This window comes from Halocatena marina (assembly GCF_023276375.1).
In the GTDB taxonomy this organism is placed as follows: domain Archaea; phylum Halobacteriota; class Halobacteria; order Halobacteriales; family Haloarculaceae; genus Halocatena; species Halocatena marina.
Window position 1 is genome coordinate 115,343 of sequence record NZ_JALLPK010000004.1, and the last position, 111,688, is coordinate 227,030.

Genomic DNA, 111,688 nt, shown 5'->3' on the forward strand with positions numbered 1-111,688 from the left:
TACAGCAGACAACAACAACGTAATTGGCGAAGATACGAGCCTATAACTACAAGATTCAAAAATATACAAATAGATTTCACTCAAGCGATGAGGAAATGTGGATAGCTGTCCCTAACCAATTAGGGCCTTTTCTTTTATTTCTAAATATAGATTATGTTTGTGTAATGGACGGATCAAAAGCAACGGAGAACCACCGCCACGAAGTTGATGAACAGCCCGAGGCGATCGACGACCGGTCGGATCGAGTGTCGTATCGATCACAGAACACCGAAGAGGAGACCGGAAACGAAGCGTTACGGCTCTCGCGGCGTACGATGTTACAGCTAACTGGTGCAGTGGCCAGCACTTCTGTACTCGGTATTGGTTCGACTCCCAGCGTTGCCGCCCGGACCGGCATCAACGAGGACTTTCTCAATTGGCGGGTTCGCGAGGCCAGCAAGGTTTGGGATCGGGGGTACAGGGGTCGCCCCGACCGATCCATCGCGTTGACTGATTCCGGTCTCGAATCCCGCCACCCCGATGAAGGACCATGGAACGGTATTACGGCACTCATCAGGGACGGGGCGGTGAAACTCACTCGTCCGGCAAACAATGACACTGAACGCGTGAAAACAGACGAGACCGAGTCCATTACGGGAACAGCAGAGCCGGGCTCGTTTGCCACCGGGGATGAGATTTATCATCCGTTCGTGACTCCCGCAGACGTAGAACAACTCGACACGACTCTGACGTGGAATCCACCAGAGCCCGCAAACGACCTCGAATTAGGGATCGATAAGCTCATTGATGGTGAATACAAGCGAGTAGCGACAGCAGCGACGGGGAACACCCCCGAGACGGTCTCGATCGATGTCGAACCCGAGCACGAATACCGCTTTGTGGTTGAGCTCTACTTGAATGTCGCCTGTACGTACGAGATTTCCGGGACGTATTACAATATTTTGGGTGACATCTCGTTCGTAAACGAAAACGAAGTGTTTGATTTTTCTGGATCGAGCGGCGACATTGCTTTGAATACTCCAAAGACGGTGGGCTGGTACGACGCCGGCTCACGATACGGCTCTCATCGGGTTCCGCGCGATGGTGATGGGCACGGTTCACACGTTGCTGGAATCATGGGCGGAAGCGGCCGGGCGAGCACGCTCGACCCTGATGCGTTTCAGGAACACGAACCCCACGCGATTCTCGCAGCAGGCGATTTCCTCGAGTACGACGTCGAAGCATCGGCCAACACTGGCGTGTTCGGGAGCGCCTATGGGACGCTTATCGAACTCGTCGTTGAGGGCCCGAACGGGAACGTGCTCGATTCGACCGCTACCAGTTCTGATGGATCCCGAATCGACAATGCAATTGTCGAAGCACCCACGATTCATGATTCGGGAATGGCGACGTATACGGTCTCTGTTCGCCCTGCGGGCGGTCAGGCCGCATCGTCCGCCCAAGTAGAGCGTGTTGGCCTTGGCCCGTTTCTCGATCCCGAAGCGACAACCGGCGACAGGACCGAAAACGGCCCTCGTTCGCTCCACGGCGGAATCGCCCCGAATCAGAGCCTCGTTGGCTTTCAGGGACTCTCTGATCCAACAACAGATCTCGGAGCCCATGCCGACGAATTTGCGCGTATTTTCAACATACGCGCGGTCAATATGTCGTGGGGATACACTGGCGGACTCCCAATTGGAGCAGCTGGTGGAGCGCTGGGAACGATTCCCGCCACCGTACGAGACATCGCTGAGGGTGGCATACTCACTTGTGCGGCAGCGGGAAACTCCGCAACGCCGCTGAACGGCAACGGCGCGCCCGCAGTCGCTGACGAAGCTATCAGCGTGGCTGCCACCGGAAATCTCGATGGCATCGCTGGTTATTCGAGTGGTGGTGTTGGGGCGATTGATGAGGACAAAGGCGGCGAGTATATGAAACCCGACGTAACCGCACCGGGCGGCACACTGACTGACCTAATTGACGCCGTCCTCCGAGGAGATCCGAACACATCTGAGAGTGAACAGAAACCAATCCGGGAGTACACGCTCAAAGCTGGCACGTCGATGGCTGCTCCGTTCGCTACTGGAACTGCTGGATTGATCGCGGAGGCAATGGAGTTTGACGCGCCAGTGGGTATCGCGCTGCCCGAGCCTGCCGCTGCCGATATTGATGCTGTTCTCCGGCTGAAGCAGGTGCTTCTAGCAACCGCGAGCGAGACCGTATTCACTGCTGCACCCTATCACCGCGCGCACGTACCGAGCTACGAGTTTGGCGGTCGAGATCCATATGAGGGCTTCGGTCGTCTCAATCCAGACGCGGCCGCCGATGCTGTCACTCGCGAACTTTCGGGAACGACTGCTGAGACCGTTGGGTTGAACCTCCCTGAGGATTCACGGGCCGTTGCAGGGTACGTCACCGCTAGTTCGGGAACGTTCACGGCGACGATCGACTTTGATCACTACTCTGGTGGCAACAAGGGGCAGACGAACGGTCAACCGCCACAGATCGATCTATTCATCTACGATGCTGAGACGCCTGCCCCACACGGTGATCCCAATGTGGTCGCACGCTCGACCACACTCAACAGTGGTACCACCACCGCTAGCGCTTCGTTTGGCCGGAATGCGGAAGATTCGGTCTACTATGTCGTGGCGAAGCTCACGAACGTACCGGGTGCTGTCAACGGTGACGATGTACAAGCCCACTTCGACCTCTCAGTCAGCTTCGACTCTGGCGTTTTTGTTTCGGGAACTCGTAGCGATGATGGGTCGGTGTTCACTGCTGGCCAGACCGACGAAATGAGCCTCACAGTGAATCCATCCGAATCAGGTTTAGTCCGGGACGCCGTTCCCACCGAGTGGGATGTTCTCACAGACGCTTCAGACGATATCGATCGCATCGAGCAGACCAATGGCGTCAAGTACGTTTACTTCACCAAGACAGCAGCAGCGGACATGAAAAACGAGTACACCTATCTCGTCGAAGCACCCGAGAAAGGTTCAGCAGTGAGCGACACCGGACAGTACACGTTCGGTCCCGTTGAACTTCAAATAAATGACGAGTGGATTGCTGTGAATGGAACCAGTGAAAACAATACCGTCGTCGGCCTCAGCACTGATCTCTGAATCTTTAACGGCGACGACTTCGTGTCGTATTTGTCTCTTCGTGGACCGGTCAAAACGGTTTTCGGTAGCGATAATAGCGACTCTCCTCAAACTCTTCAACAACGGTATCGCAGACATCGTTAGGTCATTGGGCCTGCGGCTGGTCATCTATCTTTGGTCGATACCTTCCTTGGTGCCTCTCGGAGGAACATTCAATGTGCGTATTAGTGAGTGCAGTGATCATTGTGTACGCCTCGTTGCAGATACATAATCTAATTCCAATCAAGATGGAGCCTGCTCGTACAACGGAAGATCACCACTCATGCACGGTGAATTCTCTTCGCGAGAACGAAACAGTAGCCGTTGCCCCCCGCATCGCTTCTCCCGTAGGATTGGCCTGACCTCAGACCGGGCCATAGAACGTCGAAGAACTCAAGAGCACTCACGCGACTATGAGGGAGGTGTAGCGTTGGCACCTAATTCACCTGTGAGCGACGCCTGTGTCTCAGGACCATCCCTTTTCAGACGCTTGTAGTCTGTTCGCGTGGAAACATTTTCACAGATAGATCAATCGTTCTTTTCTTCAAGAAACATATATGACACTTATACGAATAACACTGCGACCAATCATACTACAATCTGATATAATATTTTATATAACATATTTACTTATTTGTTATGGATTCGTCCCTATGTGCGGTTTGTATCAACTTTTCAAAGCAACAACGGCCTTTCTTGTAATTATATTATTCTATCATATATTGACTAATGTCATAAATTCATGAATAAGGTTAATGTCATGGGGGGCTATATACCCACCCGAAGGAAATCACAGACTCATGAGTTATCTTAACAGACGTTCATTTCTTAAGACGGCAGCTGTATCGAGTCTTGCATCAACATACATAGCATCTGCTACAACAGACACAGCTGTAGCGGACACGACTTCTGACTACGGAATTGACTTAATTGTCAATACAAATGCTACAGTCAAGAGTAAAACAAATGTTGACATCGATACTGAGATGGCTATCGTCGTCGACGCAAATGGGGACGTTGTCGTCCAGTTCAAGGACGATACAGAGCAAAATATAGATATCGAAAAAAGCAGCAAGCTTGAGAGTGATGCTGAGATTGATATTAATACAGATTCTGATATTTCTGTTGAGGTTGATGTCGAAGCTGAGGTCGATATCACTATCGAGGCAGAGACGAGTCTCAATATCGACATCAAAACAGACGCGACAGTTAACGCTGAAACGACGGCGGACGCCGATATCGATATTGCGATCGAGACCGGTGCCACTCTCAATCTCAAAGTCGACACAGACGCAGCCCCTGCCGTCGATATCAAGGCGGATAACGGTGCTGCGGTCAACATCAATGCAGACTCAACCACCGACGTTGACGTAATCCGTGGAGACAATATTACCGTAGACGGTCCCGGTGAACTGCTATAGGGCAGCGGACGTCATAATCGATTCATGCTTATTTGCTGTCGAGCTCAGTCTCGCTTAGCTGAACTCACTTTCAGGGTGTCATAGACCTCTTCGCACACTTTGTCGACGTCTGGTATCTTGTCCCGAACCAATATATCGAACAGATATCCTATCGAGTGGCGTTACTCGCGGAGGCGATAGCGCCACATCCCGACACCGACGGCTGCAAGGGCAGATAGCACACCAAAGCCGGGGCCATTAGTTTCAGTCGAGTCCGCTGATGGTGATGTGCGCTCTGCGGACGCGGTTGTGGCCGCTGCTTCGGTTGAGCTCGACTGGGTCAAAGGAGGAGTCGCCTGGGGGGACGTGTCCGTCGCGGTGTCATCCGATGTATCGTCCTCGGTTCCGTCAGTCTGATTTGATTCATCCGACGACTCGTTCGATCTCGTCTTGGTTTCCTCGGACTCGTCATCGGGAAGCTCGTCCGATCCCGGGGGATAGAGAACGAGCGAGAGAGACGCATCTTCTCCATCAATCGTGACCTCCTTTTCCTTAGTACGCCAGGTTTCGTCGTTAATCTCGCTCGTTCCCGAGGCAGAGTACGTCCCGTTCTCAAGTTCGAATTCCGCTTGGATACGAGCAGGATCGCCGTTGAGAGGTGTTGTGGTCTTCGTTTGGTCGCCGACAGTCACCTCTCCACTGACGATCCCAGCATCCCCCGACTCAGTCAAAGCAATTGTCAATGTGTGAGTCTCGGAACCGTCTTCAGTAGCTTCGGTCCTGTTCGCATTGTCGCCTTGAACGATACCCGTTGCTGCGCCGCTTGCTCCGATAGCTGAGATAGCAATACCCGTTTTGAGAATACTTCGCCGCGTGACGCTCGCTTCTGCGTCGTCAGTACGGTTCAAAACCATATATAACACACATGGCTACCGGCAACTTCGATATAAGCTTCGTGGCCGCAGACATGTATATCAGATGACTTGTAGTGTTTTTCTGACTCAGACCACCGTTCGCCTGCCTCGTATGCTGAGTGAAGAGCTACTCCTCGTGGCGTGCGAGTAATCGGTATATATTACTAATATGATATAAACAGGTAATTAAAAGCCACGACAAGAGATGGCCTGACTCAGATAGTTTGAGAGGATCTGACTCACTTTTCCTCAATATGAATGTGTCTCAACAAGACGGAAGTGAGGAGAATGTAGATGGCTGAGAGAGACTGTCCGTGTCCGTACGTGTACAAGAGAGTATGATTGGGGCTTTATGATGGTCTTTTATTTTGACGATTCGTCATTGGGGAAACCCTCATTGTTTGGAATGACAGATCAGATAGATGAAATTACTCACAATCACATCCGCCACGTCGTCGTCTGATCGGTCACGGTCAAGACGAGCGACGTCACGCTGTCCCCGAAATCGAGCGGTGAGCGACGCCTCCCCAGCGACGATCCGCTGCGTTCACGGAGATAGTGACGACGGTGGGGACAGCGCATCATCGCGGTGTGTCCGCCCGGTAATCAATGTACGATCAGTGGCCTGTGCCATACCAGCTATTAGACTGATATGAGTATCTGACTTGTGAAAAGACGATTGGTATTAAAGCTACTACTCACAATAATTGTGAAGCAAGGATCGATATTTAAACGATGAAATACACAGACTGTCGAGGGAGAGCGAACGCCGGGGGGTGTTCGCCTGTCTTGCCAAGGCAATCGTCTTCTGTAGAAGACCAATAATCCTTGGTAAGATCCGTCTCTCAATCTCGTTTTGAGTCGCTCTGAGCCCGTTTTTACCACCCATCTTCTGAAAATCCGGGATGTACCGCACAATCGATTATTTTGCTCCGAGACCCGTGGATCAAGATGGAAATCGAATAGAATCTATAATGCCGGTTTCTGGATATATTCACCATTCGTGCCGATTTGGTCGGCTCGATCGCGTTGATTCGTCGAGAACCATCAACGTATCACGATAATAGGGGGAAGATGACTCCTCACTGTTCAGTAAGCTGATTGGACCTTAGGTAACAATTGAGTCCTGTGTGAAGATCTTCTGTTACATAAGGCACCCATCAGAATATCCGAGACTCCTGTCAAGTCGGACACTGACCACCACTTCGATCCCATCCAATCTCTCAGAACGGTCGTTTTCGGTGCCACCACCCGCCAATTGCCATCAGAATGTCGGCTGTATCAGAATATACGACAGCCTCCGTGGATAGACGTCTGCCACGGATAGCCGCGCGTCTCACGCATACAGACTATCGTTCCGAACTCCTGACTACGTGATTGCTCACTCCCGAATCCCTACGGTGAGAGCAACGGTCGCGACGTGAACTAGCAGGGATCAATCGGTCTGAGTCTGCTAGTAGTGATAGATACGTCTTTAGAAGTCATCCACAATATACGAGATACCGGTCGTGTCAGGCACCGCTACGTAGCCGTTGAAGTAGAACTCGTCAACATTTTCTGCATATATAGTCCCGTCCATTCCATAGTCATACCACGTTCCCTCATAATTGATGGCCTGAGGATATTCAAAGGGAGAATCCGTTCCTGGTGAACTGTGTTCCCCTCCCCAGATAGGTGTGGTCGAATAGATTATATAGTTGGTGAAGTCAGCTAGTCCCCATACGGTTATCCTGTTTGGGGCCTGCGTTTCAACATTGTCGGCCGGCTCGGTGGCACTGGCTATCTCAGTAGTAGCAGTGAGTCCGGTCAATCCAACAAGACTGGTCGCAGCTGCTTGCTTCAAGAACCCGCGCCGACTCCGGGACGGAACTGATTTGTCGCCGGGGGCTCTGTTTGATTCGATCGATCTATCATCGTCTTTGTCAACCATCTATTTTACCTCAAATAAAAATTTATTGGAGAAGTAATAATACCTCTGATGTAAGAAAAATACATGACTGAATCCCTCTATATACACGTTGTGGCTATGTAAATACCGTCGACGTCGGTCGGTAAGTGAGCCACCCTATCTGGCAACCTTCCGCACTGTCGAGGAGAGTGATTCGTATCGATGCAATCGGCTTCGTCCTTAATACCGCGAGCAGCTACAGCAGTCGATCAGCACCGACGATCCCTTGACGTCCGTATCAACGATCGCCTACGGGAAAGCGGAGCAGGAAGAGAGAAAGCAGGAGCGAGAGCGATGAATCAATCGCAAGAGAATCCACGTGGGGACTTCAGGGATGGGACACCTGATTCCAGCATGTGAAACAACTCCGAGAATCGTGGTGATGGATGTCGGTCAATTGTGACTCGTTCTTATGGTGTAAAACTATCGTTTATCACCAAACTGGCGAGAAATGAGGCGGTTTTACGTCGATGGCTGGGTGGTACAAAGAACGATACACGAGGGGAGTGATCACTCTCGTATTATCTCAAGAAACGAACTTTTTATCCGGTTTTCGGGGACTAAAACCATGCAACGGACAACGCTATGCCACATCTTCCTCGTTCTGGTCGTGGGAATGGCTGGTTGTAATTCGGTTGACACGCTTGACGATCCATTTTAGGCCGACAACTCATCTACTGCAACACTCACCCCTGCCCCCGTTCCGACAGATGGATCGACTGATATAGCAACTTCCCACCTTGCACCGGGCCTAACCCGGTACAGCATGGATTCGCAGGTGCTTGCCCACGCCCACAACACAACGCTGCAAAACACCTCATTCACTATGTAAGAGACACGGACAGCCACATACCCCAACGGAACAGTGTTCTCAGAGCAGATTACAACAGTACGGGTGGGGAGTGAAGGAAATTTCTCCAATGTTATCAACCGAACAGTGCTTCCTCGGTCCGGGCCATTGCAAGCGAGCACCACGGTGCGGTATTACGAGATATGGAGTGGAGACACTCCAGGGTCGATCACGACCATCTACGCGAACAATACAACGACGTATTCCAATCTCACGTCGCGACCGGAGGGAGCACTATTCCCGATTTCTGGGACAAACTCCATTACCCGTGCAGACACCATTCGACGGTTATTCGAGTGGACAGACATGAAAGCAGTGAACACAACAGCTCGTAACGGAACAACTCGACATCATGTTACGACATCAGTAGTACGAATGCCCCGAGGACCACCAGGTGTTAATCTTCAAGGAGATGAATGGCAGCGTACGCGTAGTAATCAAGCGACCCAGCACGCCCTCATTAGTGCAAGGGGGATCGTTCGTGACCATCACCTGAACGTCACAACAACCAATGGGAACACAACACTCACCGTCACCGTTGAGAGGCAATTTTCACAGATTGGGACTACGTCACCCAACCAGCCGTCGTGGGTCCAGAAAGCGATCAACGAATCGGCCACCCAGACAGCAGTCCGGTCGCCAGACCCGACTGACCAGCCATAGTGTGAGAGCAGATAACATCCGATGCTCACAGCGCGGCGGTACTCATCGAACTGATAATATTCTCTTCGGTCAAAGCAGCGCGGGACAACTCAGTCTCAGAGCACTCGTAGTGACACTCGTCCTCAAGAGCTCCCTCAATCGCCCGACAAGCATCCGTGCGCGGTTTCTGGTCGGCGTCGGTGTCTTCCTGAATGTCCTCCCTAAACGCTTGAGATACCGGTCTTGGATAGTCTTTAAAATGGTATGCTAATTACTCCATTCATGTGATTTGTACTCGGACAATCGTTGTTGCTCCACTACACAACTTATTTTCCTTATAGAAATAAAACAAACCTATATGAACCTAGGTTAGATTTATTTTGCAAGTTGTGGAATTATGGCCAAGCAGGCACCAATGAGTCTCAATACACCCAAGACGTCACTGCAGGAGCAAGCATCACACGCCGACCAGCAGACACGGCTCGGCCGGCGATCATTCATGGCTGGTCTCACGGGGGTCGCGGCGCTCGGCCTCGGTAGCATCGCCACCGGACGAGGCGCAGCCACGGGCGTCGCGCAACACCAGCAACTCCTCGCCGATGATGGGGCTGCAAATGATGAATTTGGCACGTCCGTGGCGATTGATAGAGCCACGGAAACGATCGTTGTTGGTGCGTCGAATGATGATAACGCGAATGGGACGGATGCGGGCGCGGTGTACGTCTTCACCTGTCAGAAGAACCAGTTTGTCCAGATCCAGAAGCTCCTCGCCAGTGATGGCCAAGCGCAAGATTTCTTCGGCACATCGGTGGCGATCGATGGCGATACCATCGTCGTCGGGGCAATAGGCGATGATGAAAATGGGGATTTTGCTGGCGCGGCATGCGTGTTTGAGCGCCAGGGCGACGCATTCACCGAGACCCAAAAACTCCTCGCCAGTGATGGCCAAGCGCAAGATTTCTTCGGCGACTCTGTGGCAATCGCTGGGGACACCATCGTCGGTGGGGCGCCATTGGAGAACGAGAATGGGATGGAGGCGGGTGCAGCGTACGTGTTCGAGCGTCAAGACGGCTCATTCGCCGAGACCCAAAAACTCCTCGCTAGTGATGGCCAAGCAGGCGATGAATTCGGCACATCCGTGGCGATCGTTGAGGATCTCATCATCGTCGGGGCACTGTTCGCTGACAACGAGAATGGGGTGGATACGGGCGTGACGTACGTGTTCGAGCGTCAGGGCGACGCATTCACCGAGACGCAAACACTCCTCGCCGATGATGGCCAAGCGGGCGATCGCTTCGGCGGTTCTGTGGCGATCGCCGGGGACACCATCGTGATTGGGGCACTGTCCGAGAACACGAATGGGGAGGAGGCAGGCGCGGCATACGTATTCGCCTGTCGGAAGATCCAGTTTGTTCAAACTCAAAAGCTCCTCGCCAGTGATGGCCAAGCAGGCGATGAATTCGGCTTCTCAGTGGGAATCGAGGGGGATACCATCGTTGTCGGGGCGCCGTTCAATGATACCGAGAATGGTATGGATGCGGGCGCGGTGTACGTGTTCACCTGTCAGAAGAACAAGTTCGTCGAGACCGAGAAGCTTCTCGCCAGTGACGGTCAAGCAGGCGATGAATTCGGCTTCTCAGTGGCGACCGATGGCTGGATCATCGGCGGGGCGCCGTTCAATGATACCGAGAATGGAACGGAAACGGGCGCGGCATACGTCTTCGATTGAGCCGACAGTCTGTGTCACGTCACAGGCCTTCGAACGACTCCAACGACTCAGAGGATGGCTTTGCTCATCGAGTCGATGCTATTCACCTCGGTCGGGGATGATCGACACTACAAAACAACCGTTCTGTTGGATTTTGAGGGCTTCGAGACGAATCGTTCGGAGTAGCCCGCACTCCTCGCTCACATCGAAAACGTGGACCGACGACACGATCATCGTCCCGGTGTCACGACGTGTCGGCTTCTATCATTCTCGTGCTGTAATGCGATCTTCTGCGTCTTCAAGGGTTTCCGTGTCGAGTAACCGTTCGAGTTTCCGTTCGAACTGCTCGTCGGTGAGGTCGCCCGCTGCGTAGCGCCCACGCAGTCTCTCGAGGGGCGGTTCGTCCGCAGTACCCGTAAGGGATCCTGATACATTCTTCCTAGTTAATCCCTTGTCTCCCCACACCGTATGGTCGTCGCGTCTACGCCGGTTCCGTTGCTGCTTCCATCGACCCTGAGCTGTCTGGCCCATCTTTCGGAATTGGCTCGCCAGTGTCTGGAGTGCTGGCGCGAGATCATATCGCAGAGCGTGGGCGGCAATGATGACGGCGCTCACGATGCCAAGCACGAGTGTCACAACGAGGAGCGTTCCCAGTACAACACCGATATTCCCTACATTCACGGGACGAAATGCAAACGAATAGATGGATAGGAATAGTGCGCTGAGGAGTCCTGCTCCCGCGAGTTTCACCAACCCTATCATCCGTTTCTCCCAGCGACTCACCCTGAATCGGTCTTCGGCCTGCTGGCGGATCTCTGCCGTCGTACGCAGATCAAGCCGACTGAGACTGTCGACGTCGGCTGTATCCGCGGCGACATCCTCGGCGCGCCCTCGTGCCTCCTGAAGTACCTGATCACGATCGTAGCGATGCAGATCGCAAATCCGCTCTACGATCAGATAGGTGTCTGCCAGTGCCGCCCGCAACTCCTCGTCGGCGTCATCCTCAAAGGCCAGCTTGAGCTGACGATCTGGGTAATCAGTCAGCAATCGAAAATCATGCATGCCCGTCTGCACTCGCTCTCGGATCAGCTGTTGGTCGCGGCGTTTTGCGTCCTCATCAAGCTCCTCGAAATCAGATCGAAGCCGGCGACGTTGCGTTTTCGTAAGCAGCGAAGCGGATTTGCCTGACATATATCGTGCATCGTCGGTACAGACCTTATACTCCGCGACTGTTGCAGATGCGAGTGAGGGGTGTATCGTGATATACCGCGTTGGTCGACGTCTATCGCCCAGATATAATACCAGAGGGAAACGAACGAAACTCCGGGAATCAGTGGTATACAGCCATATACTGACGATATTCGATACAAACAATCCTACTCTTTTAATATAGTAATGTGAAGAGAAACAAATAGATGCCAGCAATCGAAACGACTGGATTGACGAAACAGTACGACGACGTAACCGCCGTCGCTGATCTCGACCTCACAGTCGAGGAGGGAACGGTGTTCGGCTTTCTCGGCCCAAACGGTGCGGGTAAGTCAACCATCATTAATTGTTTACTGGATTATATCCGACCAACTCGCGGGAAGATCGCTGTTCTCGGCCACGACGCCCACGCCGAGTCGCTGGCTGTTCGCCGGCGTACAGGCGTGCTGCCCGAAGGGTGCGATGTCTACGACCGGCTAACTGCACGCCAACACTTGCAGTTCGTCATTGACTCGAATGATGCGAGCGACGATCCGGATGCGATCGCCGAACGCGTCGGCCTTGGCGACGTGATCGACCGTCGGGCGGGCGGGTACTCGAAAGGCATGCAGCAACGGCTTATGTTGGGTACCGCCCTCGTCGGCCAGCCCGACCTGTTGATCCTTGATGAGCCATCGACGGGACTCGATCCAAAGGGAGTCAACACGATGCGTACGATTATTCGTGAAGAGACCGACCGGGGGACAACCGTATTCTTTTCGAGTCACATCCTCGGGCAGGTTGAGGCCGTCTGCGACCGGGTTGGCATCCTTCAGAACGGAGTGCTCGTCGCCGAGGACACCGTGGCAGGGTTACGCGAGGCCGTTGAGACCGAGACAACTCTCACCATTGAGGTCGACTACGTACCCGAGTCAGCGCTCGCGGTTCTCCGCTCACTGCCCGATGTCTCGGCGGCGAATGCGGCTGACACGACGATAACACTCCAGTGTGCGGATGGAGCGAAAGCAACTGTCTTGACCGAACTTGAGGCGTCGGGCGCGACGGTCGAGGATTTCGATCTGACGAAGGCCTCACTCGAAGACCTGTTCATGGCCTACACGGAGGACAGGACACTATCGGACGACAGTGCTGACGAGCTGTCGACGACCAACCGCGCGAGCGAGGGGGCCAACCAATGAGTGCGCTGCTGGTAGCAAGAAAAGATATTCAGGACGCCATCCGCTCGCGTACCCTGTTGATCGTAACGTGTCTGTTTACGACGTTTCTGTCCATCTATACGTACGTCACAGTTGCAATGATAACCCCAAGCCAGCCCGTCGGAGCCACTGACCTGTACCTGCCCGTGGCCAGTGTCGTTGCGGTTGTTGGAACGCTATTGGGCTACAATTCGATCGTGGGCGAGCGCGCGTCGGGCAGTGTGAAATTTCTGCTCGGGCAGCCCCACACACGCCGCGACGTCGTGGTTGGGAAATTCCTTGGGCGGGCAGCCGTCGTCATGGTGACGGTGCTCGTCGCGTTCGCCGTCGTCGGTCCCCACTATGCCGTGCTGGCCGCATCGCCGTCGGTCACGGCCTACGCGGTCCTCGTAGGCAAAATGCTGGTGCTTGGTGTAGTCTTCGTCGCAGTTTCGGTTGCGTTTTCGGCAGCGCTGCGTTCGACGACCGTAGCGACGTGGGGTGCGGTCGGGATTGCGGTCCTGTTCGCGTTCGTGTGGGATTCGGTCATCCTTATTATCGAGACCTCTGTGTTCCCACCTCAGAGTACGCCTCCCAATTGGTTCTATCTCTTCAGGCGGCTCAACCCGAAATACGCATTCATGGATGTGGGTGCAGCGGATATTGGTGAAACGGTCCCGTTCTATCTCGATTCATGGTTCGGGGGCGTGATTTTGGTTGGCTGGCTCCTCGTATCACTCGGGATAGCCTCTCTGCGGTTTGAGCGAGGTGATATTGCATGAATCGTCGCCACCTCGCCGTTATTGCACTGGGCATCGCTGTGCTGTTGTTCGGGGCCCCGCTCGTCTCTCCAGTGCCGGACTACGGCTCTCACCTCCGGGTAATTGTAAATGATGATCCTACGACGTTTCCGACAGAACAGGCGAAAGAAAATCAACTGAGGAATACGACGACGATGGACTACCAGAATCTCTCGGCCCACGCCCAGCGCTTATTTGAGCGGGGATACACGACCGAGCAGTTTGCCGACGAACCGGCCGTCCGATTAGACGAGGTTCCCGAGTCTTGGACCACGCTCGTTCCGAATGAGAGCGATACTGGTAGGTTCATTTATATCTACAAAGATGGTGATTACTATTACACAGGATTCCAGCAATTCACACCAGGGCCATCACCCCAGGCATTCATGCTGCGGTTGGGACCGCTCATTGGCGCTATTGGCTTTGGGACACTAGCTGGGCACTTCGTCCTTACCACCGAGGACTGACGACGGTCAGCCTCGACAGCTCAACTGCCGACGTCTCGGGTGGTGGCAGTCGGCTTGCTCGTGAGAGGGTTAGGCACTCGTCGTGTACTGACATGCATCCATCACTCGCTTAGTCAGGCGGAGGATCAGGCACGTGGTCTGCCTGCTGATGCCACTTCGCTGTCCGGTTCGGCCCTCCTGACCTCACACCCGTTTGCTATCGTTTTTCTCCGCGTAGAACGCCCACTCCTCAAACCCATCACTCAGCTCGATCCGGTTCCTTCAATGGCGTGGTGCCGTTGAAATGTGAAGTGGTGGCTGGGATATCAGAGACTCCAAGAATCTCCGACACGGGAATGCGTACGAGCAGCTGAAAGCAGGGGTTCAGAGCGCGATGGTACTCATCGTGCGTGCCGCGCTCGCCATGGTATCGAACGCGGCGCAACCGTGTTCTCTTCGAGTCACATCCTCGGACAGGTCGACGCGTAGATGAGTTCGTCAGGAGCGACAGCACTCTTTTTCGATACAGGTGCGTTTTTTGCTCGTTTCGTCGAGAATGCTCCCTATCACGATCGCGCACGGGCGGTATTCGACAGCATTCAGACGAGAGGGCTAGCCTATCATCCGCTGTATACCTCGACGTATGTGCTTGATGAGCTCGCAACACTGATCCGACGCAAGCACATCCATGAGCGAGCAACGGATACTCTCACTCGGATTCAGCACTCAGAACCGATGACGCTCATCCACCCAAGTGAAGTGGATTTTGAGGCTGCCTGTGACCCTGAGCAGAAGGGCAATTGAACGGATAGTGGCGAGCGCAGTGTCAAAGCCCTTCGAGAGCAAGTATAGGTCGGAGACGATTCGGTCATTTCGTGACAGTCGTGGGGAGGGTGGGAGCCACTCGGACTGTTCGAGAAATTTGAAGGAAAGATGCTCGAACAATGCTAAGACCCTCGAGACATTGAAGAACAATTCTACCGAAAAGTCTTCTTGCAGAGTCGCTGAGCACGTACCATCTCAGCGTTCACCCTGCTTTTGATGTAGTGACTGTTCTATGATACTCTCTTGTCGAAATGATGATCGATGGAAGATATGTGAGTAGCTACCGAACGTGGGTTGTATCGGCCGCCCAATCTGGACACGCCCGGCGCTACGTACGGAAAAAGTATTTCCTTACTCCAGCGTCGTTTCGACGTCACAAATCGGTCAGTGCATTGCATCGCCGCCGTCAGGGCTGAGCGTCTGACCCGTATAGTAGTCACCACCATCTCCAGCGAGCAACACGGCTGTGGGAACGACTTCGTCAACGGTTCCAATACGGCCGAGCGGGACCTCCGATTGTTTGTTTTCACGCCACTCGTCGGTCGTATCGTCAAGGAGATCTGTTTCGATGGGTCCCGGTGCAATAGCGTTGACCTGAACGTCGGGTGCGACTTCTCGAGCAAGTGCCCGTGTAAAGGCGATAACACCGCCTTTCGCGGCTGAATAATGTGTAAGTTCCGTACCACCCTTGATTCCTAACTGCGACGCGACGTTGATGATTCGGCCGCTGTTCTGGTCAAGCATCTCTTCAATGACGAAACGTGTGACCAAAAATGTCCCACGGAGGTCGACCGATATTGTCTGGTCCCACGTCTTGACGTCCATCTCGTTGAGTGGCGACGGTTCAAGAACACCTGCGTTGTTCACAAGAACGTCAATACTTCCAAATTTTTCTGTCACTGTCTCAGCGAGTTGCTGAGCTTCGTCTTCGTCACTCACATCAGCCTGTACAGCAACAGCAGTTCCACCATCGTTCTCGATAGTTTCGACTGTCTCTTCGGCAGCCTCCTTGTCCGAATGATAGTTCACTGCGACCGTGGCCCCTTCACGACCGAATCCTTCCGCAATCCCACGCCCAATCCCTTTCGACCCGCCGGTAACCAGAGTGGATTTCCCGTCGAGTTCTCCCATAACTACCGTTCAGCAGGAATGCTGTTAAGCCTCCCGGTGGCGACGATTCCCTACCGGAGCAGGTGACTGGTCCTGGATGTCAGGCAGTCGGGTCCAATGTGACTTTGGGCAAAATATACTGTCTCGGTTATCACTTGGATGATCACTTCTGCGTTCGATGATAAGCTGTAGAATGGGGTGTCACAGAGCGGCTGGCATGGTCTTGGGCTCTCGGTTGAGAGATCTGTTATCGCCGCTTCTGAATGATGGGGATACTGGCTGCCTTTTAGACAGATCTTGGAACGGGAATGCCGGCATCTAGCCCAACGAAACTAACCTAATGCAGTTGAGATATCTCGGGCACAATCTATACATCCATGGGCATGGTAACAACTATCATGAATGCGATGGTCATAGATGACTTTGGTGATACAGACGTATTCCAACACCGCGAGATTGAGAAACCATCGCCGGGACCAGCCGAAGTTCTCGTCCGAGTCCGTGCTTCGTCAGTCAACCCCGTCGATTGCAAGATTCGGCAGGCTGGGTCGTGGGCCGGCATTTCTCCGCCAGCAGTCATTGGATACGATATCTCGGGCGTCGTCGAAGCAGTTGGCGAGACAGTGACGGACTTTGACGTCGGTGATGAGGTGTTCTACACACCAGAGATATTTGGGGAACAAGGGAGTTATACCGAATATCACGCCGCCGATGAGTCAATTGTTGCTCGAAAGCCCGAAAGTCTGTCGCATGCCGAGGCGGCAGCACTACCTCTTGCAGGGGCAACCGCCTGGGAGGCAGTAGTCACTCGCGGTGATGTCACTGCCGGCAAGACAGTGTTGATCCACGGGGCTGGCGGTGTAGGTTCGCACGCAGTTCAAATCGCCGCTACTGCTGGAGCACAAGTCATTGCAACGGCCAGTCCTAAAACCGTTGAGCAGACTGAGAACCTAGGTGCGACTCGCGCTATTGACTACGAGGCAGAAAATTTCATCAACGTAATTGAATCAGAGTTCGACGGATCAGTTGACCTTGTTTTCGACACAGTTGGCGGCGAGACGTTAGTTGAGAGTACTGAGATCACGAAACCGCATGGCCAGATGGTCACTATCCTTGAACCAGAAGGAGCATGGGGGACTGCATACCAGAAGAATCTCGGAGTTCAAATGTTGTTTCTTGAGCGTGCCCGGCGCCCGCTCGACGCGCTCCGCCGTCTCGTCGATCGAGGGCAACTTGATCCCGTAATCGACTCTGTCCTGTCACTTGAAGAAGTGGCCGAAGCGCATGATATGGTCGAAGGAGGCGGCCTCACTGGTAAGGTAGTGCTGGACGTTGTAGGAAGCTGATGTATATATCACGGTAAAGAATAATGCCCCTACTAAATCGGGAGCACTACTAACCAGTGCCACAACGCTGAATACTGATTTCCCCCCCTCTGTAACGGACTACTGTGAATTAGAACATGCCATCCGAAGCTCAATACACGATTACCGATGACTGGAACGCGTTGTACCTTGACGGTGAGTGGGTTAAGACCGAGGATTCAATATCAGTCGAAGATCCATCAACTCGTGAAACGGTCACAGAAGTTCCGGCAGCAACCGAGACCGATGTCAATGCAGCCTACGAAGCAGCTGCAAGGGCACACCCTGTATGGGCCGAAACGCAGCCAGTGATGCGGGAAGAGCTGATTCTAGAGTTTGCCCAAGCGCTTGAGAAGCACCGCGATGAGATCATCGAGCTGCTCAAAGTCGAAGTTGGGGGTGGGCAGATCATGGGTGAGACGTCCATGCAGATCGCGTTAGACCATGCTGGAGAAGCGGCGACGTATCCACGTCGGCTACAGGGTCAACACAAAGACTCGAATATTCCTGGGAAGGAGAACATCATTGAGCAAAGACCAGCCGGTGTTGTCACTGCGATCTCGCCGTGGAATTTTCCGTTGAACCTTTCGTTGCGGGCAGTCGCCCCAGCCATCGCGACCGGGAATTCAGTCGTTTTGAAGCCGGCGACGAACTCTCCAATTACTGGTGGTCTACTATTCGCAAAACTGTTCGAGGAGGTCGGCCTTCCGGATGGCGTCCTGAATGTTGTCACTGGTCATGGATCAGAGATCGGAAATCGTGTCGCAGGCCACCCTGAAAGTGCCGTTGTTGCATTCACTGGCTCAACACCAGTCGGACGTGGTGTGGCTGCGACGGCAGCTGAAAATCTCGCCACGCCTGTGATGGAACTCGGTGGGAATAACGCGCACATCGTTACAGCGGGCGCCGATCTCGATGGAGCGATTGACGCTGCGGTCTTCGGATCGTTTGTCCATCAAGGCCAAGTCTGCATCTCGATCAACCGCCACATCGTCTATGACGACATCTACGACGAATACGTCGATCGCCTCGTCAAACGTGCAGAGTCACTCCCTGTTGGGAGTGCACACGATCCCGACACCGTAGTCGGGCCGATCATCGACGAATCACAGCGCGACGAGATGCTTGAATACATCGCGGAGTCGGTCGAAGCAGGTGCGACGCTGGAAACAGGCGGGAAAACGGCCCCTCTCGACGGCATCGACGACTCGCTGATCGTGGAGCCGACTGTTCTTTCTGGCGTGACCAACGACATGTCTGTCGCCTGCTTCGAACACTTTGGGCCGATTGCGCCGGTCATTTCGGCCGCTGACATCGATCAGGCTGTTGAGATCGCCAATGATACACAGTACGGTCTCTCTGGTTCTGTCCACGCCGGCGATGAGGGTACAGGCAAAGAAATTGCTGATCGCATGGATACAGGCCACGTTCACGTCAACGATCAACCGATCAACGACGAGGCACACGTGCCCTTCAGTGGTATCAATGCCTCCGGCATGGGTGGCTTCAACAGCAACCAGATTCTCCGGGAAATAACTGAGACAAAGTGGATCTCAGTCCAACACGATGAACGCGACTACCCATTCTAATCGGCACCAAGGCTCCTATTTCGGCAATCAAATTCGCCGTCGCGTAAATGCTTCCAAAGCAGATGTTCTTGAGGATCAGTTCGGATAGACGGTTCAATTTTCGATTGTGTCGATCTCTTCCGCGGTAAGGTCAATTTGAGAGGCGGCGATATTCTCTTCAAGATGATCGACGCTGCTGGTACCTGGAATCGGCACCATGACTGGCGAGTGTTGGAGCAACCAAGCAAGACCGACCTGATACTTGGTTGCGTCTCGGTTATTCGCAACGTCACCGAGCCCGTCAAGTTCGCCCGAACCGAGTGGTGCCCATGGAATAAAGCCAATATCATGCTTCTCGCAGTACTCCAAAACCTCTTCTGACCCGCGGTCACCGACATTGTACTGGTTCTGGACGGTTGCAATATCAACGATATCGCGAGCCTCTTCGAGTTGATCGATAGAGACGTTCGAAACACCGACGTGCTTGACCTTACCCTCGTCCTTGAACTCTGCAAACGCGGAGATGGAGTCTTTGTATTCGACATCGGGATCAGGACGATGGAACTGATAGAGATCGATTGTCTCCGTCTGAAGCCGATCGAGACTCCCGAGGATTGCATTCCGAAGGTACTCCGGCTCGCCACATTTCGGCCATGCGCCGTCACGGTCATCACGCCAGAGGCCGCCTTTCGTGGCGATTACAACGTCATCATCGTAGGGCGCAAGCGCTTCACCGATGAGACGTTCAGAGACCGCTGGCCCATACGAGTCAGCAGTATCAATGAAATTCACACCCAGCTCGGTTGCACGCTTGAGAACATCTTTTGCTTCTTGTTCATCTGCTGGTGGCCCAATGATATTCTCACCGGTGAGTCGCATTGCGCCAAAGCCAAGACGGTTGATGGGCAGATCCCCGCCGATATCAAATGTCTCGCTCTGGTTGTGAGTTCCCATAGCCCAATTTAATTGGATTGGAGATAAGACTCTTCTGGCGTTGATCCCCGCTGCTAATTTCATTAGCGGGGTGAATCACCATAGGTCGGTCGATTTTATTGATTCATTCCTCCCCGACGTTGCAAGCCACATGCAGCAACATGAGCCCACAAATTTTGACGACATCAGGCGTGTGGACGCCGATCAGAACCCCCGTATCGATTGCTCAGATTAGCGCTCCGTACAGTATCGAGCCACTACGAGTAGCTACGAATCCTGACAGAACGGCGAGCATCACACCAGTCTCAAAGCTGGTAATCGCTGTGGTGAGCATCCTTTCGGCAAACACCATGCCTCGAAGCCACTGGACCCCATCTTGGAAGTTAGATGGATGATCAATTTAGCAACTAATTCCACTCGCTCACACTCATGCATCGAGCGTGTCGGCCATAACCTCTTCAGATAAACTAGATGATATAAATGTCACCCACCAATCCATAACTAATTGCTGGCTCTAAACCCATTTCTGAGGGAGACGAGTCGTCAGTCAGCATATTTGAGGCTGATATATCTGTCAGATAGGCTTTAGGAGGTATCACCGTCATGTCCGTCTTTGTCAGTAAATGTTCGGTCGTGTCAGACGGTGCTTGTCTCTTTTCATCATTCATCGCTGGTGTGTCGTCCTCTGTGGGCTAATCTTCCGTTGGTCCAGCACAGTCCGTCTCACTCGTGGCTGCTGCCGCCTCGGACGGGGAGTCGTCTGCGTTAGCTTCCGATTTAAAGGACGACTCATCATTCCCGCCCGTCGACTTCTGTGTGTTCAAGAGAAGGTAGACGACAAACATCACACCCTCTTTCGTGTTCAACACCCGGACAGATACGTCCCAACAGCCACCGCCCCGTGATTTCGGCCGTCAGGCTGCTAATAATCCAGTTTCCGTTTGAGAAGTACGATCTCCAGTCATCGCACTGCTTGCACCGACAATCTTTGCGGAACACGATCACACCCCCGCCGTCTTTTTATTTTATAATTCTGATAGTCTCGAGATCGTGACTCTCACACTTGCAGATGATCGTCGCTGTGCCTCTGGGGATAACGTACGCAAAGCACGTTTTCAACAGCTGACTTGACGTGTCGAAGAGAGACCAAATTGAGTACAAATCTAATCCAGCGAGCGCGAGCGACCGGCACCCGAAGAAATTAATTTCACCGAAGTTGAGATTTTGTGCTCAATGCATGAGTGTGCATCATCGGCCGTTCTTAGTGTCCCCTATTGAATATTTCTCAGTACCTCGTTCTAGAAAGCGCTAACCAAATAACATCGATGGTGGGCTGAAATGGCTGGAAAGGGTATTGAGAGCCATTTCCTTGCTTAGTGAGAGGTGCAATATCTCTTGCTTGGTAGCATCTCTATTGTTGACATGGTTAGAAACCTATGATTACTCCCACCTGCTCCACCGGTGGTCGTATCCGTCTGTATCATTCAGGGTAGATCACCTACTGACGAGGGTTAATACTCAGAAATGACAGCGTGACTTTCTTCTGAGGTTCTTATGTAGCCGCACGCTCTACAGATCAGTAAGAGACTCTGTTTGTCGTACTTTGAACGAATATCAAACAACTATACGGAAAAGTTGAATATCGGCGGTATGGCTGAACAGATCTCGCTGGATAGACGAACACTTGTTGGTGTTGCTAACGATGAGGATGGTGAAGTTAGTGGAGATACAGAGTCCCGATTCGAACAGGCCGGCAATCGGCTCTCTGCTCGATATTCTGGTGGGCCGATCGTTGAGGGGCACTTGGTCGGAACTATCGACGGAGCCCAGTGGGACATTCGCTATGTCCAAATTAATGAGATCGGAGAGAGTGCAGGTGGCCATTCCGTTGGAGAGGCCTCCTTTCTCGAAGATGGACGAATAAGGGTCGAAGACACATGAGAATGGGAATCAAAGCCCGTGCGGGTGAATGCGTCCTTGAAGAAACCACGTCCTGAGCTACCGTCAGAATGTACTGACCCGACACTCGAGATGAAGTACATGTTACGCGGATAAGCGGCTTATTCACGCCCTTCTTTGAACCTCGTGTATGGAGATTCACGAGCTAACCAGCGAGGACGAACGCCGGCAAGCAGTCCCACTTATCCGTCAGCTCTTCACTGATGCTGACCCTGAAAAGGTGCTTGAATGGACCGGAGAGGATGATTACCACCTTCTCGGAGGGTTTGTTGAAGATGAGCTAGTTGGCGTGGCTGGCGTTCTTCTCAGACATGTCCTTCATCACGCACGCCACGCTTGGCTCTACGACCTAGTCATCGATGAACCGCAGAGAGGACGGGGATATGGGAGTGCTCTTGTGAACCATGTGGAAAGGTGGGCTACCGAGAGAAACTGTGATTATGTGGCGCTCGCATCGCCGATAGCAAAAGAGGGCGTTCATGAGTATTACGAGGGCTTGGATTACGAGAAGTGGGGCTACGTAATTGAAAAAGAGCTTGAGTAGCAACCATTGAGTGCAGACCGTGGTAATTCACAGCTGCTGAGATGTATTGTGTGCCCGCTCAAGAACTGCAGGTGCTCAAGGACGATCTAGTCCACTTTACCGAGTTTTGATGGCTCCATCCAAATGAGTGCTCGTGAAGCGAAACAGCTATTCAAAATGCCATGTATGGTACAAAAAATGTTGGGCACGGACCCACTATCTGGACTGCTTAATCGTCTCTTCGTCTCTCCCCTCAGTCAGGGTACCTCAATCGGGGTGAAATTTCTCTCATCCCTCGTTGGACTTTGTGCGGGGGTACTCGTGGTGATTGGTGGACTAATCGCGACTGATCAGGCATTTACCGGAATTTCACTCGGAACTCTGCTGCCCGTTGTATTTCTCATTGGGTTCGGTCTCATTATGTTCATCCTCGCTGGTGGTCTCTGGATTGGGATGGAATGGGCCTGGAGTTGGGCGCTTATTCTCTATGCTGGGAGTGCAATCGGTGGCTTTGTGGCTGGTATTCAGACTGTTGATTACGTACCACTGCTCAGTGCTGGAACTTCTGGGATCATTGCCGTATATCTGTACACCCAGCAGGATCAGTTCAAAGATGCACGACAGCAAATTAGTTAAAGAGCATCTGTACCTCCATACACTCAAGACCTGAGAGTGTGAATCCTGGCTACGATGTGCCCATCGCTGTTTCATCTCCATTTCAACACGCCGAACGTCAGTGAGGCAGCTACTCGTCTCTGTGAAGCGCGCCTCACCCTGCAACGGCGCTTTGGAAGCGTCCGAGGTGAGGGGACTCCCCTCACTCCTGAAGAAGACACTCCTGATGATTTTCGACTAAAACTGCAGGTCCACCAACATGGAGCGGTGAACATCACCCTTGCACCCGGACAGCGCCCCCACTTCGATCATCTCGGTCTTGCCGTGAGCAATCTCGAAGATACGATCGATCGCGTGAAGGATCATGGGTGGTCTGTCCGCCCGAACGACGCACATTCGTGATGACACCGTGGCAATTCCGTGTCGAACTCCACTCAGAAACAGGTGACGTCGTTAGAGAGCTGGGTGATTCTGGTGAAGCACATCTTGAAGACGTTTCTCTCCAAGTCTCGGATGCTAACGCAGCGAGAGAGGCTTTCAACGAGATATTTCACCCTCTTTCCGAGCTCAATATCGATGACGGTGAAAATCCATGGGTAGAATCGTTCAGCGTCGCCGCTCAACAAGGGAGTGAGCAAATGAACGTCGGCGCTTTGTTAGGAAATTAACCGTCTTCAGTGTATGGTGAGGTTGGTTCCTGCTATTTGCGTAGGCCCTGCGGCAGTAGATGGCAACACCCGAGATTGGATGACGAGATAATTGCAAACGGAGGGAAAACAGCAACACAAATACTCTCTCAACAACATAGAACGTTCCTTTTGAAGTCCTTAACTAGCAATACATTCTATGAGTCTTTCCAAATACACAGTTGACTCTAACATCCTATGCCGACCGATATCACCTTACTAATCGTACTCGGATCGCTAGTCTCGTGACCATTATTACACTGGAAGGACCCAGCAGTGTTGGAAAGACGACTGCGATGGCAATCTGTGAAGGGAGCTCGGCTGTGAGAGTTCCCGAAGTTAACGAACTCTTCGACGCTACCCAAAACGATTCGACAAAATGGTACCACGAGCGACAGTGCGACCGCTGGAATCGCGCAGTCGAGCTTGAAAAAGAGTACGACACGGTGATTTTGGATGGAGATGTGTTCCAACCACTCTGGTACAGCTGGTCCATCCACGAGAACGCCTTCTGGGAACTTCAGACGTGTATTGGCCTCCGAGATGGGATGGCCGTGGGTGAGGGCGCACGGAGTTTCCTCGCTGATTCAACCCGAGAGAAGACTCCACTCGGACACACCCAGCGTCACTTCCTGGGACAGCTACCAATATCAGATACTCGCACGATGTACCGACAGGCTATTGGGAGAATAATCGATGAGGCCCAGCGGAGGGCTGAACTCACTCGGCCAGTGACAGTCGCGATCGATACGACCGAAGACAGACCGTTCACTGGAGACCGAACGGGCCACGAAGACGAGATTATCGGAACGAAACAACCCGGCGAAGACTATGCCTACCAGTGGGCTACGATACAAGTCGCCGACTCCGAAGTACCGTTGATACTCGACGCCTTACCGATCGTTCGCGGGAATAGTCGAGCAGAGATTGTTGCCGACCTCCTCGACTCTGCTCGAGAATTCGTTTCTGTTGAACTGGTCCTGATGGATCGTGAGTTCGATGGCAGCGAGGTCAAAGCAGTCTGCGAAGAACGCGAAGTTCACTACCTGACGCCAAAACGGAAGTACCGCACCGAAAGGGAGACGATCGAGCAGATGAAGCGTGACGGTGAGACCGTCCGTATTGTACCGGAATCTACTCAAGCCGGTTCGAACCGATTGAAGCTGTTTCTCCCTTCGTCTGCCGAGAGCAAGGTGGCCGATGATATAGATGTAGAGAAGCCTGCCCACCCAAACCATCGCCAGGAGATGGCGAACGAGCTCGGGATCGACACAGCTGATTTAGACGGGAAAGCCTCTCCACTCGGACAATTTCTCAGCGAGATACGAGATGAAGAAGAGATCGACTCAAAGGATGAAATCGGTGATGGAGCGGGATTTACCGTCTTTCAAACCAACCACCCCGACCTCGCGGATCTGACTACTGACGATGACCCAACCCGTGAGATAGAGCGAATACACATGATCACGCGGTTTGTTCGATGGTACCGACGCCGACAAGAGATTGAGGTTGGGTATAAGAAAGTCAAGCAGTTCATGGCCAAGACCACCTCAAAGCAGTTCGGTCTGCGATTTTTCTATTTCGCGTTCGCGTGCTTACTGTACTCGATCTGGCGATTGGTCGATTTGCTTGTTCGAATATCGCTGTTTGATGATGGCTCATCCTTCCCACGCGTGACCACAAATGACGTCCTGACGATAGCGAAGAAGACCGGAATTGGATAGCTGAGAACTCCCGCAGTGCGAGCAATCTGGTGAGCGGTCGCGCTGTCCCCACCTCGTGATTGCGTAACCTATATAGAGAATTTTCACTGCGAAGGTCGACTACGACCCTTAGGAGCCCGAATTTCAGAGAGAATACGAATGAAAAACCGGTCACAGTGCTGCTACAGTAATCAAATTCTCAACTTCCGTAATTTCACATATCAATTCAGTAGGACGACAATTACACGGATCAGAGAAGGCGTTTTCGTGACCTCAGGCCATCGGGACTTCGGTCGAAATCACCAGCGTGGTGATGAGGCCCATGATCGCGATGATGGTCGTGAGCGCGGTCCACGTCTGGAATGTCTCGCCGATCGTGAGACCACCGATTTCTTTGACCAGCCAGAACCCGCTATCGTTGTACCATGAAAAGATGATAGAATGAGTACAACGACACAGATCACGTTAACAGAGACACCTGATGGTCGGTGGACAGCGTACAACACCACTACTGATGCGGTCACGGGTCGGAGTTCGTCATCAAATAGATTCTATGAGGCAAATTTCTGGATATTATCGATGTTCAGCCCGATCGAGTACTGTGATCGCAGTCACTATTTGGTCATCGACGGTTCATTCTGAAGATATGGGATTTTGAGATGCTGAGGCACCGTCTGGTCAAAGAGTGATCAAGTCTTGGGTTTAGTGTCTGTGCAACGCCAAGAGTGAGCCATTCCAGAGAACACACGGACGCGATGGTTCGGCTGAGGATAGGAGACGTTTGACCGTCCTGTAAGACAGCCAAGTCGATACTGATGCCCAGCAGACGACATTTGGAACGGATGCGTTTCGAAGCCGGAGGGCCGGGTCGATCGGCCCAGAATCTCATGATGAAATTCCCGCGTCGACGAGAGCTTCGCTCTCGCTCTGGTGACGTCTTTAGACGCGAGAAGAAGTCAATACACCACAGTTGAACAGAGAGAACGTCGATGAGGAAATTCAATCAGAGAAGTCATGACTCAGCGATCCGAAGGGTTCCCATGCCCGAGTCTAACGTAGTCGTTCTCGATGCACCTTCTAATCTTGGATTACGTCCACCGGAAGAAGGGGCCGTACCTGGTTGCTATAAGCTTCCTTGGGCTCTTCGTGACCGTAATCTCCTTGAGTTAATCGATGCAGCTGACGCTGGCAGTCTAGTCCCGCCGCGATATCGTGCAAACTGGGAACCCGGCGACGGTGATCGTAATGCAGAGTCGATAGCGAAATATTCTACTGCGCTGTCAGATAGGTTCGATGAAGCTATTCAAAGTGAACGACAAATAGTGGTACTCGGTGGCGATTGCAGTATCTTGATCGGCAATATGCTAGCTCTCAAACGACGTGGTCGCCACGGACTCGTCTATCTCGATGCACACAGCGATTACCGGCATCCTGAAAATGCGGAAGCCATCGGGACTGCGGGAGGTGAGAGCCTTGCGATTGTTACTGGGCGTGGTGATGCACGACTCGTCGACCTTGAAAATCGCGGACCCTACGTACGTGATGAGGATGTGTCTGTCGTCGGTGTACGTGAGAATGACGAATATATTGATGAACTAGCAGAAATAGGTATCGACACGACTACGAGCCAACAGATGAATGCACTCAGTAGCTCACAACTTACAGATCGGATCCTGCGAACCGTAGCACGGAATACTACCGGATTTTGGATTCACTTCGACGTTGATGTCATTGATGCGAGTGAGATGTCCGCTGTGGATTGTCCGGAGGAGGACGGCCCATCTTTTAGTGACATTGCTGAACTACTCACGAGATTGCTGTCGTCTCCAGCATGCGTTGGGCTTGAGGTCACGATTTACGACCCGGACCTCGACCCGAAGGGTGAATATGCAGATCGTATCGTTGAATGTCTACGGGGAGCGCTTAGAAATAACACCGACAACTGACGCTCGTTCTGAATATATTTGTCTGTGCGATCGAATACATTGGCACAAGCACATTATCTTTCGCGGTAGTGTCTAGTCAAAGTATGAGCAGCTCTTGAAACCAGGTGGTATGCAAGTCCAACCGCTCACAATTTGCTTAGAATCAGATCCGCTACTGGGATGATGAGAACACCGCGAGCGCCCTGAGAGTGATAGTAACCGACGTCAGTATCCATCACGAGATGAATAAATACTCGCTGGATAGAACAAATACTCGTATGATAGACAGCGGGTATTAAGATTGATACTGTCATCATCAAATAGTATGTCGGTAACACTGCCCAACAGCAGCGACGTCGGTATAGCCTCCGAATTGTCCGCCTTCCAACAGCGAATTCTCGCGATTCTTGCAGAAGATGCCCGGTACGGGCTGGCGATCAAGCGCGAACTTGAGGCATACTCCGGTTCAGAGGTCAATCACGGACAGCTCTACCCAAACCTTGATGAGCTTGTTGAGATGGGCCTCGTCGAGAAAAGCGAGCTCGACAAGCGGACGAATGAGTACGCGCTTACCGAGGCGGGCCACGACGCCATCACGACACAACTCTCGTGGGTCTTCTCCCGGTTCATCACGTCAGACAACCGCGCCGAGGAGATCACAGCCCTCGTCGACGACATCCGGTAATCGAGCGCCGCGATCCCTCGTCTCTCGCAGGTCCATAGTATGGCCGGTCGTGTTGTCTTTGGTGCATCCGAGTCGTCGAGAGAGTTGCTCGACAGTTCGGATGAAGAAATCAATTGTAAGATTGCTCTAAATAGATGAACTTTGTGGCGAGTGCTTTTGTATAAAAACAGATACTAGAAATAACTGCGATGGAAATCGAACTCTCTCGTAGGATTCGCGAGGCAGTCGTTGGACATGCTACCACAAACGGCCTTGCGCTCGATGTCGCGTAACCCTCCGCGGAAACGAGTCTGTGGAGCCAGTGAAACTTCTGATGGAGGTGGACGACATATCAGATCAGGGGCCATTCATGCGAGGGACTATTATTCATAATCCACTTCATGCGCCTTCAGAGGGAGATTCTGGGTTTGAATCCTTACCATAGGACCAGAAACTGATGATCTTCTGTACCTTCGAGAGACAGCAGCATCGTTGAAATACGTTCCATTCCGGTTCCATAGCCCGGATCTAACGGAGGAGATGCTGTCCGGGATACGACTCACCTCGATAACGATGACAGGAGGTATGGTGTCTTCTGGCTTCGGTCATACGAATCTCGAAGTTGTTGGAACGGATGTTGACTAATCTTATTTGCAGTGACACTCACGTTGGTTGCCTCCCCATCGTGCTTCTGTTTTGCAGGACCCTCTGAATGATGGCTCAATCTAACCAACTTCAGATCAGGTCCCGGAATGGCTCTCTAACGAATTGACGAACTCCTTGATTATTCGTCCTTCTGCCCGGTGCAACACTCCGCTTGCAGCCGAGGAGTTGACCGCAAACGAGTTTGCCAATTCCGTTAGCGTACAACGGCGAGGACTGTCATAGTAGCCACGCTCGACTGCTTCAGTGATGAACTCCCATTGGCGGTCGGTGAGTAACTCTTCCGGTAAATGTGATTGCGATAACGATTGGATCGTGAATGGAATATTAGCAGCCGCTAATTTGTCTGTATATTCTGCCAATCGTTCGTGTGATGCCGTCATCTCTGTGGATAACCATCCATCTTGCATTTGGGCAGGAAATTGTGGTATATTTCCCGTCGCTCGAAGTGCACGGTATGGTTCCGCTTCCGGAAACTGATACTGAATCACAACCGTTTGCTCGTCAGTGTAGACCACCTCATGCGAATCCATCTTCGGTACGTCGTCAAACTGTCGTGCGATCTCTGTCGGATTTTTTGTTGATATTTCTACGAGTCCCAATAAGCCATCGTCCGTGAGATGACTTGCCAACACTGTAAGTGGAGTCTCCGGAAACTCAGTGGATACACGCGCCAATGGGTCCTTGGACGCTGCTGCATTGAATCGCAACTGAATGGTTGGCATTGTATCTGGGAATTGCCGATGCCATATAAATGGATGAATATACTCACGACAGAGCTCACCGATATGTCTCCATCAGTATGCACCACGATGGTCCAAACATCACATGGTGGTTTTGCAGAGCAAAATGCAGTATACTACTTCATTCGGAGAGGGCTATGAGAAAAAAGGTTCATTTAGACGTTGACACAGGCAATGATGACGCAATATTGCTAGCAATGATGCTTGCGGCAGAAGACGTTGATGTTGTCGGTGTTAGTACTGTTTGTGGAAACTCAACGCTCACCAATACAACTCAGAATACGCTCTCAATTCTGGAATTGTTCGATAGAACAGATGTTCCAGTTGCAAAGGGAGCTGAAAGACCATTCGTTCGAGAGCACCATGATGCAGAATGGGTACATGGTGAGAATGGAATTCGAGGTGATCTACCGGATCCCTCAACTAGCCCGGTCGATCAGACTGCGATGGAGTTCATCTGTAAGCAGGTGGAGACTTATGGTCATCGCCTCACAATCGCAGCTGTCGGCCCACTCACAAATATCGCACTAGCCATCGCCAATAGACCGACTCTCCCTGATGACATTGATGAGTTGTATCTAATGGGCGGTGCGGCGCATACACACGGAAATATAACACCAGTAGCTGAATTCAATTTCTGGGGGGATCCAGAGGCTGCCAGTCGGGTAATGCAAGATGGCTTCCCACGGATGGTAGGTTTAGATGTAACGAATCAAGCAACTGTTCTTCCTGAATTCATCGACAAACTAGAGGATGCCTCGCCACCTCTCGATACTGTCGCTGATTGGTTTGATTATCCAGATGAGCTTATGAATACGGAATATGGGACGAATGTTCCGGCCATCCATGATGGGGTAGTCGGTGCAGATATTATCGGAAATATATTGGACTATGAATCGTACTACATGGAGGTCGACACTACAGAGGGACCGTCACGTGGTGCCGTTATTTGCGATGTCTTAGAAACGATGGACACAGAGGTGAACGTCGTCTCTGAAGATCGAAACCGTTTCTCACCTACTGGAGACGTTGCCGAAAGCATTGATATTGATCACTTCAGAGAAATAATGTCACAAACAATATTAAAATATAGTTGAAGGGAGGGCGATGATCTGCACAGATACGAAAGCGAAGATTGTAAACGCCGTGTGTCTGTGCATAACGAATCCACTAAGTTGGCTTCTGCTCTGACGGAATTTGCGGACAACATCGTACGATGTCGACTCACCACGTTTGGATCTCGATTCGCAGAGGAGGACTTTGAGACGCATGTGGACGACACGTTTCAGACGACTTTGGCGTACTGGCAGCGCGTTCTCAGTGTCCGACATCCAGCACGCACGTCGGCGACAACCCTGAAGGCAAGCGCGCATGGGGCGAATCAATCGGACGTATCGTGATCTCGTGCAAGCAATGGGGAAATACTGGACGGACTATCGGCGTGACGATATCTCATGCCCAGAGTGAAAATTAGGTGGAAGTTAGGTGAGAGCAATTTTCACTGACAACGCGCTCATATGACTGATCTCAGATGAGTATCTGATCCTTATCCAAGAGAGGTTATAATGCGCCGTGTGCCAGCACCGATGACGAATGCACCGACCCCGACACCGAATAAAACCACGGTGAGAGTGAGATAGAACCCTCCACCCGGAAATTCTGTAAAGGGGGACAGAATGGCACTGAGGCCCTGTGTGATCACCGTGGTGATGACATGTGCGAGTGCCACGGCAAGCGCGATTCCAGTCGTACTCAGTGCACTCACGAGCAGTCCGTCGTTGAGGTAGGCGTTAACCACTGCTCCACCAACCGCGATCAACACTGGCACGTACATGAGTTGCCAGAGGAACGGGACCGCATCAATCGACGCCACACCGTACAACGCAAGACTACCGAAGCAAACAGCTGCTGCGAGGCTAAGAAATTGTCGAGAGCGATGCAAGTCGCGACCGAAGAGCATGGAGGAGTCTTTGACACTCATATCACATCAATTAATTCCCACGCCAAAATATCTATCTCTTAGTCACTGAACTCAAGAAGGTAGTTTATTTATGAAAACATTAACAAGATAGCAGAAAATAACCGGAAGGCAGTGGGATAATACCCACCGCCGAGCTCTATTCAGAAGTTGTGACTGCCGTTCTCAATGCATATCGCATCACGGCTGAGAACCCCACTTGCCTGGCTTCAAACCTAATGGCTTTAACTCGTTTACTCAACAACATATGTGTGCCTGGACCGATTTTCATACGGGGCGAGCGTATCACTCTCCGGACCGTAGAGAGTGACGACCTGGATTTCGAGAACAAACACCGAAATGATCCACGTATTCGAAAACCACTCACATTCTCGATGCCTCTCAACCACGACCAAGCTGAATCGCGCTTTGAACGGCATACAGAGTCAGACGAAAGTGTGAGTCTCTGGATTTGCGCCGATGAGGACCCGGTCGGAAAAGTTGATCTCTTCGATATCAACCAAACACATGGAACAAGCGAGATCGCCTACTGGCTTGTTCCCGAGTTCTGGGGCAATGGGTATGCAAGCGATGCTGTTGACCTCCTTGTTCGATACGCGTTTGAGGAGCGACGCCTTCGAAAAGTGTCCGCTCATGTGCTCGTCGAAAACGAAGGATCACAGGCCGTTCTCGAACGTGCTGGCTTCCAACGCGAGGGACGCCTTCGTGACGAGCGATACGTCGACGGTGAGCACTGTGACGTGTTTCGTTACGGGTTACTTGCAACCTAGTCGGCGAACTTCGTGTTACGATTCTTCTATTTCGCGTTTGCCTGCTTGCTGTACTCGATTTGGCGAGCAGTCGATCTTCTTGTGCAGTTCGAAGTGACTGGAGAGTACAACCGATCACCGATTGTGACGGCGAACACGGTTCTCACGCTGCTAAAGCGGACTGGAGTTGGCTAGGGATTGTTTCAAGGCAATGAAGGTTGGGTGAGCAGCGGCAGCTCTGGTTCGAATCATCGTTAATTCGTCCAATAGTTAGTAGCCTGACCAGAAGCGACGTTTATGGTTTAGTTTGAGACGCTTGTAGAGGGAAGGATTGTCCCAAATCATGCACCTGGGAACGCTATTGCCTGTGTAGTCTCATCTTCCGGCTCTATTGGTTTTCTAATAGAATCGGCTACGAAGCCGAGATCGCCCATACGAACGATTCGACGCTGACAAAATGAGTGAATAAATCATCGCGGAAACCGAGAGATTTACGATTCCTTCGGCTTCCGTATAGTGGCTTACTACTAAGTTAACAGTACCTTCATGAATGGCTTGTCTTAAACCCAATATCAGAGCCTAATTTCCGACGAGAACTGTACATGATGAATCGACTTAGCTGACCTCTGAGCTAGGTTGGTAGGTCCAAGCCGCCAGACAGAAGATGAGCACACAGAGAAACCACCACGGTCCCCACACGAACGTCTGCCAATGAGCCGACCCCACCCACGCTGGCAACCATGCTCATCCAGCAACGCCGCTCCCAGTGAAGCTGATATGAGTCTGATTCGGTTTATCATGTGACAGTACTACCGTCTCACGCTTGATAATCTAAACTTTCACATAGGACTATGCATGGTACACCGACCAAGCCGAGTTCAGGTGATCTGAAACCGAAGATGGGTAACATCAGAAGAGTCTATCACTCTTGTTCGCTCCAGCTCAATCGGTTCACTGCCAAGCGATTCGAACAACCGGATGCCGTCGCCGAGAATCACCGGCGAAACGTGAAGTTGTATCTCGTCGACCAGTCCCGCCGCGACGAACTGTTGGACGGTATTCGCGCCACCGACGATCTCGACATCCTGGTCGCCCGCAGCCGCCTTGGCCTGCTTAAGGGCATGTTCGATCCCGTCGGTGACGAAGGTGAACGTCGTTCCGCCGTCCATTTCGAGCGGTTCTCGCTCGTAGTGCGTGATGACGAACACCGGTACGCCAAAGGGCGGATTGTCGCCCCAGTGTCCCTCGAACGGATCATCTCCCCACGGACCATCTCCGTTGCTGAACATGCGTCGGCCCATCACGACAGCACCAACGTTCTCGGTCGATTCCGCCACGATCTCGGAGTCCCGATTGGTCTTGCCGCCGTCGAGCCCCTGTTGCTCGCGCCAGCTCGCTAGGTCGTACACCCACTTGTGAAGCCGCCCACCCCCGTCGCCGAGAGGATTCTCAGGGCCATCGTTTGGCCCAGCGATATACCCATCCAGCGATATCGACATGTCCACCGTAACCTTGCCCTGCATGGCTGGCTGTTCGTTGGTGCTTGTTGTCATGGTGATGTTTCCTCGAATTGTTCTACGTACTCAGCTAGATGGTCCAGCGTTTGGATCGCCCCCTCGATGGCTCCAAACTCTTCCACGCTCTTGTCAAATTCCGCAGCCGACTTGTAGAGTTGCCGCATGGTGAGCTCGGTCTTGGTGTCTTCCTGCTCGACAAAGGTTACGGTCACTTGAAATGACCCGGGATCGTTCTCTTCATTCGATCTATGGGTGTAGACCAGTCGCTCGGGTTCTACGATCTCTTCATAGACGATCTCGTTTGGATAATCGACGCCATCAGGGCCATGCATGACGAACCGCCAGACCCCGTCAGGCTTGACGTCCATCTCGTGGACGGTGGTGGTGAAGCCGTTCGGCCCCCACCATTGTATCACCTGCTCTGGATCAGTCCACGCTTTCCACACGCGCTCGCGTGAGGCGGCGAAGGTCCGTCGGATGATTAGACTCGACTCTTTCGTTTCGATCTCCGTTTCGTCGCTCGTCGCGTTATCTGTCATTGGTCTTCGGTCTCCAGATGGTCGGCCAACGCATCGAACCGATCTTCCCAGAAGATGCGGTACCGTGTGAGCCACCCGAACGCCTCACTCAGCGGCGCAGCGTCGAGATGACAACGGCGAATCCGGCCATCTTTCTCAACGTCGAGTAAGCCCGCGTCCTCAAGCACTCGAAGATGCTTGGAAACCGCGGCCAATGAGACATCGTAGGGATCGGCCAGCTCACTGACGCTTTCGGAACCGTCGGTGATCTGTTCGAGGATATCCCGACGGATTGGATGCGCCAGTGCCTGAAAGATCGCGTCGAGATCCAGGTCGTCTGACGGTTGTTCAACCATCTAGTTAATCATTTCTTTGCTGAGTATTAAACATACTGGTTAAATAAATTGAAATGCTAATCCGGTCGCTGGTCACATACTGTCTGTAGATTAGAAACAACACCGATGCAGGGAGCTGACACGTACACAAATCTACACAGGTCTCTATGAATAATGAATGAGGATAGGTAGATTCCAATTCACACATCTATCAATTAGGTACTGGAAATTTAATTCGTAGAAGAGCTATCTCTGCAGCCGATGAACCCAGGGGATGGACCCTATAGCGTGAGCAAAAGCCAAAAGTTCTACATGCGTCGGAGTAGAGGTCGGAGCAACGATTTGCGTTATTCTCCTCGTCGCGTTGCTAGTAGCAAAGATCAGCGCTGGTTCATACGAATTTAGCAGCGAGGCGGCAGTCATCGCCGCGCCTTATGCCATCCTTGCGGGGATGAAATACGACCATCCCCCCTAGTCGACCTCTGTAGCATCGAATTCGAATATACTTTCGATTGACCGCGCAAGAGACGAACAGTTTCGGCCAGTGAATCACTGCTAGCGAAGAAAGAACAATCGAAGTCGACTATTTCTGAACGCGTCAGCCACCCATGAGCCGCGGCACTGTGCCGTTTACCAGAAGTTGAGATTAATCTACTCAATCCATGGAGTTCGTAATTGACGGATCGATATTTTGCAAATCAAAACCAATAGTCATACTGAAATTAGGTATTATTTCGACAGCGTCTCTTTTCATCCTGTCACGCATCCATCAACTACAATCACTTCCAGTCTGCTAGGATCACCTATTTGACCGGCAAATACATTGGTACTATTAAGGACAATAGCAAACGATGAATATGAACGTTAAAGCCGCTGATTTCGTTTTTCAGACTGTTTCAGACTTTAGTACGTCAGTTCCGTTCTATCGCGATACGCTCGGGCTAGAACCCGAGACAATCGATAAAGAAAGCGGGTGGGCAGAGTTTGCATTCCCACCAACGACACTTGCACTCGGAGAAGCCAGTCCGCAGATGCCGTTCACCCCGGGAGAAAGTGGCAGTGGTGTCGCGATGGCGGTTGATGATGTCGAAACAGCTACCAAGGAACTCGAAGATGACGGAGTGACGATTCTGATGGATCCTATTGATAGTGGTGTCTGCCACATGTCAATAATTGCTGATCCGGATGGCAATCCAATCATCCTGCATAAGCGAAACGATGGTACCTCTGGACGCGTTGATCCATTCCCCTGATTCCTCCCACAAAGTAACGTCGAAGTCAAATAACCAGTAGCACAAGCAAGATAATGGTATTAACATTCTTTTCCTCACCGGTAGAGTTTCGGGATTGGCTCAAAGAAAACCACGACACAGCCGATGAGGTGTGGGTTGGATACTACAAGAAAGACGCCGATCAAACCGACATTACCTACGGTCAATCGGTGGAAGAAGCGATTTGTTTTTCCTGAATCGATAGATCAATTAATAGTGTTAACGAAGAGATATGTAAACATCGATTTACACCAAGGAGAATGAGGAATGTCGTGAGCAGACCAACATCCATTATAGTCCGATAGCACAACGACGACATAATCGAATATCGGTACCCGAATCCACGAGAATGTGGTCTGAGAGCAATACATATCAATAACATCCGGAAGCATATGCTCGTGTCAAAATAGAAGTGGCCAGTAATCGAATTATAGGATATATGCCTCGTGCTCAATTTCGATTCAGACTCCCAGTGGACATAGTCGATTTCTCGACCAACCACCCTGGCGAGGAGTTCCAGATTCCAGCTGTCTTCCCTACAAATACTGGGCTCCGTGTCGCGTTCAAGGCACCAATGGAGTACCGTCAGGCCGTTCTTCGCTCTTTTGATGACGCCCGGCTTACCTATGACGTACTCCACACCGATAACCAGTCCATTCTGATCCAATATGAGATGCCGCTCATTCCGCCACCAATTCGCGCAATCTTGGACTCTGGAAATCTCATCACACTACAATTTCCGCTCACTCTCCGAAATGGGTGGATAACGATTGACCTGACAACCTCACACGAGCGGCTGTCACAGCTCAAAGCCGAGTTTGAGGACACTGGCTTCACGTATGAGGTCGTCTCAGTCACCCAATCGACACAGCCGACCGATATATTGACTGACCGCCAACAGCAATTTATGCTCGAGGCCCTCCAGCGCGGTTACTACGACAGTCCACGTCAATGTACGCTCACCGGTCTTGCGGCTGAACTTGATGTTGGCAAATCGACGGCGAGCAGGGTACTCCATGACGCTGAAGAAAGGGTCGTCAAGGAATTTTTCACAGAGCCAATCGAGTAGGTGAATAGGTGTTCAGCGACGACTCGCGGCTCACAATAGAGGACGCTGAGGTTTGGATACTCTATTGGATTCTCGTCCCGATTGGCTTGGAATTCCAGGCTCTTCACTTGGGGGCAATATGACTGGTTGTTGTCTGGAACATGTTGCACCGAATATCCATCCCCTGTATTCCCGTACATCGAAATATGGCTCCGAGACTACAGCCAATCGAGAAACCCGATGAACCCGAAATACAGTCCACCTACCAGATGACGCGACAGAAGTTCGGCACGGTACTGACCCCACTGAAGGTTGTGACCGCGCGCATGCCAGAATCTCTGGGAGTTAACCGCGAGCTCCAGAAATTCCGTGAGGAGATTCAGCTTGATTCTGAACTCAAGCTCATGGTGGGGATGCTTACTTCGGAGATCAACGGGTGCGGTTTTTGTGTGGATCTTGCGCAGTCGGAGACAGTCCGCAAGAACCTCAGGATGGAGAAGTTCAACGCGCTCGCGGAGTATCAGACGAGCCCGCTCTTTTCTGATCGGGAACGAGCGGCGCTGGCGTATGCAGAGGAAACCACGCGCCAAAAAAACGTCTCTGACGCCACGTTTGAGGAACTCCGCACGCATTTCAACGAGCAGGAGATCGTTGAAATCACGTGGCTAAATGCATTCCAAAACTACACTAACCTTGTTAATATTCCACTTAAAATCGAATCTGACGGTTTGTGTGCGATCACTCAGTCGGAGACACAGCTGGACCATGATGAATGAGCACTCGACTGAAATTCACTAAGATAAATTATGATACTTAATGTATCCACGGCTCACTTTATTGTTAGTGTTTTCACTATTATCGCTGTCGGCATCTCGGCGGCAGCCTTCTTTCACCCCCCGGAGGCCATCCTTGAATCCATGGCTGAGGTAGACGTGAAGGAATCGTGGCTGCCCGTGCTTGGCATCCTGAAAGCGGCGGGTGCACTCGGACTGCTGATCGGCATCGGCGTGCCAGTGCCATCGATCGGGACAGCCGCCGCAGTCGGCCTCGTTGTGTACTTTGTTGGTGCCGCCATCGTCCACCTGCACGCTGGCGATTATTCGATCAGTGGGCAGCACGTGTACCTTCTGCTGGCCGTGGCTACGCTGGTATTGAGCCTGATGACACAGTAACATGAGCAAGAATCAAAACACCGACGAGGTCAGACAGACTGTTGAGCGCCTAATTGAGAATGGTAGTCAGTTTAACGTCGAAGAACTTGATCGCATTTACCACGATGATTTAACAATTGTGAAAATCAATGAAATGGGAGCAGTAACTGCTATAGACAAGGCGGAGAACATGGCTCTTTTCCGCGAAAAGCGTGACAGTGGAGCTGAACCGCTGAGCACGGAAGCCGAGTTCAACTACGTCAGTGGAGGTTTGGGTACAGGTCATGTGATCGTAACACGAAAAATGCAACTACAAGGTCGGCTAGAGAAATCGGTCTTTAGTATTCACCTGATTCAAGAGGACGGGCGGTGGCAGGTTATTCAAGAAACTGCTTTCGTTCAACCAATAACGGCAGACGAAACCTCAGAGTGACAGTGATGACTCAATCACCTAGAGATCGAGTTTTCATCGTTACCGATGGAAGCAGCGGGATTGAAGAAGCAATCACAGAAGCCCTCGCCGCAAAACGAGGCCACCTCTTTATAGAAGCTGCAAGGTGAATATACCCGCCTCTAGGTGGATGATGAAACCAACATGGTACACGACATCTACCGTCGATGGCATGGCCGGATACTCTGATAGTGTTTGTTGGTTTTAATAACCCACCCGATCAGTGTGAATTCTCCGCATCCAAACTGTGGAACGTTGGACGCTATCACATCCAAGAACGGTGGAACGAAACCGGAGAGATACCGGACGAAGCTGAACTGAAATCAGAGTTGAAAGACTACGAACGCTACAGTGATCTCCATTCTCAGTCGAGTCAGCGAGTTCTCGGAGAACTTGCTGAGGCGTGCACCGGCTGGTACAACTCTGACGACAGCAACAACCCACCGGGCGACCGGAAACGTGGCGACGACCACCCGCGCTCTACCGTGACGTGGAAGAAGCGAGCCATCAAGCATGACGACAAGCACGGTTGACTCCGCCTCTCGAAGGGCTTTACCTTGAAAGAGTCGCGGGCTGACTTCATCCTCGCGGAGTACGAAACCCGTCCTGACGTAGAAGTCGAGAACATCCAGTAAGTTCGTGCCGTCTGGAACGGCGACGAGTGGGAATTACATCTCGTCTGCAAGAGGAAGATTCCAGTCGAAAACGCACTGGGCGACAAGACGGCGGGTATCAACCTCGATATTAGTAACTACCTCGCCATCAACTACGATAACGATACCTCGGAGCTGTATCCGGAGAACGTGCTGAAAGAGGACAAGTACTACTTCACCCGCAAGGAGTATCTGACCGAATGCGAGAACAGCCCCTCGAACCGGCAATCGGTACCACAGACGCAGTGTCGCGACCGAACTCTCGCGGATCGTCAGAACAGCAGTTCTGGCCAGTCCTGCTCCTTCGAAGGCTTCGTTGACAACCTCAGGCGTGGGAGCGTTGAGCACTGATAGGCAGCATCGCCTGTCTCCGCAGCAGCGTGTGCTGCGATTCGCTTCACGACCGCTTGGACCGATCGACCGGCTAACTCGACAAGTGGTTCGGTGCGGTCGATCTCCTCGGCAGTCTGGTGAGATAGATGCCTCCCTCAACACTAGCAGGCAGATAGGCATCGCGCGGCTTTCCTCCCGAGCCAGTCGTGTCCTTCCCCTCTGGGACCCGCAGTCGGTAGTGATCGCCATCAACGGTCCGTTTGACGGGCTTCGGTTTGATCTGGGGACTCTCGAACGCTCATAACCCGACACAGCCCCCAAGTTGGAGGATGAGATCATCACGGTGTGTGGCTGCTGACCGGCAACAGTTTCGACCATGTCGCCCTCCATGACGAGGAGTCTACCGACGACATCAAAGCACGGTTCACCGCTCACGACATCGATCTCGAGCGAGAGTCAAATCCGTTCGGAGCGACCGACACCGCTCCGGTGATCTACGTGCGCGATCCCTCCGGCTACCTCCTCGAAATCAAAGAAACAGGGGAAATTTGGTCAGAGATACTCGCTAAGCTTTGTGCCTTTAATAGGTGGTGATGAGGCTCCCACCCCCGAGTAGCTCGGTCGTCGATCTTGGCTATGGCGCTGCCTCAGCAACAAATCTTGTAATGATCCGACTTTCAGCCCGATGACGCAATCGACTCATCGCTGAGATATTGATGTCGAACGTCTCTGCCAACTCAGTGAGCGTGCAGTCCCGAGGAGTGTTGTAGAACCCTCGTTCGACTGCCTCAGTAACGAATTCCCATTGGCGCTCGGTGAGTAGTTCGCTCGAATCATGCGATTGGGTTAACGACTCAACCTGATATGGGATGCCAGTCGCCGCTAACTCGTCAGTGTACTCCCCTAACCGCTCTTGCGAGGCCGTTACCTCTTTGGAGAACCACCCATCCTGAAGGAGAGCAGGATATCGTAGGGGGATTCCCGATGCAATGAGCGCATTATATGTTTCCGAGATTGGGATCATGAACTGGATCAGTAACATCTGTTCGTCGGTATGGATCACCTCATACGAGCGCACCTCGGATGCATCCTCGAAATGGCGAACAAGTAGGTCTCCCTCTAGCGTAGTCACTTCGACGATTTCGAGCAGATTATCATCCATGGGCTGGGTCGCCAGTATTCTGAATTCTGCGTCCGGGAATTCGACTGAGGCGTCGGCCAACCAATCCTCTACCGGAGCACCGTTGACTTGCAGCTGTACGCGAGGCATATCACTCGGTGGTTCGTTGCCGAGCCTCTTAAAGGCAGAAAGCTCTTCACGCGCAGAACCACGACAGTCTCACATCTACTATCCCACATGGGTGCAAGATCCCCTCAACACGAAATCCGCAACGATGTCCGCGAACATCGGTCACCCAGCTATGACATCGCTCCACTGTTCGTAAATCGCTGGTCGTCGCGGTCGATGACCGGCGAATCGGTAGACGAAAACCAGTTCATGGCGTTATTCGAGGCAGCGAAATGGGCTCCCTCAGCGTACAACAACCAACCATGGCGTTTCCTCTATGCTACCAGAACCAGTGACTATTGGAACGTCTATTTCGATCTTCTCTCTGAAGAAAACAAAACATGGGCGAAACGGGCAGCCGGACTCGTCGTCATAGTCTCGAAAACCACGTTCGACTACAACGGTGAACCCTCACGAACACACTCGTTCAATACGGGCGCAGCGTGGCAAAACCTCGCGCTCGAAGGAGTCAGGCGAGGGTTGGTCGTCCACGGAATCGGTGGCTTCGATTATGAGCGGGCAGCGGACGTTCTCTCCGTTCCATCAAACTACGCAATTGAGGCGATGGCGGCGATCGGTGTGCGAGCATCACCGAACATACTCTCCGAAGAGATGCAGGAACGCGAAACGCCAAGCAACCGAAAACCCCTGAGTGACATCGTTATCGACGGAACATTCGATGACATTGAGGATGGAGGAGACGAGTAACGATGACGCTGTCTCGCCGCCGGCGGGCGGTCCCGCTTGCCTCCCTTCTTGGTGCGGGTGCCGCTCTGGGAATCTCGACCAACCTCGCTAAGCTCGCTGCTGAGGCTGGCGTTGACCCCTTGGCCTTCCTCGCATGGTCGGTCATCGGGGCCACAGCTGTTCTCGTAGGTGTTAGTGCCGTCCGCCACCGACTCCCTCCGCTCAACGCCCGTACCACCGAGTACTTCGTAATCGCTGGTCTCGTTGGTCTGGCTGCGCCCAATCTCCTTTCGTTCGCTGCAGTCTCCCATGTCGGAGCTGGCTTCGTCGCGCTTTCGATCGCCTTCCCGCCGCTGTTCACCTATATCGGCGCGCTCCTCCTTGGCATGGAGCGGTTCCAGCCCCGTCGTGCAACCGGCGTTGTGCTCGCGCTTGGAGGTGCCGTCCTGCTCGCCGTCCTTAAGCTCTCCGAGCCGGATGTTGACGCGTTCTGGGTCGCCGCGACCCTCAGTGCCCCGATTCTCCTCGCCGTTGGCAACATCTACCGGACGGCCCGCTGGCCGGAGGGGGTTGCTCCCGATGAGCTCGCTCCTGGTATGCTTGCCGCGTCCGGGGCCATACTTCTCATCGTCGGCACGATTATGGGGACTTTCTTCGGTGGGCCAGCCGGATTCTCTCTCGCCGTACCCACGGATCGCGCCACGCCAGTTCTCCTTATCCTCGCCCAGACCACGACGTTCTCGTTCATGTACCTCCTGTTTTTCGTCCTCCAGAAACACGGAGGGCCAGTCTATCTCAGTCTCCTCGGCTCGGTTGGTGCCATCGTCGGCGTCCCCATCGCAGTCCTCTTGCTCGGGGAGGCCCCATCGCAGGGGCTCGCCGTTGGCGGCGTTCTCATTGCATTCGGCGTCGGTCTCCTCACGCTCGGCGACCCGAAGGGAAAGGGAGAGACAGCTGCCACCCCGACAGACGACTGACTCTATTAGGAAAGATGACTGTTCAACCATAGATCTCTCCAAGCAGATCTGTTCTAGTATATGGATTAGTTGAAGTCTTCATACTTTCCAATATCACGGATTGGCTACCTGTTGAAAACGGCGTGCAAGACTTAGAGGGTGTAGTCAGCAAACAGCTACCGGCTATACTCGAAGATCAAGGAAATTGATCAACCCGTCCGTGTGTGCCATCATTTCGGAGTTCTTCAGTGGCAGCTTCGACATCATCGACTGCCATTGCGACACTAGTGCCGCCTTCTCCCGGAGAGACAAGCATCTGAGGGTCTGCTTCACCAAGTGCGAGCGTGGTTGGTGGAAGCGCAAACTCCGCAAATCCTCCTTCTTCACTAAGCATCTCAAGCTCTAATCCAAGAGTGTCTCGATAGAACGATACTGACTCAGAGAGGTCAGTATCGGTATTGATGACAAAATCATCGGCTTGGGCGTTCATGGATGTTGGACTCCGATATCGACAATGTAGACCACAATAAAATACGGCAGCCTACCGAAGTGAATGTGAAAATGTGTTTTATATTAGACGAGTGTACATCAAACGGCGAACTGGCACTAATTCAGTCACCCGAGAAAACATCATTTGCGACTCTGTGTACAAGAAAGGATTCCTGATGCACGAAGCGCGCAGTTCGATTCCGTTTCCGGGATCAAATACTGAATCACCACCGTCTGACCATCGTTGTGGAGCATCTCGTGCGACATCTCGGGAGCGTCCTGAAAGTGTTGAATGACTGTATCTGGCTGCGACGTGTCGAGTTCTACAAGTCCGAGTATTCCATCGTCCGTGGGATGACTCGATAGTATGCTGAATTCTTTGTTGGGCAGCTCGGTCGATATCGTGGCCAGTGGATCTTCGCGTGCTGCAGCGTCAAAGATGAGTTGGACGCGAGGCATCGTGCTCGATAGTATTGGGTCGATATTTATATAGCTGTGAAAATATTTACTTCGAGGCCATAGCTATGCCCTCTGGTTGGCCAGAGACTGTACAAAGAATTAACTGACACAGGCTAGGTACCGAATGTGAATATATTCACCCGAATGTCCACAGTGTACTTTCCCCTACTCTCACTCATGATGCGACCAAGCCACCATCGAACTGGTAGCCCCGATGAACAGCCCGAGATCTACCAAGACAGAACGCAAATTCGAAAAGGAGCTGAAAGACAATGACCGCTCCCTCGCTGCAAATCCTCGTCGTGCAGGGAACGATCCGAGAGGGACGGAGTTCGATTCACCCTGCCCGGTATGTCACTGACCGCTTCCGTGAGAACGGCCACAATACCGAACTCTTCGATATGAAGGACTACGAGATTCCGTTGTTCAGGAATCGACGCGATGCGGTCAGTAACCCCCACCCCGACATAGACGCGTTTGGCAGGAAAGTCGAGGCGGCGGATGCACTCGTCATCGTCGCACCGGAGTACAACCACTCGATCCCCGGCACGCTGAAGAACCTACTCGATCACCTGTATCCTGAATACGAGGACACAGCGTTTTCGTACGTCACCGTTTCGGCGGGTGGATTCGGCGGCGTCAGAGCTCTCAGTCATCTCCACGATATCACGCTTGAGTTCGACGCGCATCCTGGTCCCGATCTCCCCGTCTCGAACGTACGTGATGCCTTCGACGAGGACGGCAGCCTCATCGATGAGACATATGAGGATCGGTTTGAAGAGTTCATCCAGGCGGTCGTTGACCATGTCGAACAGTTTGTCCCGTCTGCTGTCGGTACTCCGGAGGCTGGCGGATGAACTCGATCGAATCTACCGTCAGTGCGTGGTCCGGGGTGAAAGTCGACTCGCACGACCGTGGCGGCGGGCGTGAATTCACCCTCGATGGGCGAGAGATCGGCCACATCCACCGTGACAAGCTCGTCGACATCCCGTTCACTAAGCCCATTCGTGATGTCCTTCTCGAAGAGAACCGGGCGGAAAAGCATCACGTCATGCCCGATTCCGGATGGGTTTCCTATCGGGTTCAGTCTGACGAAGACATCGAGGGAGCACTCTGGCTCCTCCGCGTCGCATACCTCTACCATGTGGTTACGCTGCAGAATCATGAGGAGGAAACCTCCACAGTGGACGTGATCGATATCGACGCAGCACTCGTCGAATTAGACATGAGCGACACGTTGGATGCCGTGTTCGATGAGGTGAGGGCCGCATGAGTGACGAAACAACACTCTCGCGCCCGCGGCTCGCTCAGGGAACGCTGCTGCTCGCCAGCATGCTGACCATCATGGCGGGGGCGACGATCTCCCCAGCGCTGCCCGCGATCCAGCGGGAGTTCGCGAATGCGCCGAACGCGGGAGTCCTCGTTGGGCTCGTCCTTACGATGCACGGGCTGTTCATCGCAGTTGGTTCACCCCTCATCGGGGCACTTACAGACCGATACGGCCGCCGCTGGTTGCTCTTGGTTTCGACGGTGCTCTACGCACTCGCCGGTGGCTCGGGGTTCGTGCTAGATTCGTTGATAGCGATTCTCGCCAGCCGAGCAGTGCTGGGGCTGGCCGTTGCGGGCGTGATGGTGACAGTAACTGCGCTGATCACCGACTACTACGAAGAAAACCGCCGGGATACGATCCTCGGACGACAGGGGGCGTTCATGTCCATCGGCGGCGTCGTTCTGTTGCCGCTCGCGGGTGTACTCGCGGATATCGGCTGGCGGGTTCCGTTCCTCGTCTATACGGTGGCACTGGTGCTCTTACCAGCAATGGTGTTCACCCTACCTGAGCCGAATCGACGTGATCCGACGGGGAATCGACCGACGAGTCTCGATGACCTCCACCAAACGCTCGCACAGTTTCCACTCAGAACGCTCGCACTCATCGCCACACTCGGATTGGTCGGTCAGATCATTTTCTACATGGTCCCGGTTCAAATCCCATTCTACCTCGAAACACGGACCGGAGCAAGTGGGACGGTGATCGGTACCGCGTTGGCGGCGTCGACGGGAGCTGGTGGGGTCGCCTCGCTGCTGTATGGCCGCATCCGTCGGTCTCTGAGTGTGATCGGTATTGTTGCGCTTACATTTGGGTTCATGAGTATTGGATATACTGTGATCGGTGTGAGTGGGACGGTTCGCGTTGTTGTCGTTGGTCTTGCGGTCGCGGGTGCTGGCAGTGGGTTCCTCCTGACGAATCTCAATGCGTGGATCGCGGCGGTCACTCCAGAGGCTGTTCGCGGTCGGGCGCTTAGTGTTCTGACGAGTACGTTCTTCCTTGGACAGTTTCTCTCACCGCTTGTGATCCAGCCAGTAAGCGATACTCTGGGTCTTGGAACGACATTTGCTGGAGTTGGAGTAGTACTGGGAGGCGGAGCGGTTGTGTTCGCTCTCGCAGCTGTGTACACCACGCCACCGACCGAATCTGATTCAGAGTTCCCTGAGCATCCAAGAAACTCACCCGAGAAAGCATCCGACTGACTAAAACGACTACGCAGACGACTCTAACTAAGGCAAACCGAGCAACCGTATCGGTTCCGCGAGAGCTACTGGACACATATTCTTTCGACGAGACGAATGAAGAGCTAGCACATGACGAGCGCATGGTGCTCTCTCAGACTCGGAAGATTACGGACCACATCGGCTGAGTCATCCATCTTGATATCTATATCGATGGTATAAATTTGTGATCTATGGTGAATTACAAACCATCTAGAAATCATAGACGAGGTATCTTTTAATCCCAGCCTTCCAACAGAACAATATGGATGCAATACCACTCCAAAACGGTCTTGTTACTCCCATAATCTGGCTAGTAATTCTGCTCATTACTATTGTCGTGGTCTCTCAGTCGATCGAGATCGTCAAGGCATACGAAAAAAGTGTACTGACGGTATTTGGCCAATACCACAAAATCCTCGAGCCGGGTGTAAACTTTGTGTTCCCGTTTATTTCGCGGACATATCCTGTCGATATACGGACACAGCAACTCGATATTCCGAGCCAAACAGCACTCTCGAAAGACGATGTTCCAGTAACAGCTGATTTAGAGATATTTCTGAGGGTTGCTGACGTTAAAGCCGTATTCCTCACCGCTGACAACCCTGCAGCTGATGACCTCAAAGAATCGGTATCAAACCGTACTCGGACTATTTCAAACCATGCCCAAACCGGCTTGCAGGATATCCTCGGTGAGATGGAGTTCAGTAGTGTGAATTTTGATGATATGGACCGTAACGAACGGGAGACATTATGGATGGAGATCCGCACTCGTATCGAGAACGACTATGAGGAGAGAACAGGCATCGATCCTCATGCCAAGAGCAACGATAATTGGCAAACAATACAGGGTGAAATTCACGACCGAGCGATTAGTGAGTTTGAAGATATCGATGAGGGATTAAAAGAACGCATGGAGATTCATTCGTACATCATCGATCGTCTCCAGGAGGATCTCAATATGGTAACTGACGGTTTAGGGATAGATATTGTTCATCTTGATATTCAGTTAACTTTGGACCCCAATAACCAGGGAATCTGAACGTATGCAGGATAGCGACATCAACTCATGCCTATTTTCGTTGAGAAACAATCTAATTAAACATAATTTTAAATATTATAGATGTCGGCGATGAAGTCGGGTGATTTGGTTAGAGCGTATGATAACTCGTAATCGTCCAACAGTGCTGGATCGCTGTAATGCGGTAGGGTTTACTGTTTGACGGACCACTTGGCATTGTAGTCAATACACACCAGAGATGGGCAATTCTGAGGTACTCAACTGACTAATCTGTGTCTTATAACCATTCTTAGGTAGCAGATGATGCAAACATTGGATACGTGTATTGACCAGCTACTTCACTAACCCGTGGCTGTATAGACGTTGGGTGATGTAAGTGGACGGAATTTGTATCTTCGAAGACGACAAGTCGGTCGGTATTGCTGCCGCTTCATTGGGAGGTAGAACATCCACCTCTAGCTGAATTGTAAGCGTGTTCTGTCCATTCATGCCTCCTCCCCCTGTTGTAGCAGGGCCCCCTATTATTCGCACTGTCATGAACATCTAACCCATGAGCACGTACCGAAACGGCGGATTGTTCCTTCTGCTGTCGGTTCTGTGGGGTATCGCGTTCATGGCAATCAAAGCCGGCCTGGAGTTCATGCCGCCGGTTCTCTTTGCAGCGATTCGTTACGACATTGCGGGTATCATCATGCTCGGCTACGCAGTAGCCGCAACCGAGTACTGGCGGCCCCGAACCCGCACCGACTGGATAACTGTCCTCGTCGGAGCAACCCTCGTCATCGCGTTCTACAACGCCTTCCTTTTCATCGGAGAACAAGGGGTGACGAGTGGGGTTGCAGCAATCTTCGTTGCGATGAATCCGATTTTGGCGACGGGCTTCTCGTGGGTGTTCCTTCCGAACGAGCGACTGACACCTGTTGCGGCTATCGGTCTCGGACTTGGTTTTGTTGGTGTCGGATTCGTTGCCAGTCCGAATCTATCGAATCTGCTCGGCACCGACCTCATTGCTCCGGGATTCGTGCTCCTCGCAGCTGTCTGTGTAGCGCTCGGGAGTGTGCAAGTTCTGCGTTTCGAGAGTGGTATTTCGACCGAGGGAATGGTCGCTTGGTCGAACGCCCTTGGGGCTATCATTCTCCATATTGTGAGCTTTGGGTTGCCGACAGAATCACTCGCACAGGCCGAATTCACAACCGGCGCACTTCTCGCAGTCGTGTATCTTGCGATCTTCGCCAGTGCGATCGGCTACTTTATCTATTTCGACCTACTCGACCGACTCGGAGCTATCGAAATCAATCTTGTCTCGTACGCTGCGCCCGTCTTTGCAGCGACTTCTGGGTGGGTAGTACTGGGTGAAACGCTTAGCTTTCTCACTATTGTTGGATTTATTGTCATCTTTGCTGGATTTGTGCTATTGAAACGCGACAGGTTTCGCAATGAACTTCCGAGTCTTCCACAGAGGTTCGGACAGCGGGAAGGTGACTGAAATGGTCATAGCTAATTGGGTTGATCGTACTGTCGTCGAACGTGTGATTTCAGGAAATATCAACTGAGAACTCCGAACAATCGGTGGGAGTATTTCGGCCAGATGGGAGTGAATGCCCTTTACCAATGTGCGAGTTGCGGCGGTGTGATAACCATATCACCATAGAGAGGTCGACAGCACCCCACCTGAGAGGATAAAGATCCGTGGTAACCGGTTGACAATCAGTGATGTGCGGATGTCTCGAACGCTACGAATACACCGTATGAAGTGGTGCGATGACTGACAGAACGCCAATTATTGGGAATTTACTCGGTCGTCGAACCAAGCAGTTTTGCTTCGGCTTTATGCAAATGTTCGTGGAACGTTGAGGTCGTGATGCCGAGTTCTTCGGCTAGTTCGCCGGCTGACGTCTGCTTTGGCCACTCATAGAATCCACGGTCGCGAGCAAGTTGGAAAATTTCACGCTGTCGGCGAGAGAGCCTGTGAAGTGGTAACCCGCCATTATTCGTTGTGGCATTGGACTGGGTGATTTTGGTGACCGTAATCTCTGCATCTCGTTCCTCGCGGATTTCATCGAGAAGCGTCTTCACGGTTTCCCGATCATAATTGGTCAGGAGCGTCCAGTATTCGAGACCATGTTGCCCGTTAACCGGCTCAGCATAGACGAATCCCCGCGAGGTAAACTCCTCGCTAATCTGGGTCGTTCCATCGTGATCCACGAGTAGCTCACGAGTTGCGTTTCCGGGGGGCGCAATTGATTTGAAGCGGTAGTTGTGACTCATCTCGACGACTGAGTCGATGTGTGGAGATGCGCGAACGAATTCGAGAGCATCATCGATTATACATTGTTCATCCGCATAAAACGTAAAGAGAGTCGTTGCTCGCCCCTTCTGTGTTGTATGAATCCCGTATCCGAGAATTCCCACATCAATCCGCTTCGTCGTCTGAATTGTCCAACAGTTGGGATGCCAAACCTCCAACGACAAACAGAGCGCGTCGCCAACTTCACTCACATCCATACTACTCGTTCGATACTGTCCCAGTTGAACTTGCTGCTCGATATGAATTTAAAGACCTCACATGTTCTCATATTCGTGTGGGTAGATTGAATTCTTACCCTGCTATAGCAGGGTGTTTGATTATTATCAATCTGAGAGTAGAAGATAACTAGGATCGGAGCTCGAACTACACTCGTCACACTACGGAGTTTCGACGTGTACTTCGAAGTAAACGGACGATTCGGATGATCGGGGAATACACCTGTCATGGATACAGACACTCAACGCGAACTCGCACAGACGTTCCAGAACCGCCACACAGAGACAACCGCTGACCCGCTCGTTCTCCCGAACTCGTGGGACGCCGCTAGTACCATCATCTATGAAGCAGCAGGACTCGAGGCTGTTGGAACATCCAGCGCCGGCATCGCGGCCGCCCTGGGTGTTCCCGACGGCGAGCATCTCGCTCGAGATGAAATGCTAGCTGTTGTCAGTCGTATTGCCCACAGTGTGGGTATCCCAGTGAGCGCTGATATCGAAGCTGGGTATGGCGACACACCTGACGACGTCGCCGGAACAGTTCGAAAGACCATCGACGCCGGGGCTGTCGGTATCAATCTCGAAGATGGGACCGATAACTCGGAAAGTCCACTCATGGACACCCATCGACATAGTGAGAAGATTCGAGCAGCGCGTAAAACTGCTGATGAAGCAGATCTGCCGTTGGTAATCAATGGTCGAACTGATGTCTTCTGGCGTGACGTTGGCAACGAGGCCGATCGTATCGAACACGCAATTGAGCGGGCGAACGAGTACTACGACGCTGGGAGCGATTGTCTGTTTATCCCCGGAGTGACTGACGCGGAGACAATTGCGGCGCTCGTGGACGGTCTTGATGGCCCGCTAAACGTTCTTGGGGGGCCAGAAGTACCGCCGATTCCAGAACTCAACAAGCTTGGTGTCGCACGCGTGAGCGTCGGGTCGGGGCCAATGCGAGCGACGCTGGGCTATCTCCGAGAGATTAGTACAGCACTCAATGATGAGGGAACCTACCACCAGATGGAAAATGCCATCCCCTACAGCGATCTGAACGCGTTGCTTACAACTTCGCGCAATCACCACACAGAGTAAATTCTCTCCGCATACTGAGGACGGGTCGACGATATTGACCTAATTTCATTGTGAAAAAGACTGAGAAAAATTTCGGTACCCTAGGGGATAGTTCTTGGAAACGCCTCTTGAAGTTTCCAGCCACCGGTGTACGTAGAAATCCTAGGGAACCGGAATCCGGCGTCACAATCGCTATCGAGACCATGTGGGCAATAATCCCGTTTCGAGGGAGATGTGATTCCAAGGCATCCGCTAACAGCCGATTGCTTCCGACGCTGCTTCGTTACATCTGTAAGGACGTAATGGATATTAGTTCACCGTATTGTATGTGTCTGCGGTGGGTAACGACCTCAGTTGTTGAATCTGCGTCTCACGAGAAGTGTTGATACCGTGATTACAAGGCCGAGAAGCACATCAAGGCCGAACCTTTCGAGAGGAAAGAGCGATTCCCTGTTATCGAGCCAGACAGTCATCCAGATAAGTGCTACGAATAGGAGTAGCATTACGAGAGCAAAACCTGCCTCTCCGATTCACCGCCATCACGCACCGATGTGTTGGCCTAACCGGATGTTGAAGACAGATTCGATGAACACATTGGAGGTGATGAAAATTCCACCTCCAAGCAAAAGCCACGACACCGCTCGAGCTTCCCAGAGCTATCGTACGAATTCTGAGATGGTAAAAATACAATACGATCCGGGGCAATATTTAGTGACAGCGTGGGAAAATAACTCTTGAGTTACCAAAACGAATTTCAGGGAATCGTTATTATCACTCTGTCCATTGCTTAGTACGCAATGGCACAATACGGACGCTCAAGGAATTCTTTCTGGAAAGGGGAATATTGAATGGACCAACAACACACCAATCCCTGGGAATGGCAGAGCGAGTTTGGGTATTCCCAAGCGATTGAAATCAGCGACAGCGATCGCGTTCTGTACTGCGCTGGCCAGACGTCCATGGATGCTGAAGGTAACCCGGTTCACCCCGATGATATGCGTGCACAAACAGTCAAAGTACTAGAGAATATGGAAACTGTTCTCACAGACGCTGGCTTTGATTTCGAGGACGTCGTACAAATCGACTGCTATACCACAGATGTTGACCGCCTGTTTGAGAACTGGGATCTAATAGCTGAATGCTTTGAAAAGCCAAGCTGCACGCTGTTGGGAGTTGACCGTTTAGCATTCCCTGAATTGTTAGTCGAAATCAAGCCTACGGCTGTGAAATAACTCATGAAAGTATTCATTGCGGGAGCCACAGGTGTGCTCGGTCGACGACTCGTCTCACAGTTCGCTGCCCATGGGCACACTGCTGTTGGTCTGACGCGGGATGAACGCGGTGATACGATCGTCGAATCACGTGGTGGTGAACCCCGACGCGGCGATTTATTCGATGAAGAATCGGTTGTTCACACCGCAGAAGGGGCCGATGTTGTCATCCATGCGGCAACTGCGATCCCGACAGACGATCCCTCACCTGAAGATTGGGAACTCAACAACCGGGTTCGGCGTGAGGGAGCTCAGGTGCTCACTAAGGCAGCAGCTGACGTAGGCGCAGACCAGTATCTTCAACAGAGCATTGTCTGGGTTGCACGCCAACCTGATGGAACCGCTTTCGATGAGGATTCAGCACGCCACCCTGACGACCCGTCAACACAGTCTGCAGTAGACGCTGAAGACATCTCTATGGAGGCTGGCGAACTGTATGACTTTGACGTGGGCATTTTACGGTGTGGCTATTTTTACGCCCCAGATGCATATCACACCCGAAAACACGGGGAGGCTCTCATCCAGGGTGACCAGCCAATCATCGGTGGTTCGGAGACTGCCAAAATCTCGCGTGTTCACGTGAGTGATGCGGCCAGTGGGTTCGTCGCCGCTGCTGAGGGGAACCTCAGTGGTATCTGGCACGTCATCGATGACGAACCAGTCTCCATGGCTGAGTTCTCAACAGCCCTCGCAGAGCGTCTTGACGCGCCCGCTCCGGAACGGATATCGGAAGCAGTAGCACGCCGGGAAATGGGGGACATTCAAGTGGACCTTCTCAGTTCACCGATGTCGACATCAAATGACAAACTCCAAGCTGAGACCGATTGGGAACCCAAATACTCGACCTACAAGGACGGGCTGGATCACGTTGTGGAACATTGGGAGTCAGAATGATTCCTCAGCTAATCAAAGAAGAGCAGGGGGAGTTCACCGGAATTCTGCTATTGGCTCTGTCTGACGAATTGATCTAGCTCGCCTCCGTTATCGTGAAGCATGGATCTCTCCATTTCTCCTTTCAAAATCTATAACACTCACGTTCACGAAACAAATTCATGGGAACTGGTAGGGTTACACAGATCCATATTGCTCCCGACAGTGGTGAGCCGACGCAAGCACGACAAGATGTCGAAGCAGTCGCCAAACGTGGACTCCGTGGTGACCGGTATTTCGAGGAACAGGGTCTGTGGAATTTTCTTGACGAGGATCCGAACCGAGAGGTACAGGAAGCGAGCGATATCACTTTCATCGAAGCTGAGGCGCTGGCAGCAGTTGAACGGGATGCCGGAATCGAGATACCATCGGGCGCACATCGTCGAAACGTGACGACCCAAGATGTACCGCTCAACCATCTCGTGGGCCGAACGTTCACGGTCGGAGATGTCGTCTGTGAGGGCGTCCAACTGTGTGAACCGTGTGGCTATATGCAGTCACTCGTCGGGGAAGAGGGGCTCTCCGAAGCACTCACGCATCGTGGGGGGCTTGATGCGTCCGTTGTTGAATCTGGCCAGATTGCTCTCGATGACGAGGTTCGGTGGTGACCGTGGTCGTCGTTGAGTTAGACGGGTCTATCTCCGTTGAATTGACGTCGGGCGATTCAAAGCCGTGCAGTTATACAGTCATTCACGAGGGAGAGCAGGTCGCTCAGTACGAAACCAGTGCAGATCCGCGAACGGCGGGCGGACGTATTGGTCTTCGAAACATCATCTGTAGACACGTATCTGGTGTTGAGAAAAGCGCGATTAACGACCAGCTATCGACAGAAATATCGAAAAATGCAGAGGCACTGTCGAACGAACTCGACTCGGAATAATACTCGTCCTCTTCGTAGCAGCGTCTTCACGACGTTCTCTCCCGTTTATAGCATCATTTGGAAATGTTATTTGCATGAATTCATGAGGGTTGAAGTCAGGCAAATGGTTTTTCACGTGTGATGGACGCTGGAATCAATTAGCTGCCTAAATTCCACACAGGAGCATGTATGCTGGACCAACCTAGACGAGTTCAGTCTGTGTCGTTGTCAATCCAGTCGCAAGCGACGTAATAAGCAGGTCCATTGTTTGGTCGTAGTACCCTTCCTCATATTCATCGTATCTCTCTTTATGTAACACCTGAAGAGCGATCGTACTGATGACCCCGAGAACCGTTGCTGGATCACGGTCCGCAAACGGTCCACTACTCCGCTCTTGAAGCGCTTCAATAAAAGGGAGAATGTCAGCTATGCCTTCTTGTCTTATTTCTTTTAATTCTTCTGTGGAGATGTTACGGAATAGCTCTCGGTAATTCTCCTGTGTGAATGTCTGTTGGACGAGTGGACTGTTCTCAAAATACTCCCTGTAACACCCGAGCAGCCGTTCGAGTCCCGTACATGGGTCAGTGACTCCATCTAACGCATCACGAATAGTCTCATACAGGTCCTCACTCTCGCATCGGAGTATTTCGAGATATAGATTCGATTTTGAGTCGAAAAATCGATAGAACATCGGCTTTGAAATCCCGACTGATTCAGTAATGTCTGTAATTGTAGTTTTCTTTGGCCCATACCGAATCATCAATTCTCGTCCCGTCTGAATCAGGTCTTCTCTAATGCGTGCGCGTTCCTCGTCGCTAAAGGCGGCCATATCACCTCCTTCGGTCGTCTAATATATAAACAAGTTGGTAATCTTAGTATACCGTATTAACCAAAAGAGATAGATAGTATAGTCGCCAAGAAAAGATATGGCCGCGATCAAAGTGAAGGACCTGACGAAAGACTACGGGTCAGTTCTCGGCGTCGATTCTCTGTCGTTCACTGTTGACAACGGGGAAATTTTCGGGTTTCTGGGGCCGAATGGTTCCGGGAAGACGACGACAATCCGAACCCTTCTCGGATTGCTCACCCCAACCGCTGGAACCGCGACGATACTTGGCGCAGACGTGCGTGAAGAGAACGCACTGATCGAAGCGAAGCGACGGATCGGATATCTGCCAGCCGATCTCGGCTTCAACGATGACGTTACAGGGACACAGGTACTCGAGTACCACGCATCAGTCAAAGGTGATTCGCGACGCACAGGGCTTCTCGACGTGTTCACTCCGCCACTCGATCAGCAAATTCGTGAGTATTCGACGGGGAACAAACAGCTGCTCGGCATCATTCAGGCGTTCATGCACGATCCTGATCTCGTCATCATGGACGAGCCGACCTCCGGGCTCGATCCGCTCAATCAGGCGCAGTTCAACGAGTTCATCAACGCCGAACGTGAGCGAGGAACGACGATCTTCTTCTCGTCGCACGTCTTGAGCGAGGTTCGTCGCGTCTGTGATCGGGTAGGAATTCTCCGTGATGGACGGCTTGTTGGACTTGAAAATATGGAGGCTCTATTGGAACGGGGCGGCAAACGCGTGCATGTGCGAGTCGCTGATGGCAGCAACGTGGATCTGACGGCGATCGATGGCGTGTTCGATAGGACGACGATCGGTGATGAGCAACAATTCACCTATGCTGGCGACTATACCACGCTCATTCGACAGCTCGCAGACTACCAAATCCACGACATCGAGATCACTGAGCCACCACTCGAAGACATCTTCATGCACTATTATGGAGAACGCAAGGGAGAGCCGAGCACTGGACAGAGGGAGGAAGCCAATGTTTGAAACAGCCCGCTACGAAGCGCGCCGCCGCCTCCGTGGGACCGCTGGACTTGTTGCGATTCTGAGTGTTTATGTAGGTTTTATGACCGGTCTGTACAGGGCAATAAACATAGAAGCATATGGCGAAATCATCAACGCAGTCCCAGCGAGTTTACGCGAAGCGCTTGGTATCGTCGACTTGTCCGTGGTTGAAGGCTGGCTCGCGGCCGAAGTCTACTATTTTTTCTGGATCTGGGTCTTAGGCATCTACTTTGGATACACTGCGGCTGGACTGATCACGGACGACATCGAGCACGATCGGCTGGATCTCTTACTGTCGTTTCCGTTCTCTCGGTCACGTCTCCTCCTAGAGAAATTCTCGGTGCTGTTCGTGCCGATCCTCGCGTTGAATAGTGTGGTGCCGATTGTCGTCTACAGCGTTGTCAGTGTGATTGGAGCGTCGGTCGATCCCATTCGGTTACTCATGATTCACCTCCTGTCGATCCCGTTCCTGCTTGCGTGTGCAGCAATTGGAATCGGGCTGTCAGTCCTGGTAGACCGACCGACGATCGCCCAACGGCTCGCCATGGCAGTGGTATCTGGTCTATTTCTGTTCCAGTCATTAGTGGCGACGACGGACTTCGCGTGGGTGGGAGCCATCAGTCCGAAATATTACTTTGATCCAGCACCAATCTTGCTCGAAGGGACCTATGATCTAGGGGCTGTTGGTGTCTTGCTTGTCGCAACTGGTGTGCTTCTGCTCGCCAGTCAATGGCAATTCAAACGAAGAGACATTGGATGACTGACTGGTGGTGATCGACGTGACAGTGTTCTCCGGCATCTGGAATACCATTGTGCCAGTGGTGGAGGTACTTGATGTATTTGACCTCGTGTCCAGTGGTATCTGATCTATCGTTGCTTTGCATTTCGATCTCACGAATCAACTGAGCGATTAGACGGTCTCGACAGATCGTCTTCTCGTTTGTTTCCCAGTAATTCGGAAGAGTCAAGCGACGCTCTCGACAGGTTCGTTGTAGATATCTCGACCATTGCACAGTCGAAGTGTGAGCACTGCGAGGACTACAACGACATCGAAACCCTGGCCTGTGATCGGCCGATCGACTATCTCACGTTCACCAGACACGACTCGTTAGCGCCGTACTCGGGACCGTATCCGCTGGTATTACACGCTCGAGCGTGCCTGCTCAAGAAAATCAACGACTGAGACCACCCTCTACGACCACCTGCGAGCGCATCCCCCGTTCCGGCAAGGTTCGGGCTCCTCACACGTCTCACCTGTGTTGCGAAAACAGTCTGTAACGTCCGCCCGTGATAGCGGTAAGACGCCGTATGCGTCGGACACTGGAGGATGTATTCAAAATGGTCACTATCCACATCCCGGAGCCGTTGGGTGATGGTAAGGATCTTCTCAACGTTCTCCTCGGGATGGTTCCGGACGAGTAATGTCCGCTGCGGGAGTGGGTGATCGGCAGTGGAGATCTCCTCGGCCTGCTGGATCGCTTCTGGCTCACTCATCGCCGAGCAGCACCTCCGTTGCAGTGTGTTCGAACGTTCGCTCTTCGATGTAGGCAATACCGGCGTCGAATTCGGCATAGTACTCCGTCTCTGGTCCATCCTCGAACTCAGTCAGATTCGGAAATGAGTACTCGCGGGGAGAATGATAGAGCCCGAACGGTTCGGTATACTCACTGACGGCACAAAAGAGGGCGTGCCACTCGCCGCGAAGCCCACCATACGGAATTCCCATGCGCTCGATATTGTAGCAATACCCGAGCGGGGCAGCGTCTCGATCCTCATGACGCTTGATCCGCTCGACGAGCGCGTGTGGGTTGTTACTCGTGGATGTTCCAGTATCCAACAACGTATCCGCGGGAGTATGGGTCTTGAACCCCTTCAGCGTCGTCCACGTCCGAGTCGGATACGTGCTCTGATCAGTGTCTTCCTCGAGTACACGCATCGACTGGAACGTTGCCTCGCTGAGATCGACCTGCTCAGGCACCATCTCGAACCCGTCGCGATCGAGAATGCGAGGCGGACGCTCCAGCGACTCGCCGTCAGTATCCAGCGCGAACAGCCCGCTGTATGCAGCGGTGAAACTCATCCACGCACCTCCTGCGGAGGAGTCGGTAAACGCAATCCCAGTGCCAGTCCCACCATCACTCGAACACCTCCTCAGCGACTGCCGTGGGGACCGGCTCGTAGTGGTCGAGGAGGTCTTTCTCAGTGATCAAGCGCTCATTGCCGCCGAGCGATGAGACCTCACCCACGAGGTACTGTTTGTGATACCAGCTGTGCGGACCAATGTCCTCAACCGTGGCGTCGTAGTTCCAAACCCGAGCCCTCACATACCAGTACTCGTCCGGGTCCTCATCACCCGCGAGTGTGAACGCCTGTCCGTCGTCGAACTCGAACGGTGGCGGATCTGGCAGGTGATAGAGACTCGAATCGGTCGATTCGCTCATACGTCGAGCACCCCCAGCTCTTCGAGCGTGTACGTATCGAGATACACATCACAGTCGAAACACCACCCGCCGGGATAGCCGTATTCACCCGTCCCCGGCCAGTTCTCCACATCCATGAGCTCGCCACAGTCGGGACACAGCGGTCGTTTCTGAAAGTACTCCATGACGGCCGACGCGCTCGGTCCCTTGTCCTGGTGCTCGTAGGTGTGGGTGTAGGGATCATCCTCGTCGATTGGCTCCTCGCAGAATGGGCACCACCAGCGGTAGGACTTCGTGGCATCCTCGTCGTCACTCGCCATGATGGCCCTCCTCCGAATCTCTTGCACACATCGAACACGGGGTGAGAACCGAACGCCAGTTCCACCGTGCTCCCGATACAACTCTAAGGGGATACCTCGATCCCGACATAAACCGACCAAAAAATATATGTGTTGGTGTTCAAGCAATCTTCCGTAGACGTGTCGATGATGTGATTATTCATCCACTCTATGTTTCACTTGTCGATCCATGACGCAGGACGACTCTATTGACACGACCGACAGTACAGTATTCCCAGACGAACCGGCAAACAGTGATTCCATTGAGGAACCATCTTCCTCGACTAGCCGGTCACTGAGTCGACGAACACTACTGAAGGGGACAGCATCGGCAGCCGTCGGTGCAACCGGGTTGGCTGCGATCAGTGGAACAGCTGCTGCTGGTGACTGGGGAGTGTGTCATCACCAACCCCCCCGTGCACCGAGTTGGTTTGGCTATCTCGCCCCATGGGCCCAATCCGAACACAACTTACCGAATGCTAACAACGGACTCACCATATATATTCATGGCTTCACTGGTACGAGACAGGGTGCAGTTAATGACGGACACGAAGTATGGAGAAAAATACGTGACGAGGGGTACCAACAAGCTTGTTTCTCCTTCATTTGGCCCGCCGGTAACGAGGTCAAGGTTGATGATTGGTGGGCTGCCCAGAGCAACGCCAACATGGCAGGAAAATGGCTTGGAGACTACCTGGCTGGTCGTGGGTGGACAGCCGAGAACGGAAAAAACATCAATATCATCTGCCACTCACTCGGTGCTAGGGTAGCGTTAGAGTGTCTTAAGACACTCCATGAAACGCATCAAAAATCTATAGATACTGTCCATCTTCTAGGTGGTGCCGTCGATTACTTAGATGTCGCATACGATTATACCACCGTTATAAATCATGGCTGCGGCTGGATGCACAACTGGTACAGCGTGAGTGATCCAATTCTCAATACTGGCTACTTACTCTGGGAGGAGGCGTCTCCAATCGGAACTCAAGCACCTACCGATCCGCCCTCGTTGGAACTCACTAGCCATTCGACGGGGATGAAGCAACACTGTCAATATATGGATTACGAATATGGTGTCATCGATGATATAGCGCCTGTTGTCGAATGACTAATAAAGCTCCGCCGGCTAACATAGTATGACCTAATCTTCTATTCTGACGAATCGTCATTTGCGGTTGACTCTACTTCCGAGGTTCAATTTGATGATGTAATTCTTATTGACCGCCTCTGGGTCGTAAGAAAACAGATGCACGATCTTCTCATCTACAACCAAGTCAACGCTCGTTGATTCCTCCAAGACCTCAATCTGCGTCCACCATCCGATTACATGGCTCCTCATGGACGAAATGGGACCGGACGTGGACGAACACTACCCAGTACTTCTAGAGCGCAGAGCCCCAGAAGACGCAAACCCATTATTGGCTTCACCGAGTGAATGGACACTGATTAGGAGCACTTTAAACGGTTTGTTCGCGAAAGCTCTTGGAACACGAAAGCGTCGAGACCTCTCCGAGAACAGGCATCGGCGGCAGTGCAGGGCAGTACCGCCGCCTTGATCGTTGGCGGCCTCGGTTTTTCCAAGAAAGGCGACCATAGCGTTGGTGTTGGCTGCCAGTGGTGCGGGGTCTCGGGCAAGGTCGACAACTGCTATGTCGCAGCTATCTTCTCTCTCAATCGGAGCGACACGGGGTCTCGGTGGTCTTCGTCGAGATTGTATCATCATTTCTGATGAGTGACTAATCATTGGCACGCCCCCGGCGTGTCTTACGTTCGATGATGACTGTTTATACATCTCACAACGGCAGGCACAGAGCTCGTTCTTGCGACCTCACTGCGCAAGTTAAATCGTGCCACACAAAACGATCGACAGCTTATGCTATTACGTTAGTCGGATCAGATCAATGATTAGTACCAGTCAGTGTCAGTGGCTACGCTCCGCCGCTTCGGGTGATATCCGCGTCGCACTAGTTGTAAGCATCAAGATGGTGGACCATTCATTACTCGGTGAGAACGGTAGTGTCTATGGAGCTGTAGATGTGGATCAACGACTCGATATTTACGGTGTGTAGCCCCCGTACGTGACCGTTGCTGTCGCCGAGGTGTTGATACCTCGTTCATTCTTGTATGGCTCATCGACGGTCGGATCGAACGTACCGTCACCGTCCGTGTCGCGATACAGTGTTGCCGTCAGGGTAACCTGATCGCCCTCATCGGCATTCTCGAAGGCCTCGTACAGATTGGCATCGACCTGTTCGGCGGTCCCCTGGCCGATATAGTAGCTGTTATCGACGATCGCCTCACTCTCGTTTGCGAATACGATGAACCCTCCCTGTGGAAGAGCCGCTTTGTCGGTCATGACGGCAAAGTCGTCTTGGGCGAATGTCGTCTGGTTGGTAAACATGATCTCCGGGGTGGTGGGAGTTGCGTTCCCACAGGGTGTCCGGTTACTCGGGTAATTGATCCCTTGTTCTTTCTCAGCGGGGGCGTTTTCGATGAACAGCGTGATTGCCGCTGATTCGAGCCCCGTCGCGACTCCCGTCGTATCCATATTATCGACACGAATGGACTCGCCAGGAGGTATCGCCACTTTGCCTGACCCTCCCTCGCCAGCTGGGGAATGATAGGTGACCTGAGCGGTATCATCATCGTGGTTGCTAATCTCGAACGTCGCTGTATCGTGTTTGTAGTCGGTACAAACTCCCGCTGCAGTAACGTTGTTGAGAGCGACTGTATCGTTGGCCGCCGTGTTAGTGGCTGGAGTGGCCAGAGCCTGCTGTGTGGAAAGTGCTGGGAGCGCGTTGCCATTCTGGGTCGCCATCGTTGATGAAGCAGAGCGTATGGAATGAGTATCTGTAGTAGCTGTTGCCCCTCCACTACCGAGCCCTGGAGCAGCTACTAGGCTGATAGCTAGCATGATGACGATGATACGGTTACGTAGGTATTTCATTAATGAAATCTCCTATATAATAGGAATCTCTAATGGAAGGTTAATGAATTTTGTGGGCGACTATACGAGAGTAACCCTTCCGAACCGGCCGAGCGTCCGAGACGATGGGTACTGCATTACCGACGAGCTGGGTCGTTGCCCACTGATAGGCATATTAACCGTCTCTCGTCCCGACAATTTTATCTTCCTTCCCCGTTTGATCGCCGGTGAATGGATCAATTTCGGTCGTATCGATTGCGACGACTCCACCCGATGGAACGCGTCTGTTTCGACAACTCGATCAAGTGATCAACTAACCGCCTTTCGGTACATATCACGAATTTTGTTAATCGAGAAATCACGCAAGTGTGTTCGGCGGGGTGTCCGAACGGTGTCCGGTCTCGCCATGATTCAATCGCGAAACTTCGTGCACCCTCGCGGCCAAGTTCTGGCGTAACTCGAGATATGTCTGGAGATCCCAGGAGGCGTTCTCGTGAATCTCACATCCTTCATTCCGGTCCAACGAAATGCCCGGATAGACAATTCGACTAATAGGTCCGTGATCTCCTTCGCGCACTCAAGAACGGACCGCTCATGAAGCTCAGATTCATCGGTTCTCTGGTGACAATGATACGTATTCGGTGGTTTTCGCGGGACAGAGACACCCTGCATGATCTGCTTGGATTTTGATCGTCTTCGCGGCAGTCTTGATCGTGTCTTTGAGGTCCGTGGCAAATCGATACTTCCAGTTTCTCCACAGCGTCGATTAGTCAGGAATCAATTCAAGATTGAGACGATGGCACAGCGATGATCGTCGCTGGAAATACTCGACAAGTGCTGTCTCGTGCTCTTATCATAATATATTTTGAGGAAAAATATTATGATATTAGATGGTAAATGCTTGGTCGTATTATAGCTCATATCCGTAGCTGGATTGCTTAAAGAGGGCTTGCTTTGTCCACATCTCCGTTGTCAAAAAGAACCAATTTGTAACGGTCTGGATCGAAGTACTGACAAGAACGAGGATTACACCCTGCCCCGGGGCCTCCATGAACGACAAGATCGGGCTTTCCATCTGGATCTCCATAGGTTTTCCAGTGTACTTGATTTTCGTCGCCCACATCTAACATCCCCTGATCGTACGGTTCTTTGTGTGAATAGAGATCGGCAATCCTCTAAGTCATCAAATCGAATCCGGATATAGATATCTCTCGATTTCTTTGATTGAATCGAGTGTAGAGTCAGATTCAGCAAGTAGTCAGTCATCTTTACTCCCTTTCAAGATGGAGCTTTCAAAGCGAACGACGAGCTGGGAGCGATTTTTCTCGCTTTGGCCGTTGCTGGTCTTCCGATCATGATTTGACCTGATTTTGAGGAGCAATCTGATGCATTGGGAGCGCCAGTCTCAACTTCTAGAGGATGATATACATAATAATTCAAACCTGAATTTGTATAGAACCCATGAAAATATCAGATCTTATGGAATGGATGTCGAACTATACGTACGGAGGTATAGTATCGATTAACACACCTGAAGGCGCAAGCCACACAGTCGAATAAGATCATTAATCACGCCCCCATCAGGCACTGTCATCGTCGCCCAGTTTCTCTACGAGCCGAGCTCGTTGCTCGTCGAGTGACGTGTTCACGTCGAGGAAGTCGGTGTCCTGAGCCAGATCGTATGCCATTTCACAGTGGGCCAAAGCAGTCTCGAACTTGCCCAGCGTCTCACACACAGCTGCGAGCTGTTCGGCTGTGTCGATGGTGTCGCGAACCGCTCCGATATCACGATACAGGTCAACAGCCGTTTCGAACCACTCGCACGCAGTTGTTTTATCTGATTGGTCCCGAGCGAGACTTCCGAGAGCAGCACGGGACTCTGCCTCCTCGTAACCATAGCCTTCCTCGTGGAAATCATTTAGCGCTCGTGTGAGATGATTGTTCGCGGTCGTGAACTGTTCGCGGTGGCGTGCTACCCGCCCGAGAAGGCGGTAACATCTGGCTTTACCGCGAAAGTCCCCCGTCTCTTGACAGATTGAGAGACTGTCTCTCGCGTGCTCTTCAGCGATTTGGAGCTTGTCTCGCTCGCAGGCAATTCTCCCAAGCACAATGAGACTCCTAGCCTCGAGTCTTCGTTCGCCAATTTCTTGCGAAATTTCATAGGCCTTCGTGCAGAGTTCTACAGCGGTTTCAAGATCATTTCGTACACGGGCAAGAGTCCCGAGTGCAGCGAGATTCCATGCCTCAAGCCTTCGTTGGTCAATTTCTTGCGAAATTTCGAGGCTCTGTCGGTAATACGTCGCTGCAGTGCCGAGATCACCCCGAATTTGGCTGATCTGTCCCAAATCGTAAAGAGCATCTGTTTCGGTATTGCTAATGCCGAATTCGCGGGCAAGTTCAAGAGATTGTGTGCAGTAGCTGTCCGCCGTATCGAGGTCTGTCTGATACTTGATGACGGAACCGAGATTATGGAGACGTTTGGCCTCATTTTCACGAGCGCCAACTTCACGGGCGATGGCAAGACACTGCTGATAATAGTCGATGGCTCTATCTAATTTACCTCTGATCTCGACAATCCCCGCGAGATTGGACATAGCTATAGCCTCATCTTCTTTCCGACCAAGATCACGGTACGCACCGAGACTCCATCGGCAATGGGTTTCGGCAGTCTCGAGATCACCGCGGAAATACGCCACTCCTCCGAGGTTCATACGCGTCTGGGCAAGTCGTCGTGTCGCGTCCGCGGTGCGGTAGTGCTCGAGTGCCTGCGTATAGTACGTCTCGGCGCTGTCATACTCACCCCTGCGCCAAGCAACAAGTCCGAGTCCATTGAGCCGTTGGCCACGTAGCCGCGCTGCCCATTCGGGATCAGCCGGTTTGATCTCGTCAGCGAACTCATCTAACGCATCGAATTCGTGTGCAGCCCGATCGAGATCGCCTGCCTCTCGTGCCATCAGCGCCCGCCATCTCGTACAGTTGACAGTCACCGCCAGCGAGCAAGCTTTGGGAAGATCGATCCACGAGTCACCAGTCTGGCCGAACAAGGCAGTGAGACCACGCCGTCGTCTTCCGAGACCAAAGAGCTGTTCGACAGTAGCGTCGGACCACTCATCAGGTGCACTGGCAATCTGCTCGATGACCGGTGTCGGTTCCCCAAGTACCGATTGAATCCAGTCCCGTCGATCCGCCTCATCAGCCAGAGAGAGGAGTGCTGTGATACATCGTCCGACCCGCCGACTCGCAGAGCGCTCGGTGTCGACGCTGAGCAGATGATCGAGGAACAGAGACGACCATTCCTCGTGTGGCGTCCGGTACGGGCCAGCCGCGGTGTCTCCACGCGCGAAGATAATTCGTCCCTCAAGCGACGATAGCTGGTCACGGATTGCATCGATCTCCGATTCATCACCGACTGGAGCGAGCGCGCAGATAAGTTCGGGTGAGACACCGATACCAGCCGCGTTGAGGAGGTTTACGAACACGCCCACATCGAGAGCTAGCTCGCCTTCCGCGTGGAGGTCTTCGTAGGTCCGCTGGACATCTTCGACGAGCGACGTCGTCGTGCTGGTGTCGTAGGCTGCGAGTGGATCGATCGACAGCACAAGATGGTGTAAGAACAGCAGTAGCTTCCCCGGGCTATCGGGTAATGGGATGTGATCGTCGCCCGCCGACTGCACCCCAGTGATCTCGCGGAGTCGGGAGACGAGTCCGCTGTCGAGGTCGCTGTCGATGGTCTGCTCGAACTGTCGGACGAGTCGCTTTGACTCCCGAACGTCAAAGGTGGGCACCGAAACCGTCTCGATAGCCTCGTGTCGGTAGGCCTCAAGTTTTGCGTCTGTCGGCAACTGTTTAGGGTCCTTCCATTCTTCATCGCGCGTATCAAGCAGAAACGTAACGCTCTCGACATCCGAGAATGCCCGCATGAGCTGGAAGATTGCGTTCGCTTCCGCCCGCACGGCGTCTTCGACGACGACCAGCGCATGCCCATCAGCCGCTCGGAGGTGCTCACCGAGGACGGACGAGAGCGGCATCGTCATCCCTCGGCCGCTTTCGCGGTAGAAAACCGGTCCAATTCCCTGCTCGTACCACCGGCAGGCGACCGACTGACAGACCGTGCTCTTTCCCGAACCGGGAGAGCCGAGGACAGCAAGATTCGAACCCGCTTCGAGACGGGCTGTCAGGCTCTCAGTGAGGTTGTGACGCATCTCGTCGGACGTTGTGTCTCTATCGATGGCATAGCCAGCGTGGACATCCACGAGATCAAACCCAGTGCGCCAGGTGGTGACCGGTGGGGCGGGTTCGCGCTGGGCGAAATACTCAGGTGTCAACTGGACAAATCCCTCGCCTTCGAGCGCCACCCGCTCGGTATCGGTTAGCGGGACGCTCCCCACTGCCGTCCCAATCTCCGCTGGTATGAGTGCACGGAGCTCATCAGTGACGTCGGTCGCTTCGTCACGAAGGCACACATACGTCTCTTCGGCCCATTGGATGGCGTCGGTCGCTCCGTTGTGGATGGTTCCATGAATGGTACGGTGCTCACCGTACACGATGACCGAGACCGATGTTGCTGTCTCAGTCTCGGCGAGTATCAGTCCGAATGGTGGGCGGCTGTCGGGTGCTGTATCTGCACGGAAGACGGTGCAGTGATCGACAGCCGATATTGCGCCAAGTGGGCCAGGAAACTCGGCCGAAAGGGTCTCCAAGAGAGCTGAACTGAGGAGCAGTTCAAGCGTCATCCCGTCGTGGATGACCTGCTGCTGACAACAATCAAGAAACTGTGGAGTTGCGAGAACAGGTATGTAGACGCGCACGCGTTGGGCCGATACAATATGGTCGCGCACGCCCGCCGGAAGATGGTACGGAGGGGCGTCTGCAGCATACGCTACAGTCGCGTCGGTGCAGAGAGCGGGCGAAATCGAACTGTCGTGGGGAAGTTCCGACAGTACCTCCTGTGCAGCGAGGATATCCGACATCGATTCGACAGTACTCCGGTACTGCTTGGTCGCCTGTTTTCCCGGCACTGTCGTCACATACCCATCGTTCGTCCACGCGATCAATTCAGCCATCTCCAACTCGCGGAGTGCCCGGTCCACCGTTGATCGGGAGATTGGTAGTTTGGCAACCAGATCGCGCTTGTTGTGGGGTGTCTGTATACACTCTAAAATATCGAGCCGGGCGGCGATCAGCTGCATCACCTCTTGGCGCTCCACCGCTGTCGGCCATAGGACGGTGTCTCCGTCGGAGGGTCCGATGTCGGCGACACGTTGCGTAAATGCTTCATATGTCTCCCAAACGAGGACGGCAAACAGCGTCGGGGCAATGCTGTCGCCAGTCGACTCAAGTAAGCCTATCTCGGAGAGGTTTTGCGTCACTTCACTGATCGTTGATCGGGTGAGTCCGAGAGTGTTACTGAGTGTCTGCTTGGTTGGTGGTTCATCACTCTCCACCACAGTACTGATAAGCTTACTGCGCTGAGCGATCGTCGCAAGCAGGTCCGCTGCCGATGGACTTGGTGTCACTACTTCTTTCCTCCGACACACTGAGTAATTGCATGGTGGACATATCGATACCAACCACCAGACGCCGGAGTGCTAGTCCGAGCGTCGGATACAACTTGAACGACTCGTCCACAGCTCACAGTTGCTCCTTGGAAAGCTGGTGATTGGTTCCGCTTTCAGATCTTCCGGTGATTTGACCAACAATATTCCGTATCAAGTGATCGATCACCATGGCGGTATATAATATATTCTTGCCATGCGTTGTTTTCTTGTGGAGGAGTACGAAATCTGCAGCTTTGTATATCGGTTTTCGATTATTACGGGGATGGTTTGGAGCCACAAGTAACCTAGATATCGTTCTACTATTCTATAATTCTAACGTAAACTCTTCAGATCATATGTTAATGCAGATAAATAGACTCTTATTACTTACTTTTATTATATCTATGTGAACGTAGAGTTGCCCAGCACTGCGTGTATCTACTCTCGCTCACTAGTGATGAATCAGTACGTGCTTCTCTCGCCGAATACGGTGGCGACTAGTCTGCGATACTACATTGGAGTGATATCTCCTCCCCATATTGACCTACCTGATGCGCCTTGATTTCGGCAGCAACGCTCGCTGTCGTGCGGCAGTCATCCAACGTCGGATGTTGAACGAGGAGATTCCACGCGTACCCCCATGGGTCGGCGTAGGCATCGTAGATGCATGGTGACTTAATATTGACCTGAGGGCCAACAGGCGGAGCGATGTACTCAACACATCCGGCTGCTATTGCCTCATTCACAGATTCTGCTACCGCCGGATCGGTCGATTCGTCCTTCTCCTCTGGTGAGAATTGGGTTGTTTCGACCTCTTCAGGGACGGCTGATTCTGGGGTAACGTCGCTTGCAGCTGCCGTACTCGTCAGTGTTCCTGCACCGAGGGTGGCAGCACTGGCAGTCCCGACGAGTTTCAAGATATTTCGCCGTGAAGTTCTTTTTATTTTTTCGTTCGTTTCGTTCCCTTGCGTCGGTTCGTTAGCTGTCATAGATCGACAAGTGAGATCAGGATCAGATGAATAATTACCTCATCGACGCGTCTGCAGACGATTGCTTGAATACTCACATATATAATTCAGCTTATCAATGAATATCTCCGGTAGAAGAATGTCTCACCATCATTGTGAGCACCGAAGACTTCACCATCCTCAGCGCCAAGCATCTGGGCGATCACGCTTGACGAGGTCTGGTATGTGCTGGTCACGCCCGATCCCGGAGCATCATTTCCCGAAATCGGTGAGAGATGAAGATGAGTTGCTAATTAGTCATTGTAGCCTCAATAGACGAATCTACTCGTTTTAGTATCGTTTCGCAGTCTTGGATAGCATTCTTCCTCTTGAATATCAGCATCAATATGAGAAGCAAGAGAACCAGATACATCATCGAGTGTACCACCAGGCCTGTAGTGACTGTCCTGTCCAGTGGTATCCCCATGTCAAGTGGGTCAACTGGCGATAGAGATCTAAGAAACCCCGTTCCTTAACGAACGACATTCTCCTGATGAGTCACTCCTCAGTGCGACTCGATAACAGACTGGCGTACACGAGAGCGCAGCGTTTCCGATGATTTCATTTGACCTTATATAACAGAGTGCGATGGGTTGTCGACCGGTTCGTTACATAAGGTTCAACTCGCGGTTCGACGAAGTCTGATCGGTCGGGACTACCAATCACAAAGCCAATTGGAATATCTGGAATCGAACGGTGCAGTATCCATCCACGAAGTCTGGTATCTTTCTCCAACATCAGCTTAGCGAACCTGTGAGCCGGTACTGCTCGGAGTAAATGTTTCATGCCATGTCTGATCACTCCCGAAATGGCGATCTGATTTAGGTCGGTATTAGTTTTCGATGATCAGAATATGACTAGGAAAAATAGATGGATTTGCATCGCTGACCCACTTGTCTGACATTAGATATCAGTAATATCTAAGACTAAATTCCACATCTACAGAGTAAAACACTCGAAACAAGTATGGCAGATATGTCGGTGGATATTTATTTTATAATCATCAATCTAATACAAATGTCTGATATGTATCAGCCAACTCTGGGTGCTCGTTTCATTGGCGGACTCCAAGGGGGAGTCACAGCGGCGCTTATACTAGGGACACTATTTTCATTATATTCCATACTTATATTCTCCAATACTGAAAATTGGATACCCTACGCGACTGAGATTCACAGTGCAATCATTGTTGGAGCGTTTGTGATTGGCTGGAAATGGGTTGCAAATTACACAACGAACGAGAAACAAGAGAATAATGGGAAGCGACAACGTATTGATTATCTGCTACTGATAATTGGTTGGCCAGTGGTCTTTTTCCTGTTGCATGAGATACAATCATATATGGATATATGTCACATATATAATGGAGTTTCTACTTTAGATGCTTTATTTGGCCTTGGAAGCGTACTATTCGCTACCTCCGTCGTCTATTACCTAAAATTGGGGCCGATGCAATTATTACACTACCATGATGGATCATTTAATCTCTTCTAAAACAGATGCTCTAGAACGACCATAACAGAGCCGAATTAAATATCAACAATTTTCTATATTCGATGCAGAGGCTCTGTACCGGCCGTTAGGTGTTCTTTGACTGAATCATCGATAGATAGTCGACTGGCTCGTTACAGAAGATCCAAGTGCCCCGTGGTTCGCAGAGGCATAGCTGGTCAGGAGTACCGACCGCAGAGCGTATCGGAATATCTGGAATCGACCCACTCGTGGCTATTGCAGTCGGCAGCGATGCACCAGCATGTGATGAGGGGACAGAGGACGCAACCGGAGCTTCCGACGCTTGATCCAGGGCTTACGCTTCTGGAGGTGGATGACCGCTCGACGGGCGCATTGCACTCGCTCGTGCTCGATCACGTACTCCTTGAAAGCGGAGACGCTGTGTGGGTCGATGCGCACGGCCACGGAACGACGCAGCCGCTCGCTCGGATTGCACCGAGTCTCCGTCTGCTCAAGCGGATCGCCATCGCACGAGCGTTTACGCCGTGGCAGCATTACAGCCTCCTGCAAGCACTCGCTGACGAATGCACGACGGAGACGAACCTGCTCGTTCTACCAGCGGTCGATTACTTCTACCGCTCAGAGGACTGTTCGGACCGGGAGGGTGAGCGCCTGTTTACGGCGGGCTGTTCACTCATTACTGACCTCGCCACAACTGCCGATGTGCCTATCGTGTTAACGCGTACGGCCGATGATGCGTTCACGGCCCCACTGATGGAACGTGTAAATACGGTCATTCAGTGTGAGCTTACCACGTTCGGACCGCGATTCGCGGGCGAAGACTTCGAGACGCTGGTGTATCCGCTTGCGGACGGCACGTTTCAGACGACGCTCGCGTACTGGCAGCGCGTGCTCAGCGCCCGGCATCCAACACTCACGTCGGCGACATCGGAGGTAAGCACGCATGGGGCGAACTAACCCGTCCTTGCGGCGACGTCTAGGTCGTCTGTACTGAATAAAACGCTCGACTCCTCCACTATTATTCAGAATGCAACTAGGTAAGAGATAGTCGCTTGGATTCGCTGTCTTCACTAACTGGATGACCAGTGAGGAGTCGGCCCCGTCTTAGCTATGGTGGCACTTCTGCGACGAACTCCCTGATAATCCGGCTTTCAGCCCGATGGAGCAACCTGTTCGCCGACGATTTATAGATATTGAGGGATTCTGCCAGCTCGTCAAGTGTACAACCGCGGGGAGTCTCGTAGAACCCGCGCTCGACTGCCTCGGTAATGGCCTCCCACTGGCGCTCGGTGAGCAGATCACTCGAATTATATGAGTGAGTTAACGATATGACCTGATACGGAACGTCACCCGCCGCTAGTTCCTCTATGAGCTTCGATAACCGTTCCTGTGAGGCCGTCACCTTGACGAAAAACCACCCATCATGGACGATAGTGGGCGGTTGTTCGATATTCTCCGATGCGATGAGCGGATTATACGAGCTCGATATCGCAGATTTGAACTGAATTATCACTCTCTGCTCATCAATATGGATTACCTCATACGAGTGTACATCGGGAACGTCCGCGAGCTGGCGAACAAGTGCCTCCCCCTCCGATGTCGTTACTTCGAGTATTGTGAGCAGCTCATCATTTCTGGGCTGGGTTGCCAGTAATCTGAACTCAACGTCTGGGAACTCAGTTGAAAGGGGGCCCAGACAACTCTCCACCGCCGTTCCGTCGAGTTTCAGATGGAGTTGCGGCATCTCATCGAAAAGTTGGCCGCCGAGTATCTTAAAGGCAGGAATCAATTCCTACTCAAATCTACGCCTGTCTGCCGTGTAGTACTCACTATGGTTGGAATGAATCCACATACTGAAATCCACAATCCCCACGAGAGGGGTTATTCAGATACAAAAAAGATCGTCCCGCTGTTGGTGGTCTATCGGTCGCGAGGAGAACAAAGCCGGGATGCCCACTAATAGATTCAAGAACCATGGAATTCACCATATTCACGGCCTACGTCGCTGCCACTGTCCTGACCGCCGTCGCTAACGCTGGCATAGCCACGCTTGATTTCATCCACCATAAGCAGGTCCTCGAAAACATGGCCCAGGTGGACGTGCCGGAATCGTGGCTACCCGTGTTGGGAACCCTCAAAGCAGCAGGCGCGGTCGGACTTCTAGTCGGTATCATTGTGCCACCGATCGGAACGGCTGCCGCAGTCGGCCTAACCATCTTCTACATCGGTGCCATCATCACTCATCTGCGCGCACGCGAATACACGATTGCCCCGGCGACAGCGTACCTTCTGCTGGCCGTGGTCACACTGGCACTAGGAATGGCCTCATAAACCGTCCCATGGAATTCGTACCCTCCAGAGTTTGAAGGAGAGGTGAACCGCTATCGCCGCAGTCAATAATCGGTGATACTGAAGACAAAATTATTGGTGGACACTACAGGACCAGACAACTCCCCCGCCGCTGTTCCGTCGAATTACGACTGGAGTCGCGGCATCTCGTCGCTGATGATGACCAGATGAGATTTCTAATCCCCAGCTTTCTGTGAAATTTGTGCCGTTGGGTAAATTCCATGAATGAATATGAATGACAAATCCCACCGATCCGACCTCAGGTCATGGAATTGGCTGCTGAGTATCTTAAAGGCAGGAATCGATTCCTGCTCAAATCTACACCTGTCGGCTGTGTAGTTCCCACTGTGGTTGGAATAAAACTACACAACGAAATCAAGGAGAATCAGAAGCCATGACAGACTCTTCACCGACACCAGAACTAGAGGAGAAGAAACAACTCGCGCGCCGCATCCCGGAGGATGTGCTCACCGAAGGAGACCTCGACCTACTCGACGAGCTGTATACCGAGGATGCTGTCGAGCACACTCCATCCGGAGACGTTGAAGGACGAACGGGGCTCCAAAATGCCTACGAGGGCTTTCGTGCTGCCTTCCCCGACGTCTCGCTAACGGTCGAAGACATTGTCGCCGAAGGCGATTCGGTCGCCATGCGTCTCGTGGTCCAAGGAGCACACGAAGGCCAGTTCATGGGAGGAATTGAACCAACTGGACAGGAATTCGAGGTGCAGAAATGGGCCTTGACGCGCATCAAGAACGGGATGATCATTGAACGCTGGGTCTTGCCAGATATGTTTGGGATGCTAACACAACTTGGGATAATCGAACCCTCTACAGGATGAAACGCCTTGAAGATGGGTTCTAACCATCGAGACGCGGTTCGTTGCCGTATATTTAATCATCAGCTCTGTTGAATCGCATGGCTCCACCGGTTTTAACCGTTCAACCGATACCTCGGGAAGTAGTTCGCAAAAACCGATCATAATGAGAGTCAACTGAAACCGAGCGGACGCAAACGGGAAAGATGGGCACTTCCCATCTTTGAGGACGCGTTTGCATATCTCGACAAAAGAGGACTATCGGAACCGAAGCACGAGCACTGCAGAAGCTTCGTGAGAGGTTGTGAGCTGCTCCTGTGTTAGTCGGTATTTCGAAGGAGCGTGGTCGGTTAGGAACACCAGTCACGACTAGCTATCGTGTAATGATGAGACAGACGCACCTATCGTACCAACCAACACTCGATCTAGGACGAAACTGTGCAATGTCACATCGGACAGCAGTGAGTGGGATACATCAGAGAAATTGGGACTCAGAATCATTTGAAAACCGCTCTGCTGCGGCGTTGTCCGCACGGTCATCCGGCCCGAACACGGGAACAGCCATGCTGGCGTGGATATCGTACGAGGCAAAGTACGCATCCAGATACGTGAGCATCCCTAGATGCTGAGCAGAGACGGGCTGATCCGGTGGACACCACTCATCGAGGTCGAGCAGATACTCTCCCTTCCTGTTCGTCGTATAGCGAAACCGAAACGTGTAGAGCGCAAATCGATGGTCGTCTGGTGCGAAGTGCCGATAAACTGCTATCAGGGAAAGAACGCCATCCGTCTCCTCGATCGGATCGATAGCGAGGACTCGGTGAGTTCCTGATGAGATCGCGTCACCAGCCCCGGTCGGAGACTGATCGATCATATTGCCTCCACTGGCGTGTCGTGCGTTCGAGACTGTCTGTTCATGCTCACACAACGGCAGGCACAGAGCTAGCTCTTGCGGCCTCTCTACGCAAACTGCTTCATGAGAAGCGGACCGATCGACGACTCACGATACCTAATTAGACGGATCTGAGTGACGATTAGCAGCGATCAGTATCGGCCGCTGCGACGAGCTCAGTACAAAAATCGGCGACAACAGCGTCGGGATCGGGATCGTTCACCCAGAGCGCAAAGCCCTGCGAGGTGACAGTACACGTACGGGCCGCCGTGAGCGTTCCCTCTGTCACCTGAAGATCAAGCACGGCCTCGCTGTAGAGCACAAACGTGCGGTGGTCATCGACATCAAGATGTTCGAAGCCTCGCTTCTCGAGGGCAGTGAGGAGATCAGCGGCTGTGGGCAGCTCACACCGTTGAGACACGGGCTCACTCATACTCGGCAACGATTGATGCCAGCCGTGAGCGCAAGGCTCCCTCGCCTTCGATGATCTCGCCCGGACGCACGCGGTACGTATCACCGAGTTTTGTGGCGGCGAGTGCCTGACCGTCCGGCTCGATCTCGACGGTCATGCCACCCCTTTCCAGACGCTCTTTGAGTGCACACATTGACGCCGAGGCGTCCGTACGTGCGTCGACGGACGCAGGTGTCTCATCCTCGGCAGTAGCTGCGTCAGTGGCTGGATCGGTGACTGATTCCTCGTCGTTCCTCGCCGTGGCTGAGGGCGCTTCACCGGTCGGAGGGTCCGCCTCTGTACGCTCACTCGCATCCGGCGACGAGTCATTGCCACGTGTGCTAGAGTCAACCACGGTCAGTCGCGGTGCGGGAAACGAGTAGTGTGAGGCGTCGGATCTGTTGATGGCCGTAAGTGTCAGGTGTGTCTCTCGCTCCCAGTCGGGGAACGCCTCCCGAAGTGCGTCAGCAAAAACCACAACAACGATCGGTGCATCGGCTGGATACGCGGGATTATCCTCGGCGACGGTCGCTTCTCCCCACGATCCCTGCCGGGCAATCCACTCTGCAGCCGTCTTCGAGGGGAGATTTACGACAATCGCGTCGTTGGGATCGTCGTTTTCACGGTCCTGCACCACATCGCCAATGGCGAACGTGGTGTTTGTGGTACCCTCAACTGGTGCGCTGGGCGTCTCGGCGGCCTCTGGAGACTCAGCCATATTATTCAACGGTGTGGCGGGCGCTCGTAACTATTTCGCTCAGGCAAGCAACATGCGCTCGGAGTGCGTTCTCAGAGCGAATGGTCAGTCGATGAACTCATACTGGGTTCTACTATAGTAAAATTTTCAATTTTATTATATATACATCGAACTGAGGATAGCGCATAGTAAGGGATATTTGTGAGTCGCAGGTTGGATAGAGCTGCCCACTGACTTTCCGATGGAACTACTTTCTGGGAATTGTCAGTGACTGATGATATTGACAATTCGCTGGCGAATGTGAGCATCGATCGGAATCTGCGAGCACCGACTATCAAGTACAACTGACTGAAGCAGCAGATCGGCTTCATCCAACAGCGAGAGTTGAAAATACGTCCCCTCTCGATACCCGTCACTCGTCCGCGTCATTTCACGAGACTGGGCAGCGAAAATCTCATCTATCCAACTTCAGACAACCACGGACTGGATAATCTTCGCTTCTGCTCGCCGAAGATGCTCTCCGATCGTCCTTTGTGACAATCCGAGATCGGTCGCCAAGTCACGCTGTGTTGTACCCCGTGGGATGTCGTAGTATCCCGCTGCGATCGCTGCCTGCACGATCTCTTGTTGACGGTCGGTGAGTTGCTCTGCTGGGTCATCCATGGCTGGCTGATACTCGCCTGTCCGTTCGAGAGTCACGTCTAATTCGTCAGGGATGCCAGCGATCAGTTGCCGGAGGGCCGCATCCTCACCGAAGAGTGTGAGTTCCATCCCGTCAGCAGTATCTTTTGTCGGCCAGTCGATACTGATTGCTTCGGTATCGATCAGTTCGTACAGGGCCGTTTCAAGCTCGTCAGGCTCGTAGTGCGTATACGCCAGCCATGTCTCACCCCCCGTCACGGTGCAAGAGATGATCTCTGGGTATTCGTCTTCTATCGCTGTGAACCGATCAGCATCGCCTCTGAACCGGGCGATCCCAACAACGGTTCCATCATCGAGAAGATTGGCATACTGTACCGCTTCCTGGGTTGCAACGAGCGTATCATCGATCCATATCTCTCTCAGACCATCGGCACGTTCCAGCATCTGTTGGTGGCCCCTCGACCGAAGGTATTCCTCAGTCGGGGCGACAACGATAGTTATGTATCTCATTATTTCGTGTTCACAGACTTGATCGTACTATTTGCTCTCTCTTGAAATGTACCTCTCAATGAAGCGCTACTGACCGTTTCATGCAAGTGAGTAAGAGTGCGAGCAAGTATAAACTCCCCGCTCATGAGCGGGGTAAACCCCGAGGTAACACGGACTCTCCTCCGATATAATGGAGAAGCGAGAAAGCAATAAGGGTTGCAGCAACTCTCCGAAAGGAGTTACTGCACGACCAATTCGGAACGCAACGGAGGGATTGTGATCATGTCTATCCAAACGACTGAAACACCGAAGGTTTCCGCAACGTCGATCACAGCGAAGAACGTCGAACTCACGTATTCGGACGGCACCCGAGCGGTGCGCGGCATTGACCTCGAAATCCCCGAGGGAGAGTTCTTCGGATTTTTAGGGCCGAACGGCGCGGGCAAGACCACCGCTATCAAGACACTTGTGACACTGTTACGTCCTACTGCTGGGTCGGTGACGGTCAACGGGTTCGATGTCGTCGACGAAGCGCGCGCCGTCCGGTCGTCTATCGGCTATATGGCCCAAGAAACAAGCGTGGACGAAGAACTCACCGCCCGCGAAAATATCCGCTTCGCCTGCGAGACATACGGCGTCCCCCGGAGCGAGCGTGCCGGGCGAATCGGCGACCTGTTAGCCCTCGTCGATCTCGCGGATGTGGCCGACAAGCAGGCCCAAGAATTCTCTGGTGGGATGAAAAAACGCCTCGACGTGGCGACCGCCCTAGTGCATGAGCCACCACTCGTCTTCCTCGACGAACCCACGACAGGGCTAGACCCCCGTGCGCGCAATCGCCTGTGGGAGTACTTTCAGGAGATCAACCAGCAGGGGACGACGGTGTTTCTGACGACCCAGTACTTAGAGGAGGCCGACGAACTTTGCGACCGTCTGTCGGTGATTCACCACGGCGAGATCGTCGCTACCGATTCGCCGGACGCGCTCAAATCACAGGTCGGCGGTGACATACTCGAAATCACGCTTGCAGATCCGACTGATGAGCAGCGAGCGCACGCCCGAGGAGTCGCCCGCGAGTCGGGACTGTTCGAGGGAGATACGATCGAATCCACTAACGAGGGTATCGCTATCGCGTCCGAGCACGCGCGTCGGGCTGGTACTGACCTCCTGGTAGCGCTACGGGAAGCGGGCTTCACTGTGACGGGGTTCGACGTTCACTCGCCGACGCTTGATGACGTCTTCCTCGCCATCACCGGCGAGACAGCGAACGACAAGACACCGAACGAAGAACAGCCGGACGATTCCGTCCAACCGGAGATGAGCCGATGAGTACAACTAAAACTGAGAGGGCGGTCGAGCAGAGGGCGACTGGCAACAGCTTCCCCGTCGATGTATGGATTACACTCAAGCGCTGGCTGCGGAAAACCCGCCGGAATCCGTTTGTGATATTCGGTGCCCTGATAACACCCATTATCCTCCTCGTGTTGTTCTCTCAGCTCTTCGGGCAGATCACCGAAGACGCTCTCAGGGGAGCGATCGGCACGGGTGTCTCGTATGTCACCTACCTCACGCCAGCCGTCGTCATTTTGATGGCCATGGAGGCGGCGGGCAACTCTGGGATAGGTCTGGTCGATGACATGGAAAACGGTATGTTCGAGAAAGTGCTGGCCTCACCGACCCATCGTGGAGCGATCTTCCTCGGAAAGGCTCTCTCGGATATGGTACTGATCATCGTTCAGACGGTGATGACACTCGGGCTCGGGTACGTGGTGTTGTGGATCGATTCGAGTGGTTCGGTCGGGACGTACATCCAGACAGGATTGTTGGGCGTGCTCGGGATCATCGCCATCGTCATCGTGTTTTCACTGGCGTTTACGGCCTTTTCGAACATCGCTGCCCTCGTGACACGGGACTCAGAATCGACCACCGTCTTGGTGAATCTGCTGCCGTATCCCCTAGTCTTCATGTCGAATGCCTTCTTGCCGATCAGTGTCTTGCCGGAATGGATGCAGGCGGTGGCAACGGTCAATCCGGTCACGTACGGCGTCGGTGCCGCGCGGGCGCTGATGTTCGGCCAGGACGTGCTCACTGTGCTCAACGTGACGGCGTTCTCTGGCATCTGGAGCACTATCGTGCCAGCGATGGTGGTTCTCGGTGTGCTTGATCTCGCGCTCGGTGGGATCGCTGTCGCTTTGTTACGACGTGTGTCAAGTTCACAAGCCAGCTGATTCACCAAATGGGGATCGTCAGACCATCTCACCGTTTGTTCGCCCTCAACCCTAACAGAGCAGGCGATATCCTTGACGAATTCGTCTCTGTTGTCACGACTATCGTTCGGTCGTGGTGTGAACGCGCTACGGACTATATTGACATCGAGACGCTGATCTGTGACCTACCGACTGACCGTCTCACGTTCCTCGCACACGATTCATCTGCGCCCTATTCAGGGCCGTATCCGATGTCGATACTGGTCCGGATGTTCCTTCTCGAAGAGATCAACGATTGGGACGAGACTGCACTCCACGACTACCTGCGAGCGAATCCCGCGCTCCGCCGCGATCTCGGATTCGAGTCACTCCCAGCGCAATCAACGTTCTGGCGAGGCTGGAATCACCGCTTCAGCGAGGAACTGCGCGACGCCGTAAGAGAGTGTGCTGATCGAATCATCATGGCCGCGCGTTCCTGCGATATTCCCCTTCCCGAGCGAATCACCACCGACGAAACGGACGAATCGCGAACCGACGAGCCCCCGAAACACCAATTCGTCGCAGAGAAAACCGACCAGGTATGGCAGCAGGCAAAGCCGTTCGTGACCTCGCCGACGAGGCCCAGGCGTACGATCCCGCCATCCTCGTCAATAACGCGGGACTCTCCCGCGGAGAACGCCGTACCGCCGAGCTCGCCGGCCTGACTGTCGAGGAGACGCTCATCGTCAACCACCTCGCGCCGTACCTGCTCACGTACGAGTTGCTCGGGACGCTCCGTAGGGCTAACGATCCACGGGTGGTCGTCACCGCCTCCGGCGTTCATAGCCGCGCAACGGACCCGCTCGCGGACCCTCAATGATCGACTACGATCCGCTGGAAGCATACGCCCGCTCGAAGCTGGCGAATGTGGCATTCGTGATCGAGTTGGCCAAGCGACTGGCAGACACCAAACCCGACCTCACAGCGAACGCCCTCCACCCGGGGCTCGTCCCCGGCAGCCGCCTGTTCCGCGAGTCGGCGGTACACGTCCGGATCACCACGCGGCTTGCGTCGTTCGTCCCCTTCGTCGGCTCATCCGCGGAGCGCGCCGCCGACAGCCTCGTCCACCTCACGGCGGACGAGGAGACGGCCAACGTTTCCGGCGCGTACTTCTCCGGAACTGATCGGGCTTTCCCATCCGAGCAAGTGCGAGATCACGAGTTCCGCCAACGCCTCTGGACCGAGAGCGCCGATCTCGTGGGAGTGAATCCGGACTGGCCGTGAGAAAAATCCCTCCTATCAGCCGATCCATGAGGCTTGGTCGGACTACTTCTCCACTGGCTGCTCACTGGTGATGATACTCCCGACCAGGCGAACCAGCGATTCGACCGGTGTGTCATCGTCCTGCTTTCGCTAGCCGACGACGAGCCGCGCCTATCGAGACAACATCATCGCTGTGATGAGCCGTTGTATTGGAGCTTCCGGATTTTGAAATGAATGGCCATCCGACCACAGCTATATCTTACCAATCGATCGGCAGTCATCCACATCGTTTCTATTGGTAAGACACGGCGAGGCGACCGACATCGAATATCATCCCGAAAGATAGGACAACTGATAGGATTTGTCGCCACCCCGAACTCCATCTCGCGTACCGCGCGTGCCGAGAATACGACGCCGATGAGCGGTCTACGATGGTCATGTATACGAGCACTGAACCCTGCCCGATGTGTGCTGGCGGGATGACGACAGCTGGGTCCGGACGCGTCGTCTACTGTGTCGGAACTGATGAAATCGCGGCGTTCACAGGAAACGAGCCAACGGTCCGTTCCGCGGATATCCTAGATGACATCAGCGACGTTGTCGGACCCATTTTGAACGATGAAGGCCGCCAGATTCACCAGGAGTTCGACTGGTGACTCCTCCGAACGCCAATTTGCCGATCCGTGAGGTGTTATAGAAGAATTCACACACCGCTATGCGCTGTCCGATGAATGATTAGTATAGGGAAAGCAGTGACCGAAGCCCAATCCAACTGTCACAGAGCAATCTAACCGGTATCTCTAACTCCTAGACTAATAATTATCCCGGTATGGGCTCTCGAAACTATCTGAGCACGTTAGAGGCAATCGGTGAAACACCGATGGTTGATCTTCCATCACTTCGTCCCAAAGAAGGGGCATCGATTTCGGTGAAATGGGAGGGAGCCAATCCCACGGGAAGTCTCAAAGACCGGATGGCACTTGCCATAGTCAAGGCTGCCCGGAAGCGGGGAGACATTGAGCCAGGTGATCCCGTCGTTGAGTTCACCGGTGGAAGCACCGGTACGAGTCTCGCATTCGTCTGTGCCGTTCTCGGACATCCGTTTCATGTCGTCACAGCAGACTGCGTCGCAGACGAGAAGATTGCCTCGATGCGCGCGCTTGGAGCACAGGTCAACCTCGTCGAAACACCCGATGGAACCGCACACGATGGACTGTTCGACGACCTCCGTGAAGAAGCACTGAGGGTCCGTGACCAGACTGGCGCTTACTTCACTAACCAGTTCGAGAACCATGACCAGCTCGACGGGTACGAGGCATTCGGGAACGAGATTCTCAATCAGCGGCACGATGTCGATGAGTTCGTTATGATCGTCGGTACTGGTGGTTGTGCGATGGGTACTGCGCGAGCACTTCGTGGCGCCGATGCCAATGTTCGAATCTCCGTCGTCGAGCCTGCGGAGTCCCCAGTCCTCACAGAGGGAACGACTGGTGAACACAGTGTACAGGGGACGGCAATCGTCGGGTCACCACCGCTGGTTGACGACGACGCCTACGATCGGGTGTACACAATCCCGAATGAGGACGGCATCAAGTGTGTCCGCGAGATAGCGCAGGAAGAGGGTATACTCGTTGGAACGAGTACCGGGATGAACGTTACAGCTGCCCAGCAAATCGCCGCTAATCGTGATCCAGATGCCACTGTCGTTACAGTCGCCTGCGATACCGGGCTCAAGTATCTCTCCGGCGGACTGTACGAAGGACTCGAAGAGTCGACGTTCTGTCTCTGTTGAATCGAGGCGGTTTTCGAAACTCACTGTCGTTATCTGGAATTTATATTGATACAATATATCAACATATTAAATATTATGGTTGTCGATCGGTCTTTACTCAGATCTACTGAGAGGGCGGTTCACCGGAACGTGGATGAAATCACTCCTTGCGGAGAGTTCTATGAAACACTTGAGCCGTGTTGTTAGTGCCCTCCAGAGACGAGTTGGAGGCCGACGATTCCGAAGACGATTACAGATGAAGAGGAGGCGGACACTCGTCGCAGGTTCGTCGAATAGGACGATACCGAGCGAAGCGGTTCTGACAGCGCCGATCCCCGTCCAGACAGCATACGCAGTCCCGATCGGCAGGTCTTGTATCACTTTGGTGAGTAACACCATACTGATCTGAAGTCGGCTAGGTGGGCAGTTAATGCACGGACTGCCTATTTATTGCGACTTCTTTCTCCATGTATCGAGGAATCTACCGACAGTATTGAACTGAGCCCTTGGAATCAAGGCTGTGTGGGATGAAATGAACAGGTGGCTGGCAGGGCTGCCGCTCACGGACGGGCAATCACAGGGGACAGCTGAGCCTCAATCAGGTGGATCGAGGCCGTAGTACTGCTTCGCCACGGTCAGGAACTGGTTCGCGTCGACGCGCGGTGAGTAATTCGGGAGCGTCTCGAACCCGAGATCATGACGCAGCGAGGGATGCGCTCGGAGGTGGTCGTGGAGGGCAGTTTCGTCCCAGCCGTTGATCTCCTCGATGATGAAGCCCCGGACCAGTAGCGCCATTGGGTATGGTCCCGAGTACGGCGCTAACGAATCATGCGCGGTGAACGTACAGCGATCAATCGGCAGACCACGGACCAACGTCTCGATATCCGCGTAGTCCGTAGCACGCTCGCATTGCGATTACGCGATGGTGGCGACCTCCGTGACCAATCCATCAAGATCGTCGTCTATCTCTTTGGAATCGGTATCAAAAAAGCGGGACTGGGCGTGGCGGTCGGTGGAGATGTGAGTGAGAATTGGTGCGACTGTGTTCGCCGAATCATTCGATTGGTCTGCGGTCGGTGTCTTCGTTACTCTACTACGCCACATCAGTGCCTGACGCCTGGGTGAGCATACGGACAGCAATCGCACCGAACACAAGGTCAAGACCGATCAGAACCGCGAGATTAGAGAGGATCACGTCCCAAGACCAGCCGGTAATTATGAGCGCCCGTGTCGCGTCTACACCGTAGGTGACGGGGTTGACACTGCTGACGATCTGGATCCAGCCCGGCAACGTTTCGACGGGGAGAAACGCACTGGAGAGGAATAACAGAGGGAATACAAGTAAGTTCGTAAACAAGACTGTCGCCCCCGAATCGCGGGTGAGAAGAGCGACGATGATTGAGAATCCCACGTACCATCCGGCAAAGACGATACCGATGCCGATAATAACGAGTCCGCCCCACACACCGGTTGCAAAGGTTGCCCCGAACAACCACCCGAGTACTAAGATGATGACAATCTGAACGGTCACCATCGTCATCTCCGCGAGTGTTTTCCCCAAGAATATCCCAGCACGGCTCATCGGTGAAACTAGTACCTTTTCGAATATCCCATAATTTATATCGTCAAGTAGCTCTGTACCGGATGTCGCTGCTCCAGTGAGTGACACCATTATCACAATAGCGGGTAGCAAAAAACTCTCGTACACAATTGTTCCACTACCTCGACTGACTGCATCCGTCATCACCTGACCAAACACCTCCAGGAATAGGATGAGAAAGATCACCGGCTGAATGAGTGATCCAACGAGCGCGAACGGATTCCGAACCAACTTGCGACCCCACCGCATGAAGTTTGCCCATACATCAGTCCTGAAGGAGTTGTTGACCGACTTTTGGCCGGAATTGGTTGCGGTTTTGATGGTCATTGTGTCACCTCTGGGGTCACCTGATCGTCATGTGTTTGAGAGTCTTCGATGTGTTCACCTGTGATCGCAAGGAACACATCATCAAGCGTTGGTGTACGGATAGCAAATCCTGTTATAGCTACGTCCGCATTAAGCAGTTCCAGTAAGAGGTCCTGGCTGTGGTTCTGTACTGCCCGTGAGGCTACACTCAGTCCATCCGGTCTGCTCTCAATAGTGGGCTCGTCCGGAAAGACCGATGACTTGTGTACTACCTCAGCGGCGCGCGTACGCATATCGTCTTCATCTTCAATTTCAAGGTCAAGGATGTCACCGCCGACCTGTTGTTTGAGTTCAGTTGGCGAACCGGTTGCAATGATTTCTCCATCAAGAATAATTCCGATACGGTCGCAAAGCTGGTCAGCTTCCTCAAGATATTGTGTAGTAAGGAAGATCGTTGTCCCCTCACTGTTGATGCGCCGAAAGTAGTCCCAGAGCCGATTTCGTGCTTTCGGATCGAGCCCCGTTGTCGGCTCGTCGAGAAATACTAACGATGGCTGGTGAACCAACGCCGTCGCGGCGTCCAACCGCTTTTGCATTCCGCCAGAGAAATCATCGGGTCGTTTATCTGCTACATCTGTGAGATCAGTGAGCTCAAGCAATTCTTCAATGCGATGCTCGCGCTCGGAATGGGGAACGTTGTAGGCCTCACAGGCAAATCTAATATTCTCGCGGGCAGTGAGCTGATAATCGACGAGAGTCTCCTGAGCCATGTAGCCAATGGATTGGCGAATCAGCCGTGGATCGGTTTTCGCGTCGAAGCCGTTGACCTCCGCCATCCCGGCAGTCGGTTGCAGCAGTGTCGCAAGAATCTTGATGGTCGTGGTCTTTCCTGCCCCGTTTGGACCCAGGAACCCGAAGAACTCTCCATCGGGTATCTCTAGGTCAATTCCTTTGACTGCCTCGGTTCCATCACTGTAGGTCAGTTCGACATCTTCTATAACGATGGTATTGGTCATGAAACCACCCCGTTCAGAAGGAAATTGTCAATAATAGATGAGATGTTGGATTTCACTTGTTTACTCGTATTCATTATCGTGATTGTTTCTCCGCCGGGAGAGAAACTCCAGGTGGCCAGTCGCTTCATACTCAGGACTTGAGGGAGGGAACCAGATAATGTTTCTGAACAATCATGTTACGTACGTACCATGGTACGTTTGTCCCACGTTAAAGGCATTTAGAGCGCGCGAACGACAGATGTGTGAATTGCACAGGAAAAGTAATCATTCAGATATATCTGGTCTCCATATAGTCGATTTAGTCATTCAATTCTTAATACATATATCAATTAAACTAAATTTTATACTCGGTCGTGCATGAGAGATTTACCTGCCTGGCTTCAGGTCTCGACATCGGCATAGTCCGTGGCGTGCTCGTACTGCGATTGTGCGATGATAGTGACAGCCAAGACAACGCCCTCAAGATCGCTCTCCGGCTTTGACGGATCTGCGTGGAGAATTTGAGCCCACTCATGGTGACTATCCTCACCGAGAGCGAGGAGCGGCGTGATCGGACTCGATGTCATGAAGAAGTGACTGATTCGTGTTCCGTTTCCATCTCCAGGAATGGTCGTCCAATAATGAGAATGAAGAACACTCCTACAGCGAGGACCCCGCCAGACACCACCAGTACCCACAGGGGTGAGGTAGCGTCTGCAACCCATCCGCTTGCGACTTGCGCTGGGACACTCACTAACGAACTCACCAGCGCCAGCGAACTGATTATGGTCGCCCGGACGGCGGAATCAATGCGGTGGTTGACATATCCACTAGCGAGCGCGCGTGTTGCGTCGAATGTCCCCCGAGCAAACACGAACACCGGAAGGGCGAACAATGGAATAATTGTGAGTGACAACAACCCCCCAGCGATGAGCAACGGAACGGCGAAAAACCAGCGACGGTACCCAACTCGGGTCTCAATCACACTTATGTTGTAGCTAATAATCGCAGCGAGGAGGCTGAATGCGGCGTACAGCCAGCCAAGAAGGGACTTGACGGTACCAGATGTCACGCCAGCGTTCACAAGCACAGTCTTCGTGACCGGCTGGACTTGAAGAATGAGTATGTCAATAATGGGTACAAAAAGCGTGAAATAGTAGACAATGAACCAGCGAAGCGATGGGTGAGAAAGCGACGTACTAATCACGCGGAAGATGTCTCCAACACCCAGCGATTGTGACCTGCTTGATCTAGTCGGTTCCGGTAACGGAACGAGGGCGAGAAGACCAAGAGCGCTCACAGCAGCCGCGACGAAAAACGGAAGCGAGAGATCAATTTGACCCAGATACCCGCCGAGAATCGACCCAACACCTCCGACGAACAATCCGGCCGCTGTTCCGCGTCCCTTGACCGTTGTGAATACCATGCTGGATGACCGATCGGCGAGCGTATCGTACAACCACGCGTCGTCGCTTCCGGATCGGAAGTTGTACCCCATTGACCAGATAACGTAGAAACCGATCAAGACGGAAAATGTCTCTGTGAGTCCGATACCAATCAGAGCGACAGTGATGAGAGCCGTGCCAACCAGCAAACTATTGCGGCGACCAAGCCGATCTCCAAGGTATCCCGTCGGGACTTCACCGAGTACCGTCGTTAGCGCATAGAGTCCTTCGAGGAGTGCGACCTGTGTGTATGTCAACCCTTGTGCAAGCAGATAGAGGATGAGGATCGGTCGGTAGAACCCGACTGCTTTCGTTGCCTTATAGCAGTAATAGAGCTTAACTGGTCGGTGGGACAATCGCATACGCTACCCTACGAATCCGACACATGAAACAATTCTGAGCATATTATTGCACATAGATTGCTGACATATGTTCTCAGGAGCGTCTATATCCCCTCCGCGATAACCTAGTGTATGGACGATAGTTCGGAGATCGGAGATATCTTAGCAGCAATCGGGAACGAGCGCCGGATCGCAATTCTCTATGAACTCCAGCAAGCGTATCGCCATGACGAATCCAGCCTTCCATACGCAACTCTCAAGCGACGTGTCGGCATCCGAGATAGTGGGAACTTTAACTATCACCTCCAGCAGCTCGTTGGACGGTTCGTATTCGAAGCAGACGACGGATATGCGCTCACGTATGCCGGTCGAAAGATCGTCAGTGCTCTCTCTGCGGGTATCTTCACTGAACGGGCTGGCAAGCGACGTTTGGACGCTTCAGGAACCTGTTACGCCTGTGGTGAAGCAGCCCTCGTCGCGCGGTACGAACAGGAACGTTTGTACATTACCTGTCAGGCGTGTGGTGAGGAAGTGTTTCACGCTCCGTTTCCACCGGCACCAGTTGCTCAACGTGACGACCGACTCCACGCGTTCGAGGTATGGTCACGGCGATGGAACGCACTTGCGGCTACGGGAACATGTCCGGAATGTGGCTCAGAAATGAACACGACATTGACTACTCAGACTCCGATGACAAGTATCGGCAATGTGAGCCATCGATTCTTGTATACCTGTACGAACTGCTGGGCACGTGTGTATCTCCCGGTTGGTTGTGCGGTTCGCGATCATCCGTCCGTCATCGGATTCCATGCCTCTCATAATGCCGAACTCGATACCCAACCGCTATGGAATCTTTCCTGGGCGCTGAGTTGCGAGTACACCACTTTCGATAGCGATCACTCATGCGTTCACCTCCGGATACCAATCGAAACCGATGAACTTCACCTATCCGTCGACGATGGCGGGACTATTGTTTCAGTAGCTGAAGTTGGGTAGGTGAGATTTGGCAGTCCTATTCTCCTGCAAGATGTATGCTGTCGGAATAATTTTCAGTATTACTGATGATGGGCAGGTAAGATTCGTCATGCACGCCCCTGTGAAATTTGAACTCTGGATATAGATTCAGCACATGTTGTGCATGAGAAAACCAGCTGCCTGACTCCAGAATTATTGAAAGAAACACTGGTATTCCGACCGATGAAACAAAGACGTTTGTGACAACTATCGATGATCAATCATCGTTTCGTATACCGGTTTTTCAGGGAGAACAATATAGCGGCTGAAAATGAGTACTGTGGAGAACTCACCCTAACAGACATCTCTCCTGCGAACGCAGAGGAACTGAATGTCGAGATAACAGTCAACGTCGACGAAAACAGGCAGGTCATGGTCGAACTCCATGCAGCCGATGCAACGGTTAGCGAGCGTATTCCTCTGGAAGAACTCGGCTACGACCACGAATTCACTCGTCAGGTCGCCCCGGGAGTGATTGCGCGCGATCGACGGCTCGTACCGCTAGCATCTAGAACAGGTTTCTCTGATTCGACGCACGGTCAGTCAGTTGGAGAGGTGAATCACACTCCCCCCGCCGAAGAACGAGACGAGTCCGTCACCCGTCCAGTCGAACACCCACCCACCTTCGAGCAGACTGAGGCGAGGCAGAGATATGTCAAACAGCTCATTCCTGTGCGAGATTCGATCGCGCGAACACTCACTCACGTTACCAACAACGACATTCGCAGCGGAATCGAAGCGATAGCGAGACAATTCATGGTCCTCATTTTTGGAGTAGAAGTGGGTGTCCAGTCCCCACAAAGATGTCACAGAATAATTTTCGCATTCTTTCGAAGCGTTCGAGATCATAGATACAGTGGATATCGTTATTGATCAGTTCTCCCTCCGAAAAAAGACTTAGTTGACATGTGTCCGCTGAGTTCTTGTCGACTATTGTCTATTCATCCCCATAATTACCAAAATTCAATTCAGGAAAACTATACCCTCACCCACAGCCAAGTGAGAAAAGTAAACACCTATGTCTGAACACATAATGCAACTCTCTACCTTCGATATTACGGAAGGTAAGTTGGAGGCCTTCAAGGCGAGCATAGAGAAATCAGTCACCTTCACTGAGGAAAACGGCCCGCAATTATTGGTGGAAGTCTATATCGATGAAGAGAACATGCAAGCGCATAGCTGCCAGATTCAACCCGACTCAGAGTCCATTCTGGCTCACTGGGATATGTCCGAACCATATATCGATGACGTGATGGAAGCCTGTACGATGAAGCGCTTGGATATCTACGGGCAGCCGAATGATGAAGTGATGGCGGGTCTGGAGGAGTTAGCGGAAAAGATCCCGGTGACTGTCACGCCACACTTCACCGGCTTCAGCCGGTTTCAAACGCAGATTTGAGAGACTGCGATGTCACGGAGCTCATGCGCGTCACCGAGCAGGCGTGGGCTGTGGCGTACGGCGATATCTTCTCTCGAGAGACAATCGATGCGACGATGGAAGAGTTACGCGAATCGGACGTGACGCGCCAGCTCACCGAACTCTTGGACGACGATAGCGAACAGCTCACAGGCAGCGACGAAACTGATGAGGACCTCTCTTCGTCTGAATCCGGGGGGAATCAAGAAGATCAAGCGGCCACGATTGACGCGGCGATTTCAACGTTCGAGAACGGCTCGCAAGATGCTAACTAGGTGCTTGTGGAACGTCACCCATCGATTGATGCGCTCCTTGCTCCGCCTGCCGCGAGATCAGCGCACAATCTGACAACTCTGGCAGTAAGATACAGGGATGGTTGCAGCACGAGAGCAGCGTGTCCCTCATCCACTGTGAGCCAGGACTGCTGGTGAGAGAACATGCGAATAGAAGAATCGTCACTCGTACTGGCGTATCACTATCCACCACTTAGTCCGGCTTCTCGACGGCCAACGAGAATCCCCAGCTAATCGTCGTCTTCGATGGATTTCCCGCCGTCACCGTTGCGTCTTCCCAAATATGAATATCCTCTTCCCATCGATAGGTGTTGGGTTGGAGATACCCCGACACTTGGTAATCGTCCCACACCTCATATTCTGTACGTATCGACTCTCCGGGTTCGTATTCCATTGGGCACACCCATACGTAGCGTATGCACGGTGCTGATCTGGTGACCTGTCTGGCATCCACCTGTTCCCTTTCTGGTCCATAGAGTCCGTGCTTTCGGCTCGGTACAGCCAGAGTCCTCTTGGCTCGTCACTGCCGCCACGTCCACGATTAAACAGGTCACAGCGGCCAGCCCTCACTGAAATTGCCCGTTTGGGCCCCTCGTTAGTTGTGCTGATACGTAATGTGGCTGGATGTGCATCCGTGATTGTCGATTCGAGTACCTCTGCATGGATTCGAATCTCATGATCCTCGGCGATGGAATCCTGATTAACGATGGAGACGTGGCGTGATCGGGCTGTACCGGCTGTACCTCTATTGAGACAGCCTGCCAGCCCTACTGCACCAATTCCTCCCAGCGTAGCGAGTAGGTCTCGACGTTGCATATACTCAATGCAAGACATATACGTATAAATAATTGGAAAAATAAAATGAATGATTGACTGATGCACGCCCACTATACAACAGCCGTTACGGTTGGCCGTGCGCCAATGGGCTGTCGGAGTGGGCATTCCGTCGACGACGAACTTATGGATGGAATTCAGGGAATGTTCTGACCTCACGTTCATGTTATTCTCTAATTTTCTGTTGTAGACACGTATACACAAGCCCAAATACCAGACCTCCTGCACCTCCTTGAACGACTGCAAAAAGCTAATCACCGTCAGCGATAGTCATTTCAAAGAATCCATATATTGCCATCGAAAACACAGACATGAATCCGGTGAATGTCCAGGGGTTCTATAAATCAACGGGCGACATACTAACGGAATTGCGCCAAGCTAACTAAATAATGTAGACTTGTTCTCAAGACGGCGGCTCGACCGATCCGTTACTGCCCAAACACGATCTGCCATATGAGTCATTCTATGCTCCTGTTAGAATCAAAAACACTAGCTCGATTGAGATCTGGTCTATTCAACGATCCTGGTGGTAAAATAGTGACTCTGTTGGAATTCTATTGCCTCGATGACTTTTCCGCAGAAACAGCTGTTAGGTAGGTGTTCATACTATTCGTTTGATACTGTCTGTTGGATTGCAAAGTAATAGAGCGGGACGAAACCCGGAATGATGAACGGATAAATGAGAGGTCCAACGATAGCCGACGCAGTTCTGGCGATACCGACTATGGCTGCTACTGTGACTAAAAAGTACCCGAGAAAGGTAACGTAGAGCGCGGTGGCAAGTCTAAGATACCAGAAGGCTACTGCGAGAGCGGTTATAGCTAACTGGCCCCACGCCCCAACTCGAAGCAACTTGACTGAATCATCCTCCATTTTCTCGTATACCAATACTGGATTACAATTACCGACATAATTGTGTCCTATCTGTCCCGGTACAGGGATCTGCGTGTGTATCACTCATCACTGGGACGTGCGTAGCGGTCGTACAGCCACCGTGGGGTATCGAGTACCGCTCCGACTATGATGACCACTCCAAGACCGAGGAGAAAATCGTCGGTGTAGTTGGCTGTGACATAGACCGCGAGGCTGGCGGCGAGAATTCTGTACACCCTGACCAAATCCCACTCGAACAGTACAGCCCGGAGGGCAGACATGGCCTGATAGTAGTACAGGACCAATGATGTATCTTATTGGACGGTCGGTAGCGACCTGCTGGCCTGACACACAGACGCTCAATAGCTAACGTTCAGAGCGCCTTGTCGATGTTGTGAGTGAGACAGCCGACAATGAGTTCACGGAACTGCTTCTACCAGTGCCGTGAGCGGACAAATATGCCGTATTTCCGCTTCAGGAGAAAATTCGCCGTCTTGTTCTGACTACGTTGGCCGTAGAGATCGGCGTCCAGTCGAGCATTCCACGCTCTGTGAAGTTTGAAGAGTAGTGAGAGACAGCTCGTCTGGCTACGTGAAAGTTTGCTCACCGAACTGGAGTCTCTGCGATTTTGGGAGGTTGTATCCGATCAGACTACCGGGCGGACCTGTAACTCTATGAGAATTTCAACAGAGTCAAAATAGTCTATATGTTGTATACGAACGTATCGATCTTGACGGTTGAATTTTAGGACAGGTTCACCAGTTCACTGATAGCATACAAAATAGCACTAATCCCAGCCAGAAGTCCTATTATACTCAGTACTGGACCAGAAGTGGGTTCCATGACTTGTATAGCGACTAATATGACGAGGAGAGCGAGTAATCGATCAGTACGGTCGGACATATGTCCATATCAAATCTGTTTCTTGTGAATCATTCGGTCCTTCATTAATATCGAACGATCAAGAGTATGAGTGAAACAGCAAGAGTGAGGTCACAAAATTGCTTCGACCAGTGTCGAGAACGGACGGATATACAGTGTAATGGAGATCTTCACGAACGCGGCTGCATATCCAGACGATGGTGGCCGGAAGATCAAGCGGCCCGTCATCCCCGACTACGAGTTCGAGGGCGACCTCGCCGATGTCGAGCGGGATATCATCGTCGTTCCAGAAACTCCACGGGACGACGACGGCCAGAAAGAACGCCTCACACCGGCAGATCTGGCACTCTGTCGGGAAGATGAGCCGAACGTGCCACTCACCAAGATCCTTGACGACAACGAACAGTCTTTCAGCGAAGAAGAAATGACCGAGCCTCCTAGCGCCAACCTCAAAGACGGTATGCAAGAGATGTTCTAATGGCTTACTCTGTTGCAAACATCAACTGATGATGCTTTAGTGAGAATGTGCTGCATAGAGGGCGCATACTCAGCGATTTCTAGCGTTCAGAAGAGACGGCTACTGAAGAGAAACGGAAACACTCGTTCGGATGCGGCTCTCACGCCAAATCCCGGACCATCACTTTAATATCTATTACCAGTTGCAGGAGATATGGGATACCACCTCATTGATCCCGACGATCTTGACCAGTGGGACGACCGTGGGACTGACGTCCGGTCACTCAGTGTTGCGGCCGGATATGACTACCAAAACTCGAAGATTGGCCTCCGCGTCTACGAACTCTCACCCGGTGAGCAGTCGGGGCTGCGCTACCACTCCCACGACGAGCAAGTCGAAGTGTTTTACGTCCTACAGGGCGCTCTGCACGTCGAAACACCGGATGAAGAGTACGTCGTCGAAACCGACCAAGCTCTCTTTGTCGACCCCGGGAGCCCACAACGTGCCTTCAATCCCACCGACGCCGACACGACCACACGCGCCCTCGCCATCGGAGCGCCATCAGTTGACGATGCCCGCACGTACGAACCGTCGACCGACGCTTGACGGGAAACTGTAGACAATCTCTCGGCCGTATTTAGACGCTGAATGATCCGCTGTATACTTATCATCCAGCGCCTCATGCTTCGACTCCGCTTGTGAGACTGATTCAGTGATCAACTACAAGGACGTTCAACTACTGATTGTCAAGTTCCGGATACTCTAGCTGGAGTTCACCATCGAGGATGTAATCACTGCTGAGAACACCATTGCCTGCGAGTTCGATTGTTACGCGGATGTTGAGAGCTGTCGCCGTTTCTGATCTTGGGAAGACGATGAGATTGAGTGTACTGATCGTTTCGTCTGCGAGGTCGTCCAGATCAGTGATCTCGATAATCGTTCCGAGGGCCCGATCGGGCGTGTAGAGTGCTATCGATGGTGGTGGAGAGCTATCACCTTCAACTGGGGAGATGACAGCGACCTCTGCGAGAGATTCCGTTGCTGTTTCTGGCATCTGCACTCTTAATTTGATGGAGGTAACGTGTGTTCCTTCTCGATGCCAGATTTCGGTTGAGAGATCGATTCGGCCGGATTCTACGCTCCCATCGACACCGAAATGTCCCACTTCTTCGCTATTCGATGTGAAAACGAGAGCCTTTCTTCCACTCGATTCCGTGTTCACAGTCGGGTCAGAGAGGGTTTGGTTCTCTGCTAGTCCACTACACCCTGCTGTTGCTGCGATTCCAACACTGGATACTACCGTGAGATACGTCCGTCGGTTCATACCGGTGACATACCGTTCTACTTGGTAAAGGATGGTCTCTCTCCCGTCTAAGCAAGGCCCGACCTCTCTATTCAGCAGCTGACTCGTATCCGGATCTGAAAGCTTCAACAGCGTCTAGCTGCTCTCCCCGTCTGTCTCTCAACTGGTGCTACTGTAGCGAGCGTGTGCTGCACAAAGGCATGATTCGGGCACAGACCATCGGCCAGCGGAGAGAAGGCTGTTCATCTAACTTATATGACTGAGTCGATCACAGCGGACCAAGCTCTCCGTTTGGTCAATTCTCCGAACGGATATCGATGTGATGGACTGCTTCGGGGGAGATGAGCCGGCCAGTTGGAAGTTCGAGCCATCCGTCACCACGCATTCGGACAGGACCTTCGTGGAGGACGACGTCGTTCTCACGGTCTCCATACACAACCACGTCGTCGTACTGGTGTTCGAAAATCTCCCGAAATGCGTCTCGAATGGCTTCCGGTACGAATGAGTCAGTGCTGACGGGATAGACCATACGCTCCATTATACGTGATAGGTGATAGGTGTGCTGCCACGAACCATCTCGACAGACTCGCACGCTCGGTCTGTCAGTGTATTCAGCAACTCTACAGAGAAACAAAGGAGAATCAGTTGCTGAACACATTTTCTCCATTCAGCAGCCGATTCGTATCCGATTCTGCGGGCGTCAACACTATCTACCTGCTCTCCTCGTCTGTCTCGAAGACGTTTCGGAACCGCTCTTCTCCCATGATCTCCTTGGCTTGCTGTTTTGTGAACGTCTCTGTATGGACGCCGATCTGCATCACGATGTCCTTGAGTTAGTCACTGTCAGCCCCGACCGCGTCGACACGCTGGTGCAATTGATCAATGTCGATAACCCGTGTGACACGCCGTCTGGACTCCTCCCCAGACAACGAGCTTAGAAAGGGGTTCAGGAGATGGGCTGACGTCGAGCTCCCATAAAACTGGGTTCTAAAAAATAATTATCTGTCTTGATAAATCATATGATGAAGAGAATAATTCATTCTTTAATAATCAGATGTTGTCAATAGTAAGGAGACGCGACAGCGATACCTCCTGTATATCAAGATCGATGTTGAGCATGCTTCACACATTCACTAAATCAGAAAATGAGATACTCATGAAAATTCTCAATGAAAATAAATACAATAATTGATAACGAGAAAAGAAAGACGAGTCCATTTTTTACTATCTTGAATCTAAGACTATTTCGGAGTCCATCGAACCCCTGCTCCGAGATGGTCAGTGGCGTCTCATCAGTACCATATATCACAGGCTCACCCTGTTCAATACGGATATTCCCACAAATTGCTATGGTGGTGCCCTCGTGAATTGGTTTTGACTCAATATGATAGCTATCCAGACCCTTACTGTCACGCGTGTTGGTGAGATCCCGCAGCTGATCGAGTGTTCGCTTGGTCTTAGTACTAGTAAGACGGATATGCGGTGAGTCCCAGAGAGAGATGGCAATTGCATTATCTGAGTTGAGGCCGTGAGCAGTTAGCTCTGCCAATCGAGTGCTTTCGTGACTTTCGAGGAGCCACGTTGGATCGACGCGGATCTTCCTCTTGTTGTTGGCCACGCTGAATTCTCCGAATCCCATACCGGATGCGAACGTAATCCTGGCTTGTCGTATATTTCGATTCTTGAAATTGATCACTTTCTTGTTACTTTTTGGAAACGTAGCTCGCCAGAGATATGCCCCAACCGCAGAATCAGTGTGGTCAACGGTTCGATCAGCCGCATACGCTGGCTCGTCGACGATAACGGCTCCTTCGATCGCTGCTGGTTCACCATCAATTACCTCGTGAACCTTGTCTGATTCGATTCTGAAAATTGACCGAAATGCTCTCGCGCTACGTGCTGTCCGGTTAGCAAACCGGAGGGAAAATATACCAATGAACCCACAGAAAGCGAGCTCAGCCAAGTTTACCATAGACCTGTACTTACTCCCGATTGTTATAGGTATTAGCATAATGAAATAATCCGTTCGGACGACTTGTAATCCCGACTTCCAGATACTCCTTCTAACGTTCAGCAAGAACCTGTGCTTCATCGAAAACGTCGCGGAACCGCTCCTCACCCATCACTTCACGGGCCTCTTCTTTCTCCATTGTACCGGTGTTCACTGCGATGCGCATGACGACCCCACGAATGTAATCTATATCGGACTCTAACGTATCGACCCGCTGGTGCAATTGATCAATGTTGCTAGCCCGTGCGACCCGTCTCTCGGACTCCAATCCACCTTCAGCGATGAAGTCCTCGCCGTCTTGGGTCAGTTCCCACACGATCGCCCGAGAACCTCGCCCAACGTGGACCCGGTCAACTTCCTCGATGAGGCCCCATCCTTTTTCGAGTTCTCCGATGATGCGGGTTTGAATCTATATACAATGCGAGATATCGAACAAGACGGGATACAACAAGTCATCGAGGAAGCGGTCGAGGCCGCCGCCAGCGATACTGACGTAGTGTATGTTACGTTTGACATTGATGGTGTCGACCCAAGCGTCGCTCCCGGAACGGGAACACCGGTACTGGGTGGTCTGACGGCTCACCAGGCGCTTCGCATCATGGAGACGCTTGGGACGAAAGATATCATCGGAGGCGTCGATATGATGGAGGTTGCACCGACGTACGACCCGACTGAGAACACAGAACGGCTCGCGGCGTATCTCCTCGTTACCTTCCTTGAGCGTCGATTCGCCGAGATGTGAGATCATCCCATTGCTGTACGCTATGGATGTATAACGAGCTTGCCGAAGCTATGCGGGTTTGCATGTCTATAAACGCTCGGTCGGCCTCTGAGAGATCGTACTCGTCGTCGATCACTGGTTCGAAGACAGCGTCAGCGAGGGGCTGAACGAGTGTATCGACGCCACCACGTAATTGACGCGCTCCGATGCTCGCTGCCCGCACTCCCCGGCACGGCGTTGGCAGGATAAGTATGAAATCTCGAACCATTGCCCGAGCGCAAGAAGTAGGGAAATTGCGTGCCATACACTTTCGTACAATATCACTTGCCCCCAGCACCACAACAGCTAACCGTGTCTGTATACAGTCTGTATACATGAGCACATCCATCCGCGTCTCTGACGGCACGAAACGGATGCTTGAGAGCCTGAAAAAGGAGGACGAGACGTTCGATGAGCTCCTTGAACGCCTCGTGCAGAGTGAACAGCCCATCGCCATCGGGGCGTGGAGTGAGGAAGATGCCGACCGGGCGCGGGCAGCCGTCAAACGCTCGCGGGAGAGCTTCAAGCAGTGACGTTCCTCGACAGCTCCGTCATCATCGACATGCTAGAAGGCATTCCGGACGTCGTCACGGCTGTCGAGAAATGCGGCCAACCGTACCTTACGTCCTCACTGTGTGTCTACGAGGTTCTGGATGGCGTGGTCGGAAGCGGTCAAACCGATGTCGTGGAAGTTCGCCAGCAGTTCGGTGGCGTGCGAGCGCTAGACCTGAACGAGCAGATCGCCCTCGAGGCCGCCCGGATGCAAGACACGCTGATGGATGGTGGCGACCGGATGGCTGCCCGCGACCTGCTGATAGCGGCGACAGCACGGTCCACTGGGGATGTATTCATCGTCGCAGACAACGATTTTGAAACCGACTGTCTTACCGAGATGATGGACGTCACCAACCTTCGCGGCGAATAGCCCAATCGGAACCTACACCACTGCGTGCTTGTCCACAAACATGCAATTTCCCACCAACCATCACTCTGAACCCTCCGATTTCGGTACTGCCCCCCGATTCTCCTCGATGAGGCAAGCGACGTGATTGCATGAATATCCATAAAAATCACAAAGCGCACGGGACGGTCTACTGGCTGAGCCTTCTTCTCCAATACCGTCCTCACTCCTGCCCACCGTTCGCCAGCTCCACGGCTGTCTCAAGATCACCGTGCTTTTGGGCGACCTTCCCGAGGTTGTCGAGGGTCATCGCTTCGCCGTGACGGTCACCCGTCTCCCACGTCAGTAACGTCTCCCTGTCAACGGGCAAATCTTAACAACGACGTCGTCTCCCACCTGTTCCATCCGGTCGATACGCCCTCGTTTAGGCGCGTGCTCGACCTTTGGAAAGAGATAGGTGATATAAATCCCCGCTATGTTTGACACACCTCAAAGGCTTGAAGCTGCGGTCTGCAAGCACGAGCTGTCGAACAGACACTTCTCGGAGCCATTCATATCAATCCTCGTAGAACGCTGTATTGGCCCGAGTCATGAATAGCTATTCACACGGTGATCGTCTCTTTTCTTTACAACACATCTTCCGTGCCATCTCCTGTCCGATGCGGCCACCGTGGTCAGTCTGTTCAGTAGCGTGCGCGATGTCTCCTTTACTACATTGGACAATCCACTATTCTTCATGGATTTCCGCCATATTAATTCGGTTTTTCGTCGTATCTGAATCTGAATCTGATACCAACGCGGGGTGTGTCTCTTCAAGCCAGACAACTGTGACGAACCACGAGCCCAACATTGCAATTCCGACTCCAACAATCGCTGCTTCGACAGACACGAGATCAGCCACGAGCCCAACAAAAATGGCACCAAAGCCATAACCAGCATCGCGCCACATGCGGTAGACACCGAGTCCCTGAGCTCGCCATTGAGGGTGAACAGCGTCCCCAACAACAGTAATTAGATTCGGGTAGAGAAGTGCCATCCCCAAACCGGTTACTGCGGCAGAAACGAGCCATAGCATATACCCGTCAACCATGGCCACAAGGAGCGTTCCCAGTCCAGCGGTGAACATGCCTGCAACGACGGGTGATCGTCGACCAATCCGATCGGCGAGCCGGCCCGTATAAAGTTGTACAACACCCCAGACACCTCCATAGACACCGACGACGATTCCGACTTGAGCAACAGAAAGACCCTGAGAAGTGAAGTACAGCGGATAGACGATCCAGACGAGCGCGTCAACGAACTTTTCGATACTCCCAGCTTGTGACGCAGCGAAAAGCGTCCGATTGCCGTACGTCGCGTGCTTCAGTACGTTACTGAATGGCAATTCACCTTCGCTATCCGCAGTAGCGGCCGCTTCTGCATCAGCATACGGCTTAGTCTCCTCAACCAGAAATACTGATGCGAACAGGCCGCTCACGATGATCGCACCGAGAAGATAGAACGGGGCGGGACGAAGCCCGTACGAAGTAGCGATGATACCAGTTACCCAGCCGCCGATTGCAACGCCACCGTAGCCAAGCGCTTCATCGAGACCTACGGCTACCCCACGTGCTTCGTCACCCGCGAGGTCGATTTTCGCATTCACACTCATGCTCCAGGCAAGCCCCTGATTGATACCCAGAAGCACATTGCCAAGCGTTACCCACCACCAATTTGGTGCAGCAACAAGGATTACCGGTATTGGCAGCGCGAGTATCCACCCGAGTATCAGGATCGGCTTCCGACCATATTCGTCAGCCCACTTTCCACCGTAGAGATTGAGGAGTGCCTTGACGAAGCCGAAGCTCAGGACGAACGAACCAATCATGAGAATTGACTCAAGAGCGAAGGCCTCCCGACCGAGGACGGGTACGACAGTTCGTTCGCTCCCGATAGTCAGTCCGATGGCAAACACCACTAACAGCTGAATGATAAATTGTTGCCAGTTCTTACGGATTCCGTGAGTATAAGACATACAATGTACAAATAGAAAGGGAATGGTTTCTCTATTTTAGTTAGCGGCGCAGTTGTTCGGCCCGAGTTCGAGGGTATCAGCATCGCCGCTTGGCTGTTCCTTCCCCCAGTTAATCTGCTTGATTTCATTGTAGTTTGCGGGCTCGTCGGCAAGACTCTCGACGATTGTTTCGATGAACGCCGTTTCGTCACCGTCTTCGACGTAGCTCAGGAGTTCGTTCGTTGTCTCCTCTCGGAGTTTTCCGAGCTGAGTGGCAAGCGGGCGAATCTCTTCGTCGCTGAAGTGGCCTGGCAAAACGATACTATCATCGTCAAGATTCGTTAGCCGGCTCAGGCTATCGAATAGCTGGTCTGCAGCTTCTCTGACAGCAACTTCGGCGCTGTCTTCGAGATCAGGCCGGCCGACGCTTCGGAGGAACAACGTGTCCCCGGAAAGGAGCGCATCACCAAATTGGAACGAAACACTACCGGGCGTGTGACCGGGCGTGTAGATCAGGTCGAGTTGGCGTTCTCCAACAGTGAGCGTTTCACCTTCTTCAAGAGCTGTGATCATTTCGAGATCACCAGCGTCGTCCTCATGTAGATAATATGGAACATCGAGTTCACCTGAGAGCTGGCGAGCACCTGACACGTGGTCAGCGTGTGCGTGGGTATCGGCGACACCGATGATTTCGAGACCACGCTCGTCTGCTGCGTTCAGATACTGGTCGATATACTGACTCGGGTCGACGACGATGGCCTCACCGTCGTCATAAACAAGATACGAAACACACCCCGTTCCGGGACGAAGAATTTGAACGACTCCGTCGACATCCTCGACCTCGTATTGACGGTGGACACGTCCCCACCCGTTCATCCCACCGTCGATCGACTTCGCGTCGAAGCCGTGCTCCCGCAGGAATTCAGCAGCGCGAGCTGAAGTTATACCACCGACGCAGACGACTGCAATTTCTTCATCTTCCGGTAGCTCCTCGAGCTGGGTTTCCAATGTGGAATAATCGTATTCCAATAGTTCGTCGTAGATGGGAATATTCATACTTCCGGGAATTTGCCACTCATCGTAGTCGTCCTTGTTGCGTACGTCGAGGACGAAAAGATCCTTAGTGTCGTTTTCGTGGACGCAACGAGCGACTTCCGAAGGTGCAACCGTAGTATTGCTCATTACACCCAATATTATGAAATAGTGGTTATTAAATCCGTTGGTCGAAATACCACAAGAGGAATTCTATTTACATCGATAGTCCTCATGTGTATCGGATTTCGCGGTGTATAGCGGATGGAAATTTGAAGGCTGTTAGCTTTTCCTCACGAATAGCAACTCGACTTTCTCGAATTTTATCCACAACTAAAAATATTTCCATAGCATATATTAGACAGAGAAAATAAGCAGTAAGGCAGCGTCTGGCGCCCACTATTGTCTCACTTAGCGTTTGATTCTGTTAGAATTTAGAAGAATGAGGATTACTATTCGACTGTGGAGGCTTCGAGTTTGTTACCGTATTTTCCGCTGAATTCACCAATGAGCTGCCCCATCTGTGCATACCAATCGTTGAGCATCCGCTGCATCTCTTGGGCGATCTCATCGGCGTCCCGAGGGAGATAGACATGATAGTAGCCACCGTGGTCGTAGTTGACCTGCTCTTTCTGGATGAATCCTGCCTGCATCAACCGCTGGACAGACCGGTAGGCGGTTGACCGCTCTCGATCAATCTCGTTGGCAATGTCGTCAACAGTGAGTGGCTTGTTCGTTTCGTTCAGAAGTCGGAAGACGTCTCTATCGATTCCTTTGAGGTTGTGGAAACACTCAAGCAGGCCCTCACACTGCATATCCTGCCGAAGCATTTCACTCATTGAGTCAGCCATTAGTTGTCAGTAGTACGTGCTGGTCTCTCAAAAGGATTAGCATAGTCTGCACAATACTGTAGCCATCTATGAGGATACGAACTGACACCACGTGCCGATGCGGCCTTGCCGAAGTGCACAGACCGCTGCGAGCACGACTGCAGTGCTCACCACGATTGTTGCACCGAAGATGAGAGTCATACTCACCATGTTGAGTGCTTCGATTCCGAATGAGTTGCCTATCTCCTTGGCTGCGACTGAAAGACTTCCTGCCAGTAGCATCGCGGCGAAATACTCCTTGATGTCATCTTCGTCGACTAACTTCGTCGCTCTCGCACCGATCCGAGCACCAAGCGCACTCCCAGAGAGGAGTGACCCGGCGACGGGGAGCGCAACAGCGCCAGCCTGTGCGTATACGAACGCACCATACGCCCCTGAGATCGTGATCTGGAGAATATCGGTTCCGACGGCGACCGCAGCGGGGACACCGAGACCATACATCATCGCTGGCATCAGGAGAAACCCGCCTCCGACGCCAAGGAATCCGGAGAGAATACCGATTCCCACGCCGAGTCCGAGGACAATCCACACTGAGACAGTGATATCACCGGACATCGCTATCATCGGCGGCAGAGTAATTGACTGTACTCGATCGGCGAGGCCGGTACCATCGGAGTTGCTGCTCTCGCTACGCGTATCGTAGAGAGTAAACACCCCGACAGTGGCGAGCAGCCCTGTGTAGGCAACACTGACAAAAAGATCTGCCGAGCCGAGCTCTTCGAGGAGAAAGACAACTCGCTTTCCGAACTCGATCCCCAACGTCATACCGACCGTCATCAGCGCTGCGAGCGAGTAGTCGACTTGACCGTGATCGCGGTGCTTGAGTGCACCGATGACGCTGGTCCCAAAGACGAACGCAAGTCCGCTCCCGACTGCAACCTTCGCTGGGTAGCCCAATACCAGTAGCGCTGGTGTTACGAGGAACGACCCGCCCATCCCAAAGAATCCGAAGAGGATTCCAATCAGTAGACCGAATCCAACGAAGAGTGCAATCATCGCAACACTCAGCCCGAATAGTTCCACAGCTATTCACCTCCTAGAAATTCACGAGTGGCTTGGTGAACGATCTGCGTTACTGCTCCATATCCGATGTAGAGTGCGATTGCTTCAGTGAATACGATCCCGACCGTAGTAGCAGCCTGAGCCGAATTCGACAAGGCTTCGAGACCGAACATTTCAATCATTGTCACCTATATTGTTTATTCTATCCAATTCTGCACAATACCTCCGACAAGACCGTGATTGATAATTTTGTGGAGTCATCGGTGATTAGCTGGAAGTGGTTTCAGTTACGTCGTCAGTGCTGGATGAACGAAGCGTTCGCCAGTAGCCCTGTGCATACGCGCCGAGGAACATCCCGAGAATCGCCCACAGGATCGGGTAATTGCCGATACCGATGCTCGCGTAAGCGGCTCCCGGACAGATTCCAGACAGCCCCCAGCCGACACCGAAGATCGATCCGCCAATGACGACGTTGCTGTCGAACTCCTTTATCCGACGTGTGTACTCGCTAGCCGTCAGCGGCGCCTGATCGAGAAACCGTGTGGCGACAGTAAACGTGGCTCCTGTCACGACGGCTGCCCCGCCCATGACGAACAGAAGACCCAAGTCATCAAACTGGAGGAAATCGAGCACGACCTCTGGGCGAGCCATGCCACTGATTGCGAGGCCGATACCGAAGATCAATCCGCCTATATAAATACTCGATATGAACAATGGTCTACGTCGGTTCTCGTTCATGGTGCTACCCCCATCGCTTGGACGAGTTGTGCCGTCCCGATTGCGACGGCGAGGAACGTCGCGACGTTCACAAGCGAAGTATTCGATAGCGAACCGACGCCACAGACACCGTGGCCCGACGTGCAGCCTTTACCGAGACGTGTTCCGATGCCGACGAGGAATCCACCGCCAAGTAGGCGCCACCACTGGACCTCGGTCGTCCAATATCCGCCCTGAAACAGCACTGCATACACGGCGGCACCGCTGATAATGCCCACGGTGAACACGAGCCGCCAGTCGCGAGACTGGACATACGTGAAACGGTTAAATTGTGGGACATCGGAAACATATGACAGCGTCGACTCGAGGAACGTGCTCGCTCCGGCGATGATCCCCGTAGAGAGGTAGATGACGGCGGTGCCGAGTCCTACAAGTAGTCCGCCGAGAAGATACGGCAGGACCCCTCGTGGAAATAACTCGCGGAGAGCGAGCAGCGATGTGACTTCGATCATCTTAGTTCGTTAGCGCCTCCGTGCTGGCTGCACAGTTGTTCGGGCCGGGTTCAAGCTCGAATGCTTCCTTAGCGTCGGGTGATTTCTGCCCGAGGTTCGTGGCGATGATTGCTTCATAATTCACCGATTTAGATGGCATGTTACTGACAACAAACGCTACGAAAGTGTCCTTGTCCATCGATAGCGCGTCCATCGTGTCAAGCTCACTGAGCGTCTTGGTAGACGTGTCGTCGTTGTTCGGCGTTGCAGCATCGCTGAAGTGTGTAGGTGCGATGATCGTGTTTTCAGGCTGCGTCAGCACTTTTTTGATAGGCGATTTGTACAGCATCGTTGCTGCGTCCGTGGCTGTCTCGGGATCTTCGAGATCGGGACGGGCGATGCTTTCTGTGAATAGTTCGTCTCCTGTAAGCAGAACATTCTCAACCTTGTACGCGGTCATCCCCGTCGTGTGGCCGGGTGTATGGAGTACGTTGATCTCGACATCACCGACCATGAGCGTATCGCCGTCTTCAATGATTTCGTAGGAGCGGTCGTAACCGACGCCGCGGGACGCAGCAGCGGGCATGATCGCAGTTGCGTTTGTCTGCTCAACGACTGTTCTGACCCCAGAGATGTGATCTGCGTGGATGTGCGTATCGAGCGTGTACTTGATTTCAACACCTAGGGTTCGCGCGTCTTGGATGTAGTTCTCGGCAAACGCTCGTAGCGCATCGATGACCGCGGCTTCGTCGTTCGAGACGACTAAATACGCGAGACAACCGCTAGAGGGACGCTGGTACTGTGCGATTGTTGCGTCAATGTCGGCGTCACGTTCAGTGTATTCGTAGAGTCGTGCCCAGCCTTTCATTCCGCGTTCGAGGTGGTTGGCATCGTAACCTTCTGCTTGGAGGGCTCCGACGATTAGTTCGCTGGAGCCACCCTTCGCACACAGAACTGTAATTGTCCGTTCTTCGGGAAGCGCCGTGAGAAGATCCTCTGGAACATCATCGAGTAGTTGGAGGGAGGGATTGTTCACGATCTCGACGTTCTCATCGTCAATGTGCCACTCATCAAAGTCATCCTCAGAACGAATGTCGAGGACGAAGACGTCCTCACCACTATCATTCTGCTCTTTCAGTTGCCTCGGCGCAATTGATTCGACTTCCTCCTCGATGTGGAGAAAACTTGCTCCGGTCATCGTCATTTCTCATTACAAATGGCTCGCCAATAAGCTTTTGCATAGTAGTTACGTTTTCCCACAATACTATAGTCACAAAATAGCCTCCATAACCCATTTAACGCCGAAATAGAACATTTTCGAAATATAGTAGTGCCAGATTTATGATTTACTACCAGTATGCTTTTACCGCAGGATCCAATATTGGACAGCGAAGCCAAGACTATGACCGAATACGAAATCACTGAGATGCTCGACGTGAAGGGACAAAACTGTCCTATGCCAGTTGTCAAAACGAAGCAAACCATCGACCAGCTTGCGAAGGGAGAGATCCTGAAGGTCCTTGCGACTGATCCAGGTAGTATGAGCGATATTGCTGGCTGGGCAGAGACGACTGACGGCGTCGAACTCCTTGATCAGGATAATGGGGATGACGTCTTCACACACTACGTTCGTAGGGCGGAGTAACACAATGAGTACAGACACCACACAAACGTCCGCTTCTGACGACGATCCAATAAGTCGGAGAGAACTCGAAGAGCGAATCGCTGAACTCGAGGACCGACTCGCTGATGTTGAGACTGAGAGTGGTGACGAGCAGCCGAAGATGTCGATCATCGCGACGAAGGGGACGCTCGATATGGCCTACCCACCACTTATCCTTGCAAGTACCGCCGCCGCGTTCGGCTACGAGGTAACAATCTTCCATACGTTTTGGGGACTGGACATCCTCCACGAAGAGCGTTCGAAACGCCTGAAGTTGAGTTCTGTCGGTAATCCTAACATGCCAGTGCCGAACGTTGTCGGCGCACTCCCAGGGATGGATCGTGTGACGACAAAGATGATGGAAAAGCAGATCGAAGATAATGATACGGCCACCATCGAAGAACTTATCGAGACATCACTCGATATGGGCGTCGAGTTTCAGGCATGCCAGATGACCATTGATCTGATGGATTACGATGAGGACGACTTCTATGATGGTGTTACTGTCGGCGTCGGTGCGGCGACAGCGATTCGGGATATGTCTGTGTCCGACATCCAACTTCTCGTCTGACACCGTCGTCCCGTAGCTTTCTATGGTGAACACAATGCCTAAGACAGAGTGTACAGTATTGTACCATATGTCCTATACACTGAACAAGCAAGTTCGAGGAAGTTTCGATGAAGTTGTCGAACAGACGACTGAGGCCTTGTCAGATGAAGGGTTCGGTGTTCTTTGCGACATCGATGTCCAGCAAACGCTCAAGGAGAAACTCGACGAAGACTTCCGTCGATACCAAATCTTGGGGGCCTGTAATCCACAACTGGCACATCAGGCGCTCGAAGAAGAAATCCAGCTAGGCACACTCCTGCCGTGCAACATTATCGTCTACGAAACCGAAGACAACAGTGTAGGTGTGAGCGCGGTTGATCCTGAGGTGTTGCTATCGGTTGTCGACAATCCTGAACTAGACCAAATTGCGACCGATGTTCGGAATCGATTCGGTCACGTGTTAGACGAGCTTCCACAAGCGTGACTACCGAGACGGAGAGCAATTCCCGGCTATAATATCCTATACTCACGAACACTGATGTCACCATCGTCAGGATGAGTATCCGGTTCGGGGCCGACACCTGCCGGATGCTCCGGCAGATACTCCCCAATCACGGTTTCAACCCACGGAGCACTCGCTCCGGATGCCTGTGCGACATCGAGCGCTGTCGCTTGCGAGCGGGAGACGGCCGCTTCGATGATTTTCGTCTGCAATGGCGTCAGATCCTCCTGGTGCAGGTGACGCGGTAACAACGACGTCCGCATATCGTGACAATCGTCAGATGTCGTCCCGCCAACCGTCTCTCCCGTTCGGACTGGCGTGCTCTCCCGTTCTTCCCACACACTTTGTAAGTCACTCGTCCAGGCGGCATTGATCCACGTCTCTGTGCCGCTGTATGCTCGCTCCTTCATTATTACTAGAACATATGGATATAATGTTATTTAATATAACGCTAGATCGATATCCTTCCACAGACAACATCGACTGGCTGCACACCGGCTACCCCGCACCGCCAGAGACGACGGACCACACTGTGGTATTCGTGTGAAACGGTGGAATCGCTGCGATCACCTATCGATATCGAGCTGTCTCTCGCTGTCCCAACGGAGAACACCAGCAGTGTACTCAGTGAGAACAGACGCAACACATCCAATGAAATTCCGTCTCGTGCGTGCCGAGAAGGATATCAATCTACGCTATTGATATGTTCTTTCTATGAGGATAGTGCGTTTTTCTAGTATTAATTATAATATTTTGGTATGTTTCGTTCATTCATTGGATAGTGCTGTACTGCACTCCTCGGCTGGCAACGGCGACTGCTGCGAAGGCTCGTCTCCGCGGACAGCAGTGACAGAAACGATAAGTAGTTTGGCTTGAAAGAAGACGAATCCGGCGAGGTAGCGATGGCACTGGGTGGTACCATCGCAGAGGATCGATTAACAGAGTTCACCGGCGTTGACGTGTGGGGAGCCGAAGTAGTGGATATTGACGAAGTCAAGGCAGATGATCCTTGGGCTGGGTCCGAGGATCATCGCCGCTTGCTGGATGAGAAGGTCATTACCAACGGTTTCGAGCTTCTCAACCAGAATGATGTGAAGCTGATCCAACGTGTAGTCGTCGGAGTACGTCCCGACTGTGCTGTTGGTTACACCCTTGATGGATTTCTGATCAACGGCGACTTGGAGAAGCGCTTACTAATTGATCCCCGAGAGGAGATCGAGCACTTAGGTTTCAAGATCAGAGGCAGTAAGAACCGTGTCTGGATGGTATAGGAATTTCACAACACCCATCCAAATGCTTTCTGAGAATCTACTCACATCAGTTATAACTGTCGGTTGATTCGATGGAATCTACCGACTATCCTTCCAAGTCTGTAGTGAGCGAGCGGGTTGGAGTGAATTACTCTGAGAATCTTTTCTGTGATCTCAAAGAGCCAACACATATTGAAACTAAATTCCATCCTCATATAAAGAGTTCAGCTATCCATGGAATAAATACAGAACTTAAATAGAAGAACCATTGAATACCCCACGAAATCCCTAAGAAAATGAGTCCCCAGGCCTCAGACCCCAATGATGGATTTATTGGCCACTGTGTTCCTGAACCTTCCATTTCATCTTTTAATCCGAAGTCAACAATCATATGTAAAATAATTCCAATCGTGAGATAATGTATTCCAGTTACCAACTGAGGTACAATTGTTGAGAGATTACTCACTTTGAGTATATGATAGAGAAAAGTTGTTGAAAGGGTAGTGTGGAAAATCCATGACCGATGAAGTCCATCAACTTTCTTATCAATATTTGGCAATATGGCTCCCAAAAAGATAAGTACTGATTCATATTGACTAGATAGAACAAATAATGAAATTGATACTATAATAGAAATACCAAGAAGTGACTTTGTGCGAGTCATTACATAGTCCACATCTATGAATAATTTAAATGCTCTGTGTAACATCTCACTATGTAGTTATTGCAGTAATCACACCACGCAGCACTATCCTGCAGAGTAAGAGTCCTCACTGGTGATGTTTCAGAGAAGTCCTTCATTTGCATTTTTGATTTATATACATCAAATCCGAATTTGTTGATTCTCATCATCATTAATTCCTCTATTTTTGATTGCCTTACCGGAGGAGTGTTCAAAAATGTGGATTTTCTTCTCTAGAAATTCTAAATCAACATCTGCTCCTGAATCAATAAGAAACTCGCCATCAACACTGACCGTTGCTTGATTGTCTCCTATTTCGAGATAGACATACGTAAGATCTCCAAGTGGCTCAGTAACGTTTACCGTTGCAGAGATAGTTTGTTCCGTTGTACTTTCAGCAAGAGAAATGTCCGACGGCCGAATGCCCAAAACCAATCTCTCGTGGTGATTTACTGTTTTTGCAAGCTCTGAACTGACTTGATACTCAAAATCATTGTGTCTAAGTACTGTATTATCTTCATCCCGGGAGACATTCACATCAAAGAAATTCATGGAAGGACTGCCAATGAACCCTGCCACAAATTGGTTTGCCGGTTCGTGATAACATTCGAGGGGTGTACCAACTTGTTGAAGCTTACCACTTTCAAGAATCGCAATTCGATCTCCCATAGTCATTGCTTCAGTTTGATCGTGCGTGACATAGATTGTTGTCACATCTAGTGTTGATTGTAGCTCCTGTAGTTGTGTCCGCATCTTTCCACGAAGTTTAGCATCCAAATTTGATAAAGGTTCATCCATAAGAAACACCTCTGGATCACGAACTATTGCACGACCGAGGGCGATACGTTGTTGCTGACCACCAGAAAGTTGACCGGGTTTTTTGTCCAGAATATCGATAACATTCATCATGTCTGCTGTGTGGCTAACACGTTCAGACACTTCTTCTTCTGAAAGATTTGTTGTCATTTTGAGTCCAAAAGAGATGTTCTCTTGTGCGGTCATGTGTGGATATAGCGCATAATTTTGAAATACCATCGCCATATTCCGATCTTTTGGCTTATTATTTGTCACTTCTTCATTATCAACCAATACTTCACCCTCTGTAACTCGTTCAAGACCGGCAATACACCGAAGTGTAGTTGACTTGCCACACCCTGACGGACCAACAAGAACTAAGAATTCGCCGTCGTCAATTTCAAGAGAAACGTCATCCACCGCGATCACAGGGGTTGTTTCTCCAAACGTCTTAGTGAGGTCACTAATGGCTAATCTTCCCATGGTAAAGATGTGTGAGTTGGTGCATATAAATATTATGGTACTACGAAGCTCGAGGCATTCGATGGTAGAGGCGAGCTAATGAACTGTGTTATCCTTTAGTCCCACTTAATGTCATACCTTTGATAAATTGTTTTTGTGCTAGTAAGAATACAACAATTGTTGGGATAACAATCAATGCCGCAGCAGCCATGACCAGCCCCCAGTTTGCTGAAAATTGTGCTCTTACTTCGAACAAGGCTACAGGAAGGGTATAGAGAGAACTGTCATTTGCGATAATCAGAGGCCATTCAAAATTATTCCACGTTCCAATAAAGGTAAATATACCTAACGCGGCGAGTGAAGGCTTCGTCATCGGGAGATAGATTTTATAGAATACTTGGAATTCACTACAACCGTCCATACGCGCCGCATCGCCAAGTGAGGAAGGGAGCTTTTTGTACTGCTGCCGAAGCAAAAATATCCCTAGTGGACTTGCGACAAATGGTGCCAACAAGCCTTGATAGGTGTTAACCCACCCTAATTTTGTCAGCATGATGTATACGGGTATTAACGTCACAATTCCTGGAACCATCATGGTTGAAATAAATGCAAGGAACAACTTGCCATTACCCCAGAAGTCTAGTTTCCCGAGCGCATATCCTGCAAGACTATCAAACACTAAATTAAATAATGTTGCTGTAGTGGCCAAGAGAAGTGAGTTGAAAAACCACTTCCCGACTGGGACTTTCCTGATGACGTCTTGAAAGTTCACAAGAGTAACTTCTGAAGGGAAAATGTCCATCGTTGCAGCGGTCGGATTCTTAGTTAATGCTGTCGTGATAGTGAACCAGAAAGGCATTAGCATCCAAACGGCTCCTACAACCAGGATTGTATAAAGTAGGAAAGCTCGAACGTAATACCTTGTCCCTGATTTTTCATAACCTGGATACTCGTAGTTAGATCGTGGCATCAGTAATCAACCTCCTCTGCTTGACGATATCGATACTGGTAGTAGCTAAACAAGAAAATGATGCCAAATAGAATGAACGACATTGCACTCCCAGTTCCCATCTGACCTTCTTGAAAGGCTCGTTGATAGATGAGTACCACCGTTGTTGTCGTTGCGTAGTACGGACCACCCTCTGAGAATGCAAGAGCAATGCCAAAAACTTGGAAGGACCAAATGAGAGCCATCGTAATCGCAAAGAAATTTGTCTCCTGTAGAGAGGGCCACGTTACGTGACGGAATCGTTCCCAGGCATTCGCACCATCCATTCGAGCACTTTCGTACAATTCATCAGGGATATTCTGCAGTCCTGCAAGGAAAATGATGAGATAAAACCCAATTCCTGACCAGACAGCGATAAGCATTACACCAAAGAGCGCCGTCGTCGGATCCCCGGCCCAGTTATGACTGAGACCTAATGGCTCAAGAAATTGATTGATGATTCCTGGTCCAGCCAAAAGCCATCGCCAAATAACTGCACTCACAGCCCCTGCAAGCATTACCGGCATGAAGTATGCTGCACGAAAGAGTTTCTTTCCCTTTATCCGTTCATCAAGGAGAAGCGCAATCCCTAGACCAGTGTAAACTTGTACTGGTACAGTACCGATAGTGTACACGATTGTGTTTTTGAACGAGAACCACCAGAGACTGACTGATGGATCTCGAAGTGCTGCCCAGTTATTTTCCCAAGGTAGGGGAGTTAATACGTTCACATAGTTTTGGAACCCTACCCAGGTTCCGGAGTTTGTTAGTATGCTCCAGTCGTTGAAAGACAAATATAATGCATATAGTGCTGGAAACAAGAGAAAGATTCCGAATACAATCAGGTTTGGGAGAACAAACAGCCAACCTGCCAGACTTCTATTGGAAATCCATCCGTTTGATGAAATTTGAGGGAGGTATGCGAATGTGTCCTTCTGTGACATTGGTTATTATTTGAGCCGATTATTGATCTTTGACTGTGCAGTCTCAAGCGCTTCTTGGGGGGTTTTCTTTCCTAACATGGAAGCACTGAGTTCTGAACTGAGATCATTGAGAATACCACCAGTCTCTGGTCCATATGCCCATGCACCCATCCATTTTGTTGCATTCAGTAACTTCTGTCGTCGAGAATGATTTTCATAATAATTCATATTACGGAGTGATTCATAAATTGGGAGTGCATTTCCTTGTTTTGCCCACTCTTTCTGCCCATCTACACTTGTAAGAGATTTAATAAGTTCCCAACTTTGTTCTGGGTTGTCACCTTTTGTAGGAGAGGTCCATCCTGCTGAAATAAACAGTTCGAATTTCTCACCGTTCGATGGATGAGGCGTATGGGTGAATATATCGAACTTCTCATCTTCTTTTGGATATTTGTCCTCTAGGTTTGCGCCGATCCAGTTACCATCGTATCCGAGTGCAACAGCACCCTTACCGAGTGCAGCGTATGAGCTATCAATCCCTACCTCATCTGGTGTTCCAATCAGTTTGTCCTTTTTCATTCCAATGAGGTATTCAAGTGCTTCAATACCTTTATCAGAGGCTACAAGACATTCTGACCCATCATCAGAAATGATCTTGCCACCGTTTTGTTCTATAAACGGATAGAACAACCAGAGTGTTGCAATTCCGCTTGAATTCTGGAGTAACGGGTATGCGACATCAGTTTTCTCCTTCAAGTTGGTAAGCGCAGTTCTGAATCCAGTCCACGTTTTCGGCTGTGATGTGATACCTGCTTGGTTGAACAAGTTGGTATTGTACCAAAGGCCAAGTACCTGAAAGTCCTTGGGGATTCCCTGCCATTTTCCATCACGCTTCCAGAAGTCTTTCAATCCATCAAAGATCTCTTCAGCGTCGTACTCTGCACTTTCTTCCATATATTGCGTAAAATCAAGGAGTGCTCCAGATTGCGCAAATTCTTGATAATAGGACGCATCTACATAGAATGCATCCGGTGCTTGACCAGCACCCAGTTGTGTCTGTAGCTTCTGTTTATATTGACTCCATGGAATTTGATTGTATTCCGTAGAAATCGCTTTGTGATTTGACTCAAATGAATCAAGCCATTTACGAGTTAGCTTAGCCTCAGTTTCACCACCCCAGCCAGCAACTTGTAGTGTCGTCTTAACATTTGACTGGCCATCCCCAGATATTTGGTCGTTTGATTTACCACCTAAGTTGGAAGCACACCCAGCTAATCCAACTACTGTGGCAATACCAATACTTTGCAGGAGTCGACGACGACTACTGCTCACTCTACGCTCCATCCGCTTGTTATCCGCTGACATTACAGCATCATTAAACATACTAATATATAAATGTATGTGGAATTTTCATGCACATCCACATTTCAATATCAAAATGGGGGAAGTCACATTATCAATTGTGATTAGAATTAATCAACGTTCTGTTCAATAAATCGGGCTCTGTAGCCTCCATCACTGTAGAATTATGAAGGATCGATTATGGCGAATGGCAATTCGTGACATGCTTAACCACACCACGCGACATTTGGTAAC

The 111,688-nt window shown here is 52.1% G+C and carries 121 protein-coding genes and 13 pseudogenes (1 of these 134 only partly in view); 70 read left to right on the forward strand and 64 right to left on the reverse strand.

The genetic code is table 11. From position 1 onward, the window contains the following. From MW898_RS23325 to MW898_RS23335, 3 genes are all read left to right on the forward strand, one after another. On the forward strand, positions 1-46 hold the 3' end of the coding sequence (locus MW898_RS23325; RefSeq protein WP_248910684.1) for a M14 family zinc carboxypeptidase. 3,392 nt of this gene lie to the left of the window's left edge; 46 of the gene's 3,438 nt are visible here — the last part of the coding sequence; its start codon lies beyond the left edge, outside the window; its stop codon occupies positions 44-46. A 118-nt stretch (positions 47-164) separates the two neighbouring features. Beyond that, positions 165-3,104 (forward strand): S8 family peptidase, encoded by a 2,940-nt coding sequence (locus MW898_RS23330; protein ID WP_248910685.1) that lies wholly within the window; start codon positions 165-167, stop codon positions 3,102-3,104. Between the two features lie 1,004 nt (positions 3,105-4,108). Beyond that, complete coding sequence (locus MW898_RS23335) at positions 4,109-4,543, forward strand: MSCRAMM family adhesin SdrC (RefSeq protein WP_248910687.1); 435 nt, start codon at positions 4,109-4,111, stop codon at positions 4,541-4,543. 161 nt (positions 4,544-4,704) lie between these two features. Here MW898_RS23335 and MW898_RS23340 read toward each other — a convergent pair whose 3' ends face one another. The 3 genes from MW898_RS23340 to MW898_RS23350 all read right to left on the reverse strand — a co-directional run bounded on the left by MW898_RS23340 (position 4,705) and on the right by MW898_RS23350 (position 7,366). Next, positions 4,705-5,436 carry a hypothetical protein gene (locus MW898_RS23340; RefSeq protein ID WP_248910688.1) on the reverse strand — a complete coding sequence of 244 codons (732 nt, stop codon included), beginning with the start codon at positions 5,434-5,436 and terminating at the stop codon, positions 4,705-4,707. Between the two features lie 438 nt (positions 5,437-5,874). Next, complete coding sequence (locus MW898_RS23345; RefSeq protein ID WP_248910690.1) at positions 5,875-6,021, reverse strand: hypothetical protein; 147 nt, start codon at positions 6,019-6,021, stop codon at positions 5,875-5,877. 889 nt (positions 6,022-6,910) lie between these two features. Beyond that, positions 6,911-7,366, reverse strand: a complete 456-nt coding sequence (locus MW898_RS23350) for a twin-arginine translocation signal domain-containing protein (protein ID WP_248910692.1) — start codon at positions 7,364-7,366, stop codon at positions 6,911-6,913. A gap of 1,243 nt (positions 7,367-8,609) precedes the next feature. On the opposite strand from MW898_RS23350, the gene MW898_RS23355 reads away from it, so the two are divergent. Together MW898_RS23355 and MW898_RS23360 are read left to right on the forward strand one after the other, a co-directional pair. After that, complete coding sequence (locus MW898_RS23355; RefSeq protein WP_248910693.1) at positions 8,610-8,897, forward strand: hypothetical protein; 288 nt, start codon at positions 8,610-8,612, stop codon at positions 8,895-8,897. Between the two features lie 394 nt (positions 8,898-9,291). Continuing rightward, on the forward strand, positions 9,292-10,605 hold the full coding sequence (locus MW898_RS23360) for an FG-GAP repeat protein (protein ID WP_248910694.1): 1,314 nt from the start codon (positions 9,292-9,294) through the stop codon (positions 10,603-10,605). Positions 10,606-10,683: 78 nt separating this feature from the next. Here MW898_RS23360 and MW898_RS25870 read toward each other — a convergent pair whose 3' ends face one another. Both MW898_RS25870 and MW898_RS23365 read right to left on the reverse strand, forming a co-directional pair. Beyond that, on the reverse strand, positions 10,684-10,812 hold the full coding sequence (locus MW898_RS25870) for a hypothetical protein (RefSeq protein WP_278000002.1): 129 nt from the start codon (positions 10,810-10,812) through the stop codon (positions 10,684-10,686). A 36-nt stretch (positions 10,813-10,848) separates the two neighbouring features. Continuing rightward, a pseudogene (locus MW898_RS23365) lies at positions 10,849-10,995 on the reverse strand (SHOCT domain-containing protein); the annotation flags it as partial. Positions 10,996-11,999: 1,004 nt separating this feature from the next. Between MW898_RS23365 and MW898_RS23370 the strand changes: the two are divergent. The 4 genes from MW898_RS23370 to MW898_RS23385 all read left to right on the forward strand — a co-directional run bounded on the left by MW898_RS23370 (position 12,000) and on the right by MW898_RS23385 (position 15,018). Next, positions 12,000-12,971, forward strand: coding sequence for an ABC transporter ATP-binding protein (locus MW898_RS23370; RefSeq protein ID WP_248910695.1), 972 nt, complete (start codon positions 12,000-12,002; stop codon positions 12,969-12,971). Next, complete coding sequence (locus MW898_RS23375) at positions 12,968-13,750, forward strand: ABC transporter permease subunit (protein ID WP_248910696.1); 783 nt, start codon at positions 12,968-12,970, stop codon at positions 13,748-13,750. The genes MW898_RS23370 and MW898_RS23375 overlap by 4 nt, the downstream gene beginning before the upstream one ends. Next, positions 13,747-14,235 (forward strand): DUF7979 domain-containing protein, encoded by a 489-nt coding sequence (locus MW898_RS23380; protein ID WP_248910698.1) that lies wholly within the window; start codon positions 13,747-13,749, stop codon positions 14,233-14,235. The genes MW898_RS23375 and MW898_RS23380 overlap by 4 nt, the downstream gene beginning before the upstream one ends. Before the next feature lie 468 nt (positions 14,236-14,703). Continuing rightward, entirely contained in the window at positions 14,704-15,018 is a 315-nt protein-coding gene (locus MW898_RS23385; RefSeq protein WP_248910700.1) for a type II toxin-antitoxin system VapC family toxin, read from the forward strand. 84 nt (positions 15,019-15,102) lie between these two features. Here the strand turns inward: MW898_RS23385 and MW898_RS26435 are convergent. Further along, a pseudogene (locus MW898_RS26435) lies at positions 15,103-15,213 on the reverse strand (IS5/IS1182 family transposase); the annotation flags it as partial. Positions 15,214-15,423: 210 nt separating this feature from the next. Then, positions 15,424-16,170 (reverse strand): SDR family NAD(P)-dependent oxidoreductase, encoded by a 747-nt coding sequence (locus MW898_RS23390; RefSeq protein WP_248910701.1) that lies wholly within the window; start codon positions 16,168-16,170, stop codon positions 15,424-15,426. 362 nt (positions 16,171-16,532) lie between these two features. Between MW898_RS23390 and MW898_RS23395 the strand changes: the two genes are divergently transcribed. Together MW898_RS23395 and MW898_RS23400 are read left to right on the forward strand one after the other, a co-directional pair. Then, positions 16,533-17,495 carry a zinc-binding dehydrogenase gene (locus MW898_RS23395; protein WP_248910702.1) on the forward strand — a complete coding sequence of 321 codons (963 nt, stop codon included), beginning with the start codon at positions 16,533-16,535 and terminating at the stop codon, positions 17,493-17,495. 116 nt (positions 17,496-17,611) lie between these two features. After that, complete coding sequence (locus MW898_RS23400) at positions 17,612-19,102, forward strand: aldehyde dehydrogenase family protein (RefSeq protein WP_248910704.1); 1,491 nt, start codon at positions 17,612-17,614, stop codon at positions 19,100-19,102. Positions 19,103-19,195: 93 nt separating this feature from the next. On the opposite strand, the gene MW898_RS23405 is transcribed toward MW898_RS23400, so the two are convergent. Together MW898_RS23405 and MW898_RS23410 are read right to left on the reverse strand one after the other, a co-directional pair. Next, positions 19,196-20,035, reverse strand: a complete 840-nt coding sequence (locus MW898_RS23405) for an aldo/keto reductase (RefSeq protein ID WP_248910706.1) — start codon at positions 20,033-20,035, stop codon at positions 19,196-19,198. 671 nt (positions 20,036-20,706) lie between these two features. Then, positions 20,707-20,880, reverse strand: a complete 174-nt coding sequence (locus MW898_RS23410) for a hypothetical protein (protein ID WP_248910707.1) — start codon at positions 20,878-20,880, stop codon at positions 20,707-20,709. Between the two features lie 784 nt (positions 20,881-21,664). On the opposite strand from MW898_RS23410, the gene MW898_RS23415 reads away from it, so the two are divergent. The 6 genes from MW898_RS23415 to MW898_RS23440 all read left to right on the forward strand — a co-directional run bounded on the left by MW898_RS23415 (position 21,665) and on the right by MW898_RS23440 (position 25,521). Then, a complete protein-coding gene (locus tag MW898_RS23415; RefSeq protein ID WP_248910708.1) occupies positions 21,665-21,955 on the forward strand; it encodes an avidin-fold protein in 291 nt (96 codons plus the stop codon). A gap of 148 nt (positions 21,956-22,103) precedes the next feature. After that, complete coding sequence (locus MW898_RS23420; protein ID WP_248910709.1) at positions 22,104-22,517, forward strand: GNAT family N-acetyltransferase; 414 nt, start codon at positions 22,104-22,106, stop codon at positions 22,515-22,517. Between the two features lie 177 nt (positions 22,518-22,694). Next, the gene (locus MW898_RS23425; protein ID WP_248910710.1) at positions 22,695-23,132 is read left to right on the forward strand and encodes a hypothetical protein; all 438 of its coding nucleotides are present in this window, start codon (positions 22,695-22,697) and stop codon (positions 23,130-23,132) included. Between the two features lie 54 nt (positions 23,133-23,186). Next, on the forward strand, positions 23,187-23,513 hold the full coding sequence (locus MW898_RS23430) for a VOC family protein (RefSeq protein ID WP_248910711.1): 327 nt from the start codon (positions 23,187-23,189) through the stop codon (positions 23,511-23,513). Then, positions 23,513-23,779, forward strand: a complete 267-nt coding sequence (locus tag MW898_RS23435; protein WP_248910712.1) for a hypothetical protein — start codon at positions 23,513-23,515, stop codon at positions 23,777-23,779. The genes MW898_RS23430 and MW898_RS23435 overlap by 1 nt, the downstream gene beginning before the upstream one ends. A 263-nt stretch (positions 23,780-24,042) precedes the next feature. Beyond that, positions 24,043-25,521, forward strand: coding sequence for a hypothetical protein (locus MW898_RS23440; protein WP_248910713.1), 1,479 nt, complete (start codon positions 24,043-24,045; stop codon positions 25,519-25,521). Positions 25,522-25,773: 252 nt separating this feature from the next. Here MW898_RS23440 and MW898_RS23445 read toward each other — a convergent pair. After that, positions 25,774-25,935: pseudogene (locus tag MW898_RS23445) on the reverse strand (GntT/GntP/DsdX family permease); the annotation flags it as partial. A 605-nt stretch (positions 25,936-26,540) separates the two neighbouring features. Between MW898_RS23445 and MW898_RS23450 the strand changes: the two are divergent. Continuing rightward, a complete protein-coding gene (locus MW898_RS23450; RefSeq protein ID WP_248910714.1) occupies positions 26,541-27,446 on the forward strand; it encodes an arginase family protein in 906 nt (301 codons plus the stop codon). A gap of 304 nt (positions 27,447-27,750) precedes the next feature. Continuing rightward, a complete protein-coding gene (locus tag MW898_RS23455) occupies positions 27,751-28,110 on the forward strand; it encodes a PadR family transcriptional regulator (protein ID WP_248910715.1) in 360 nt (119 codons plus the stop codon). Between the two features lie 719 nt (positions 28,111-28,829). Here MW898_RS23455 and MW898_RS23460 read toward each other — a convergent pair. Then, positions 28,830-29,477, reverse strand: a complete 648-nt coding sequence (locus MW898_RS23460) for a helix-turn-helix domain-containing protein (RefSeq protein ID WP_248910716.1) — start codon at positions 29,475-29,477, stop codon at positions 28,830-28,832. Positions 29,478-29,632: 155 nt separating this feature from the next. On the opposite strand from MW898_RS23460, the gene MW898_RS23465 reads away from it, so the two are divergent. After that, the gene (locus MW898_RS23465) at positions 29,633-30,592 is read left to right on the forward strand and encodes a nucleoside hydrolase (RefSeq protein WP_248910717.1); all 960 of its coding nucleotides are present in this window, start codon (positions 29,633-29,635) and stop codon (positions 30,590-30,592) included. A 174-nt stretch (positions 30,593-30,766) separates the two neighbouring features. Continuing rightward, on the forward strand, positions 30,767-30,895 hold the full coding sequence (locus MW898_RS25875; protein WP_278000003.1) for a hypothetical protein: 129 nt from the start codon (positions 30,767-30,769) through the stop codon (positions 30,893-30,895). A 146-nt stretch (positions 30,896-31,041) separates the two neighbouring features. On the opposite strand, the gene MW898_RS23470 is transcribed toward MW898_RS25875, so the two are convergent. Continuing rightward, positions 31,042-31,476 (reverse strand): hypothetical protein, encoded by a 435-nt coding sequence (locus MW898_RS23470; protein WP_248910718.1) that lies wholly within the window; start codon positions 31,474-31,476, stop codon positions 31,042-31,044. Positions 31,477-31,724: 248 nt separating this feature from the next. Between MW898_RS23470 and MW898_RS23475 the strand changes: the two genes are divergently transcribed. Both MW898_RS23475 and MW898_RS23480 read left to right on the forward strand, forming a co-directional pair. Beyond that, on the forward strand, positions 31,725-32,243 hold the full coding sequence (locus MW898_RS23475; RefSeq protein WP_373689908.1) for a GNAT family N-acetyltransferase: 519 nt from the start codon (positions 31,725-31,727) through the stop codon (positions 32,241-32,243). Beyond that, positions 32,244-32,417, forward strand: a pseudogene (locus MW898_RS23480) (transposase); the annotation flags it as partial. Between the two features lie 683 nt (positions 32,418-33,100). Here the strand turns inward: MW898_RS23480 and MW898_RS23485 are convergent. The 3 genes from MW898_RS23485 to MW898_RS23495 are packed head-to-tail and all read right to left on the reverse strand — an operon-like array spanning position 33,101 to position 34,613. Next, positions 33,101-33,775: a dihydrofolate reductase family protein gene (locus tag MW898_RS23485; RefSeq protein WP_248910719.1), complete on the reverse strand. Its 675-nt coding sequence runs from the start codon at positions 33,773-33,775 to the stop codon at positions 33,101-33,103. Beyond that, the gene (locus tag MW898_RS23490) at positions 33,772-34,278 is read right to left on the reverse strand and encodes an SRPBCC family protein (RefSeq protein ID WP_248910720.1); all 507 of its coding nucleotides are present in this window, start codon (positions 34,276-34,278) and stop codon (positions 33,772-33,774) included. The genes MW898_RS23485 and MW898_RS23490 overlap by 4 nt, the downstream gene beginning before the upstream one ends. Continuing rightward, positions 34,275-34,613 (reverse strand): ArsR/SmtB family transcription factor, encoded by a 339-nt coding sequence (locus MW898_RS23495; protein WP_248910721.1) that lies wholly within the window; start codon positions 34,611-34,613, stop codon positions 34,275-34,277. Before MW898_RS23495 ends, MW898_RS23490 begins: the two co-directional genes overlap by 4 nt. A gap of 830 nt (positions 34,614-35,443) precedes the next feature. Between MW898_RS23495 and MW898_RS23500 the strand changes: the two genes are divergently transcribed. From MW898_RS23500 to MW898_RS26440, 8 genes and pseudogenes are all read left to right on the forward strand, one after another. Then, positions 35,444-35,845, forward strand: a complete 402-nt coding sequence (locus MW898_RS23500; RefSeq protein WP_248910722.1) for a VOC family protein — start codon at positions 35,444-35,446, stop codon at positions 35,843-35,845. Between the two features lie 53 nt (positions 35,846-35,898). Next, a complete protein-coding gene (locus tag MW898_RS23505; RefSeq protein WP_248910723.1) occupies positions 35,899-36,060 on the forward strand; it encodes a YdeI/OmpD-associated family protein in 162 nt (53 codons plus the stop codon). A 275-nt stretch (positions 36,061-36,335) separates the two neighbouring features. Then, a complete protein-coding gene (locus MW898_RS23510; RefSeq protein ID WP_248910724.1) occupies positions 36,336-36,932 on the forward strand; it encodes a helix-turn-helix domain-containing protein in 597 nt (198 codons plus the stop codon). A gap of 185 nt (positions 36,933-37,117) precedes the next feature. Further along, entirely contained in the window at positions 37,118-37,687 is a 570-nt protein-coding gene (locus MW898_RS23515; protein WP_248910727.1) for a carboxymuconolactone decarboxylase family protein, read from the forward strand. Between the two features lie 30 nt (positions 37,688-37,717). Further along, positions 37,718-38,083: a DoxX family protein gene (locus MW898_RS23520; protein WP_248910729.1), complete on the forward strand. Its 366-nt coding sequence runs from the start codon at positions 37,718-37,720 to the stop codon at positions 38,081-38,083. A gap of 1 nt (position 38,084) precedes the next feature. After that, positions 38,085-38,495 carry a hypothetical protein gene (locus tag MW898_RS23525; protein WP_248910732.1) on the forward strand — a complete coding sequence of 137 codons (411 nt, stop codon included), beginning with the start codon at positions 38,085-38,087 and terminating at the stop codon, positions 38,493-38,495. A gap of 5 nt (positions 38,496-38,500) precedes the next feature. Then, the gene (locus MW898_RS25880; RefSeq protein ID WP_264556720.1) at positions 38,501-38,623 is read left to right on the forward strand and encodes a hypothetical protein; all 123 of its coding nucleotides are present in this window, start codon (positions 38,501-38,503) and stop codon (positions 38,621-38,623) included. Between the two features lie 108 nt (positions 38,624-38,731). Beyond that, positions 38,732-39,391 (forward strand): annotated as a pseudogene (locus MW898_RS26440) (RNA-guided endonuclease TnpB family protein); the annotation flags it as partial. Between the two features lie 63 nt (positions 39,392-39,454). Here MW898_RS26440 and MW898_RS26445 read toward each other — a convergent pair. Then, positions 39,455-39,860, reverse strand: a pseudogene (locus MW898_RS26445) (site-specific integrase); the annotation flags it as partial. On the opposite strand from MW898_RS26445, the gene MW898_RS23540 reads away from it, so the two are divergent. Beyond that, entirely contained in the window at positions 39,845-40,093 is a 249-nt protein-coding gene (locus tag MW898_RS23540) for a VOC family protein (RefSeq protein ID WP_248910737.1), read from the forward strand. The pseudogene MW898_RS26445 and the gene MW898_RS23540 sit on opposite strands and share 16 nt — an antisense overlap. Positions 40,094-40,133: 40 nt before the next feature. Here MW898_RS23540 and MW898_RS23545 read toward each other — a convergent pair whose 3' ends face one another. Next, positions 40,134-40,769: a helix-turn-helix domain-containing protein gene (locus MW898_RS23545; protein WP_248910739.1), complete on the reverse strand. Its 636-nt coding sequence runs from the start codon at positions 40,767-40,769 to the stop codon at positions 40,134-40,136. Positions 40,770-40,856: 87 nt separating this feature from the next. Here MW898_RS23545 and MW898_RS23550 point away from each other — a divergent pair, with 87 nt between their 5' ends. Both MW898_RS23550 and MW898_RS23555 read left to right on the forward strand, forming a co-directional pair. Next, positions 40,857-41,495, forward strand: coding sequence for a nitroreductase family protein (locus tag MW898_RS23550; protein ID WP_248910740.1), 639 nt, complete (start codon positions 40,857-40,859; stop codon positions 41,493-41,495). Between the two features lie 2 nt (positions 41,496-41,497). Then, entirely contained in the window at positions 41,498-42,451 is a 954-nt protein-coding gene (locus MW898_RS23555) for a DMT family transporter (protein ID WP_248910741.1), read from the forward strand. Between the two features lie 175 nt (positions 42,452-42,626). Here MW898_RS23555 and MW898_RS23560 read toward each other — a convergent pair whose 3' ends face one another. Together MW898_RS23560 and MW898_RS23565 are read right to left on the reverse strand one after the other, a co-directional pair. Further along, on the reverse strand, positions 42,627-42,920 hold the full coding sequence (locus MW898_RS23560; protein WP_248910742.1) for a VOC family protein: 294 nt from the start codon (positions 42,918-42,920) through the stop codon (positions 42,627-42,629). 140 nt (positions 42,921-43,060) lie between these two features. Beyond that, entirely contained in the window at positions 43,061-43,378 is a 318-nt protein-coding gene (locus tag MW898_RS23565) for a hypothetical protein (protein WP_248910743.1), read from the reverse strand. A gap of 272 nt (positions 43,379-43,650) precedes the next feature. Here MW898_RS23565 and MW898_RS23570 point away from each other — a divergent pair, with 272 nt between their 5' ends. The 5 genes from MW898_RS23570 to MW898_RS23590 all read left to right on the forward strand — a co-directional run bounded on the left by MW898_RS23570 (position 43,651) and on the right by MW898_RS23590 (position 48,432). Next, a complete protein-coding gene (locus tag MW898_RS23570; RefSeq protein WP_248910744.1) occupies positions 43,651-44,235 on the forward strand; it encodes an NADPH-dependent FMN reductase in 585 nt (194 codons plus the stop codon). Next, on the forward strand, positions 44,232-44,651 hold the full coding sequence (locus tag MW898_RS23575; protein WP_248910749.1) for a luciferase domain-containing protein: 420 nt from the start codon (positions 44,232-44,234) through the stop codon (positions 44,649-44,651). Before MW898_RS23570 ends, MW898_RS23575 begins: the two co-directional genes overlap by 4 nt. Continuing rightward, entirely contained in the window at positions 44,648-45,907 is a 1,260-nt protein-coding gene (locus MW898_RS23580) for an MFS transporter (RefSeq protein ID WP_248910750.1), read from the forward strand. The genes MW898_RS23575 and MW898_RS23580 overlap by 4 nt, the downstream gene beginning before the upstream one ends. Before the next feature lie 283 nt (positions 45,908-46,190). After that, complete coding sequence (locus MW898_RS23585) at positions 46,191-46,967, forward strand: SPFH domain-containing protein (protein ID WP_248910751.1); 777 nt, start codon at positions 46,191-46,193, stop codon at positions 46,965-46,967. 529 nt (positions 46,968-47,496) lie between these two features. Next, on the forward strand, positions 47,497-48,432 hold the full coding sequence (locus MW898_RS23590) for a DMT family transporter (protein WP_248910752.1): 936 nt from the start codon (positions 47,497-47,499) through the stop codon (positions 48,430-48,432). A gap of 305 nt (positions 48,433-48,737) precedes the next feature. Here MW898_RS23590 and MW898_RS23595 read toward each other — a convergent pair whose 3' ends face one another. Continuing rightward, complete coding sequence (locus MW898_RS23595; protein ID WP_248910753.1) at positions 48,738-49,451, reverse strand: helix-turn-helix domain-containing protein; 714 nt, start codon at positions 49,449-49,451, stop codon at positions 48,738-48,740. A gap of 246 nt (positions 49,452-49,697) precedes the next feature. Between MW898_RS23595 and MW898_RS23600 the strand changes: the two genes are divergently transcribed. The 5 genes from MW898_RS23600 to MW898_RS23620 all read left to right on the forward strand — a co-directional run bounded on the left by MW898_RS23600 (position 49,698) and on the right by MW898_RS23620 (position 53,621). Continuing rightward, positions 49,698-50,561 (forward strand): isocitrate lyase/PEP mutase family protein, encoded by an 864-nt coding sequence (locus tag MW898_RS23600; RefSeq protein WP_248910754.1) that lies wholly within the window; start codon positions 49,698-49,700, stop codon positions 50,559-50,561. 827 nt (positions 50,562-51,388) lie between these two features. Further along, on the forward strand, positions 51,389-51,772 hold the full coding sequence (locus tag MW898_RS23605; protein ID WP_248910755.1) for a RidA family protein: 384 nt from the start codon (positions 51,389-51,391) through the stop codon (positions 51,770-51,772). A gap of 3 nt (positions 51,773-51,775) precedes the next feature. Then, positions 51,776-52,705, forward strand: a complete 930-nt coding sequence (locus MW898_RS23610) for an NAD-dependent epimerase/dehydratase family protein (RefSeq protein ID WP_248910756.1) — start codon at positions 51,776-51,778, stop codon at positions 52,703-52,705. A gap of 158 nt (positions 52,706-52,863) precedes the next feature. Beyond that, positions 52,864-53,349 (forward strand): MOSC domain-containing protein, encoded by a 486-nt coding sequence (locus tag MW898_RS23615; RefSeq protein WP_248910757.1) that lies wholly within the window; start codon positions 52,864-52,866, stop codon positions 53,347-53,349. Next, entirely contained in the window at positions 53,346-53,621 is a 276-nt protein-coding gene (locus MW898_RS23620) for a hypothetical protein (protein ID WP_248910758.1), read from the forward strand. The genes MW898_RS23615 and MW898_RS23620 overlap by 4 nt, the downstream gene beginning before the upstream one ends. A 181-nt stretch (positions 53,622-53,802) precedes the next feature. On the opposite strand, the gene MW898_RS23625 is transcribed toward MW898_RS23620, so the two are convergent. After that, the gene (locus MW898_RS23625) at positions 53,803-54,429 is read right to left on the reverse strand and encodes a TetR/AcrR family transcriptional regulator (protein ID WP_248910759.1); all 627 of its coding nucleotides are present in this window, start codon (positions 54,427-54,429) and stop codon (positions 53,803-53,805) included. Positions 54,430-54,526: 97 nt separating this feature from the next. Between MW898_RS23625 and MW898_RS23630 the strand changes: the two genes are divergently transcribed. Together MW898_RS23630 and MW898_RS23635 are read left to right on the forward strand one after the other, a co-directional pair. Continuing rightward, the gene (locus MW898_RS23630) at positions 54,527-55,447 is read left to right on the forward strand and encodes an ABC transporter ATP-binding protein (protein ID WP_248910760.1); all 921 of its coding nucleotides are present in this window, start codon (positions 54,527-54,529) and stop codon (positions 55,445-55,447) included. After that, positions 55,440-56,225, forward strand: a complete 786-nt coding sequence (locus MW898_RS23635) for an ABC transporter permease subunit (RefSeq protein WP_248910761.1) — start codon at positions 55,440-55,442, stop codon at positions 56,223-56,225. The genes MW898_RS23630 and MW898_RS23635 overlap by 8 nt, the downstream gene beginning before the upstream one ends. 320 nt (positions 56,226-56,545) lie before the next feature. Here MW898_RS23635 and MW898_RS23640 read toward each other — a convergent pair whose 3' ends face one another. From MW898_RS23640 to MW898_RS23655, 4 genes are read right to left on the reverse strand one after another with little or no spacing between them, the layout of a single operon-like run. Then, positions 56,546-56,959: a hypothetical protein gene (locus tag MW898_RS23640; RefSeq protein ID WP_248910762.1), complete on the reverse strand. Its 414-nt coding sequence runs from the start codon at positions 56,957-56,959 to the stop codon at positions 56,546-56,548. Next, positions 56,952-57,545 (reverse strand): hypothetical protein, encoded by a 594-nt coding sequence (locus tag MW898_RS23645; RefSeq protein ID WP_248910763.1) that lies wholly within the window; start codon positions 57,543-57,545, stop codon positions 56,952-56,954. The genes MW898_RS23640 and MW898_RS23645 overlap by 8 nt, the downstream gene beginning before the upstream one ends. 55 nt (positions 57,546-57,600) lie before the next feature. Beyond that, positions 57,601-57,906, reverse strand: coding sequence for a hypothetical protein (locus MW898_RS23650; RefSeq protein WP_248910764.1), 306 nt, complete (start codon positions 57,904-57,906; stop codon positions 57,601-57,603). Next, positions 57,903-58,205: a hypothetical protein gene (locus MW898_RS23655; RefSeq protein ID WP_248910765.1), complete on the reverse strand. Its 303-nt coding sequence runs from the start codon at positions 58,203-58,205 to the stop codon at positions 57,903-57,905. The genes MW898_RS23650 and MW898_RS23655 overlap by 4 nt, the downstream gene beginning before the upstream one ends. Before the next feature lie 208 nt (positions 58,206-58,413). Here MW898_RS23655 and MW898_RS23660 point away from each other — a divergent pair, with 208 nt between their 5' ends. Next, positions 58,414-59,331 (forward strand): DUF726 domain-containing protein, encoded by a 918-nt coding sequence (locus MW898_RS23660; protein WP_248910766.1) that lies wholly within the window; start codon positions 58,414-58,416, stop codon positions 59,329-59,331. A gap of 360 nt (positions 59,332-59,691) precedes the next feature. Continuing rightward, positions 59,692-59,952: pseudogene (locus tag MW898_RS25885) on the forward strand (transposase); the annotation flags it as partial. A 327-nt stretch (positions 59,953-60,279) separates the two neighbouring features. On the opposite strand, the gene MW898_RS23670 reads toward MW898_RS25885, so the two are convergent. The 3 genes from MW898_RS23670 to MW898_RS23680 all read right to left on the reverse strand — a co-directional run bounded on the left by MW898_RS23670 (position 60,280) and on the right by MW898_RS23680 (position 67,675). Continuing rightward, entirely contained in the window at positions 60,280-61,041 is a 762-nt protein-coding gene (locus MW898_RS23670; RefSeq protein ID WP_248910767.1) for a DUF7282 domain-containing protein, read from the reverse strand. Between the two features lie 1,688 nt (positions 61,042-62,729). Further along, the gene (locus MW898_RS26145; protein WP_248910768.1) at positions 62,730-66,665 is read right to left on the reverse strand and encodes a tetratricopeptide repeat protein; all 3,936 of its coding nucleotides are present in this window, start codon (positions 66,663-66,665) and stop codon (positions 62,730-62,732) included. 518 nt (positions 66,666-67,183) lie between these two features. Next, on the reverse strand, positions 67,184-67,675 hold the full coding sequence (locus tag MW898_RS23680) for a hypothetical protein (protein ID WP_248910769.1): 492 nt from the start codon (positions 67,673-67,675) through the stop codon (positions 67,184-67,186). Positions 67,676-69,451: 1,776 nt separating this feature from the next. Between MW898_RS23680 and MW898_RS23685 the strand changes: the two genes are divergently transcribed. Further along, complete coding sequence (locus MW898_RS23685) at positions 69,452-70,123, forward strand: hypothetical protein (protein WP_248910770.1); 672 nt, start codon at positions 69,452-69,454, stop codon at positions 70,121-70,123. Positions 70,124-70,274: 151 nt separating this feature from the next. On the opposite strand, the gene MW898_RS23690 is transcribed toward MW898_RS23685, so the two are convergent. Then, positions 70,275-70,910: a helix-turn-helix domain-containing protein gene (locus MW898_RS23690; protein ID WP_248910771.1), complete on the reverse strand. Its 636-nt coding sequence runs from the start codon at positions 70,908-70,910 to the stop codon at positions 70,275-70,277. 230 nt (positions 70,911-71,140) lie between these two features. On the opposite strand from MW898_RS23690, the gene MW898_RS23695 reads away from it, so the two are divergent. Continuing rightward, positions 71,141-71,497 (forward strand): DoxX family protein, encoded by a 357-nt coding sequence (locus MW898_RS23695; RefSeq protein WP_248910772.1) that lies wholly within the window; start codon positions 71,141-71,143, stop codon positions 71,495-71,497. Between the two features lie 412 nt (positions 71,498-71,909). Further along, on the forward strand, positions 71,910-72,356 hold the full coding sequence (locus MW898_RS23700) for an ester cyclase (RefSeq protein WP_248910773.1): 447 nt from the start codon (positions 71,910-71,912) through the stop codon (positions 72,354-72,356). 451 nt (positions 72,357-72,807) lie between these two features. Here the strand turns inward: MW898_RS23700 and MW898_RS23705 are convergent, their stop codons facing one another. The 5 genes and pseudogenes from MW898_RS23705 to MW898_RS23725 form a co-directional block, all read right to left on the reverse strand. Further along, complete coding sequence (locus MW898_RS23705; protein ID WP_248910774.1) at positions 72,808-73,206, reverse strand: hypothetical protein; 399 nt, start codon at positions 73,204-73,206, stop codon at positions 72,808-72,810. Between the two features lie 160 nt (positions 73,207-73,366). After that, complete coding sequence (locus MW898_RS23710) at positions 73,367-73,657, reverse strand: hypothetical protein (protein ID WP_248910775.1); 291 nt, start codon at positions 73,655-73,657, stop codon at positions 73,367-73,369. Continuing rightward, entirely contained in the window at positions 73,650-74,393 is a 744-nt protein-coding gene (locus tag MW898_RS23715) for a hypothetical protein (RefSeq protein WP_248910776.1), read from the reverse strand. Before MW898_RS23715 ends, MW898_RS23710 begins: the two co-directional genes overlap by 8 nt. 243 nt (positions 74,394-74,636) lie before the next feature. After that, positions 74,637-74,804 (reverse strand): annotated as a pseudogene (locus MW898_RS23720) (orc1/cdc6 family replication initiation protein); the annotation flags it as partial. Positions 74,805-74,840: 36 nt separating this feature from the next. Next, complete coding sequence (locus tag MW898_RS23725; protein ID WP_248910778.1) at positions 74,841-75,524, reverse strand: helix-turn-helix domain-containing protein; 684 nt, start codon at positions 75,522-75,524, stop codon at positions 74,841-74,843. A 261-nt stretch (positions 75,525-75,785) separates the two neighbouring features. Between MW898_RS23725 and MW898_RS23730 the strand changes: the two genes are divergently transcribed. From MW898_RS23730 to MW898_RS23755, 6 genes and pseudogenes are all read left to right on the forward strand, one after another. Next, on the forward strand, positions 75,786-76,829 hold the full coding sequence (locus MW898_RS23730; RefSeq protein ID WP_248910779.1) for an ABC transporter ATP-binding protein: 1,044 nt from the start codon (positions 75,786-75,788) through the stop codon (positions 76,827-76,829). Further along, positions 76,826-77,728, forward strand: coding sequence for an ABC transporter permease (locus MW898_RS23735; protein WP_248910780.1), 903 nt, complete (start codon positions 76,826-76,828; stop codon positions 77,726-77,728). Before MW898_RS23730 ends, MW898_RS23735 begins: the two co-directional genes overlap by 4 nt. Positions 77,729-77,736: 8 nt before the next feature. After that, positions 77,737-78,315: pseudogene (locus MW898_RS23740) on the forward strand (transposase); the annotation flags it as partial. 247 nt (positions 78,316-78,562) lie between these two features. Next, on the forward strand, positions 78,563-78,970 hold the full coding sequence (locus MW898_RS23745; protein WP_248910781.1) for a Rossmann-fold NAD(P)-binding domain-containing protein: 408 nt from the start codon (positions 78,563-78,565) through the stop codon (positions 78,968-78,970). Positions 78,971-79,278: 308 nt separating this feature from the next. Then, complete coding sequence (locus MW898_RS23750) at positions 79,279-79,605, forward strand: deaminase (protein WP_264556733.1); 327 nt, start codon at positions 79,279-79,281, stop codon at positions 79,603-79,605. A gap of 173 nt (positions 79,606-79,778) precedes the next feature. Next, positions 79,779-80,741: a PLP-dependent cysteine synthase family protein gene (locus MW898_RS23755; protein ID WP_248910296.1), complete on the forward strand. Its 963-nt coding sequence runs from the start codon at positions 79,779-79,781 to the stop codon at positions 80,739-80,741. A 182-nt stretch (positions 80,742-80,923) separates the two neighbouring features. On the opposite strand, the pseudogene MW898_RS23760 reads toward MW898_RS23755, so the two are convergent. The 6 genes and pseudogenes from MW898_RS23760 to MW898_RS23785 form a co-directional block, all read right to left on the reverse strand. After that, positions 80,924-81,131 (reverse strand): annotated as a pseudogene (locus MW898_RS23760) (DMT family transporter); the annotation flags it as partial. Between the two features lie 252 nt (positions 81,132-81,383). Further along, positions 81,384-81,824, reverse strand: a pseudogene (locus MW898_RS26540) (transposase); the annotation flags it as partial. Further along, a complete protein-coding gene (locus MW898_RS23770; RefSeq protein ID WP_248910782.1) occupies positions 81,814-82,647 on the reverse strand; it encodes an ABC transporter permease in 834 nt (277 codons plus the stop codon). The pseudogene MW898_RS26540 and the gene MW898_RS23770, both read right to left, overlap by 11 nt. Next, positions 82,644-83,642 carry an ABC transporter ATP-binding protein gene (locus tag MW898_RS23775; RefSeq protein ID WP_248910783.1) on the reverse strand — a complete coding sequence of 333 codons (999 nt, stop codon included), beginning with the start codon at positions 83,640-83,642 and terminating at the stop codon, positions 82,644-82,646. Before MW898_RS23775 ends, MW898_RS23770 begins: the two co-directional genes overlap by 4 nt. Positions 83,643-84,022: 380 nt before the next feature. After that, positions 84,023-84,208 (reverse strand): hypothetical protein, encoded by a 186-nt coding sequence (locus MW898_RS23780; RefSeq protein ID WP_248910784.1) that lies wholly within the window; start codon positions 84,206-84,208, stop codon positions 84,023-84,025. Continuing rightward, a complete protein-coding gene (locus MW898_RS23785; RefSeq protein ID WP_248910785.1) occupies positions 84,205-85,428 on the reverse strand; it encodes an MFS transporter in 1,224 nt (407 codons plus the stop codon). Before MW898_RS23785 ends, MW898_RS23780 begins: the two co-directional genes overlap by 4 nt. Before the next feature lie 111 nt (positions 85,429-85,539). On the opposite strand from MW898_RS23785, the gene MW898_RS23790 reads away from it, so the two are divergent. The 4 genes from MW898_RS23790 (at position 85,540) to MW898_RS23805 (ending at position 88,113) form a co-directional block, all read left to right on the forward strand. After that, positions 85,540-86,403, forward strand: coding sequence for a DUF7351 domain-containing protein (locus MW898_RS23790; RefSeq protein WP_248910786.1), 864 nt, complete (start codon positions 85,540-85,542; stop codon positions 86,401-86,403). 231 nt (positions 86,404-86,634) lie between these two features. Continuing rightward, positions 86,635-87,294 carry a hypothetical protein gene (locus tag MW898_RS23795; protein ID WP_248910787.1) on the forward strand — a complete coding sequence of 220 codons (660 nt, stop codon included), beginning with the start codon at positions 86,635-86,637 and terminating at the stop codon, positions 87,292-87,294. A 145-nt stretch (positions 87,295-87,439) separates the two neighbouring features. Continuing rightward, positions 87,440-87,820 carry a hypothetical protein gene (locus MW898_RS23800; RefSeq protein ID WP_248910788.1) on the forward strand — a complete coding sequence of 127 codons (381 nt, stop codon included), beginning with the start codon at positions 87,440-87,442 and terminating at the stop codon, positions 87,818-87,820. 23 nt (positions 87,821-87,843) lie between these two features. Beyond that, entirely contained in the window at positions 87,844-88,113 is a 270-nt protein-coding gene (locus MW898_RS23805) for a hypothetical protein (RefSeq protein WP_248910789.1), read from the forward strand. A gap of 211 nt (positions 88,114-88,324) precedes the next feature. On the opposite strand, the gene MW898_RS23810 is transcribed toward MW898_RS23805, so the two are convergent. The 4 genes and pseudogenes from MW898_RS23810 to MW898_RS23825 form a co-directional block, all read right to left on the reverse strand. After that, positions 88,325-88,525 carry a hypothetical protein gene (locus tag MW898_RS23810; RefSeq protein WP_248910790.1) on the reverse strand — a complete coding sequence of 67 codons (201 nt, stop codon included), beginning with the start codon at positions 88,523-88,525 and terminating at the stop codon, positions 88,325-88,327. 1,046 nt (positions 88,526-89,571) lie between these two features. After that, positions 89,572-89,838, reverse strand: a complete 267-nt coding sequence (locus MW898_RS23815) for a hypothetical protein (protein WP_248910791.1) — start codon at positions 89,836-89,838, stop codon at positions 89,572-89,574. Positions 89,839-89,918: 80 nt separating this feature from the next. After that, positions 89,919-90,119, reverse strand: coding sequence for a hypothetical protein (locus MW898_RS23820; protein ID WP_248910792.1), 201 nt, complete (start codon positions 90,117-90,119; stop codon positions 89,919-89,921). A gap of 152 nt (positions 90,120-90,271) precedes the next feature. After that, positions 90,272-90,394 (reverse strand): annotated as a pseudogene (locus MW898_RS23825) (IS5/IS1182 family transposase); the annotation flags it as partial. A gap of 486 nt (positions 90,395-90,880) precedes the next feature. Between MW898_RS23825 and MW898_RS23830 the strand changes: the two are divergent. Beyond that, a complete protein-coding gene (locus MW898_RS23830) occupies positions 90,881-91,198 on the forward strand; it encodes a hypothetical protein (protein WP_248910793.1) in 318 nt (105 codons plus the stop codon). A gap of 192 nt (positions 91,199-91,390) precedes the next feature. Further along, a complete protein-coding gene (locus MW898_RS23835; protein WP_248910794.1) occupies positions 91,391-91,783 on the forward strand; it encodes a cupin domain-containing protein in 393 nt (130 codons plus the stop codon). Positions 91,784-91,913: 130 nt separating this feature from the next. On the opposite strand, the gene MW898_RS23840 is transcribed toward MW898_RS23835, so the two are convergent. The 4 genes from MW898_RS23840 to MW898_RS23855 all read right to left on the reverse strand — a co-directional run bounded on the left by MW898_RS23840 (position 91,914) and on the right by MW898_RS23855 (position 94,807). Then, complete coding sequence (locus tag MW898_RS23840) at positions 91,914-92,501, reverse strand: DUF8121 family protein (protein ID WP_248910795.1); 588 nt, start codon at positions 92,499-92,501, stop codon at positions 91,914-91,916. 274 nt (positions 92,502-92,775) lie between these two features. Then, complete coding sequence (locus MW898_RS23845; protein WP_248910796.1) at positions 92,776-93,009, reverse strand: hypothetical protein; 234 nt, start codon at positions 93,007-93,009, stop codon at positions 92,776-92,778. 609 nt (positions 93,010-93,618) lie between these two features. Further along, the gene (locus MW898_RS23850) at positions 93,619-94,452 is read right to left on the reverse strand and encodes a hypothetical protein (RefSeq protein ID WP_248910797.1); all 834 of its coding nucleotides are present in this window, start codon (positions 94,450-94,452) and stop codon (positions 93,619-93,621) included. Positions 94,453-94,543: 91 nt separating this feature from the next. Next, a complete protein-coding gene (locus MW898_RS23855) occupies positions 94,544-94,807 on the reverse strand; it encodes a hypothetical protein (RefSeq protein WP_248910798.1) in 264 nt (87 codons plus the stop codon). A 48-nt stretch (positions 94,808-94,855) separates the two neighbouring features. Here MW898_RS23855 and MW898_RS23860 point away from each other — a divergent pair. Beyond that, positions 94,856-95,233 (forward strand): annotated as a pseudogene (locus tag MW898_RS23860) (arginase family protein); the annotation flags it as partial. Here the strand turns inward: MW898_RS23860 and MW898_RS23865 are convergent. Beyond that, positions 95,199-95,516, reverse strand: a complete 318-nt coding sequence (locus MW898_RS23865) for a hypothetical protein (protein WP_248910800.1) — start codon at positions 95,514-95,516, stop codon at positions 95,199-95,201. The pseudogene MW898_RS23860 and the gene MW898_RS23865 sit on opposite strands and share 35 nt — an antisense overlap. A gap of 70 nt (positions 95,517-95,586) precedes the next feature. Between MW898_RS23865 and MW898_RS23870 the strand changes: the two genes are divergently transcribed. Further along, positions 95,587-95,784 carry a DUF7557 family protein gene (locus MW898_RS23870; protein ID WP_248910801.1) on the forward strand — a complete coding sequence of 66 codons (198 nt, stop codon included), beginning with the start codon at positions 95,587-95,589 and terminating at the stop codon, positions 95,782-95,784. Next, positions 95,781-96,176, forward strand: a complete 396-nt coding sequence (locus MW898_RS23875; protein ID WP_248910802.1) for a PIN domain-containing protein — start codon at positions 95,781-95,783, stop codon at positions 96,174-96,176. The genes MW898_RS23870 and MW898_RS23875 overlap by 4 nt, the downstream gene beginning before the upstream one ends. A gap of 199 nt (positions 96,177-96,375) precedes the next feature. On the opposite strand, the gene MW898_RS23880 is transcribed toward MW898_RS23875, so the two are convergent. The 9 genes from MW898_RS23880 to MW898_RS23915 form a co-directional block, all read right to left on the reverse strand. Next, on the reverse strand, positions 96,376-96,522 hold the full coding sequence (locus tag MW898_RS23880) for a hypothetical protein (RefSeq protein ID WP_248910803.1): 147 nt from the start codon (positions 96,520-96,522) through the stop codon (positions 96,376-96,378). 357 nt (positions 96,523-96,879) lie between these two features. Next, on the reverse strand, positions 96,880-98,166 hold the full coding sequence (locus tag MW898_RS23885; protein ID WP_248910804.1) for an MFS transporter: 1,287 nt from the start codon (positions 98,164-98,166) through the stop codon (positions 96,880-96,882). Positions 98,167-98,202: 36 nt separating this feature from the next. Continuing rightward, positions 98,203-99,327 (reverse strand): MBL fold metallo-hydrolase, encoded by a 1,125-nt coding sequence (locus MW898_RS23890; protein ID WP_248910805.1) that lies wholly within the window; start codon positions 99,325-99,327, stop codon positions 98,203-98,205. 302 nt (positions 99,328-99,629) lie between these two features. Further along, positions 99,630-100,028, reverse strand: coding sequence for a helix-turn-helix domain-containing protein (locus MW898_RS23895; RefSeq protein WP_248910806.1), 399 nt, complete (start codon positions 100,026-100,028; stop codon positions 99,630-99,632). A gap of 66 nt (positions 100,029-100,094) precedes the next feature. Next, positions 100,095-101,063 carry a sulfite exporter TauE/SafE family protein gene (locus MW898_RS23900; protein WP_248910955.1) on the reverse strand — a complete coding sequence of 323 codons (969 nt, stop codon included), beginning with the start codon at positions 101,061-101,063 and terminating at the stop codon, positions 100,095-100,097. Positions 101,064-101,092: 29 nt separating this feature from the next. Then, positions 101,093-101,251: a DUF7512 family protein gene (locus MW898_RS26545; protein WP_444881627.1), complete on the reverse strand. Its 159-nt coding sequence runs from the start codon at positions 101,249-101,251 to the stop codon at positions 101,093-101,095. 85 nt (positions 101,252-101,336) lie between these two features. Continuing rightward, entirely contained in the window at positions 101,337-101,807 is a 471-nt protein-coding gene (locus MW898_RS23905) for a YeeE/YedE family protein (protein ID WP_248910807.1), read from the reverse strand. Beyond that, positions 101,804-102,298, reverse strand: a complete 495-nt coding sequence (locus MW898_RS23910; RefSeq protein ID WP_248910808.1) for a YeeE/YedE family protein — start codon at positions 102,296-102,298, stop codon at positions 101,804-101,806. The genes MW898_RS23905 and MW898_RS23910 overlap by 4 nt, the downstream gene beginning before the upstream one ends. 1 nt (position 102,299) lies before the next feature. Continuing rightward, positions 102,300-103,475, reverse strand: coding sequence for an MBL fold metallo-hydrolase (locus MW898_RS23915; protein ID WP_248910809.1), 1,176 nt, complete (start codon positions 103,473-103,475; stop codon positions 102,300-102,302). A gap of 204 nt (positions 103,476-103,679) precedes the next feature. Here MW898_RS23915 and MW898_RS23920 point away from each other — a divergent pair, with 204 nt between their 5' ends. The 3 genes from MW898_RS23920 (at position 103,680) to MW898_RS23930 (ending at position 104,974) form a co-directional block, all read left to right on the forward strand. Continuing rightward, the gene (locus MW898_RS23920; protein ID WP_248910810.1) at positions 103,680-103,922 is read left to right on the forward strand and encodes a sulfurtransferase TusA family protein; all 243 of its coding nucleotides are present in this window, start codon (positions 103,680-103,682) and stop codon (positions 103,920-103,922) included. Between the two features lie 4 nt (positions 103,923-103,926). Next, complete coding sequence (locus tag MW898_RS23925) at positions 103,927-104,511, forward strand: DsrE/DsrF/DrsH-like family protein (protein ID WP_248910811.1); 585 nt, start codon at positions 103,927-103,929, stop codon at positions 104,509-104,511. A 67-nt stretch (positions 104,512-104,578) separates the two neighbouring features. After that, positions 104,579-104,974: a DUF302 domain-containing protein gene (locus MW898_RS23930; RefSeq protein ID WP_248910812.1), complete on the forward strand. Its 396-nt coding sequence runs from the start codon at positions 104,579-104,581 to the stop codon at positions 104,972-104,974. A gap of 26 nt (positions 104,975-105,000) precedes the next feature. Here MW898_RS23930 and MW898_RS23935 read toward each other — a convergent pair whose 3' ends face one another. Then, the gene (locus MW898_RS23935) at positions 105,001-105,402 is read right to left on the reverse strand and encodes a hypothetical protein (protein WP_248910813.1); all 402 of its coding nucleotides are present in this window, start codon (positions 105,400-105,402) and stop codon (positions 105,001-105,003) included. Positions 105,403-105,894: 492 nt separating this feature from the next. On the opposite strand from MW898_RS23935, the gene MW898_RS23940 reads away from it, so the two are divergent. Then, on the forward strand, positions 105,895-106,263 hold the full coding sequence (locus MW898_RS23940; protein WP_248910814.1) for a hypothetical protein: 369 nt from the start codon (positions 105,895-105,897) through the stop codon (positions 106,261-106,263). Between the two features lie 190 nt (positions 106,264-106,453). On the opposite strand, the gene MW898_RS23945 is transcribed toward MW898_RS23940, so the two are convergent. The 5 genes from MW898_RS23945 to MW898_RS23965 all read right to left on the reverse strand — a co-directional run bounded on the left by MW898_RS23945 (position 106,454) and on the right by MW898_RS23965 (position 111,457). Further along, a complete protein-coding gene (locus MW898_RS23945) occupies positions 106,454-106,906 on the reverse strand; it encodes a hypothetical protein (RefSeq protein WP_248910815.1) in 453 nt (150 codons plus the stop codon). A 159-nt stretch (positions 106,907-107,065) separates the two neighbouring features. Beyond that, the gene (locus tag MW898_RS23950) at positions 107,066-108,202 is read right to left on the reverse strand and encodes an ABC transporter ATP-binding protein (protein ID WP_248910816.1); all 1,137 of its coding nucleotides are present in this window, start codon (positions 108,200-108,202) and stop codon (positions 107,066-107,068) included. A gap of 88 nt (positions 108,203-108,290) precedes the next feature. Then, positions 108,291-109,151, reverse strand: a complete 861-nt coding sequence (locus tag MW898_RS23955) for a carbohydrate ABC transporter permease (RefSeq protein ID WP_248910817.1) — start codon at positions 109,149-109,151, stop codon at positions 108,291-108,293. After that, positions 109,151-109,900, reverse strand: a complete 750-nt coding sequence (locus MW898_RS23960; RefSeq protein ID WP_248910818.1) for a carbohydrate ABC transporter permease — start codon at positions 109,898-109,900, stop codon at positions 109,151-109,153. The genes MW898_RS23955 and MW898_RS23960 overlap by 1 nt, the downstream gene beginning before the upstream one ends. A 219-nt stretch (positions 109,901-110,119) precedes the next feature. Beyond that, positions 110,120-111,457 carry an ABC transporter substrate-binding protein gene (locus MW898_RS23965; protein ID WP_248910819.1) on the reverse strand — a complete coding sequence of 446 codons (1,338 nt, stop codon included), beginning with the start codon at positions 111,455-111,457 and terminating at the stop codon, positions 110,120-110,122. Between the last annotated feature and the right edge of the window lie 231 nt (positions 111,458-111,688).

What these genes read in the sequence shown, in the direction of transcription:
- MW898_RS23330 (WP_248910685.1), top strand. Translation starts at nt 165, where the DNA reads ATGGACGGATCAAAAGCAACGGAGAACCACCGCCACGAAGTTGATGAA.
- MW898_RS23335 (WP_248910687.1), top strand. Translation starts at nt 4,109, where the DNA reads ATGGCTATCGTCGTCGACGCAAATGGGGACGTTGTCGTCCAGTTCAAG.
- MW898_RS23340 (WP_248910688.1), bottom strand. Translation starts at nt 5,436, where the DNA reads ATGGTTTTGAACCGTACTGACGACGCAGAAGCGAGCGTCACGCGGCGA.
- MW898_RS23345 (WP_248910690.1), bottom strand. Translation starts at nt 6,021, where the DNA reads ATGATGCGCTGTCCCCACCGTCGTCACTATCTCCGTGAACGCAGCGGA.
- MW898_RS23350 (WP_248910692.1), bottom strand. Translation starts at nt 7,366, where the DNA reads ATGGTTGACAAAGACGATGATAGATCGATCGAATCAAACAGAGCCCCC.
- MW898_RS23355 (WP_248910693.1), top strand. Translation starts at nt 8,610, where the DNA reads ATGCCCCGAGGACCACCAGGTGTTAATCTTCAAGGAGATGAATGGCAG.
- MW898_RS23360 (WP_248910694.1), top strand. Translation starts at nt 9,292, where the DNA reads ATGAGTCTCAATACACCCAAGACGTCACTGCAGGAGCAAGCATCACAC.
- MW898_RS23370 (WP_248910695.1), top strand. Translation starts at nt 12,000, where the DNA reads ATGCCAGCAATCGAAACGACTGGATTGACGAAACAGTACGACGACGTA.
- MW898_RS23375 (WP_248910696.1), top strand. Translation starts at nt 12,968, where the DNA reads ATGAGTGCGCTGCTGGTAGCAAGAAAAGATATTCAGGACGCCATCCGC.
- MW898_RS23380 (WP_248910698.1), top strand. Translation starts at nt 13,747, where the DNA reads ATGAATCGTCGCCACCTCGCCGTTATTGCACTGGGCATCGCTGTGCTG.
- MW898_RS23385 (WP_248910700.1), top strand. Translation starts at nt 14,704, where the DNA reads ATGAGTTCGTCAGGAGCGACAGCACTCTTTTTCGATACAGGTGCGTTT.
- MW898_RS23390 (WP_248910701.1), bottom strand. Translation starts at nt 16,170, where the DNA reads ATGGGAGAACTCGACGGGAAATCCACTCTGGTTACCGGCGGGTCGAAA.
- MW898_RS23395 (WP_248910702.1), top strand. Translation starts at nt 16,533, where the DNA reads ATGGTAACAACTATCATGAATGCGATGGTCATAGATGACTTTGGTGAT.
- MW898_RS23400 (WP_248910704.1), top strand. Translation starts at nt 17,612, where the DNA reads ATGCCATCCGAAGCTCAATACACGATTACCGATGACTGGAACGCGTTG.
- MW898_RS23405 (WP_248910706.1), bottom strand. Translation starts at nt 20,035, where the DNA reads ATGGGAACTCACAACCAGAGCGAGACATTTGATATCGGCGGGGATCTG.
- MW898_RS23415 (WP_248910708.1), top strand. Translation starts at nt 21,665, where the DNA reads ATGGCTGAACAGATCTCGCTGGATAGACGAACACTTGTTGGTGTTGCT.
- MW898_RS23420 (WP_248910709.1), top strand. Translation starts at nt 22,104, where the DNA reads ATGGAGATTCACGAGCTAACCAGCGAGGACGAACGCCGGCAAGCAGTC.
- MW898_RS23425 (WP_248910710.1), top strand. Translation starts at nt 22,695, where the DNA reads ATGTTGGGCACGGACCCACTATCTGGACTGCTTAATCGTCTCTTCGTC.
- MW898_RS23430 (WP_248910711.1), top strand. Translation starts at nt 23,187, where the DNA reads ATGTGCCCATCGCTGTTTCATCTCCATTTCAACACGCCGAACGTCAGT.
- MW898_RS23435 (WP_248910712.1), top strand. Translation starts at nt 23,513, where the DNA reads ATGACACCGTGGCAATTCCGTGTCGAACTCCACTCAGAAACAGGTGAC.
- MW898_RS23450 (WP_248910714.1), top strand. Translation starts at nt 26,541, where the DNA reads ATGCCCGAGTCTAACGTAGTCGTTCTCGATGCACCTTCTAATCTTGGA.
- MW898_RS23455 (WP_248910715.1), top strand. Translation starts at nt 27,751, where the DNA reads ATGTCGGTAACACTGCCCAACAGCAGCGACGTCGGTATAGCCTCCGAA.
- MW898_RS23460 (WP_248910716.1), bottom strand. Translation starts at nt 29,477, where the DNA reads ATGCCAACCATTCAGTTGCGATTCAATGCAGCAGCGTCCAAGGACCCA.
- MW898_RS23465 (WP_248910717.1), top strand. Translation starts at nt 29,633, where the DNA reads ATGAGAAAAAAGGTTCATTTAGACGTTGACACAGGCAATGATGACGCA.
- MW898_RS23470 (WP_248910718.1), bottom strand. Translation starts at nt 31,476, where the DNA reads ATGAGTGTCAAAGACTCCTCCATGCTCTTCGGTCGCGACTTGCATCGC.
- MW898_RS23485 (WP_248910719.1), bottom strand. Translation starts at nt 33,775, where the DNA reads ATGACAACAAGCACCAACGAACAGCCAGCCATGCAGGGCAAGGTTACG.
- MW898_RS23490 (WP_248910720.1), bottom strand. Translation starts at nt 34,278, where the DNA reads ATGACAGATAACGCGACGAGCGACGAAACGGAGATCGAAACGAAAGAG.
- MW898_RS23495 (WP_248910721.1), bottom strand. Translation starts at nt 34,613, where the DNA reads ATGGTTGAACAACCGTCAGACGACCTGGATCTCGACGCGATCTTTCAG.
- MW898_RS23500 (WP_248910722.1), top strand. Translation starts at nt 35,444, where the DNA reads ATGAATATGAACGTTAAAGCCGCTGATTTCGTTTTTCAGACTGTTTCA.
- MW898_RS23505 (WP_248910723.1), top strand. Translation starts at nt 35,899, where the DNA reads ATGGTATTAACATTCTTTTCCTCACCGGTAGAGTTTCGGGATTGGCTC.
- MW898_RS23515 (WP_248910727.1), top strand. Translation starts at nt 37,118, where the DNA reads ATGGCTCCGAGACTACAGCCAATCGAGAAACCCGATGAACCCGAAATA.
- MW898_RS23520 (WP_248910729.1), top strand. Translation starts at nt 37,718, where the DNA reads ATGATACTTAATGTATCCACGGCTCACTTTATTGTTAGTGTTTTCACT.
- MW898_RS23525 (WP_248910732.1), top strand. Translation starts at nt 38,085, where the DNA reads ATGAGCAAGAATCAAAACACCGACGAGGTCAGACAGACTGTTGAGCGC.
- MW898_RS25880 (WP_264556720.1), top strand. Translation starts at nt 38,501, where the DNA reads ATGACTCAATCACCTAGAGATCGAGTTTTCATCGTTACCGATGGAAGC.
- MW898_RS23545 (WP_248910739.1), bottom strand. Translation starts at nt 40,769, where the DNA reads ATGCCTCGCGTACAGCTGCAAGTCAACGGTGCTCCGGTAGAGGATTGG.
- MW898_RS23550 (WP_248910740.1), top strand. Translation starts at nt 40,857, where the DNA reads ATGGGTGCAAGATCCCCTCAACACGAAATCCGCAACGATGTCCGCGAA.
- MW898_RS23555 (WP_248910741.1), top strand. Translation starts at nt 41,498, where the DNA reads ATGACGCTGTCTCGCCGCCGGCGGGCGGTCCCGCTTGCCTCCCTTCTT.
- MW898_RS23560 (WP_248910742.1), bottom strand. Translation starts at nt 42,920, where the DNA reads ATGAACGCCCAAGCCGATGATTTTGTCATCAATACCGATACTGACCTC.
- MW898_RS23565 (WP_248910743.1), bottom strand. Translation starts at nt 43,378, where the DNA reads ATGCCTCGCGTCCAACTCATCTTTGACGCTGCAGCACGCGAAGATCCA.
- MW898_RS23570 (WP_248910744.1), top strand. Translation starts at nt 43,651, where the DNA reads ATGACCGCTCCCTCGCTGCAAATCCTCGTCGTGCAGGGAACGATCCGA.
- MW898_RS23575 (WP_248910749.1), top strand. Translation starts at nt 44,232, where the DNA reads ATGAACTCGATCGAATCTACCGTCAGTGCGTGGTCCGGGGTGAAAGTC.
- MW898_RS23580 (WP_248910750.1), top strand. Translation starts at nt 44,648, where the DNA reads ATGAGTGACGAAACAACACTCTCGCGCCCGCGGCTCGCTCAGGGAACG.
- MW898_RS23585 (WP_248910751.1), top strand. Translation starts at nt 46,191, where the DNA reads ATGGATGCAATACCACTCCAAAACGGTCTTGTTACTCCCATAATCTGG.
- MW898_RS23590 (WP_248910752.1), top strand. Translation starts at nt 47,497, where the DNA reads ATGAGCACGTACCGAAACGGCGGATTGTTCCTTCTGCTGTCGGTTCTG.
- MW898_RS23595 (WP_248910753.1), bottom strand. Translation starts at nt 49,451, where the DNA reads ATGGATGTGAGTGAAGTTGGCGACGCGCTCTGTTTGTCGTTGGAGGTT.
- MW898_RS23600 (WP_248910754.1), top strand. Translation starts at nt 49,698, where the DNA reads ATGGATACAGACACTCAACGCGAACTCGCACAGACGTTCCAGAACCGC.
- MW898_RS23605 (WP_248910755.1), top strand. Translation starts at nt 51,389, where the DNA reads ATGGACCAACAACACACCAATCCCTGGGAATGGCAGAGCGAGTTTGGG.
- MW898_RS23610 (WP_248910756.1), top strand. Translation starts at nt 51,776, where the DNA reads ATGAAAGTATTCATTGCGGGAGCCACAGGTGTGCTCGGTCGACGACTC.
- MW898_RS23615 (WP_248910757.1), top strand. Translation starts at nt 52,864, where the DNA reads ATGGGAACTGGTAGGGTTACACAGATCCATATTGCTCCCGACAGTGGT.
- MW898_RS23625 (WP_248910759.1), bottom strand. Translation starts at nt 54,429, where the DNA reads ATGGCCGCCTTTAGCGACGAGGAACGCGCACGCATTAGAGAAGACCTG.
- MW898_RS23630 (WP_248910760.1), top strand. Translation starts at nt 54,527, where the DNA reads ATGGCCGCGATCAAAGTGAAGGACCTGACGAAAGACTACGGGTCAGTT.
- MW898_RS23635 (WP_248910761.1), top strand. Translation starts at nt 55,440, where the DNA reads ATGTTTGAAACAGCCCGCTACGAAGCGCGCCGCCGCCTCCGTGGGACC.
- MW898_RS23640 (WP_248910762.1), bottom strand. Translation starts at nt 56,959, where the DNA reads ATGAGTGAGCCAGAAGCGATCCAGCAGGCCGAGGAGATCTCCACTGCC.
- MW898_RS23645 (WP_248910763.1), bottom strand. Translation starts at nt 57,545, where the DNA reads ATGAGTTTCACCGCTGCATACAGCGGGCTGTTCGCGCTGGATACTGAC.
- MW898_RS23650 (WP_248910764.1), bottom strand. Translation starts at nt 57,906, where the DNA reads ATGAGCGAATCGACCGATTCGAGTCTCTATCACCTGCCAGATCCGCCA.
- MW898_RS23655 (WP_248910765.1), bottom strand. Translation starts at nt 58,205, where the DNA reads ATGGCGAGTGACGACGAGGATGCCACGAAGTCCTACCGCTGGTGGTGC.
- MW898_RS23660 (WP_248910766.1), top strand. Translation starts at nt 58,414, where the DNA reads ATGACGCAGGACGACTCTATTGACACGACCGACAGTACAGTATTCCCA.
- MW898_RS23670 (WP_248910767.1), bottom strand. Translation starts at nt 61,041, where the DNA reads ATGGCGACCCAGAATGGCAACGCGCTCCCAGCACTTTCCACACAGCAG.
- MW898_RS23680 (WP_248910769.1), bottom strand. Translation starts at nt 67,675, where the DNA reads ATGACAGCTAACGAACCGACGCAAGGGAACGAAACGAACGAAAAAATA.
- MW898_RS23685 (WP_248910770.1), top strand. Translation starts at nt 69,452, where the DNA reads ATGAGGGGACAGAGGACGCAACCGGAGCTTCCGACGCTTGATCCAGGG.
- MW898_RS23690 (WP_248910771.1), bottom strand. Translation starts at nt 70,910, where the DNA reads ATGCCGCAACTCCATCTGAAACTCGACGGAACGGCGGTGGAGAGTTGT.
- MW898_RS23695 (WP_248910772.1), top strand. Translation starts at nt 71,141, where the DNA reads ATGGAATTCACCATATTCACGGCCTACGTCGCTGCCACTGTCCTGACC.
- MW898_RS23700 (WP_248910773.1), top strand. Translation starts at nt 71,910, where the DNA reads ATGACAGACTCTTCACCGACACCAGAACTAGAGGAGAAGAAACAACTC.
- MW898_RS23705 (WP_248910774.1), bottom strand. Translation starts at nt 73,206, where the DNA reads ATGATCGATCAGTCTCCGACCGGGGCTGGTGACGCGATCTCATCAGGA.
- MW898_RS23710 (WP_248910775.1), bottom strand. Translation starts at nt 73,657, where the DNA reads ATGAGTGAGCCCGTGTCTCAACGGTGTGAGCTGCCCACAGCCGCTGAT.
- MW898_RS23715 (WP_248910776.1), bottom strand. Translation starts at nt 74,393, where the DNA reads ATGGCTGAGTCTCCAGAGGCCGCCGAGACGCCCAGCGCACCAGTTGAG.
- MW898_RS23725 (WP_248910778.1), bottom strand. Translation starts at nt 75,524, where the DNA reads ATGAGATACATAACTATCGTTGTCGCCCCGACTGAGGAATACCTTCGG.
- MW898_RS23730 (WP_248910779.1), top strand. Translation starts at nt 75,786, where the DNA reads ATGTCTATCCAAACGACTGAAACACCGAAGGTTTCCGCAACGTCGATC.
- MW898_RS23735 (WP_248910780.1), top strand. Translation starts at nt 76,826, where the DNA reads ATGAGTACAACTAAAACTGAGAGGGCGGTCGAGCAGAGGGCGACTGGC.
- MW898_RS23745 (WP_248910781.1), top strand. Translation starts at nt 78,563, where the DNA reads ATGATCGACTACGATCCGCTGGAAGCATACGCCCGCTCGAAGCTGGCG.
- MW898_RS23755 (WP_248910296.1), top strand. Translation starts at nt 79,779, where the DNA reads ATGGGCTCTCGAAACTATCTGAGCACGTTAGAGGCAATCGGTGAAACA.
- MW898_RS23770 (WP_248910782.1), bottom strand. Translation starts at nt 82,647, where the DNA reads ATGACCATCAAAACCGCAACCAATTCCGGCCAAAAGTCGGTCAACAAC.
- MW898_RS23775 (WP_248910783.1), bottom strand. Translation starts at nt 83,642, where the DNA reads ATGACCAATACCATCGTTATAGAAGATGTCGAACTGACCTACAGTGAT.
- MW898_RS23780 (WP_248910784.1), bottom strand. Translation starts at nt 84,208, where the DNA reads ATGACATCGAGTCCGATCACGCCGCTCCTCGCTCTCGGTGAGGATAGT.
- MW898_RS23785 (WP_248910785.1), bottom strand. Translation starts at nt 85,428, where the DNA reads ATGCGATTGTCCCACCGACCAGTTAAGCTCTATTACTGCTATAAGGCA.
- MW898_RS23790 (WP_248910786.1), top strand. Translation starts at nt 85,540, where the DNA reads ATGGACGATAGTTCGGAGATCGGAGATATCTTAGCAGCAATCGGGAAC.
- MW898_RS23795 (WP_248910787.1), top strand. Translation starts at nt 86,635, where the DNA reads ATGATCAATCATCGTTTCGTATACCGGTTTTTCAGGGAGAACAATATA.
- MW898_RS23800 (WP_248910788.1), top strand. Translation starts at nt 87,440, where the DNA reads ATGTCTGAACACATAATGCAACTCTCTACCTTCGATATTACGGAAGGT.
- MW898_RS23805 (WP_248910789.1), top strand. Translation starts at nt 87,844, where the DNA reads ATGCGCGTCACCGAGCAGGCGTGGGCTGTGGCGTACGGCGATATCTTC.
- MW898_RS23810 (WP_248910790.1), bottom strand. Translation starts at nt 88,525, where the DNA reads ATGGAATACGAACCCGGAGAGTCGATACGTACAGAATATGAGGTGTGG.
- MW898_RS23815 (WP_248910791.1), bottom strand. Translation starts at nt 89,838, where the DNA reads ATGGAGGATGATTCAGTCAAGTTGCTTCGAGTTGGGGCGTGGGGCCAG.
- MW898_RS23820 (WP_248910792.1), bottom strand. Translation starts at nt 90,119, where the DNA reads ATGTCTGCCCTCCGGGCTGTACTGTTCGAGTGGGATTTGGTCAGGGTG.
- MW898_RS23830 (WP_248910793.1), top strand. Translation starts at nt 90,881, where the DNA reads ATGGAGATCTTCACGAACGCGGCTGCATATCCAGACGATGGTGGCCGG.
- MW898_RS23835 (WP_248910794.1), top strand. Translation starts at nt 91,391, where the DNA reads ATGGGATACCACCTCATTGATCCCGACGATCTTGACCAGTGGGACGAC.
- MW898_RS23840 (WP_248910795.1), bottom strand. Translation starts at nt 92,501, where the DNA reads ATGAACCGACGGACGTATCTCACGGTAGTATCCAGTGTTGGAATCGCA.
- MW898_RS23845 (WP_248910796.1), bottom strand. Translation starts at nt 93,009, where the DNA reads ATGGTCTATCCCGTCAGCACTGACTCATTCGTACCGGAAGCCATTCGA.
- MW898_RS23850 (WP_248910797.1), bottom strand. Translation starts at nt 94,452, where the DNA reads ATGGTAAACTTGGCTGAGCTCGCTTTCTGTGGGTTCATTGGTATATTT.
- MW898_RS23865 (WP_248910800.1), bottom strand. Translation starts at nt 95,516, where the DNA reads ATGGCACGCAATTTCCCTACTTCTTGCGCTCGGGCAATGGTTCGAGAT.
- MW898_RS23870 (WP_248910801.1), top strand. Translation starts at nt 95,587, where the DNA reads ATGAGCACATCCATCCGCGTCTCTGACGGCACGAAACGGATGCTTGAG.
- MW898_RS23885 (WP_248910804.1), bottom strand. Translation starts at nt 98,166, where the DNA reads ATGTCTTATACTCACGGAATCCGTAAGAACTGGCAACAATTTATCATT.
- MW898_RS23890 (WP_248910805.1), bottom strand. Translation starts at nt 99,327, where the DNA reads ATGAGCAATACTACGGTTGCACCTTCGGAAGTCGCTCGTTGCGTCCAC.
- MW898_RS23895 (WP_248910806.1), bottom strand. Translation starts at nt 100,028, where the DNA reads ATGGCTGACTCAATGAGTGAAATGCTTCGGCAGGATATGCAGTGTGAG.
- MW898_RS23900 (WP_248910955.1), bottom strand. Translation starts at nt 101,063, where the DNA reads ATGATTGCACTCTTCGTTGGATTCGGTCTACTGATTGGAATCCTCTTC.
- MW898_RS26545 (WP_444881627.1), bottom strand. Translation starts at nt 101,251, where the DNA reads ATGATTGAAATGTTCGGTCTCGAAGCCTTGTCGAATTCGGCTCAGGCT.
- MW898_RS23905 (WP_248910807.1), bottom strand. Translation starts at nt 101,807, where the DNA reads ATGAACGAGAACCGACGTAGACCATTGTTCATATCGAGTATTTATATA.
- MW898_RS23910 (WP_248910808.1), bottom strand. Translation starts at nt 102,298, where the DNA reads ATGATCGAAGTCACATCGCTGCTCGCTCTCCGCGAGTTATTTCCACGA.
- MW898_RS23915 (WP_248910809.1), bottom strand. Translation starts at nt 103,475, where the DNA reads ATGACCGGAGCAAGTTTTCTCCACATCGAGGAGGAAGTCGAATCAATT.
- MW898_RS23920 (WP_248910810.1), top strand. Translation starts at nt 103,680, where the DNA reads ATGACCGAATACGAAATCACTGAGATGCTCGACGTGAAGGGACAAAAC.
- MW898_RS23925 (WP_248910811.1), top strand. Translation starts at nt 103,927, where the DNA reads ATGAGTACAGACACCACACAAACGTCCGCTTCTGACGACGATCCAATA.
- MW898_RS23930 (WP_248910812.1), top strand. Translation starts at nt 104,579, where the DNA reads ATGTCCTATACACTGAACAAGCAAGTTCGAGGAAGTTTCGATGAAGTT.
- MW898_RS23935 (WP_248910813.1), bottom strand. Translation starts at nt 105,402, where the DNA reads ATGAAGGAGCGAGCATACAGCGGCACAGAGACGTGGATCAATGCCGCC.
- MW898_RS23940 (WP_248910814.1), top strand. Translation starts at nt 105,895, where the DNA reads ATGGCACTGGGTGGTACCATCGCAGAGGATCGATTAACAGAGTTCACC.
- MW898_RS23945 (WP_248910815.1), bottom strand. Translation starts at nt 106,906, where the DNA reads ATGACTCGCACAAAGTCACTTCTTGGTATTTCTATTATAGTATCAATT.
- MW898_RS23950 (WP_248910816.1), bottom strand. Translation starts at nt 108,202, where the DNA reads ATGGGAAGATTAGCCATTAGTGACCTCACTAAGACGTTTGGAGAAACA.
- MW898_RS23955 (WP_248910817.1), bottom strand. Translation starts at nt 109,151, where the DNA reads ATGCCACGATCTAACTACGAGTATCCAGGTTATGAAAAATCAGGGACA.
- MW898_RS23965 (WP_248910819.1), bottom strand. Translation starts at nt 111,457, where the DNA reads ATGTCAGCGGATAACAAGCGGATGGAGCGTAGAGTGAGCAGTAGTCGT.